This is a genomic window from Paenibacillus methanolicus, from assembly GCF_008124765.1.
Classification (GTDB): Bacteria; Bacillota; Bacilli; order Paenibacillales; family Paenibacillaceae; genus Paenibacillus_Z; species Paenibacillus_Z methanolicus.
In genome coordinates this window covers 1-106,015 of sequence record NZ_VNHS01000017.1, presented here as the reverse complement: position 1 = coordinate 106,015, position 106,015 = coordinate 1, and the positions used below count along the sequence as shown (strand labels likewise).

The window sequence follows — 106,015 nt, the reverse complement described above, 5'->3', positions numbered from 1 at the left end:
TGATGACTCTATTATAAAGCAAAAAAGGTACAGCCTCTTCAAATTTCTTGAAGGTCTGTACCTTTTCCTACGAGACGGACTTTTTCAGTGGCCCCCCTGAGTGGCGCGGAGTTTTGCTTTTTATTGGTGATTTTCTATTATTTCACGTAGAGACGGGCGGTTTCTTCCCAAATCTCGCCCGGGGCGAGACTGAACAGGCCGATCTGGTCTCGCGGCAGGTCGACATGCGGCGCGTTGACGAGATTGATCTGCGGCTCCGGGCAGAAGAACCCTTCGGTCGCGCCGTTGTTCCAGATCATCCATTGCTTGTAGGACGTGCCGACGTCATAGACGAGCGTGACGCCCGCTTTGGTGTCGGTCAGCTCCATCCGGTTGCGGCCGTTCTGCGGCACCGCCGTGTAATGGTTGTCCATCTCGCCGAAGAATGGATAGACGCCCTCGTCGCGAAGCGCGATTTCGTCGGCAGTCAGCGGCTGGTAGGCGCCGGTCGGCAGCATGCGCTCGCTTAGCTCCCAACGCTCGCCGATCGTCAGCTTCACGCGATAGTCCTTCGCATCTCCGTCCGGCACGAACGGCGCATTAATCGAAGTATGGAAAGCGAACAGGCACGGAAGTTCGGAATCGCCGTCGTTCTGGACGAAGATGTGCTGGGACAGTCCGTTTGCGCCGAGCGAATAACGCAGCTTGATCGTGAATTGGTGCGGCAAATACGTATAGACCGGATGGCCTTCCGCGACTTGCAAGGCGGCTACGACGTAGCTCTCGGTCTTCGTTTGGCCGAAATCTTCGATCTCCCAAGGCGTGTCCGCCACGAAGCCGTGCAAATGGTTGCCTGTCGACGCTTCGTTAACCGGGAATTGATACACGTTGCCGTTCCACGGGAATTTGCCGTCCTCGTACCGGTTAGGCGGGTACAGAACCGGAATGCCGTGAATCCAAGGCTTGGCTTTAAAAGAAGCAAACTCTTCCTCGGTCGGCTCGTGCAAGAAGCGGTTGCCATTCTCCACGTCGCGGAAGGCGATCAGATTGGCGCCGATCTCCGGAAGCAGCGCCGCCTCGTAACGGCCCGCGCGCAAGTAAATGGCGCGTTCGCCTTGATAGGATCCCTCGTAAGCTTTGATTTCGCTCATATGTATACGCTCCTTTTGTTGACTTGCTCGAATCTCGTACAACTCTATTGCCTTGCGGCGCGCCGCCGCTGTGCTCCTCTACTAGATTACCAAAAAGCGCGAAAACAATGAAGCCGTTCTGAACCACGGATTATCTCGCCTCTCCCGCGGGTAATCACCGGATATTCCGTGACATCCACGAATTCCGGAGGGAGGCTGCTCCATATGAAACGATCTTCCGCGCTGCTGCTAGCCCTTAGTCTGCTTACATTCGCGATCGCGGCTTCGCCGACATACGGTCCAAGCGCGACGCTCGCCGCGCAATCGCCTCTAACCGATCCCGAATGGACCCGGCACCGGCTCGTCGCGCATGGCATGGGCGAAATCAGCGGATACACGTATACGAATACGCTGGAGGCGTTCAAATCGAACTATGCCGATGGTTATCGACTGTTCGAAGTGGATCTGCAGCTGACCGCCGACGGCTACCTCGTGACGCGCCATGACTGGCAGCCCTATCTGTACGGACTACTGGGACAAATTCCGCCCGAAGCCGGCCGGCGCGGCCTGCCGCTGACCCGCGCAGAAGCGCTCTCGCTGCTCGTGCATCATGCGTACCAGACGCTTGACTTCGAAGGGCTCCTGAATCTGCTCCGGCAATATCCGGACGCGGTGTTCATCACCGATACGAAAGATACCGATCCGGCTATCGTGCGCCGTCAATTTCGGGCGATGAAGGAAGCCGCCGAGCATGAACCTGAGCTGCTAAGCCGTGTTGTTCCTCAGTTCTACGACCAAACGATGTATGCCGCGATCGAATCGGTCCACAAGTTCGATTCGTATATCTATACGCTCTATATGTCTCCGGATACGGAATCGCAGACGCTGTCGTTCGTCCGCGACCATCCGCGCGTCGCGGCCGTCACGATGCCGGAATCGATGGCGCAAGCGGATTTCCTGCAGCGGTTGGAGCAAGCGGGCGTACATGCCTACATCCATACCATTAATGACACAGCCGCAATGATCCGATACATGGACCAAGGCGCGCACGGCTTCTACACGGATCGCATCAACGAACGGCAGCTGGCGAGCGCGAAGGCTCCTCCACCGTCTTATTGGACGCTGTTGGCGAAGGCCGCGCGGCAAATCTATGCCGAGCGTGCAGCTTCGTTATGGCCGCAAGCATGGTTCTAAGCACGCTTGCGGGCGGAGGAGCTGCTCCGTTGCGCTTACAGCCGAACGACCCGCCGAATTTGAATTCGGCGGGTCGTCCATGCTTCACCTAAGACTGGCGCAAATCCAGCCATTGGATCTCGCTTGGCGTCAGCGTCAGATCGGCCGCCTCGCGGCAGGAGCGCATCTCCGCTTCGTTGCGCGGACCGATAATCGCCGCCGACGGGAACGATTGATTCAGTACGTAGGCAAGCGCGATCTGAATGGTTGCCACGCCTTTCTCCTTCGCCAGCTGCTCGGCTCTGCGATAGCGTTCCCAATTGTCGTCGTTGTAGAAGACGCGCACGAGATCGGCGTCCGAGCGGTCGTCCGGCGTGAACCGGCCGGTGAAGAAGCCGCGCGCCTGCGCGGACCAGGAGAACAGCGGCAGCCCGCTCTGCTCGTGCCAAGCCAGCGATGGAGCGTCAATGCTGACGCAATCGCTCCAATACGGCTCCTGCGCCTTGGCCAGGCTTAAGTTCGGGCTGCTGAACGAGAAACCGCGAAGCCCGTGCTCCTCCGCGTAGCGGGCCGCCTCGGCAAGCCGGACCGTCGTCCAATTCGATGCGCCGAACGCGAGGATGCGTCCTTCTTCGGCAAGCTCGTTCAGCCATTCCAGAATCTCGCCGACCGGCACGTTCAGGTCGTCGCGATGAAGCGCATATAAGTCGACATAATCGGTACGGAGACGTTCCAGGCTGATGCCGAGCTCCTCGCGAATCGCGTCTCTGGACACGCGCGAGCCGTGTTGGTTCGGATGCGCGCCTTTCGTCCAGACGTTGATGTCGCCGCGGTTACCCCGCTCCTCCAGCCACATGCCGATCGCCTGCTCGCTTTTGCCTCCGCAATAGATATACGCCGTATCGATCGTATTGCCGCCGATCGCGGTGAACGCGTCGAGGTTCGTCCGCACCAGCTCGTAAACCTCCGGCGCGAAATAATCCGAGCCCATGATTAACTGCGATACGCCTTGCTTCAATCCCGCCAGTTCGATCTTCTTCATCGTATCCGTCGCTCCTCTCGCCTCTTAAAGAGTTACCCGGGAGCGCGTATAAGCCGACTCCAGGCAAGCATCGATCACCTTCATGTTCGCCACCGCGTCTTCAGGCGCGAACCTAGCTTGCTTCTCGCCCCATACGACGCGCGCGAAGTCGTCGGCTTGAAGCGAATATTGATTGAGCGTCGGTTGTTCTTCCACGCGCGTGCCTTCGCCCGTATGTACGAAGAAGTTCGAACCAAGGAAAGCGGACGGCAGCTCGATGCGTCCTTGGGTGCCGAGTACCTCGAGCGTATTGCGGAACGCCGCCCACATGCCGCAGTCGAACGATAGCGCCACGCCGTTGCTAAATTCCAGAATACCCGCGGCCATCATGTCGACGTTGTCGTGCTCCGGAGACAGCAGTGCGTGAACGGAGGCCGCGACCGGCTCTTCGCCCAGCAGCAGTCTCGCCGCGCTGATCGGATAACAGCCGACGTCGTAAATCGAGCCGCCGCCCCATTCGCGCTTGTAGCGGACGTTGCCGGAATCCGCAGCGTTGTTGAACGTAAACGTGCCGTGAATACCGCGGATGTCCCCGATTTCGCCGGAATCGATAATTTCCTTCACCCGGGCGTATGCCGGATGGTAGCGGTACATGAACGCCTCGGCGAGATGAACGCCCGCGCTGCGGCTGGCATCCGCCATGCGCTGCGCTTCCGCCGCATTGAGCGCGATCGGCTTCTCGCACAGCACGTGCTTGCCCGCTTCGATCGCCTTAATCGTCCACTCCATATGTAAATGGTTCGGCAGCGGAATGTAGATCGCGTCGATGTCGCCGTCAGCGAGCAGCTCTTCATAGCTGCCATAAGCTTTCGGAATGCCGAGCGTCTCGGCCGTCTCTTGCGCCTTGGCCAAGCCCCGGCTCGCGATCGCGGCGACCTCGCCGGTCTCCGATTGCTGTATACCCGGAATAACGGAACGAACTGCAATACCTGCGCATCCAATAATGCCCCAACGAAGTTTACGGCTCATGCGTGCACCTGCTTTTCTTGGTTTTGGCACCATTATAGTCCAAGAAGGGGGCAGGATTATATAGAACAATATGGCGTATTCATATCAGATTTTGGGACGTCCAGATTGGTTTCCGCTCGCGAGAGGGAGCGGAGCATGCTGGCAACGTCCAGATTGGTTTCCGCTTACGATCGGGAGCGGAGCATGCTGGCAACGTCCAGATTGGTTTCCGCTCGCGATCGGGAGCGGAGCATGCTGGCATACGCTTGTCCGCGCACGGGCAAGCCGCCCGGCGCACGCTCCCATGAATGGCGGGCCGGGCGGCTTGCGGCATGGTCATGGACCAGCAAATCGGTTAGTTCCATCTGGATCCGCCGGGCTTCGGGCACGTGCCGGCCTGCAGCTTGGCGCGTACCCGGACGAAGCATCCGCAGTGGGCGCAAGTGGAGCCGTACTGCAGATCGGCGCAGGCCGCGCAGCTCGCCAGCCGCGCCTCGTATTGTTCAAGCGAAGCGCAGCTCTCCGGATGGCGCGCCAGCTTCTCGATCATGCGGTCGATCTGCGCCTCCGGCACATGGACGCTGTCCCGGCAGCCCTTGCAGCCTTCCGGCCGGCTTGCGAGCGCGGACATCCGGCGTTACCCGATGCTTAGCACCGCGACGGAAGCGGCCGGCAGCGTCGCGCGCAGGATGCCGTTCTCGAAGCGAATGCCTTCCATCGCGACCGGCGCGACCGCGTTAGGCGCGTCGACCGTATTGTGCGCGTGCATGTCCGCCGCGTGCAGCACGCGGCCGGAAGCGGACGCCTGCGCATCCTTCAAGCCGCGCAGCTCGATCGTAATCTCCGCCGGAGCTTCGTGACTGACGTTGCAAAGGCTGATGTTCAGCTTGCCGTCCTGGCCGCGCGATGCGGTTGCGCTAATTTGGTCGAGCGTCTGGCCGTTCAACTCGTACGAAGCGGAAGACTTCGACAGCTCGAGCAGCTCCGCATCCTGATGCACCTTGTACATTTCGAAGACGTGGTAGGTCGGCGTCAGCGCCATTTTGTCCCCTTCGGTGAGGATGACCGACTGCAGCACGTTGACCGTCTGGGCAATATTCGCCATGCGGACGCGGTCGCAATGCGCGTTGAACACGTTCAGCGATAGTCCCGCGACCAGCGCGTCGCGCATCGTATTCTGCTGGAACAGGAAGCCCGGATTCGTGCCAGGCTCGACCAGGAACCACGTTCCCCACTCGTCGACGATGAGGGCGACGCGCTTCTGCGGATCGTATTGATCCATAATCGCGCTGTGCTTAGTGATCAGCTCGTCGATATGCAGCGCCTTCTTCATCGTCTCGAACCATTGGCTCTCGTTGAAATCAAGCGCGGATTGCTTCTCCTCCCAGCTGCCCGGGATCGTGTAATAGTGAAGGCTCAGGCCGTCCATCATCCGGCCGGCTTCGCGCATGAGCACCTCGGTCCAGCGGTAATCGTCGATATTCGGACCGCCCGCGATGCGATAAATTTTGTTGTCGCCGTAATTGCGCACGTACGTCTGGTAGCGACGGTATAGATCCGCGTAGTATTCCGGACGCATGTTGCCCCCGCATCCCCAGTTCTCGTTGCCGACGCCGAAGAACTTCAGCCGCCACGGCTGCTCTTGGCCATTCGCGCGTCGCAAGTCCGCCATCGGCGATTCGCCGTCGAAGGTCATGTATTCGACCCACTCGGACATCTCCTGAACCGTGCCGCTTCCGACGTTGCCGTTGACGTACGGCTCCGTGCCGAGCAGTTCGCATAGCTTCATGAACTCATGAGTGCCGAAATGGTTATTCTCCACGACGCCGCCCCAATGCGTATTGACCATCCGCTTGCGGCCTTCGCGAGGACCGATGCCGTCCTTCCAATGGTATTCGTCGGCGAAGCAACCGCCCGGCCAGCGCAGGTTCGGAATACTAAGCGCTTTAAGCGCTTCCAATACGTCATTGCGGATGCCGTTCGTATTCGGAATATCCGAATCTTCTCCCACCCAGATGCCGCCATAAATACAGCGGCCCAGATGCTCCGCGAAATGCCCGTAAATATGTTTGTTGATTGTCCCCTTCGTCAAGTCGGCGTTAATAACGATATGATTGCTCATGCCAAGGATCTCCTTTAACTGTAAATTGGATTAATAAAATGACTAACCGATTAACATATTATGTACATGAGCTAATTAAACCATAAACCCATGCCTTATTGCAATGACAAAATTAGCAATCGATTCACGAAAACATTAATCCGACTGTTACTGAAACCCTGTGAACACAATTTCATTTCCTAGGAAATAAACAAGTGTCGGGAAACGGAAAACAGCCGGGCAACCTAAGGCCGCCCGACTAGATGATGACATTCGTATTGAAGCGTTGCTCCCGAACGTACGTGCCCGCAAAATTAACGTTTGTCTAACTAAAGGCTAAATTGCATCCGCACTGGTAACCCAGTATACGCCGCCAATCTCCGTTTGGAACGTCTCGCTGGTCTTGACTGAATTTCCTCCCGGCAGAAGGACGGATAGTACACCGTCATACCCGATGCTGCACGCCGAACCATGGGTCGATTCGATTCGCGCTTGCGCGAGCTTGCCCTCGCGCCACTCGATATCGACAATGAAGCCGCCTCTGGCCCTCAAGCCGGTCACCTTGCCATCCTTCCAAGCCGATGGCAGCGCAGGCAGCAGCTCGATCGTATCGAGATGGCTCTGCACCAGCATCTCGGCGATGCCGGACGTGCCGCCGAAGTTGCCGTCGATCTGGAACGGCGGATGCGCGTCGAACAAGTTCGCATACGTCGAACGCGAAAGGAGAGTGCGAACGAAGCGGTGCGCGTTCTCGCGCTCGCGAAGTCTGGCGTAAAGGTTAATCAACCAGGCGCAGCTCCAGCCGGTATGTCCGCCGCCTTGCGCGATGCGGGAAGCGAGCGACGCGCGCGCGGCCTCCGTGAATTCCGGCGTATCGCGATCGTTGATCGACGTACCCGGATAGACGCCGTACAAGTGCGAGACGTGCCGATGTCCCGGTTCTTGCTCCTCATGAGGCAGCGACCACTCTTGCAGTCGGCCGTCTTCGCCGATCGTAAGCGGCGCCAGCTTAGCTAGCGCGCGTTCGAGCTCGCCGCGCAACGAGGCATCCGCGTCCAACGTCTCGGCCGCACGGATCGTACCTTGGAACAGCTCGCGGATAATCGTCAAATCCATCGCCGAGCCAATCGTCACGCTGCACGGCTCGCCTTCTTCCGTAACGAAACGATTCTCCGGCGATGTCGACGGCAGCGTCGTCAGCGTTCCATCCTCGTTCTCTTGCAGCCAATCCAAACAGAAGAGCGCCGCTCCCCGCATGAGCGGATAAGCCGTCTTCGCCAAGAACTCCGCGTCCGGTCTGAACCGGTAGCGCTCCCACAGATGCTGGCTTAGCCAAGCGCCGCCGAGCGGCCAGAACGCCCAGCTCGGATCTCCGCTCGCCGGCGTCGAGACGCGCCACAGATCGACGTTATGATGCGCCGTCCAGCCGCGCGCGCCATAGTGAATCGCCGCCGTTCGCGCGCCCGTCCGGCTTAGCTCTCCGATCAAGTCGAACAATGGCTCGTGGCATTCGCCAATGCCGCCCAGTTCGGCCGGCCAGTAATTCATTTGCGTATTAATGTTCGTCGTGTAGTTGCTATTCCACGGCGGCTGGATGTGATCGTTCCAGATCCCCTGCAAGTTCGCCGCCTGCGTCCCCGGACGGGAGCTGGCGATGAGCAAATACCGGCCGTATTGGAACAGAAGCGCCTCTAGCGCCGGATCGCTTGCTCCTCCCTGGTAGGCCGTCAGCCGCTTATCGGTCGGCAGCCGATCGCCTTCGCTTGACCCATTGCCCAGCTCCAAGCTCACGCGGCGGAACAACATGCGATGGTCCTCGATATGTCTGCGTCTCAATTCGTCGTAGGCGATCCCGGCAGCGGCCGCCAGCCGCGACGCGCACCGCTCGAGCTCCAAGCCAGAGCCCGGAACGGGCCGGCCGTCGTAGCCGATGAAGTCGGTGGCGGCGCTCAGCAAAATAAGCGCATGGCTAGCGCCTTCAATGACGAGGCTGCCGTCCTTGGCCGCGGCGAGCCGCCCGCCGCTCAACTGCACGCTTAGCGCAATGGCAAAGGACAACCCGCGCTCCGTCTCGTACAACACCGCCTGCGGGTGATCGCCCAGGTAGTTGTCCGCGACATGGCTCGGCGCCCTGCCGCGCAGAGTCAGTTTGCCGGTTCGCGCTTCTGCTCCGGTTGTCTCCGCTTCGACCGAGAATCGCAGCTTCGAGCTTAACCGGATGCGAGCGTTAATGGTTCCCGCGCCTTCGGCTTCCATACGAACGACCATCGCCCCGTCAGGATGGCTGACGAACGCCTCACGTCTATAAACCGTCTCGTTCTCGTCGCGGAATGCCGCGAACGCTACCCCCGTGTCCAAATTCAACTCTCGCCTATATTCGGCATGTCCGCCCGCGACGGATTGATCGATCCACAGATCCCCCATCGCCAAATACGCTTCCGAACGCGGACCGAGCATGCCGTCGCCGATCAGTTTCTCCGCTTCGCGGAAGCGTCCCTCGCGCAGCAATTCCCGGGACCGCTTCAAATGGCGTAGCGCCTCGTAATTGTTCGTATCGCGCGGAAAGCCCGACCATAACGTGTCTTCGTTCAGTTGAATCCGTTCTTGCCCGACGCCGCCGAACACCATGCCGCCCAGCCGGCCGTTGCCGATCGGCAGCGCTTCTTCCCATGACTGCGCCGGTTGCTCGTACCATAATTTTAAATCGTTCCCCGGTTGCTTCACGCGGTTTTTGCCTCCTCAGTTCTTCCTCATTTTTCCACTGGTTCTATATTGGCAAAAAAACCTCCAACCCGCAATGCTCGGTTGGAGGTTTTGATCCTGCTGCGCTGCCATGCGTCAGCGCAATCGGTTAAGCTCTATTTGCCGCTCCAGAGCTCTACGCGCTGTTGTACCAGTTCTTGGCGCAGATCTTCGGCTTTCTCGACGTCTGCCGCTTCGATTTCTTTCATGTAGGCATCCCACACTTTGTCGAAATCGGCCGGCTTCGCCAAGATTGCTTCCGGAATGCGTTTCCACGTGATGCTCTTCAGCTTCTCGTCGAGAATCGTAATTTCGCTGTCGCCCGGAACCGGGATGTTCCATGCCGCGCCCCAAGGCTTGACTTTGAACTCTTCCTCTTTCGGGAACAGGTCTTTCCAAGTCGTCGCTTTGTAAGCGGCCAGTACTTCTTTCTCCACGTCGTTGTAGCTTGCCACGATTTGCTCAGGGAAGTTCGTCGTGTAGTAGTTGCCCGATGGATCTTTCACGCCGTCGCCGTAGTGAGGACCGATCTGATTGTATTGCCCGATGCCGGATTCTTTCTGGAAGTTCGCGGCGTCGTTGATTTTGCGGTCGTTCACTTCGGCCGGAATGACGCGTTTGCCGTTCTCGACTTTGTAATGCTCGCCCTCGATACCCCAGTTAACGAGCACTTGACCTTCATCGGAAGCCAGGTAGTCCAAGAACTTAATCGCGCGAACCGGATCCGGGTTCGTGCTGGAGATCGCGACGCCATAGCCGCTCAGGAAGCCGGTCGGCTGGAAGGATGCGTCTTTGAACTCCTCGGTCAGCGTTACCGGATAGTGGCCGTAGCCTTGGTCGAATTTGCCTTCGGCTTTGAGCGCTTTCTCGCCGTCCGCATAGTCCCACTCTTGGTCGATCAAGCCGAGCACGCGGCCGGAAGCGACTTTCGCTTTGTATTGGTCATACTTTTGCACGAAGCTTTCCGGGTCCAATAGACCTTCCGCGTTCATATGGTTCAGCCAACGGAAGTATTCTTTCTCTTCCGGACGTCTGAAGTGGTACGTCACTTCTTGCGTATCGATGTCGATGAAATATTCGCCGTCGTCGGAACCGCCCGTCGCGAGGAAAGCCGGGTTCGTGACGGAGATGTACATGTGCCAGTCATCCGCGTTCAGCGTCAGGCCGATGTTCGGGTTGCCGTTCTCGTCCTTCGGATGTTTGGCCAAATATTGCTTGATGGCATTCTCATAATCCTTAACCGTGCGGATTGTCGGGAAGCCGAGTTCTTTCACGACGCGGTGCTGCAGCTCAAAGCCGCCGCCTGCGGTGAAATAGGTTTGGTCTACGCCCGCATTCGTCGGAATGACGTAGATCGACTTGTCATCATTGCTGTAACGAAGACGGTTCATTTCTTCGCCGTACAGCTTCTTGATATTCGGCGCGTGTTTGTCGATGAGCTCGGTCAGGTCGATTACGGCGCCGGCGTCAACGAATTTGTTGATGCTGTTCTTCGCCGCGATGAGATCCGGGTAGTCGCCGCTTGTCGCGATGAGCGCGGATTTCTGAACCGGGTCGCCGACGGCGAATTCCGCGTCGAGCGTGATGCCGGTTTTCGCCGTGATGGCTTTGCCGACCGCGTCCTGCATGTTGGCCCAGTTCGGGTTAACGTCTTCGCTGTAGTACGATAATGTAAGCGGAGTCAAATCTTCGGACGCCGCGTTGTTGCCTTCCGCCGCCGTGTTATTGCCGTTCGTCGCGCCATTGTTCGTACCGCCGTTGCCGGCGTTGTTGTTGCCGCCGCAGCCTGCGAGCAGTCCGGCTACCATCGCGGTCGCCAACACTACGCCAGTCCACTTTCTCTTTTGTGTCATCGTGTAAACCTCCCTTTTGGATTCACAGCTATATGATGTACAACAGGTGCCCCTGTAAATACCTGAATTGGGGGCAGCATTGCGCTGCCCGTTAATTCACCGGCCAAGCTGACCAAATGGTCGTTACCCTTTGACCGCGCCGAGCGTCATGCCTTTTACGAAATACCGCTGCAGGAACGGATAGACGAACAAGATTGGAACGGTAACGACGATCGTGATCGCCATGCGGACCGATTCCGGCGAGATGCTCGACATAACCTGCGTCATGTTCGAGTTCCGGTAGTCGCTGTTGCCGGTGGTCGTGCTCTGCAGCACTTTCATCAATTCGAATTGCAGCGTCGTCAAGTGATCCGCCCTTGCATTGTACAGCCATGTATCGAACCAGGAGTTCCATTGGCCGACCGCCAGGAAGAGCGCAATCGTCGCCAACGCCGGTTTTGCCATCGGCAGAATGACCCGCCAGTAAATCGTGAAGTCGTTCGCCCCGTCAAGCTTGGCGGATTCCTGCAAGGCGTACGGAATGCCGTCCATGAACGAGCGAATGATGAAGACGTTGAACGCCGATACCATGCCTGGAAGAACGTAGACCGCGAAGGTGCCGATCATGTTCAGATCCTTGATGAGCAGGTACGTCGGAATCAGGCCGCCTGAGATGTACATCGTCAAGGCGAGAAACACCGAGACGAAACGGCGGGCCTGGAAGTCGGGACGCGATAGCGTGTAGGCCAGCATCGAAGCGCTGATCAAGCCGAGCACGGTGCCGACGATCGTGCGGAGAATGGATATTTTGAAGCCTTGAATCAAGCCCTCGTACCCGAAAATAATGCTGTAGTTCTGAAGCGTGAATTCCCGCGGGAAAATCGTGATGCCGCCGCGCACGCTGTCGGTCGAATCGTTGAGCGACAGCGCGAGCACGTTCAGGAATGGATAGAGCGTCACGATCGTCACCAGCAGGACGAAGCCGTAGACGAAAATATCGAATATGCGGTCAGATATAGGCGCGCCTTTGCGCATCGTTTTCGTTGCCATGAGGCACCTCCTACATGATGCTTTCTTTGGTGATTCGTTTGAAAATGCCGTTGGCCGTGAACAACAGAATGATGCTGACGACCGAGTTGAACATGTTGATCGCGGTACCGAACGAGAAGTTGCTCATCTGCAAGCCGTATTGCAAGGCGTACAGGTCAAGTACTTGCGAGTAATCGGTGACCAGGTTATTCGAGAGCAGCATCTGTTTCTCGAAGCCGATGCTCACGAGATGGCCGATGGACATGATGAGCAAAATGATAATCGTCGAGCGGATGCCCGGAATCGTAATATGCCAGATTTGGCGAAGTCGGCTTGCGCCGTCGACTCTAGCGGCTTCGTACAGCTCGCCGCTGATGCCGGCGATCGCGGCCAGGTAGATGATCGTGTTCCAACCCGTTTCCTTCCATACATCGGCAGCGGTGACGATACTCCAGAAGTAGGACCCCTTGGCCATGAACTGTATCGGCTGATCGATAATGCCGATCCACATCAGGAAGTCGTTGACCGCGCCGTGATCGGCGGACAGCATCTTCGTGACGATGCCGGCGACGACGACCCAGGATACAAAGTGAGGCAAGTACGATATGGTCTGCGCGAAACGCTTGAACGCCATCAGGCGGACTTCATTAAGCAGAATCGCGAATATGATCGGGATCGTAAAACCTGCGATCAGCCCCATGAAGCTCATGGCCAACGTATTCCTCAGCACCAGATAGAACTGGTCGTCCGCGAACAATCGCGCGAACTGATCGAATCCGACCCACTTCTGGTCGACGATGCGTTCCCAGAACGATTTGTTCGGCATCGGTCTGTACTTCTGGAATGCCATCGTCCAGCCCCATAGCGGCAAGTAGCTGAAGATGAATACCCAGATAACGAACGGAATCGACATCATATACAAATATTTTTGCTGCAGGAAAATCCGCCAAAACCGGGATGTCTCGCGGCGCCCTCTCTCCTTGGGCTTCTGTTGTGTTACCGCTTCCATTGGTACCCCTCCTTGCTGTATGTCCTTATTGTAACGAAGCGGCGGCGACGGAAGTACCCCAAGGATTTTCTACAAAATCATATAAAAATTCTACTCCGCCCCCCAGAAAATAGAGAAGGCGCCCGGCTTAGGCCGAGCGCGCTGTCGAATGTTCACTTTTTTTTGTAGGCGGATGGCGATTCGCCGACATATTTGCGGAATTTACTGTGAAAATAGTCGACGTTCGTGTAGCCGACCTTCTCCGCGACTTGATACACTTTCATCCCTTGATCCAGAAAGCTCTTCGCTTTCTCGATGCGGACCTTGTCCAGATAACTATTGAAATACTCGCCCGTCGTCGTCTTGAACAGTTTTCCCAAGTACGCGCTGTTGTATCCAAGCACGTCCGCCAGCATCTCCAGCTTGAGCGGCTGCTGGTAATTGCGTTGAATGAGATCGATCATCTTCATGATCTGCCTGTCCGTCCCGCCGGCATCCAGTCCTTCCATGGCGCGGACGAGCAGCGCCTGCACGCTCTCGATCAGCGACTGGTAGGTATGCGGCTTGTACAGCCCGATAATGCCGCCGGACAGCTCGTGACGCCTCTCTTGCAGTTCTTGGCGGTGCAGCGTTAGTTTCCCGATAGCGCCCGTGATCAGCTGCACCATCCCCGTCTTGATCTCTTGCTCCGAGAAGTTCGCGCGCAGCATCGCTTCGCCCGCTACGGCGGCCAGCTGCTTCGCGGCCTCCATGTTGCCGATATCCAGCGTCAAATACAGCTTCTCCGCGATCGAATCCGGGTCGAACGGGTCGTGCTCGTCCGCTTCGTCCGCCAGCTTGTGATCGATCGGCTCCGTCTGTTCCCCGATGATGCGGCCTTCTTCATAGAAGAAACGCAGGTTCATGAGCCGCACGGCCGTCGCATGGGCGCGCACCAGATCGGTCAGCCGCTCTTCCGCGCCCCCCGAGACGACGGTGAAGCGCAGCTCGCGTTCGGCCGCGATATTCGCGATATCCCGGTATACGCGGGCGCTCTGGTATTCGCTCTGCAGCGGCTCCCGAAGCAGCAATCCGATATACGGTTCCGCGTAAAAGACGACTCCCCGCCCCGCTTCCTCGAACGACGTCACGAAACGCCGTTTCATGTAAGCGAATACGCCGGAGTCCAGATCCTGCTCCGCGTGCAGCCGCACGAGCAGCAGCTCATAAGACGGCCAGACTAACCCGGACTCCCGCGCGGCCTCCTCCAGACTATCCGCGGCATCTTCCGGATATGCGCCTTCTAGACACGTCTGAATGAGCCGTTCGCGGTTCCATTCGCTCATCGCCGAATGACGGCGGTTCGCCGCGGCTTCGGCGTCCAGCACCTTCTTGAGCCTATCCAAATACCCGGTCAGCTCGTCCTCGTCCACCGGCTTGAGCAAGTAGCCGTCGATCTGGTATTGGATGGCTTTCTTGGCGTAATCGAAGTCGGCGTACCCGCTCAAAATCAGAATATGGAGATGTTCGTTCTTCTCTCGCAGATGACCGATCAGCGTCAAGCCGTCCATGCCCGGCATCCGGATGTCGACGATCATCAAGTCCGGGTTCAGCCGCTCCTGCTTTTCCAGCGCTTCCCTTCCGTTCCCGGCTGTATCCGCGACCTGGTAACCCAATTCCCCCCAGTCGATCAGCGTTCGAAGTCCTTCCCGTATCATCGGCTCGTCGTCGACAAGCAGCACGTTATACATGTGATCGCCCTCCTAGCGGAATGTGAAACCGGATTTGCGTCCCTTCGCCGGGCACGCTGTAGATGTTGAGGCCATGCTCCGCGCCGTAGGTCAGGAGCAGCCTCATATGAACGTTGCGCAGCCCGATCCGGTTGCGCTCGTCGTCGTCTTGCTCGTTCAGCGATTGCATGACGATCGCGGCCCGCTCATCCGTCATGCCGGTGCCGTTGTCCATGACCTCGATATGCACCTCCTGCCCGACCACGCTAGCTTTGACCCGAACGAGGCCGCCTTCCTCCTTGCTCTCGAGCCCGTGCACGACGGCGTTCTCGACGAGCGGCTGGATAATGAGCGGCGGGATGAACGTTTCCTCCGCGGCCGCATCGATGAGCAGCTCGAATTGAAGACGGTCGCCGTGCCGGAATTTCTGGATCTCCAGATAACAGCGCACGATATCCATCTCGCTGCGCATCGGAATGCTGCGGTTGCCGACCTCCAGGTTTTTGCGCATCATTTTGCCGAGCAGCCGCACGACCTTCGCGATTTCCGTCTCCCCTTTGATGTGGGCCTTCATGCGGATCGACTCCAGCGCATTGAACAGAAAATGCGGGTTGATTTGGCTGGCCATCATTTTGAACTTGATCTCGTTCTGCTTCTGGGCGAGCTGCCGCTTCTGGTAGTTGGACTCCTCCACTTCGCTCATCAGCCCGTTTATGCTTGCAACCATGGAATTGAACTGTCTGGATAGCTGGCCGATCTCGTCCTTGCCGTCAATCTCCATCGCGATGCCCAGATTACCCGTCGCCACCTTGTTAATATGCTTGCTTAGGCGGAGCAACCGGTTAGACAGCAGGGTCGAGAACCCGTAGATGAGCAGCGTCGCGACGGCCAAACTGATCGAGATGACCGTGACGGCCAGCCGGATCGTCCGGTTCGCTTCCTTCACGATCTGGTCGATCGAGAAGATCGATATAATGCGAAGTTCGTTCATGCTGGATTTCGGCCGGAGATCGTCGACCATGATTTGCAGTTTGTTGCCGTCCATGACGGTCTCGAACGTCCCCGTCTCGCCGCCGATGATCGAGGGATCGAATTGCAGTTCCTCCAATGTCTTGCCCAGCTTGCCGGACCGGTTCGACGCGACGACCTGATTGCTGCTGTCCACGATCATCGTCTCGAACGACTCTTGGGCCAAGATGGAGGCCATCATCTCCGAATTGACGTTGATGACGAGCACGCCGGTCGTATTTTGGTTCGGGAAATCGACGCGCCGCACCAGGCTTAAATATTTCTTACCGTCCCGTTCGTCTTCGACATAGCTCCAATCGACGAGACTGCTTTTGATGGCGCTTTGGTACCAAGGCGCTTCCACGATGTTCGGGGTCGGCTGGATGAACTCCCAGTTGTTCAACAGCGTCGGGTTGTCCACGTACAACCGGATCGCGGCGAGCTCTTCGTATAAGCGCAGATTATCCCGAAAATCCGGGTATTCCTTGTAGGCTTTGACGACGTCGTACACGGAGTCGTACCGCCGATTCGCGACCGTCTCCAGCCGGGTGTCGTTGGCCAGCCGATACGCCGTGTCGTACGAAATACTGACGACGTCGCTCGTCCGCTTCTTGACCCGCTCGACGTTCGTCACGGTCTGCTCCCTCGCGTTGCCGAGCGCCATGGAACGCAGCTCGCTCGTCAAGAAGTACCCGATAATGAGTACCGGGATGAACACGACTACAATAAACGACAAAAACAGCTTATGGCGAAGCTTCATATCGTTGACGATCCGGATGATCGATGTATACAAGCTCGCAACCCCCTGCGTTGAGATCCGTGATGAAAGCCTTACCCGCTTCAAGTGTGGGCATTCCGGCTTAGGCGTAATCCTATTTTACGACGGAAAGCGTTTTCGAATTTCGCCTTTGGAGCCCCTCTAAACGCCTACCTTTCATTGTAAGCCACATTTTTGCATAAAAACATGAGGAAATTCGATCTATTTTCATACGGTAATCAGTGGGCGGCGTCAAAAAGAGTTAGGGATGCCGGGGCGACGGTCTGTGCCGTCGATTCGGGCTGCATCGCGCGACAAAAGCCGCGCGGGCAAGCCCGGCGGCTTTTGTCTAAAGTTTCTGGCGGTAACGTCGTCGCGTTGTAACGTACCCGTTAGTTTTTCGGCAGCAGCACCGTGAACGGATCGGCTTTCGCGCGGCCGTCCTGGATGGCGGCCGGGTCCGGGATGAGTTTGCCGTCCTTTATCTCGAATGGAAGGTTAAAAGGTTGGCTATTCTCATCGTTCAACAGGATGTATCCGGTTATTACATATGCACCGTCGTTCAGTAGAAGTTCAGCTTGCCCTTCCAGGAAAGGCAGCAGCATCTTCGACGAGGAACCGTGAGGCTGGACGATCAGCGCCAATCCATTCGCGGCCGTACCGTCGGTCCATTGCGCCCTGACCGGTATCGGCGACGTAGGCACGAGAAGCTGAAGAGCCATTGGATCCGTCACTCGGCCGCCGCTGACGACGAGCGTCCGCATGACGGGCACGTACGCATCCCCGTTCTGCAACTTGGCGATGGTATAGGTGCCATCCCCCAATTGGCCGGCGAACAGACCGTTCACGACGCTCAGCTCGATGATTTGATTCTTTGGCGAGGACGAAGTGAGGAACAGCTCGCCTTCCCATGGCGTTCCATCGGCGGCGAACGCGCCCCCGATCGCGTTCGCGACCGGTGCGATCGTCAGCTCGCGGTCCGCTTTGCCGGCTTTCACCTCAAACGTAAAGTCGACCTTCAGACTCGTTTTTCCGATTGCGTAGGATTCGGCTTTATACGTGCCGTCGGTTAATTGCTGGTTAAACACGCCATGCTGCACGCGAATCTGGACGAGCTTGCCCGCCGCTTCCTTCAGCGACAGCACGCCGTCCGGCAGCGACTCGCCAGCAGCGCCTTGAACCTTGCCGCTTATCGTTGCCGCGATCACGAGCGCCAGCGGTTGACCTGCTCCCTCCTGCGGAATCGTGAACGGCACGTTCAGCGAATAATCGACGTTCTCGGCCGAATCCGCGTAACTTTCCACGATGTATTCGCCGGCCGGCAGACTAAAGGCGAACGCCCCGTTCGCTTTGACCGGTATTTCATAGGTCATTCCGTTCTCGTCCGTCGTCTTGATCCGCAGCTTGCCCGCGCCCGCCGCTTCTCCGCCGGCCGTCTTGACCGTTCCTTGTTGGACCGAATCCTTGGACAGGACGATCGGCTTCTCCTTCGGCTTGCCGCCTTGAATCACGAGCGGTCGGCCGAGCTCCACAACGCGATTGCTCGCCGTATCGTAGTAGCCCTGAATCGTGTACGAACCGTCAGGCAAATAAGCGCCGAACTTGTTGTTGCGGACCTCGATGTAATGCAGCTCTTGGGTTGAATCGTTCAGCACGTACAGCTGCACGCGCGTGTACCACTCTTGATCGGATTGTAGGGAGCCTTCGACGTTAGCCGCTTCTTCTACAAAAGGAAGCCATCCGGCAGGGAACGATCCGGTTTGAGGTTGTCCGTTCTTAACGGTAAATCCATCGGTCAACGTCGTGAATTTGCCCGGCCCCCAGTCCTGGTAGCCGACCAAACGGTATTCTCCGTCCGGCAAATCGATGGCAAACTGTCCGTTAATGACGGGAGTCGAGTAGGTCTTGTTAACCGCGCCAGTGCTTCTAATTTGAAGGTATGCGCTCGTAATCCGACTCCCTGTATGATTCTGAACCAGGCTTCCTTTTACTTTCCCTTCGGGAATCGTCACATTGGGCGTTGCACCGCCTTTGACGGTGAACGACACGGATAACGCAATGTTCTCATAGTAATTATGCGAGTATCCGGTTACCTCGTAATCACCGTCAGGCAAATAAAGATGGAATTGGCCGTCGAGTACCTGTGCGTGGTAGGTGCTGTTAGGATCTGCCTTCGACTTAATGACCACGCTTTTAACCAGCGGCTTAAAGATGTCGCCCGACAACGTACCCGTCACGTTCGATTCCGGTAGCGGAATGGACATGTCCGGCTTCGCGGCTTTTCCGTTCTTGATCACGACTCGCTCCTGCAGCGTCCTCAAGCCACTAGTCTCATCGTAATAGACAAGGGCGTACTCGCCATCCGAAAGGAAAGCCTCGAACTTACCTTCCACTACGCTCGCAGAGTAGGTTTCTCGCGCATTGACGTTCACAATGCTGAGGGTTCCGTTCTGACCGACGTCCGCTCCCGTGAACGTTGCCTTCAAGCTTGCGGTCGGCGCCGTTAGCGCAACGTTCTTCATGCCTGCGGTAATTTCGAGAGGCTCATTCAGGGCATAGAATCCGTAGTCCCCGCTGTATCCCTTCACGGTATATTGTCCAGTTTGAAGAGCCCCTTCCAGCTTGCCGTCCTTAAACGGAACGGTGAAGGTGCCGCCGTCGCCCTTACCGAGCAACAGACTGCCTTCGGCAACGATTCGCCCGCCATGCGATACGGTCGCGGAGAAATTCGACGCCGGAAGCTGCACGGTCGTGACGCCTTCGGCGATCTTGCCGTCTCGAACGAAGAACGCTCCGCCGATCGGCTGGCTATACGAGCCGTTGTCAAAAGCATAGAAGTTGTACGGTCCATCGGGCAGATGAAGCTTGAACGTTCCGTCAGCCCGAACGTTCGTCGTGAAGTACTGCCCGCCCCCGATACCTGAGCTGCGGATATCGATTAAGCCTTTCGCGACAGCCTTGCCGTCTGCTCCGAGCACCTTCCCGGATATATTGGCTCGGTTCAGATTAACCCACGCCGAGGCGGGGGGCTCCGCGCCTTCCTTAACGACAAAAGCACGTTCAGGCGCCGTATACCATTCGCCGTCAGACTCGAAACCGCCGACGCGGTAGATGCCTGCCGGCAAATACAATGCGAAGCGGCCATCCCGCACCGGAACCGAATAGAGGTTGCTGCTCCCTTCCTCCGCGATCAACGCTACCCCATCTACATCAGTCTGACCTGTCTCGCCGTCGAAACGGATGTCGCCGGTCACGTTGTAATTCGCGGCTGCATAGGCTTTCAGGTCGAGCCTGTCGGCCCTTTCCAGTTTGCCTCCGCGCACGCCGAAGTTCGCGAATAGATCGGTTTCGTCGTTTCCTTGGACAACCTTCACCGCGCGATAAGGACCATCTGGCAAATACAGTTTAAAATAGCCGTTCGACACGGCAGTCTCGATCTCATTACCCTTAACATCTTCCAGCACCAGCGTGCCGGATTCGATCGCGGCGCCGTCTTTGTTCTTCAGCGTGCCCTCGATGTTCGCCGTATTCGCGACGGTCAGCTGGGCAAGCGATGCAGCGGATGCCGAACCGCCCGTAACCGCGTACAGCCGGTACGTGCCAGCCTCCTCTGGCGCGGCGATGCGCGTCGCGACGCCGTTGCCTCTAAGCACGGTCTGCTTCGTACCCTCGACGAACTTTGTCGTGCCCGCTTCCGCGAACCAGACCGAGGTGCCATAAGGCGGCGCGCTCTTCAGCGTGATAGCCGTTCCGCCAAGAACCGTATTCGCCACTGCGTAGTATGAATCCGCCAGTCCGGTCGTTGGACTGCCTCCGCCAGAATTACCGCCTCCCGGATTGCCTCCGACGGGCGCCCCGCCGCCTCCTGCGGCGGGAGGAACTGGCGTCTGCGGCGTCGTGACGGCCGGTTTCTCCGTCTCTGCCGATTCCGGCTTGTCCGCCGGTTTTTCCTCCGCCTGAACCGTTCGCTTGCCAAGAGCCCGATCGAGGATAACGACGGCCTCGGCTCTCGTCGCCGGCTTCTGCAATCCGAATGAATCCGGCGTTTGACCCACCATAATGCCGGCTTTCAGGACGGCGCCTATCGCACCCTTGCTCCAACCCGGCGCGTTCGCGGCATCTTTAATCAGTGCCGGGGGATCTACCGGCTCAAGTTTGAGCAGCCTAGCGATCAACACGGCGAATTCTTGGCGCGTAATTGCCGCATCGGGCTGGAAATGCCCCTCCGCCGTACCTTGCAGAAAGCCTGCTTGAGCCGAGATCGAGACGGTTTCGGCATACCATATCCCAGGTCGAACGTCTTTGAAAGCAGCACCCGATTTTTCAGTGAACCCGAACGAAGCATTCACCAGTGCCGCAACCTCCGCGCGGGTTATCGTTCGATTCGGGAGCAATTCCCCTTCCGCGGTCCCTTTCAACCAGCCGTTGCCGGACCATTTGTCCAGCGTGCTCGCCGCCCAGTGGCCCTTTGTATCCACCGGTTTGCCATTCACTGCCGCATACCCGGACGTGACGGGCATAGCCAGGATCCATACAATTAATAATGTGGCAATTCGCTTCGATCTTACCAACTTCCGACGCTCCCCTCGACATTTCGACTATTTCTTCCCTCCTAGATGATACATAACGTATCCATATGTTTCCATGGTAGAATAGGTATTATTTATGTATTCATTCCGTAGCTGTCCGTAGGACTTAAAGCCTTATCCGCCGACTTGCTTGGCGGAATTTAGACATGGGACAAACAAAAACACCTCTCGAAAAACGGTTCTCGTCAAGAAGATCGTTTTTGAGAGGTGTTTTCTTAGAAGCCTTATTACCACATTGTCGTCTTACTTATTTCGGCAGCAGCACCGTGAACGGATCGGCTTTCGCGCGGCCGTCCAGGACGGCGGCCGGGTCCGGGATGAGTTTGCCGTCCTTGACCTTAAACGGAACTTTCAGATTGACGAGCGATTGCACACTCTCCAGCATGTAACCGGTAAAGACGTAATCGCCGTCGTTAAGCGTAAGCTTCGTCTGGCCCTTCTCGATAGGCAGGAACAGCGCCGCGTCCGAACCTTGCGGACTGACGATTAGTGCGACGCTCGGGAGCGCGGAGCCGTCGGCCCAAGTCGCCTGGACCGTATTCGTCGCGGTCGGCGCCTTCAGTTGAAGCACGGTGCGATCCGTAACCTTCCCGTCGCTGACGGTCAACGTCTTCATGATCGGAATGAACGAACTACTATCCTCTACCTTGCCGATCGTATAGGTGCCGTTCTCTAGCTGCCCGGCGAACAGTCCGTTGACTACGCTAATCTCTACGATCTGCTTGGTTGGCGATGTTTGGGTCAACACCAAATTGCCGTTGCCCCATGCCTTGCCATCCGCATAAGTTACGCTTCCGATCGCGTTCGCGACCGGCGTCAGCTTCAGCTCGCGGTCGGATTTGCCGCTGACGACCGTAAGGGAAACGCCTACTTTCAGCCGCGTTTTGCCGATCACGTACGAATCGATCGCGTAATTGCCGTCAGGCAACTCTTGCGCAAACTTTCCGCCGCGCACTTGGATATCGTGGCGCTTGCCGCCGCTTGCGGTTAATTCCAGCACTCCGTCAGGCAGCGGCTCGCTCCCGCTTCCCGCGACCGTGCCGGTAACGCCGACTGCCGCCGGCACCTCAGGCGTAGGATCCGTAGGTCCCGGCTCCGATGGAAACTTGCTCAGCGCGCGATCGAGCACGACGACGGTCTCTGCCCGGGTCGAAGTCGCGGTCAAATCGAAGGAATCTGACGCGCGGCCGATCATGACGCCGCTAGCCGCCATCGCGCCGACTGCCCCTTTGCTCCATGCCGGCGCTTTCGCCGTATCGAGATATTGGGCAGGCGGATCTTGCGGAGTCAACGCCAGCAGCCGCGTAAGGATAACGGCCAGCTCTTGACGCGTAACAGGCTCGTCCGGACGGAAATACCCGTCGGGCGTCCCTTGAAAATATCCAGCTTGGGCCGAAATCGAGATTGCGTCCGCATACCAGCGGCCGGGCTTCACGTCTTTGAAGACGGCTTCCGATTGGGTATTGAATCCGAACGAAGCATTAACCAGCGCGGCGACTTCCGCGCGGGTAATAGTCCGATTCGGCCATATTTTTCCTTCTCCGCTCCCCTTCAGCCAGCCGCTGGCAGACCATTTATTTAGTACCTGCTCAGCCCAATGCCCTTTCGTATCCACCGGAACTCCCGCTTCTTGAGCCAACCCGAGACTAGGGACGGACATAAGTCCTGCCATCAGGACAATTGCGATTCTTTTCGACTTCAACATGCTGTAAGACACTCCCCTCGCGACATTGCGACTATGTATTCTCAAACTATGATACATTCTGTAACATTGTTTTGCTATGGGTGTATTTTACTATTTCTTCGTTATTAGAGCTTCAAAGCAGGGATTACGAGCATTTCCAACACCGTGTTTCGGTAAAATTCGACTTTATTCATCGGCAGAACCAAACCTTGTAAACGCTGCTATTTATTCCATCTTGAATCAAAACTCCATCGCTCAACGTTACTTTCAGGTACCTAAGTGACTTTAAAGTGCGTACTGTTCAGTTTTCCTCCTTTGCCGCACAATGGCGTTACATGCAGTTCAAGAAAATCGCATGAAGGAGCGGATACCATGGAACCGAAAGAACAGCAGCGTCAAACGGCATTGGTCGTCGGCGCAAACGGCGTCATCGGACGGAATTTAATCGAACATTTGGAGGGACTGCCGGATTGGAACGTCATCGGAGTATCCCGCCGTGGCGGGGAAGCGCGAGGGAACACCCGCTACGTCGCGGCCGATCTGTTAGACGAGGAGGATACGCGCAACAAGCTCGGCGCGCTACCGGAAATTACGCATATTTTCTACGCCGCCTATCAAGATCGGCCGACCTGGGCGGAGTTGGTCGCGCCTAACCTAGCCATGCTGGTCAACGTCGTCAACGCGGTCGAGCCTGCTGCGCGGCATTTGAAGCATATTAGCCTCATGCAAGGTTATAAGGTATACGGCGCGCACCTCGGTCCGTTCAAAACGCCGGCCCGCGAAACGGATGCTTACCACATGCCGCCCGAATTCAACGTCGACCAACAGAAATTTCTGGAACGTCGGCAGCCGGGAAGCAGCTGGACTTGGTCGGCGATTCGGCCGTCGGTCGTCGGCGGAATCGCTTTGGGCAATCCGATGAATCTCGCGATGGTCATCGCCGTCTATGCGTCCATCTCCAAGGAACTCGGCATTCCGCTGCGTTTTCCAGGCAAGCGCGGCGCCTATCATAGCCTGATGGAGATGACGGACGCCGGACTGCTCGCCCGGGCCACCGTATGGGCCGCAACCGACGAACGCTGCGCCAATCAGGCGTTCAACATCGCCAACGGCGATTTGTTCCGGTGGGACGATATGTGGCCGAAGCTGGCCCGCTTCTTCGAGCTTGAGACGGCGCCGCCGCTAACCATGTCGCTCGCGACCGTCATGGCGGACAAGGAACCGCTGTGGAACCGCATGGTAGAGAAGCACGGCCTTGCGGCCAACAGCTTCAAGGATGTTTCCTCTTGGGCATTCGGGGACTTCGCCTTCTCGTGGGACTATGATTTCTTCGCGGACGGGACGAAGGCGCGCCGGTTCGGCTTTCATGAATTCATCGATACGGAAGCGATGTTCATCGATATTTTCACGGAAATGCGCCGAAGCAGATTGATTCCATAACTTTCCTATATGTCACGCCGAAAAGCCGGTCTCCTCACTCGGAGTACCGGCTCTTCACGTACCTTGCCATTGCCATTAACTGGGGTTACGTCTGCCTCCCGTCCTTAAGCGGACTGTTCAGGATATCGGCGTCCTGTCCGTATGTTCGTTCGATATGCGCATCGCCCCAGCGGCACATCGCGTGCAAAATGTCGCGCAGCGTCCATCCGTACGCTGTCAGTTCGTACTCGACCTTCGGCGGCACCTGATTATGAACGATCCGCGCGATGACGCTCGCCTCCTCCAGCTCGCGGAGCTGCTGGGTCAGCACCTTCTGGGATACCGCAGGCAGCAGACTCATCAGCTCGCCGTTGCGTTTGCGGCCGAACGTCAAGTGAAACAAAATAACGGGCTTCCATTTGCCGCCCATCACTTCCAGCGTCGCTTCCACCGCCGTGTGATACGTTTTCTTTGCAGACTCCACGCGCGCACCGCCTTCCTCGGTTGGCACTCCCGACAGCCTACGCGCCCGTATCTAGGCGCAAAGCCGTGCGACCTTCGATGTTATTTGACTTTCTCGATTTTGAACGTGAACGTCCACGTTGCCGTATTGCCCGAGTATCGACCGCGATTTTCCGTGACGGCGACGTCGACGGTTTTCGTGATCGTCTTGGTCAACGCGGACGCTTTAACCGAGACGCTGCCCGATCCGTCCTCCGGGATTTTATCCTGTTCTTGCGCCTCGCCCTTAAGCGTAATCGTATCCGTCGTTTTCAAAGTGAGCGTCCGCGAGCTGCCCTCCCCGATCGCTTTGCCGTTCACGTATCCCTCATACCGCCATTCGTTGCCAACGTGATTGTTCTCCGACAGCTCCGCGCTGACGAACGTGACTTTGACCTTGACGGTCTTCGCGGCCGCATCGAGCGGCTGCGTCATTAGCACGAATAAGAGCAGGAAATTGAACGCGATTTGGACGAACGACCTTCTTTGCATGGTTGTACCCTCCTGAAGATGGCCGATTTCGATTCGACTTCATATGCCTATTCCATATTTGCCGCCAATAGCCAAATTCCTCCTGTCTTCGCCGAAAATGTAAAACCGATCTCGCGTAATCCGCAGCCGACCTCCGGATTAGACGGACCGCAGCCATAGATGACGGATTCGGTCGTTCCCGCCGCCTTGGTCGTCAGTGACGACGGGAGCAGGCCGGCCAGATAGTACGCTTGCGACAACCAGCTTAAGAGGTTCGGATGGGCGTATTACAGGTGCCTGTCGTGTCGGTGGACAGTCCATCGCAGAACGAATAACCCTTGATTTTTTAGTACAATCGTATTAAATTAACCATATCCTTAATAAAGGAGTGGGTTTATGCGCATCTTCAAGAAGCGAATAAGTTGGAAGCGTCTTATACTCGCGATCATTCCCCTATTTCTTCTGCCTGCCAGCGGCTTTGTTTACGAATGGATCGCCTCCGAACGCGCGCAATCCGCCTACCCGATGCCGGGCAAGCTCGTGGATGCCGGCACTTTCCGCCTCCATATGAATATCTCCCGATCCGCGGGACCGACGATCATTTTCGAAGCCGGCAGCGGAGAAACAAGCTTAAGTTGGCGCAGTATCCCAAACGATCTTGCCCCTTATGCCACGGTAGTCAGCTATGACCGCGCGGGTTACGGTTGGAGTGAGCCTTCTCCTGATCCCCGTACAGGGGACAATATCGTACGCGAGCTCCATCATGCGCTTTCCCAAGCTGGGTTAACCGGTCCTTACATCCTTGTGGGCCACTCGCTTGGCGGCATGTACATGCGTTTATTCGCACAGTCGTACCCGGAGGAGACCGCCGCGCTTGTTCTAGTGGACGCGAGAGAAGAAAACAACGAACGGGAATCTCTGGCCGTGCTTACATCCGAGTCCATCCCGGAACAGCCCTCTCCATCCCTACTCACACTGTTGAAGCGGTCGGGGATTATGCGATTATTTCAAGACGAGCTGCTCGAGGGCTTCGTCCCGAAAGAAGATCGGGGCATCTTCATTAACATCGTAGCCACCTCCGCTTTTTTTAACGCTAAGGCAACCGAAGCCAATCTCGCTTCTCTTACCGAGAACGCGATCCGCGGCCAGTCGCTAGGTTCGATTCCCCTTAGGGTAATTGCCCGTGGTATCCCTGAAGACGGCCGGCAGTACGGATTATCTGAAGCGGCGGGCGCCGAGCTCGAACTAATTTGGCAGAACGGACAACGCAGGCAGCTCGCCTTGTCCTCTGACTCGCGTCTCATCATCGCGGAGAAGAGCGGCCACGACGTTATGCGAACCGAGCCCAAGCTCATCGTAGACGTGATCAAATCGTTGTTTCCGTAAAGCAAAAAGACGGTTCTCTGCGCAGAGAACCGTCTCTTCCTCAACTTGCTATTCGTTGCCTACAAAATCGGCGACAGCAGCCGCGTGAACGATTCCCGGAAGCGCTGCAGCCGCGATCGGGCCGCGTAGCCCTCGGGGGTCAGTTCCCGGCAATTGTTCATGTCCTGCTCGAAAATCGCCTTCAGCTGTCCGGCGGCGCCGCTGTCGTATACAATCGCGTTCGCCTCGAAATTGAGCTTGAAGCTGCGGATGTCGACGTTGGCCGTGCCGACCGACGCGATTTTGCCGTCGACGACGATCGTCTTGGCATGCAGGAAGCCCTTCGTGTACAGCATGCACCGTCCGCCCGCGTCCAACACGTCGCCGAGGTACGAATACGATGCCCAGTACACCATTTTGTGATCCGGTACGGCGGGCAGCATCAAGATGACCTCGACCCCCGACAGCGCCGCCAAGCGGATCGCCGTCAGCACGCTCTCGTCGGGAATGAAATACGGCGTCTGGATGTAGATGTATTCCTTGGCGGAATGAATCATCTTGATGTAGGCGTTCTTGATCTGCTCGGCCGTGTTATTCGGACCGCTCGAGACGATCTGGACGCCGACCTGCCCCTCGCTCTCGACGACGGGGAAGTAGCCGGGGTTCTCCGGGATCGCCGTCACGGAAGCGAGGTTCCAATCCAGCAGAAACTGCGCTTGCATCTGCAGCACGGAGCTGCCTCTCAACCGCAGGTGCGTATCGCGCCAATAGCCGAACCGTTTGTCCAGCCCCAAGTATTCGTCGCCGATGTTGAACCCGCCGATATACCCGACCGCGCCGTCGATGATCGCCAGCTTGCGGTGATTGCGGTAATTGACGCGGAAGTTCAAATACGGAATTTTCGAAGGGAAGAACGATGCGGCATGCCCGCCCGCCTGGATCAGATCGCTGAAATACGCGCCGCGCAGACGCGAACTGCCGATATGGTCATACAGAAACCGCACCTCGACGCCTGCCTTCGCCCGCTCGACCAGCGCCGACATGAGCCGTCTGCCGATCTCGTCGTCCTTCACGATGTAGTACATCAAGTGAATATGCAGCTTGGCGCTCGCGATATCGCGGATGAGCGCATCGAATTTGTCGTGCCCGTCCGTATAGATCTCCACTTCGTTATCCTGCGTATACAGAGCGAAGCCGCTCGATAAGTTCATATAGATCAAATTGCTGTACGGCACCATCGCCGGATCGTGGAACTGGATATCGTTGTGCAGGTAAGCCCGCCGCTGGCCTTCGATGATCGCCTTGATCACGAGGCTTGTCTCCCGGCTGATCTTGTACAGCTTCACCTTGCTTAAATTCTGGCCGAACACCAGATACAGGATAAAGCCGATGACCGGGATGAACAGCAGGACCATCAGCCATGCCCAAGTGACGCCGACGTTGCGGCGCTCAAGAAAAATGACGGCGGCCGCCAACAGTAGGTTGAAGAGCAGCACCACCGTCGTAAAATGATTGTATAACCACCATAACATGCGCCTCATGGCACCTCGATTCCGACTCGGATGAGACCACTATAGCGCATTTACCCAATCGTTGGCAAAATTTGCGCGGGACTAACGGGCTAGCCAGCCGCCGTCCACGTTCAGCACGTGGCCGTTCATATAATCCGACGCAGCGGAAGCCAGGAACACGACAGGCCCCTTCATATCGTCCGGCGTACCCCATCGTGCGGCGGGAATCCGGTCGGTAATCGACTTATAACGATTCTCGTCCGCCAGAATCGGCGCCGTGTTGTTCGTCGTCATATATCCAGGGGCGATCGCGTTGATCTGCACGCCGCGTCCGGCCCACTCGTTGGCCAGCGCCTTCGTGATGCCCGCGACGCCGTGTTTGCTCGCCGTATAGCCCGGCACGTTGATGCCGCCTTGATAGGTGAGCATCGAGGCGACGCTGATGATTTTGCCGCTGCCGCGCTCCAGCATCCCGCGCCCGACCAGCTGGGAGAGGAAGAACACCGAATCCAGGTTGAGCGACACGACGTCGTGCCAATCCTGCCACGAATGCTCCGCCGCCGGCGTCCGGCGAATAATGCCCGCGTTGTTTACGAGAATATCGATACCGCCGTAAAATTCCGTCGCTTGCGCGACGACGCCCGCAAGCAGCGATTCTTGGCTCAAATCCGCCGCGATCAGCTCCGCCTTGCGGCCCAGCTCGCGCACGAGCCGCACCGTCTCCCGCGCTTCCGACGACGACACCGCGATAATGTCCGCGCCCGCTTCCGCCAGACCGATCGCCATCGCCTGGCCGAGTCCGCCCGATGCGCCCGTCACGAGCGCCCGCTTGCCGGTAAGATCAAATAAACTCATCCTATTGCCCTCCCGCGTCTCCATGTTCAATCTTCACTTCGATCCCGGCTTCGCGGAACCGCGCCGCCGTCTCCGACGGACAGCCCGCATCCGTCAAGATCGCGTCGACATCGCCGAGCGAGGCGAACGTCCGCAGGGCGCTTTGTCCCAACTTATGGTGGTCGATGACGCCGTACACCCGTTCGCTCGATTCGATAATCGCGCGTTTGTAATCGATTAGATCATTCGTATAGACCGTGAAGCCGTATTGCAAATGAACGCCCGTCGCGGCGATGAACGCCTTGCGTATGTTCAGCCCCCGAATATAAGCGGCCGCCTCCGGACCCGCCAGCATGTTGCGCACCCGGTAGCCCCCGGGCACGACGAGCCGGACCTCGTCCTTTCGCAGCAGTTCGGCGATGATGTTCAGATCGTTCGTGACGACCGTGATCGGCGCGTTGTCCAACCGCTTGGCGATCTCGAGCGTCGTGCTGCCCCCGTCGAGCGCGATAATGTCGCCCGGCTCGATGTAGGACAACGCCAGCTCCGCGATCGCGGCTTTCTCGCCCTGATGCTTGGCGATCGCGCCCTTCGCCGAGAGAATGCCCAGCTGATCGCCCTGCGCGAGCATCGCCCCGCCGTGGACGCGCAGCAGCAACCCCTGCTCCTCCAGCTTCGCCAAATCCTCGCGGATCGTCTTGCCGGTGACGCCGAGCCGGTCGCTCAGCTCGTTCACGGTCACTTCCTTCTGCTCCAGAAGCGCCTCCATGATCATTTCATGCCGCCTTAGGGCGTTCATCTGCCATCATCCGTTCTGCCTGAATTTCCTCTTATCTTAAGTCCTGCATCGCCACGGCGTCCATATCCTCGAAAATCTGGTTCTCGCCGGCCATGCCCCAAATGAACGTGTAGTTGTTCGTGCCGACGCCGCTGTGGATCGACCAGCTCGGCGAGATGACCGCCTGTTCGTTGCGCACGACCAGATGGCGCGTCTCCTGCGGCTCGCCCATGTAATGGAAGACGACGCCGTCCTGCGGCATATCGAAGTACAGATACACTTCCGAGCGACGGTTATGCGTGTGGCACGGCATCGTGTTCCACATATTGCCCGGCTTCAGCAGCGTCATGCCCATGACGAGCTGACAGCTTTGCACGCCGCCGGTATGGATGTAGCGGTAGATCGTGCGTTCGTTGGAGTTCTGAATGCTGCCCAAGTGGTTCGGCGATGCTTCGCTGATCGCGATGCGCGTCGTCGGATACGTCTTGTGGGCCGGCGCGGAGTTCAGATAGAATTTGGCCGGCGCGTTCGCGTCGTCGCTCGCGAAGACGACTTCCTGCGAACCGAGTCCGATGTACAGGCCGTCCTTGGAGTCCATGTCGTACACCGTGCCGTCAACGGTCACCGTGCCTTTGCCGCCGATGTTGATGATGCCGATCTCGCGGCGCTCCAGGAAGAACGCGGAGCCCATCTCCTTCTTGTCGGCTTCCAGCGCGACTTTCGCGTTCACCGGCACGACGCCGCCGACGATGAAACGGTCGACGTGCGAATAGGTCAGCACGAGCTCATCCGTCTTGAACAACGATTCGATCAGAAATTCCTCGCGCAGCCTCGACGTATCGAAGCCCTTCACTTCATTCGGGTGGGACGCATAACGGATTTCCATGTCCAATCGCTCCTTTGAGGTTCATATAAGTTCATTTATGTTTAATTTAAACGAACGTGAACCAAATGGCAACGGTTATTTTTGTTCCTCCCCCTTCCCCCTCCGCTGAGGGGAACCAAAGGCCTTTGCCCTCTGGACTCTCTCTTCGTGCTGCCATAATTGTTCGCGGTCGGCGGGTTGCTTCGAGCTGGCACGCTTTTGTCCTCGCGGACAAAGCTTACGTTTAATCCACAACATTATCTGGTGTTGTAACACGCCTACACAACAAAAAAAGCATCCTCCTCGACCGGAAGATGCTTGCATCCTAGATATTCGATTAGAGATTCGGCGAAGAGAACGCCCGGTCGGCCGGCAGCCGCTCCAAAATAATGCCCACCGTCTCCTCGATCGCTTTGTTGGTCACGTCGATGATCTCGCAGCCGACCATGTTCATGATCCGATTCGCGTAGCGGAGCTCGTCCTCGACGCGCGCGGCCGTCGCGTAGACCGAGCCTTTCGGCAGACCGAGCGCCTTGAGCCGCTCCGTGCGGATCGACACGAGCTTATCGGGGTCCATCGTCAGGCCGACGACCAGGCCGTTCCTGCGCTTCAGCAGCTGCTCCGGCACCGGGATCTCGGGCACGAGCGGCCAGTTGGTCGCCCGGATGCCCTTGTGCGCCATATAAAGGCAGATCGGGGTCTTCGACGTGCGCGACACGCCGATAAGGACGACGTCGGCCAGCGTGATGCCGCGCAGATCTTTGCCGTCGTCGTAATGAACGGCGAACTCCATCGCCTCGATCTTCCGGTAATACTCGGCATCGAGCGATTGATTGAGCCCCGGAATCCGGTTCGGCGTATCCTCGAACGTATCGATGAACGCCTGCATCATCGGGCTCAGCACGTCGACGGCCCTAACTCCGCGCGCGCTCGTCTCCTCCCGCATCACGCCGTTCAGTTCCGGTTGCACGAGCGTATACGCGATCACGCCGCGGCACCGCGACGCTTCGTCCACGATCGCGCGCACCTCGTCCGCATGCTTGATATGGCCGTAACGCCTTAACTTGCCGCTCGTGAACGCGAATTGCCGCATCGCGGCCCGGACGACCGCCTCCGCGGTTTCGCCTACCGCATCCGAACAGATGAAGATTTGCTGATTGTCCCGCACTTCCGCCCTGCTCCTTTCCGTGTCAGACATCCGTCTCTACCATTTTTCGGAGGATCGCCGTCTTCGAAATCCAGCCGGCCACCTCGCGGCTCTCCGTTAGCACGGGCGCGCCGTCCAAGCCGTGCGCGAGCATCGTCCGTACCGCGGACCCTATGCTCTCATCCGGCGACAGCGCGGCCATGGCCGGCAGCCAGGACATCGCCATGCCGACCGGCATGGCGCCGGCCTGAGGGTTGCCTAAAGTAAGCTTCAGCAAGTCCTTCGCCGTCACGATGCCGATGAACCGTTTGTTCTCGTCGACGATGCAGATCGTATCGGCGTTCTCCAGAAACAGCGTCACGACCGCTTCGTGCACGGACAAAGCACTGGCTAGCAGGGTCGGCTTCTCCTGTACCTCTTTCACGCTCAAGGTGGTACAGGAGGGCTCCTGCGTCTCATAATCGGCCGCATCCCCGGTAAAGTAGCCGACTTTCGGTTTTGCGCTTAGCACATTAAGCATGACAAGCAAAGAAAGATCGGAGCGAATCGTAGCACGGCTGATGCCTAACTGCTCGGCAATTTGGTCGCCCGTAATGGGCGCCTGCTGGCGGACGAGCTGGACGATATCTCGCTGACGCGCTGTAAGTTCGATGTTCATACACCCCTCATGTCAGACATTAAACGCGTAGGCTTGCTATATAACCGTTAATGCGATTTACGCGAGCGAAAAACTTGGCTTAAGGAAAACGCAATTCATGTAAGCGCTGTCTCTGTTGCCCGGACGCTAGCCGGAGTTTGCTTCTTCCATTCTACCACGCGCATCCGCTGTCGAATATGATCGATTTATAGATAGGAATCATTTTCGTTTTTAAGAGATTCTAAAATTCGTCGATCCCCGGACGAAATGGCGCTGGCGCCGCGTATGTTAGGGCTAGGCGGAAGGATTCGAACTTGGCGGCCGTAAGCCGGATCGGGTACACTTAACGCAAGGAGTGAGCGCCGTGACGAGTAAGAAATTCACCTTGAGCGAAGCAAACGCGCTGTTGCCGCGTCTACAGGGAGAACTTGCGCGTCTGCAGCAGCTGACGAACACGTTCGAGGAAAGGGTTACCGAGCTAAAGAGAATGAAGAACGGGTACGCCCGGTCTTCGGAGCGGCTGTCCGACGATCCCGACCCGTTCTTCGAACTCGAGGGCGAGCTGGAATTCATGCGGATGGAAATCGAACTCGCGATCCAGAACTTCGAGCGTCAAGGCGTGCAGCTGAAAATGATTCACCCCGGCCTGCTCGACTTCCCCGGCGAAGTGGACGGCCGCGACGTGCTGCTCTGCTGGAAGGAAGGCGAGCGCAGCATTACGCATTACCACGGCTGGGACGAAGGCTTCGCCGGACGCAAGTCGCTCCCGGGGGCATAAGGGGTGCCTGCGAGCATACCAACGCGAAAGAACCTCCTATCGCGCCACGTGCGGAGCGATAGGGGGTTCTTCTGATTGCAAAGCGAATATCGGGATTAATCCAAGGAGATAATGCGGCCGGTCGCTTGCGACTCGAATGCCGCAAGAATGACTTTCAGCGATTTCAGTCCTTCTTCGCCGGAGATGCTTGGCGGCGTGTTCGTCGTGATCGACGTGATGAACGCGTCGATGACGCCGCTGGATTCTTGCTTGTCGTTCGTCGAGATCGCGCCGACTTTATACTTCTCGATCGTGCCGTCGCGGAGTTCCACGATGACTTGATCGTCCGGATGCGTGCCGATCTTCATGACGCCGTTCTCGCACCAGAGGACCGTGCTGTTGTCTTCGCCTTTGTAATACGTCCAGCTTGCGACGAGCGAGCCGATCGCGCCGCTCTTCATGCGAAGCAGGCAAGTCGCGTTATCGTCAACCTGCGTGCCGTCTTTGTGCAGCGTCCCGATGAAAGCGCCCACTTCGGACACTTCGTCGCTGAGCAGGTAGCGGATCAGGTCGGATTTGTGCACGCCAAGGTCGCCCATGGCGCCCATGATCGCGTCTTCTTTCTCGAAGAACCAGCTGTTGCGGCCGTCGACGCTCCAGCCTTCCGGACCCGGATGGCCGAACGACGTGCGGAACGTCAACACTTTGCCAAGTTTGCCGCTATCGAGAATTTCCTTCGCCTTCGCGTGCGGCGGCATCAGACGCTGATTGTGGCCGACCATGAGGAACACGCCGTTCTTCTTGGCGGCTTCGATCATCGCGAGCCCTTCTTCTTCCGTCGCCGCCATCGGCTTCTCGACGAGCACGTGCGCGCCAGCGTTCGCCGCGTCGATGGATACCGGCGCGTGAAGCGCGTTCGGCAAGTTGACGCTGACCGCGTCCGGCTTCACTTGAGCGAGCATTTCTTTATAATCCGTGAACGCAAGCGCCCCGTACTTGTCGGCATACGCTTGGGACCGCTCCGCAACGACGTCGACGAATGCGACGATCTCGACGTTCTCGTTGGCCGCGTACTCCGGAATATGACGGTATTTGGAAATCGAGCCGCAACCGATGACGGCCACTCTTACTTTACTCATGCGTGTTCATTCTCCTTCGTTCTATTAAGATAGGGCTCTTATACGAGCGCCAAATAATTCTGCTTTACCCAGTTCAAGCTGTTCGCGATGCTCGCAAGCGGCGGATTCTGGCAGTTGTCCTGTTCGACGATCAGCCATTCTACGCCGGCGTCGGAAGCCGCCTTGACGACCTCGCCCAGGTTCACTTCGCCTTGTCCGAGCTCAAGCGTAATCATGCCGCCGTTCTCGTCGCGCGCGAAATCCTTCAAGTGAAGCAGCGGCAGGCTGCCGGCGTACTTGTTGATATACGCAATCGGGTCTTGACCGGCGAATTTCACCCAGCAGACGTCCATTTCCACTTTAATCGATTCCGGCGCGGCCGCATAGATCGCGTCGAACACGAATTGGCCGTCGATGCTCTCGTGGAATTCGAAGTCGTGGTTATGGTAGCCGAATACGAGCCCTTGCTTCGTTACTTCCTCGGCCGCTTCCTTCCAGAACGCGATATTCTTCTTCCAATCCTCGAGGTTGCGCGCTTCTTCGCTCACCCACGGACAGATCATGTAGCCGGCGCCGATCGTCTTCAGATAATCGATTTGGCCCTGCAGGTCATTGCGCATCGCGTCGAGCGACACGTGCGCGCCGATCGCCTTCAGTCCGGTTTCTTCCAGAAGCGCCTTCATGTCGTCGGCGGACAAGTCGCCGTAGCCCGCGAATTCCACGCCCTCGTAGCCAAGCTCCGCGACTTTGCGCAGCGTTCCGGCGAAATCGGCAGCGGTTTCATTACGAAGCGTATACAGTTGTACGCCAATACCCATTTTTCTCATGCGTAAACACTCCCTTGAGCGGTGTTGTCTAATTCGATATAGCTTCATCTTAGCGCCCTTGGCGCGGGCTGACCATAAACGATATAATTGAAACATCGATTATTTGGCTATCATTTTGCATAGGAGGCCCCACACTTGTCATCCGTCGTCCTTACTTGCGGCTATTCATATCATACCCAGCGATTCCATGACCACTATAGCACCGGCTTGCCTTGTTACTTATTCCGGCTGCAAACCGAAGGCCGCTGCGAGGCCGACATCGCGGGACGCCGCGTGTCGCTCGAGGCCGGCGACCTGCTTATGCTCCCGCCCGGGACGGTCTACGGACTTCATGTCGGGGAGCAAAACGCGGCCGATGGCAGCATTGCGAGCGGCGATTACTACCTGTTGACGGTCAGCGAGTGGCTCGACGACTGGTGGGCGCGCGCCGGCAAACCGCTCATCGCCCGCATCGACCCCGACGAGAAGCTGCTCGGCCTCTGGCGCCTGATGATCGCGGAGAAGCGGCGCCAGACGGATGACGGCGGCGGGACGGGCAGCCCCGAACTTATCGACTATTTGCTTCGGACGCTATGTCTTTACCTGGAGCGGGCCGTCACGGAGACGGCCGCCCCGAGCGCGCCGCCGCCGTTCGCCGTCCTGCGGCTGAAGCGGTTCATCGAGGAGAACGCGACCGGCCGGTTCAAGATCGACGACGCCGCGCGCCACGCCGGGCTGTCGGTCTCCCGCGCCGTCCACTTGTTCAAGGAGCACGTCGGCCGCACGATGATGGATTACGCGACCGAGGTGCGGCTATCGGCGGCGCTCGAGCGGATGAAATATACGTCCTTCTCGCTCCATCAGATCGCGGAGAACTGCGGCTTCGGCGAATATTCGTATTTTCATAAAGTGTTCAAGCAGCGCTATGGCACGCCGCCAGGCGTATTCCGCAAGCGGTTCCGGGAGAACGAGAGCGGCACGAATTTGCTATAGCATAGGAGATTCGGCCGGATCGTTTAGCGTCGAAGTATGAGTGGTATGGATTTAACCTAGACTGATAACCAGCAGGACGAATCCATAACAAGGAGCTGACACCATGAACCGAAAATGGAACAAGACTGCGCTAGCGCTTGCGTTGACGGGGCTGCTAATGACGACCGCTTGCCAGAACGAGGAGAATAATCCCGCCCCACCGGCCGAGAACGCGTCGAATGCGGGCTCGAACGGCGGAACGGCGACGACGCCGGGAAGCAACGCCGGAGGAACAAGCGATACGACCGCCAACGGCGATACCCCCGTCTCCGATAACGGCACGACCGGCAATACGGGCGCGAACGGTCAAACGGGCACGGCGGGCAACAGTAATGGCGGCACGGCGGCAGGCAGCGCGGGCGGCGGCGAGAACGGTTCCGAGGGACAAGCCGATACCGGCAAGCAGGTGAAGGAGTTGCTCGCGCTAGCCGAGCAGGGCAAGGTGCCGGGCATCGAGTTCGCGGCGCATACGGGCCTCATCGACGACGTCGAGAAGGCTTGGGGCAAATCGGATCACGAGGAGTTCGCGGGCAAGGGCATGTACGCGACTTACGGGGCCAAGAACGCCGTCATCGGCTACAATAAAGGGAACCAGATCTTCGACGTGCGGTCCGACGATCCGAGCCTGCAGTCGCTGACGCTCGCGCAGATCGAAGCGGCGATCGGCAAGGCGGACGAGCAGACGAAGAACGGCGACGACGATATCTACGTCTACAAGGCCGGCGAAGACTTCCAGCTCAAATTCATCATACCGAAGTCGACCGGCACGGTGGACCATATTTCGGTCTACGCGCCGAAAGACGCGGTTAACAATATGGCCGGGTAACTTTGCCCGACCGGATGCAAGAAGACTCCCGATTCGCCTTGCGGCGACGCGGGAGTCTTTCTTGCGGAGAGATGAGCTAGACAAGCAATGCGCATCGTATTGATTAACTTGCGGAGTCGCGCGGAACGCCTCCGCTTAGACTTCTTCCGCCACGAACCGGTTCGTCAAGGAGCCGAGCTTCTCGATCTCGATCGTCACTTCGTCGCCCGGTTGCAGGTAGACGCGCTGGTCCTTCGGCAGGCCGAGCACGACGCCCTCCGGCGTGCCGGTCAGGATAATATCGCCCGGCACGAGCGTCATATGGTGCGAGACGTAGCTGACGATCTCGTCGCAGCCGAAAATCATGTCCGACGTGTTGGAGTTCTGGCGCACCTCGCCGTTCACGATCGCGCGGATCGCCAGGTCGTTCGGGTTGCCGACCTCGTCGGCGGTCACGAGATACGGACCGAGCGGGCTGAAATCGTCGCAGCTCTTGCCAAGCAGCCATTGTTGGGTGCGAAGCTGTAGGTCGCGCGCGGACAGATCGTTGACGGCCGCATAGCCGAATACGTAATCAAGCGCCTCTTCTTTGGCCACGTATTTCGCCTTCTTGCCGATGACGATGACCAGCTCCGCCTCGTAGTCGAGCTGCTTGGTCACTTTCGGAATCGCGATGGTCTTGCCGTTGCCCGTCAGCGTGTTATTGAATTTATTGAACAGAATCGGATATTCCGGAATGGCGGCCTTCGTCTCTTCCGCGTGTTTGCGGTAGTTAAGACCGATGCAGATGATTTTGTTCGGGCGCGTCACGCAAGGCCCCCACTCGACCGATTGCTCGTCGAGCGTATAGGCCGCGCTACCGCTAGTTTGCAGCCCCGCGATGTACGTGCCGATCGCATCTACCGCCTGCTGTCCGCCCTCAATAACGGCCATAACGTCGGTCGGCACCGCCGTCTCCGCCGGATGCGCCGCCAGCGCCGCCTCGATATCAATAATGCCTGCTTCTGTCTTCACGCCGAGCAGCTGCCGCCCGGCTTTCTGGATCGTGACCAGTTTCATGGTTCAGTTGCCTCCTTGGATTCGATTGCTTGAATGACATCATGTCGTTCGTTATGAAAATGACGCTCGGAGAAATTCTCGGAGGAATGGCGCCGTTACGCGTTCTTCCCGAACACGACGCCGCCGTCGATGTACAGCGGAGAGCCCATCATGAACTTCGATTCGTCCGAAGCCAGGAACAGCGCCGCCTGGGCTACGTCCTCCGGCATTCCGATCTCGCCGCTGAGCTGACGAGACTTCAGCCCGTTGATCGCTTCCTCCGGATCCGCGTACGAAGTGCGAAGGTAGTTCTCCACGAACGGGGTCATGATCGTCCCCGGCAGCAGCGCGTTCACGCGGATGTTGTACGGCGCGTAGTCGACCTGCATCGACTTGGTGAGCGACAGCACCGCGCCCTTGGTCGCCGCGTATACGGCTCGTCTGGCCAGCCCGATCTCCGCGATGCACGACGACATGTTGATGATCGATCCGCCGCGGCGCTCCATCATGTAAGGAAGCACGTATTTGCTCGGCACATAGACGCCGCGCACGTTGACGTTCACGACCTTGTCCCACATCTCCGGCTCGATCTCGTGCAGCGCCCCGACGCCGCTGATGCCGGCGTTATTGAACAGCACGTCGATATGCCCGAACGTCGAGACGATGCCATCTACCATCGGCTGCACCGATGCCGGATCCGTCACGTCCGCCTTGTAATAGACCGCTTCTCCGCCGGCCGCGCGAATATCCGCCGCCGTCTCTTCGCCTTTCTCTTCGGACAAATCGTTGACGATTACTTTCGCCCCTTCCGCCGCGAACAGCAGCGCCGTGCTGCGTCCGATGCCGGAACCCGAACCGGTGATCAGAATGACCTTATCCTTCAGCCGCATCCTTCTTCATCCTCTCCGTCTATGAATCTACATCCGGCCGGACAGCCGCTCGGCTAGTCCCCGGATCTCGCGCACGGCCTCGTCCTGCTTCTCCGCCCAGCTGTGCAGCGGCATCGAGCAGCTGACCGCGAACGCCGCCTCCTCTTCGCGGTCGAACACCGGCGCGGCCACGCAGTTGAACCCCATCGCCGCCTCCTGCATATCGAAGGCAAGCCCGGATTCGCGCACCTGCCGCAGATGGTCGATTAATTCGCCGCGGCTCTGGAGCGTATGCATCGTGAGCGGCGCCAGCGTCTCCGGAAGAAGCCGGGCAATCTCTTCCTCCGGCGCGAACGCGAGCATCGCCTTGCCGAGCGCCGTCGCATGCGCGGGCAGCCGCATGCCGGGCTCGGAGACGAGCCGAACCGGCGAGGGCGCTTCCATTTTGTCCAAGTAGAGCACCTCGTGCTGCACGCGCTTCGCCAGCTGCACGCTCTCTCCCAAACGCTGCAGGACGCGGGAGGCTTCCTCGCGGAATACCGGCCGCATGTCGAAGCTGCGCTGGTACGCGTAGCCGAAATCGCCTAGCGCCGGACCGACCGCGTACGTATCGCCGTCCTCCCGTTTCACCCAGCCCAGCGACTCCATCGTCGCTAGCATGGTGAACATCGAGCTTTTGTTAATCTCCAGTCTCCGGGATAGATCGATCAGCTTGAGCGCGCCGGGCTCGGCGGCGATGGCGGCGAGCACATGATGCGCTTTCTCCAGTGCCGGAACCCAATATTTCGGTTTCTCGTTCATCATACGGTATAAACCTCGCGGTAGATGGTTTTGCATGCAAAACCTAATTTAATATATAGAACCTACCGTTATTATAAATTCGATCCCCCGCGTGCCGCAAGTAAAATTTGACTTTGCTCCCGCCGGTTGCTGTAATGGAAGGTGGAAATCATTGTGGAGGCGAACCGACATGCTGTTTATCGATAACCGGGGCATTACCGACCCGACCTTGAATTTGGCGCTCGAAGAATACGCGCTTCGCAATCTGCCGATAGACGACAGCTACCTGTTGTTCTACATTAACGAGCCGTCGATCATTATCGGCAAGAACCAGAACACGATCGAGGAGATCAATACGGATTACGTGCACGAGCAGGGCATTCACGTCGTGCGCAGGCTGTCCGGCGGCGGCGCGGTCTATCACGACCTCGGCAACCTGAATTTCAGCTTCCTGACAAGGGACGACGGCGATTCGTTCCACAACTTCGCGAAGTTTACCCAGCCGGTCATCGACGCGCTGCGCAAGCTGGGCGTGAACGCGGAACTGAGCGGACGCAACGACATCCAGGTGGGCGAACGCAAAATTTCCGGCAACGCCCAATTCGCCTCGCGCGGACGGATGTTCAGCCATGGCACCCTGTTGTTCGATTCCGCGATGGAGAACGTTGTTTCGGCGCTGAAAGTAAAGCCAATCAAGATCGAGTCCAAAGGCACCAAATCCGTGCGCGGCCGGGTGGCGAACATCTCCGAGTATCTCGCGGATCCGATGACGACGGAGGAATTCAGGACGACGCTGCTGCGCGAGCTGTTCGGCTGCGAACCGGAGAACGTGCCGCAATACAAGCTTAGCGAGGGGCAGTGGGATGGCGTGCGCAGGCTCGCCGAGGAACGCTACCGCAATTGGGACTGGAACTACGGACGCTCGCCGAAATGCAACATTCAGAACGAACGCAAATTCGTCTCCGGCATTATCGATGTCCGGCTCGACGTGACGGAAGGCCGCATGGATCTCGTTAAAATTTACGGCGACTTCTTCGGCGTCGGCGAGGTGGCGGAAATCGAGGAGCTGCTGACCGGCATCCGTTACGAGGAGGAAGCGATCCGCCAAGCGCTCGCGGGCGTCAACCTGAATACGTATTTCGGCAAGCTGACGGAAGACGAGTTCGTGTCGCTGCTGCTGCTGCGGAATTAGCCGTATCGTGTACGAAAATGAAAGGCTCGTCCGGCGACATGGTCGCGGACGAGCCTTTTTGACGTATGAGGCGGTTTAGGTTTAGCATGCCCGTCAACCCACTATTTTCCGATCGTCTGACCCAGTCGCCATGAACTCCATCAACGTGCGGCTCAGCTCCTCCGGCATGCGCAACATCGGCAAATGCCCGCTCGGCAAGCTGACGGTGCGGTGAGCCGCCAACTGGAGCGCCATCCGGTCTTGTAGTCGCTGATCCAGCTCCCGATCTTGCGTGAGCTTCACGTACATCCTCGGCACCTCTGGCACGCCGGCTTCGCAACCGTCAGTGTACACGCGGATCGACTCAGGCTTGAATCCCGCTACCACGGATTCTGTTTGAGCCGAAGTTAGATCGTGGCATAAGCCTTGCCGGATGGCCGCTGCAGGAGGCTTCGTCCCTGCCAGCCGCAGCACCGTCGAGACGAGAACCCGTTTCGGCCACGGCTGCACGGAAAGGAAGGAGCCGCCGTTCTTCGGTATAATCGCCCCGACCGCGATGAAGCCGGCAACCCGCTCCGGCATCTGCTTCGCGATGCGCAAGCCGATCAGGCCGCCTAGCGAATGCGCGACGAGCACGAACCTCCGCACGCCCCACCGCTCGATTTGACGCTGTACATGCTCGGCGTAATCACCCAACGAGAACGAGTTGTTCGCTTCGGGAGCGCCATCCTTGCCGGGATATTCCGCGACGAGCACCGGGCATTCAATTTGCGAGAGGACGCCCGCCCAAATTCCCTGCCCTAACCCCGCTCCGGATAAAAAGACTACTCCGGTTTCAGACGCGTTTACCTCCGTACCTGCACCATTCATTGTTTGTTCCCCCTTGGAATTTCTCAATTGAGAAGAGTATACGATAGGAACAGTGACATCTGTATGGCAAGGTAATTCTTAATACAGCCAGATCATGATCATCATGACCGATAAAAAGACGAATACGTAGATGAAACAAATGCGCATCCATTTTTTTGATATACCCGCAAACTTCGCTCCTTGCATACCTGCCGGATAAAGGAATGCGAAAAACAACAAAAGTCCGAAATACGGGATTTTCATCCAGGCGCTACCACGATCTAGTGCATCATTGAACGCCAACATCCTGACGAATCCTAGGCCCGCCGCAGTTAGACCGAGTAACAAGAAGGCTAAAGCGGACATCTTTTGGTATCGAAATAAAAAAGGAGACACAATCAGGAAAAACAATGCTGCGCCAGTGGAAAGATAAAATTCCGCCGTAAAAGTATAGGTATGCATAACAAATAACGCCCTTTATCTGCCAAAGTGTCAACGTCCAGCTTATATCAGTATGCTAGATCTATGCGGTTTAGTATATAGACCATCCTCACCTGTGACCACCCTGCCGACAAAAAATCCCCGGCCGCTTCCTCCGCGCCAGCCCAGTGATTCCACGCCTACTTCCGTCCATACAACCGCCGAAACACCCATACCGCAACGACGGATCCGATCAGAGGCGCAAAGATAAATACCCATAGCTCGTGAAGCGCATCGCCGCCCAGCCATAACGCCGGTCCCAAGCTGCGCGCCGGATTCACCGAAGTGCCGGTTAGCCCGATGCCGAGGATATGGACAAATGTTAGCGTCAGGCCGATCACGATGCCCGCAATCTTGCTCGTCGCTTCGGTCGCCGTCACGCCCAGCAGCGTATATACGAAGACGAAGGTCAAAATAATCTCTACGACGATGGCCATCGACGCCGTAATGCCGATGCCATAGCCCGCCCCGTAACCGTTCTGTCCCAGGTCGGTTACCGCCTTGCCCGTCGATTCGATAATCGCATATAGCAAGCCCGAAGCGAGTATGCCGCCCACCAGCTGAGCTGCGATATACCCGCCCAAATCACGGCCGCTCAGCTTGCCCTGCAGAAACATCGCCATTGACACCGCCGGGTTCACGTGACAGCCCGAAACCGGCCCAATGACATACATCATTGCGATTAGCGATAAGCCGAAACTCAAAGCAACGCCTAAACTGCCGAGATTGCCTCCGGCGGTCGCCGCGCTCCCGCACCCGAATAGAACCAGGACGAACGTTCCGGCGCCTTCGGCCGCGTATTTCCTCCACGTACGATTCATCCCCGCCGCCTCCTTTTTGCCCTTCTCTCTCACTCTATCGCGGGAAAGGCCGGAATATGACATTACGATAGAGCGCGTGGACGCGCACGGACGGGGAGAGCTTCACCCCGTCACCGCCCTCGCTTCTCGAGCCCGTTCCAGCGGAAAAGAGGAAATGATTCGGCATATCCTTACACTTTTTACCGCCTTTCGCCGCTGGCATAATGAGATCAACAAGGCAAAGGTGAAACGGCTCCCGCCGACCATTCGTAACGCGGCGCGTTTCATTCCGGATAAACCCCAGCCGAACATGTCAGGAGGCCAAACGCGATGCGTTTGCACGAGGAATATATGATCGAGAAGCTGAGAGAATACGAGCTCGAAGAATTAAGAAGGGCCGATCGGAGGGGAATACACCGGCATCTCGCAGAAACGGCGGCGCGCAGAAGGCGGACAACAAAGCGTATAACGGCCTTACTCTGGCTGGTTCGCCTACTGGGGATCAAGCGTTAAGGATGACGACGTAAGCCGTGTATACCGCGCAAGCTGGGGTTGTTTGACAAAGGGGTTGCGCTTTGATAGCATGGGCACGATATCAACAAATCGGCTAAGTCTGGCATGCGCCATTCGTCCCATCCCGGATGTACCGGCAGGCTTTGCGCGGAGGTGAACGTTTCTGCCGAATTCCAAGTTTTTTCGCGTCGGTTACGGCGTGCTGCTGATCTTCCTTATCATCTGGGTCGGCGTCAAAATCAATTTCGTGTTTCACCCCGTCGCGGTCATGTTCCAAACGCTATTCATACCGATTCTGTTGTCGGGAACGCTGTATTACTTGATGCGTCCGCTGGTGCAGTTTCTATCCCGTAGGAAGGTGCCGCGCAGCGCCGCGATCCTGATCATTTACTTGTTGATCGTATGTTTATTCACCCTGCTTATCATCTATGTCGCGCCGATAATCAAGAAGCAGTTCGTCGAGCTCGGCGAAAGCATGCCGCATCTCGTGCAGACGGCCGTGCAGCGCGGGTACGAACTGGCGGACAACGAATCGTTCAACCAGTTCCTCGAGAGCTTCGGCCTGGACTTCAACACGCTGCAGGATAAAGCGACCGAATACGCCGACGTGGCCGTCAAGCTGGTCAGCACGAATATTACGGCGCTGTTCGGCTTCGTAGCCAATCTGGTGCTCCTCGCCGTCGTCATCCCGTTCGTCCTTTATTATTTCCTGAAAGACGGGGAGAAAATGAGCGGCGGATTCTTGAAGGTCGTGCCAGTCAAAAATCAAGCGCTCGCCCGCAAACTGCTGTCCGAGATGGACCAGACGATCGCCACCTATGTTCGAGGACAAATCACCGTCGCCGTCTGCGTCGGCATTCTCCTGCTCATCGGCTACCTCATTATCGGCATCGATTACGCGGTACTGCTCGCGCTCGCGGCCATGCTGACGAACGTCATTCCGTATATCGGAGCGTTCATCGCCGCCGTGCCGGCCGTGTTGGTCGCTTCGGTCGATTCGCCGATGATGATCGTGAAGGTGCTCGTCGTCACGCTCGTGGCGCAGCAGATCGAGGGGAATTTAATTTCGCCGCAAATCATGGGCAAGCAGCTCGAAATTCATCCGCTGACCATTATTTTGCTGCTGCTCGTCGCCGGCACGCTCGTCGGGCCGCTGGGCTTGCTGCTTGCCGTTCCGATCTATGCGATCGTCAAGATTATCGTCGTCCAAATTTACCGATTCATCAAGCTTCGTACCGAAGCGGAACCGGATCTTGCCGACGAGCCGCCGATTTGACCCAGCTGACGGCAATTGACAATCAGGACGCGCATAACGGAAGGCTTTCCGAGCGACAATAGAAGCGGACCTCGGGTGAAGCAGCGCAGTTGCCGTCCCGAACGCGTCCCGAACTTATCCTAATCGTCGATCACGAAAGGAGCCATCCTCATGTCCAGTTCTCAAGGCCGTCGCGAAAGCGCATGGAAAAGCCGCAAGCAAAACCAAAGGCCCCATGGCAAGATCAAAAGTCTCGCCGAACTGTCTGACGAAAGCTCCTCCGGCGAAGCGGGTTTCCGCAACCACGAGTAATGCCAAAAAAGCTGTGCCTACCGCGTCCGCAACCGAACGTTGCGACGCGCGTAGAGCGCAGCTTTTTCCTTATCCGTATCTCCCGTCCGCTAGCGAATGACCGTCTTGTTCTTCCCCGTCTTCTTCGCCTCGTACAAGGCGGCATCCGCGATGCGGAAGAAGTCGGCCTTGCTCTCGCCTTGCGCGAAATCGTGGAGCCCGATGCTGATCGTCACCGATCTGCCGCCCATCTCCTCGAACCGTACCTCGGCGACCGTCCGGCGAATCGCCTCGACGACCATTATCGACTGTTCCACCGGCTTCAGCGTCAGCAGCACGATGAATTCCTCGCCGCCGTATCTCGCCGCGAAGTCATCCGCCTCCATATGCTCGCGGATAATCTCGGCTACGCGCCGAAGCACGATATCGCCGACCCAGTGGCCGTAAGTATCGTTGACCAGCTTGAAGTTGTCGACGTCCATCATCGCCACCTGCAGCGGGAATTCGCTGCGTTGCTGCTGCTCGGCCAGCTTCTCGGCGTATTCATGATACGTCTTGTGATTGTAGAGCTCCGTCAGCGCGTCGATCTTGTTCATCCGGTCCATCATCGCGTTCTTCACGAGCAGTTCCTGCACGGACTTATGCGACTTCTCCAGCACCGCGAACAAGTCGCTGCCCCGCTTCAGAACGCCTACGCCGCTAAACGCCGCGGCAAGCAGGACGAAGGCCACGATCGCCATTTCGCAAAAGAACGGAAGCGATTGCCGGCCCGGCGCGAACGCAAACAACAGCAGCAAATATACCCCATTCACGCCCAAAGCGATATGAATATAGCTCGGCTTCAGCATGAACATGCCGGCCAGCATCGGCAGCAGAAGGATGACGAGCGCTCCCGGCAGCTTCGCGCTCATGAAGAAGGCCAGCGTCATGGCCAGCAGCATGCCCGCGATGAAGATGGCGGCGTCCTTGCGCTCCGGCAGTTTGCGCAAAGCGGCTTCCAAGCCGCCAAGGAGGACAACCAAGATAACGTCCGGCAACCACACGTAATGCTTCATATATTCAGACGCATCGAAAGCATTGTTTGTCCGTTCCGAGACCGCATACACGGCGATTTGTCCGAGAACCGTGACGGCTAACGTGATCCAATACCCGTTCACGACCATTCTCATCCATTTGTCCGACGCTTGAACGGACGAAGGGCGCTCATTGCGCATTCCTCTACCTCCACACTTCTAGCTGCACCTAAGCCGCTGGCCGCCGTATCCGCGCAAGGCTATGGACACCGTTCCAGTTTGCTTTACGAAGTTATTCTACTTCGTTCGACAATATTCCTGCTTGTTCCTCGATTTCCTCCCGTCTCCAATGAGGGTAAAAGGGCTTCTGTTTTCGCTCCCCCTTCCCCCTCCGCAATGCTGTCAGGTTAAGAAGGGCTACGCCCCTTTGATCCCACTATTATTGCTCCCTCCTCCCACCTCCTCCGCCGAGGAGGCTCCAAAGGGCTTTGCCCTCTGGACTCCCTTTTTCGTGCTGTCTCACTTGTTCGCGGTCGGCGATTGGGCTTGAGCGGGGCCGCTTTTGTCCTCACGGACAAAGCTTCAGTAGGTTATGAAGTCCGTCCTACGACTTAAGCCTGTCAGCTATAGTCCCTAGTTGGCTTCATCCGACGTTTTCCCTTAACCTGACAGCATTGCCCCCTCCGCCGAGGGGTACCAGAGGGTTAGCACCCTCTGGACTCTTCTAATCAGCGTGACTCTGTTCGCGGCCGTCCTTGATGTGTCCTTTCAAGGGGAGCCCGCTAGTCCTTCGGACTGGCTCTTGTTCGAGCTTCGTTCGTTACGTTTTGCCTGTGGGTGGTATCCTCTAGGCGATCTGTGCTTGATGCCGCTCCGTGCTGACCTTCGCTTTCGTCCGCTCCCGCGGAATCGCTTTACGTTTTTATCCAAAAAAATCAATTTCATTAAAAAAAGCATCCGCATGCAGCTGGTGCCGCATACGGATGCTCTGATTAAAATGTCGATCTTATTCGAAATAGACCGCTTTGCCCGTCTTGGAAGATTCGTAGATCGCCTCGAGAATCTCCGATACGACGAGCGCCTGCTCTGCCGTCACGACCGGCTCCTTGTCGTTCAGCACGGCGTCGATCCATGCGCGCGCTTCCAGCTCGGCCGGATCTTCGCTCGCGCCCTCGTAGAATGCCACGCCGCCGCTGCTGAGCTCGATATCCTTCGTGTACAGCCGGCTGTTCTCCTCGCCGTTGATGCGCAGCCCTTTCTTCATGTCCGCGCCCGCCTTCGTGCCGCACAGCGTTACTTTCGCTTCGTCGACTTCGAGGGAGTTGAGCGCCCAGCTCGATTCCAGTACGATTGACGCGCCGTTCTCCATCGTGATCATCGCGAACGCCGAATCTTCGACCGTGAACTGCGCCGGATCCCAAGGGCCCCACGCGTTGGCCGCGTTCTCGTTCTGGGACAGCTTGTGGTAAGCGCGACCGAGGACGACCTTCGGCTTGTAATTGTCCATCATCCAGAGCGCCAGGTCAAGCGCGTGCGTGCCGATGTCGATCAACGGTCCGCCGCCTTGTTTCTCCTCGTCGAGGAACACGCCCCACGTCGGCACCGCGCGTCTGCGGATCGCGTGCGCCTTGGCGAAATACACTTCGCCCAGCTCTTCGCGATCGCAAGCTTCCTTCAAGTAGCGGGAATCGGCGCGGAACCGGTTCTGGTAGCCGATGCTCAGCTTCTTGCCCGTACGCTTCGCCGCTTCCAGCATCAGGCGCGCGTCCGCGGCCGTCTTCGCCATCGGCTTCTCGCACAGAACGTGCTTGCCCGCTTCGAGGGCGGCCACCGTAATTTCGGCATGGGAATCGTTCGGCGTGCATACATGGATAACTTCGATCGTCTCGTCCTTCAACAGTTCGCGGTAATCCGTATAGACGACCGCTTCGCTCGTGCCGAACGTTTCCTTCGCTTTCACCGCGCGCTCGGCTTCGATGTCGCAGAACGCGACTATTTGCGCTTCGGCGACTTTCGCCAGCGCCGGCATATGTTTGCCGTTAGCAATCCCGCCGCAGCCGATGATGCCGATACGTACCTGTGCTTGTGCCATTTGATTAACCCTCCAAGATCCGGTTTATTATAGCGCCGTACCGTAATTTTGCGTTGTGCCATTGAACCTCAATGAACTAGAATAAGTATAGTCCAAACAGGCGTTCATTAGTAATCGCGGATATTGCGATCGTTTTATGCCATTTTGTTGTTGCAGGGGTGATCACGTGGAATTTTACAACGAGAAGGTTGTTTATGAAAACCCTCTCTTGTCTCTTAAAATATTTCAATCCGAGCGCATGCACGATTTTTACATTGACTGGCATCACCACCGGGAACTCGAGCTTTTGCTCGTCACGGACGGTATCCTGGACGTGTATATCGACGACGAAAGCGTCCGGCTGGAGGCCGGCGACGTGGCCATCATCGGCGCCAATCAGCTGCATCGCGACCGCAGCATCGGCGTGCCGATGCACTATATCGTGCTGCAATTCGATCTGGAGCAATTTTTCGACCATAGCTCCATGCCGTATATGCGATTTTTCTCGGAGACGAAGAATCCGCTTAGCCAAGCGAACTACATCTTCCGCGAGAATGCCCATGCGAAGGCGGAAGCCGCCGAATCCATCCGCTCGATCCTGCAGGAGGCGACGACCAAGCAGACGGGCTATGAATTGGCCGTCAGCATGCTGATCAAGAAACTGCTCCTGCTGCTCATCCGCAGCGACTCGAAGAAGATTCTCGCCGAGAGCGAAGACTTCGACCGGGCGCGGCTGCGAGGCGTGCTCGATTACGTCGAGACGCATCTGACCGATCGCATCCAGGTGGAGGAAGTGTGCAAGCTGGCCAATATGAGCTACTATTATTTCGTCAAATTTTTCAAGAAAGCGATCGGCCTCTCGTTCACCGAATACGTGAATTACCGCAAGATCAAGTGGGCCGAGCGCATCCTGCTCACCAAGGACATGAGCGTCTCGGAGGTCGGCGACCGGATCGGCATGCCGAACATGGCGCATTTCTATAAAATGTTCAAAAAATACAATGACTGCTCGCCAAAGCAGTTCCAGAAGCGCATGCTCGCCTGGAACCGGCAATAAAGCCCGCGTTCGTCTCGATTTGAGGCGAACGGCGGGCTTTTTCGCGTCAATCTGGAACTATTCGCGAGGATACAACGTCAAATCAACATTCGGATTATTTCCATATAAGGAGCGATACGATGAAGTTGAAGCAAATCGGGTCGGCTGCCGCGCTCGCCCTCCTCTGCGTGACCGGGGCTTTCCCCGCCTATGCGGCCGAACAGACGAACGCGCTAAGAATCGACTATGCGAACGGCGAAAAACGGGTTTTGGAACGCTCCGATTACGCAACGCGGGATAACCGACTTTACGTTTCTCCTCACCTGCTCTCCCTATTAGTGCCTTTCGATACGGTTTCCAAGGGGATTGCTTGGAACGCCGACGAGCAGCGTTTACTAATTCAGGCCTTTGACCTGAACGCCGTCGGCGAACGAAGCGACGGTTTTACGATGATCGCGGGCGAGAAGGCTTTTTATGATCATGTGCTGGATCAACGGTTCGAGATTACGCAAGAGATGCTCTTAACGGAGGGCCGCGTCTATTTGCCGCTGCGCGCCATTGCCGAAGCATACGGCTACTCGGTCGAATACGATGCCGATGGCGGCGAATCCGTCATCCGGATAGCGGGTGGCGCGGCCCAATAGTCGCCAAAAAGGACAACGGGCAGCCCGTTGTCCTTCCCTTGCTCAACCATCTTGCATTACCAGCTAAACCAATCGATCGAGATCGAGCCCAAGTACTCGTCATCCTCCGATTCTATCTCCATCCAATCCGTTTCCTTCTCGGTATAGCCTTCTTCATAATAGTCCTCGTAGTCCGGATATCCGATTCGATCCGCTTCGTCGTCCAAGCCGATCGCGCGCAATTCTTGCTTGAGGAATTGCTTAACATCCTCGTCTGCCTCGTTAATCCATCCGCGAGATTGAGCGTCCCGCAGGAAGACAAGCTTGGCTTCCCGGGGCGCCGAGCCGAAGAACGCCTTCGCGTCCGCCAGCTCCAGCCATTCTTTGCCGGCGAAATCGAACCGTTCTGCGGGAATTCCCGCACCGGTGGACGGCACGACGCCGAGGCCATCCTCGGTCGGAACCGTTGCCGCAAGCCCGCGAGCCTTCTTCAGCTGCTGAAAGTAAGCATATGGGTCCGGCATCTTCTCCAGCTTGAGCGTCTGGGACACGAGATGCCGCACGAGCGCGTCATCCCGGCCCGGCTCCCACGCATCCGGATCCGGTGCCATGATCGTGCTTACGGACGCCTTGTCCGCGTTCATGTCCAACACATGAGCCGCGTTCTCCGCATAGACGAGCATGCGGAGGAAATCATGCAGATTCCGGGCGACGATGCGGACAGGGTCATCGAAGTTCATCGGTTCGACGCGGACGATATAGGCTTCTTCCAAGCTCGTAACCTCGCCGAAATCGGTCAAGAAGCCGTAGTGGATGCCGTCTACGCCAGGCGACCCGAACGTAATGACGTCTAGCGGCGTATTCAAATAGCGCGAATCAACGCCGTCCTCATAGAAATACACGCCAAACATGTCTCCGTAATCAAGAAGCTTCTTCTCGCGCAGATCCTCCTGCAGCTTCAGCACTCGTTTCAGCTCGGCGGGCATCTCGTATTTGCCGTAATTAAGCCGGATCGCTTCCTCGGCGTCAAGAGTTTGGCCACCCGACACCGGATCCGGATAGGCGTTGGTTCGCAGAACCAGGATCTCCTTCTTGCCGCTTCCGTCCCAGTTCATCGCGTGATAAGTTCTGTTCGAGCGGTGCGAGTACTTGCCGTACAGGATCAAGTCTCCGTAAACGTGGGTCACCGCGAAGCTCTCGCTGCCCTTCAGTCCGTTGATCAGCGACTGCGACCCCGTACCCGGCTTGATGCGCGTCAGACGTTGGTCCAGTTCGTCTGGATCGGATTCCGTATACGCCCAGCCGTCCTTGGCGAAGAGCAGCTTGCTGCCGCCTTTCGTCAGGGGAACCGGCTTGCCGCCGGACAGCTTCACCTGGTAGATCGGCCCGAGCTCGTCCGTACGTTTCTTCGTGCCCGGCACGATTCGTTTCGTCCCGTAATAGATGGCATCCCCATCGAGGATCGGGCGTACGGGGTGGTCCGCGGCGAGTCTCGTTTTGCCGGTGCCGTCCGTCTTCATCTTGTACATGCCGGTTGTCGCCTGATAGACGATATTCCCGTTCCATATCTGCACAGGCACGCTCTGCTGATAAGCGCGATGCAGGGCGATTCCCCTCACGGTCCGGTTCATCCGGTCCACGCCGCCCAAGTAGTCGCCGGCCAGCAGTTTCTTGTTCTTGCCGTCGAGCCCGATTCGATAGAGCGAATAAACGATCGCGGCTTCGCCTGGATTGGCTGACGGCTTCGCGGCGGCGTTCGCGACGGTATAGTAGAGCGTCTGATTCGCGACGGTCATATGGGACAGCTGCAGCGTACCCGGATCCGAGACGACGACGTTGACGCTAGTGCCATCCAACTTGGCGCGCTTAATGACCCCCTTGCTCAGCCGTTCATCTCCGTAATCGTCTCGCGCAATCTCGCCTTCCCAGTACAGCACCGTCTCGCCGGCGATCGACAAAATATGTACGTTCGATTTGGCCGCCAAATTCCGCAAATACGGTCCGGCCGTCGCCGCGGCGCGAATGTTGTAGTCGATCTGGTCGGGCACGGCGAATTGCCGGCTTGGCGCGCTCGGGCGGATCAGCTTGTCCTTGGTCGCATCCTGCAGCGCCGAATCGCCGGCTTTCTTCTTCAACACGCGGTATTGCTGCCGGTAAGTTCCGGGTTCGAAATAATACTCGTCGACATATATCCAACCGTCCGCGGTAACGCCGATCAAATTATATTCGGATAGCTCCGCCAGCGCGGATGCCAGCTGTTTGCCGCTCGCGTTCGGGTTGCTAGCCTGCGATTGCGCTCCCGCGGCCGCCGTCACCGCATCATGGCCTGCCGCAATAGGTCCCATGAATGCGACCGCAGCCAGCAGCGCGGCCGTACATTTCTTCCACCTCATCATCTCGCCCCAGTTCAGATAAATAATGACAACCTTTCCATCATACTATGACGGCGTTCGTCAGGGCGAGAGGAATTTAAGCATTATATGGAGGGATTTGGAATAACAAACTCGATGCTCCCCGCGCGCGAGAGAAACTTATAAATTCCTAGCATATGACGAAAAAGCCTTGGAAAGACTGGCGTCTCTCCAAGGCTTTGCAAACGATGGCTGAGTTAGATCAAACCATTCGGTATTATCTACCTTGCCGACGGGCTCGATTGCCCGGGGCGCACGTATCTCGGCCATATCGCTACCGCCGAGACGACGCACACGACGATGCTAATCCCGCCGCAGCAAATATAAATCGGCGTAAAGTACGGAAGCGCCTCCGCCCATACAAAATCGATTACGCTGCGCCAGGTGACGATGCCATTGCCGCCGCCGTCACCTCCTGCCGCAACGAATACCGACCCGATAAACAGAATGCCCAACCGTTCGCCCATCACCAGCGTGAGGCCGAACGCGAATGCTTGCCGGATCGAACGTCCCCATTGTTGGTAGACGTACAGCCCGGCGAGCGCATACGGAACGACCAACATGGCCGCGCCGATCCAGACCTGGGCCAGATCGTACCGATCGATCGGCTGGCGGGATAGCATTGCGCACATCGTCGCGGACGCGAAGAAGCACAGCGCATAGGCGCTTGCGATCGCGAACCAGCCGTTCACATATTTAATCATCGTCCCGCTTCGAACGGTTCGCGTCTTCGTAGTTATCCTCTTCATCGACAAACGTATGTTCAATATTGTCCATGATCTCCTCGACGACCGGATCGATCGAATCCGTCGCCGATATGTCCTCGCGGTACGGGACAATCGGTATGCCTGCCGTATCGACGGCCGTCTGGTCATCTCGCTTCTTTCCTGTTTCGTTCGGGTTCATGCGAATCCTCTCCTTTGCCTAACCGCTAATGGAATCATTTGGTGTAGGGTTTCCGAATGGTCCATTGGATATGTAAGAAACGATTGGTTACATCTATTCTTACAGCGATCGCGCAGGTCCGAAACAAGCCTCTACGCTTAAGCGGCGCAAGCACCCGCAACGCAAAAAGCCCGGTCGTCTATTTGGACGAACCGAGCTTCTTGGGCATGACGAGCTTGTAGCCGACGCCGCGGATTGATTCGATCTGCACCGACTGCTGACCGAGCTCCAGCTTCTTGCGCAGCGAGCTGACGTGCACGTCGACCGTGCGCTGACCGCCGATGTAGTCGAAACCCCAGACGACATTCATCAGATCGTCGCGGGTAATGACCATGCCGGGGCGTTGCACGAGATAAAGCAATACTTCGAATTCCTTCGGACGAAGCGGCACGGTCTCCCCGGCTAGAATTACCTCGTATCGCTCGGGGAATATCGACAGCTCCCCGGCGGAGATAACTCTATCCGAAGATTCCGATGCCTTGCCGTCCTGCTCCGGCCCGGTGCGCCGAAGCACGGCCGATACGCGGGCGAGCAGCTCCGCGACGCCGAACGGCTTCGTAATATAATCGTCGGCGCCGCGCTTCAAGCCCTGCACGACTTCCTCCTCGGCGTTGCGCGCCGTCAGGACGATGACCGGCGTGCCGTTGCCGCTTTGGCGCAGACGCGATAAGATCTCGAATCCGTTCATGCCAGGCAGCATAATATCCAGAATAATAAGGTCAAACGAACGCTGCAATGCTGCCTGCAGCCCCTCTACGCCATGCTCGATTACCGTTGTGTCGTACCCTTCTTGCGTCAGGTTGTAGGAAAGCAATCGCGCGAGCGTCGGTTCGTCTTCGATGACTAACACCTTTTGCGACATGAGAACCCCCAAGTTTCGCATTGTTTTGCAATATTTTTGGCTTCTTTACAAGCCAATCATATCATTCTATGAAGAGCGGGTAAACCTTTATCTCTCTACCCGCTCTCCCTCAATCTATTGAATTACCGGCATATCGATGATGAACGTCGAGCCGATTCCGACCGAGCTCTCGACCGAAATCGTGCCATGATGCAGCTCGACCAAGTGCTTGACGATGGACAATCCGAGGCCTGTACCGCCCGAACTCCGCGAACGCGCCTTATCGACGCGGTAGAATCGCTCGAAGATGCGAGGCAGATCTTTCTTCGGAATGCCGATACCCGTATCCGAAATGCTGATGCGAATGTAGTCGTAGTCCTGTTCGTCCCCTCCGCTCACGGGGCGTCCGTCGACGAGCGGCTGCACGCTGATCGACACCTTGCCGCCTTCCGGCGTATAGCTAATGCCGTTAGCGAGCAGGTTCATGACGATTTGACGCAACCGATCTTCGTCCGCTTCCACGAACAGTCCCGGCTCGACCCGCATCGACAGATCGATATGCTTGCGCGCCGCTTCGGATGTCATCACTTCCACCGTCTTCGAGATGAACGACGGGAGCTCGATCGGCGAGAACTGCAGCGGCACCCGCCGCGATTCGATCTTCGACAGCTCGAGAATATCGCCGATCAGCCGGTTGAGACGTTCGCTCTCGTCATAGATGATCTGCAGGAACGACTTCGTGATCTCCGGGTCATTCACCGCGCCGCTCAGCAGCGTCTCGGCAAATCCCTTCACGGCCGCCACCGGCGTCTTCAGCTCATGAGACACGTTGGCGACGAACTCGCTGCGCATCCGCTCGAGACGCCGGATCGCCGAGACGTCCTGCAGGACGAGCAGTACGCCGCCGAATTCCGAGCCGTCTTCGAAGATCGGGACCAGGTTCAAATCAAGCAGCCGTTCCTCGGGGAAATAGAACGTGATTTCTTCGCGAACGTGATCCCGGTGCTCCAGCCCGTCCTGAATAATCTGCGTCAGCTCGTACTGCTGTTTGGCTTCCGTATAATGACGGCCGACCATCTCTCCGGCATGAAAACCGAGCACTTCCTCCGCCCGTCGGTTGATCAGCACCATCCGCCCCGCGCGATCGATCATGACGATGCCGTTGATCATATTGTCCAAGACGCTCTCCAACTGATTCTCGTTCTGATGAATGCGCGCCATCTGAATTTGCAGACTCTCGGCCATCGCGTTGAGGGCTTGTCCGAGCTCGCCGATCTCGTCGTGATTTTTCACGTTGACCCGTGCTTGATAATCCAGACTCTTGATGCGTTTGGCCACCGCCGTGATCTGCTCCAGCGGCCTCGTCAGCCCGCTTGCCAGCCGATAGCTGACCAGTGCCGCGACGACGAACAGCACGAGCAATCCGATCACGAGCGCGCTCCAAATTCGGCTCATGCTCGCCTCGACGGTCGCCAGGCTAAGCGCCAACCGAATATAGCCTTTATCGGGCTGTCCGCGTACCGCCTCGATCGCGACATACAATAAATTCTCGTCCAGCGTATCCGAGTGGCGGATCGCGCGGCCGACGCCTTCGCGTCCCGCCTCCACGATCTCCGTCCGTTCGGCGTGATTATCCATCGTGCGGGCATCGTGATCCGAATCGCCGAGCACGACGCCATCGCCGCGAATGAACGTGACGCGCGACTCGGTCGTCTCCTTCAAATGCCGTGCCTGCTCGGAATAATAATCGAATGGCGTTCCGGCGTCGCTGCCCTGCCAATCCATCCCGTCCAGAATTATGCGCATTTCCCGAACCATGCTGGCTTCCAGCGCGTTAATATGATTTTGCTTGAACGTATTGCCCATCACAATGCCCGCGGCCAGCACCGACAAGCCGATCAGCGCGACCATCGCGAAGGTCAATCGAAACCGAAAACTATTCATTTTCCGCATCCCCCACCGTTTCCTGTCCCCTATCGTACTCGTCATGGGCTATGAACGCCAGCCTTCCGATTGTAAAGTTTGTGTAAAACGGCATGGTGCAGCGTTGCAAGCGGCTGCTGGATCAGAATCGACAGGACGACGGGAACCGCCGCGAGCGGACTGAAGTATCCCATGGCCAGCACGATGCCGAGCGAAATATTGCGCATGCCCGAAGCGTACGAGACCGTCGTGAGCAACTCCCGGTTCCGATAGGGCAGCGCGCCTAGGAAGCCGACAGCGTAGCAAAGTCCGACCATCACGACCGCCAGCGGCACGATCCGCATCAGATCGCCCTTCAGCGCCGAAGCCTGAGGCGCGATCGCCGCCGCGTTCAACAGTACGACGAGCGCGAAGCAGATCTTCGAGAGTGGCGCCGCGTAGGGCTGAATCGCCGGCTGTATGCGCCCTTTGGTCAGATCGTGCAGCAGGACGCCGATAACGGTTGGCACCACGATAATTGTCAACAAATCCACGATCATCTGCGCCGTATCTGTCTCGACGCTCTCGCGGAACAAGAGATGAATGCCGGTCGGCACGACGAATGGACTTAACGCGGAGTCGATGACGACCATGGCCAGAATCAACGGAACGCTGCCGCCCGACATGCCGACCCACAGCACGGTCGAGACTCCGAGCGGGATGATCGTGAACAATACGAAACCGACGACGTACGGGGAGTCCGCGCCGAAGATCAGCGCGCCGAGTCCGTACGCGATAAGCGGGGACACGATATGGGTCAGGACGAACGTCCACGCCATTACGCCGGGCCGCTTCATCACCGTCGCGAGATGCTTCATTCCGCAGCCGATCGCCATCACGAACGTCACATAGGCGAACAAGTACGGGACGGTGCCGGCGAATCGCGCAAGCGCCCCCGAAAAAAGAAATCCCAGGATGAGGCATCCCGGGATAATGAGAAACATCCATTGTTCGAATTTCTTATTGAATGCCAGGCCGAAATTGCGCACGCGCATCCCTCATTTATGTCTAGACTTGGGCCATCGCCGCGGCGGATGGTTTATTTGAACACCGGCTCCTTGAATTCGGCCAGCTTCGCGAACGAATCCTTATCCACGTCGGCGTGCAAGCTATTGCCATGCGAGTCCATCGTGACGATCGCGGCGAACCCTTCGGTCTGCAAATGCCACATCGCCTCCGGAATGCCGAACTCCATGAAGTCGACGCCGTTGACGTTCTTGAAACACTCAGCGTAGTATTGCGCCGCGCCGCCGATCGCGTTCAAGTACACCGCGCCGTGTTCCTGAAGCGCCTTCAGCGTCTTCGGTCCCATGCCGCCCTTGCCGATGACCGCGCGGATGCCGAACTTCTTGATGATGTCGCCTTGGTAAGGCTCCTCGCGGATGCTCGTCGTCGGGCCGGCCGCCTTCACGTGCCATTGTCCCGCTTCGTCCTTCAGCATGACCGGGCCGCAATGATAGATGGCCGCCCCGTTCAGGTCGACCGGCGCGTCGTGGTCCATCAGATGCTTATGCAGCGCGTCCCGGCCGGTATGCATCTCGCCGTTGATGATGACGACGTCGCCGACCTTGAGCGAGCGGATCTGCTCTTCGGTGATCGGCGTGTTCAACACCACCTCGCGGCGTTCGGCTTGCGCTGACACCGCGGCGGCCGCCTCGTCCGCTCCGGCGTGCTTCATCGGCGTATCCGATCCGGACGGGTAGATCCACGAGTTGATCTCGCCCGTCTCCGCGTTCAGGAGCGCGCCTTGACGGCGGTATGCCCAGCAGTTATACGCGACGGAGACGAAGAAGCTCGCCGGCAGGCGGTTCATGACGCCGACTTTGCAGCCGAGCAGCGTCACGTTGCCGCCGAAGCCCATCGTGCCGATGCCGAGCTTGTTGGCATGCTCCAGCACGTAGTCCTCCAGCTGCGCCAGCTCCGGAATGTCGTTCGCGTCGTCGACGGGGCGGAACAGCTGCTGCTTGGCCAGCTCGTAGCCGGTCGTGCGGTCGCCGCCGATGCCGACGCCGATGAAGCCCGCGCTGCAGCCTTGGCCCTGCGCCTGGTACACCGCGTGCATGATGCACTTGCGGATGCCGTCGAGATCGCGTCCCGCTTTGCCCAGTCCTTCCAGCTCGGTCGGCAGGCTGTACTGAATGTTCTTGTTCTCGCAGCCGCCGCCTTTGAGGATTAAGCGTATATCGATATCGTCGTTCTCCCACTGCTCGAAGTGGATGACCGGCGTGCCGGGGCCGAGGTTGTCGCCCGTGTTCGCGCCCGTCAGCGAATCGACCGAGTTCGTGCGCAGCTTGCCGTCCTTCGTCGCCCGCGCGATCGCGCTGCGAATCAGCTTCTTCATGACGATCTGATTCGCTCCGACCGGCGTATGCACGACGAACGTCGGCATCCCGGTATCTTGGCAAATCGGGGAGACGTTGCATTCGGCCATCTCGATATTCGTCGCGATCGTGGACAGGGACAAGCCGGCGCGCGTGGCGCGGTCTTCCGCTTCCTGCGCGGCCTGAATCACCTTGCGGACGTCGCCCGGCAGGTTCGTGGAGGTTTCGACGATGAGCTTGTAAACGCTCTCTTCAAAATGTTGCATAAACGATGGTGCTCCTCTCTCTATTCGTAAAACTGGTATAATACTATAATAGCATAGACCTCCGCGATAGGAGAACCATCCGCAAGGGAGAGAGAACGCGCTTGGAAAATCACTTTGTCGCTTACCTGTACCGGCTGCGATATATAAAAAGATGGAGCCTCATGCGCAACACGACGCGCGAGAACGTCGCCGAGCATTCCTATCACGTCGCGCTGCTCGCCCACCTGCTGTGCGAGATCGGCAACCGCGTGTACGGCCGCTCGCTGAACGCCGACCGCGCGGCGACGATCGCCTTATTCCACGACGCAACCGAAGTGTTCACCGGAGATATCCCGACGCCGGTCAAGCATCACAACCCGCGCATGCTCTCGAATTTCCGGGAACTCGAGGCAATGGCCGGCGAGCGGCTGATGGGCATGGTGCCGGACCCGCTGAAGGCCGCCTACGAGCCGTTGCTGCGCGAGCTCGCCCAGCACGCGCCGGATGCGGCGACGCACGATGCGGAGGAGCTGGAGCTGCGGCGCATCGTCAAGGCGGCCGACCTGCTCGACGCCTATATCAAGTGCCTGTCCGAGCTGTCCTCCGGCAACCGCGAATTCGCCGTGGCCAAAGGTCAAATCGAACAGTCGCTCGCCAAATTGGGCATGCAGGAGACCGAATGGTTCCTCGATCATATGGCCAGCGCCTTCAGCAAGACGCTCGACGAATTGTCCGAAGGCGAGTGAACCGCCATCCCGCCGCGGAAGACCGCAAGCCAAGGTGAAACCGTTGGCGCCGTCTAAGCTGCGGCGCGCGTTTCGTGAAACGAAATCCCCGAAGAATGGGCATCTGCCCGTTTTTCGGGGATTTTTTTGCGTGCCGTTGACATTTATTGTTCGCCCAGACTATAATTTGATCGAGTAATCAGTTTTATGATTACAAAGTCAATTTACAATTTACCCGACCAACCAAATCATTGAACCCTCATCCAAACCGTCGTCGCGTTGTCGTCCGAGGAAGCATCAACAATCGCCAGCAAAGGGGAAATGAACATGAACGATTCACAAGATTCGAAAGCAAGTTCCACGTTCGTTAAGGATTCGGACCGCAAGTGGTTCGCGGCGTTAAGCGCAGCCGCGGGCATTATCGCCCTAGGGGCCGTCTGGTATTTCTACGCCGACAATTGGCAAGCCGGCGATCTTCCTTGGTACGGCTGGATCCAGCCGGCGCTCATGGCGCTGGGCGGCATTATGGCGCTAGCGGCTTCTCCGCTCATTCTCGCGCGAAGCGAGCACGGCAAGCCGTTGTTTCAGATGGCGCTCGGCATGATTCCGGTCGTTTTCGCGCTCCGCCTGCTGATCGTCGTCGTCTTCTTGGTCGGCCGGTTGTTCGATGGTTCGATATTCGACCGCATGCCCGAACACATTGAAGCCAGTCCGCTCAAAATCGCGATTAACGCTGCAGTTGTCATCGCCATCATTCAGCTCGTAAAATGGAGCAAGAAAGCCAAATCGAACTCGAAATGACCGACTAGCCGCATGCACGCCGAAGGTTGCCCCCGGAGGCCGCGATTCATGAAGCATGCTCCGCTGTCGGGGGAGGAAATTACCCATGAGCAAGAAGACCGAAGAGAAGCAATCGTTCATTACGGAAGCCCGGCGCGCCCAGATCGTCGACGCGGCCATCACGACGCTCGACGAAATCGGGTTCGCGAATGCGAGCCTTGCGCAAATCGCCAAACGGGCCGGCATCAGCACGGCGCTCATTTCCTATCACTTCAGGGATAAGAACGAACTGATGGACTACACGCTGATGGCGCTAGTCGGCGATTCGGCCGGTTACGTCCTGGAGCGAACGGGCGGGGCATCCTCGAACATAGAGAAGCTGCACACCTATATTGCCGCCAGTCTCGCCTACCAGGCTACCCGTCCTAGACACAGCACCGCGCTGATCGAAATCATTTTCCATTCGCGAACGCCGGACAATGTCCCGTATTATAAAATCGGCGATGACGACGAAGATCCGCTCGCGGCCGAACTGCAGCGTATCCTGGTCGAAGGACAGACGCGAGGGGAATTCCGCGCATTTAACGTGGAGGTCATGGCTTCCGTGATTCAGGGCGCGATCGGCGAATATATGTTCAATAAGAAGTTGACGGACACCGTCGACCTGGAAGCCTACAGCGACGAGCTAATATCGCTGTTTGATCGCATGGTGCAAAGCGATAACCGGGCAGAATAAGACGAGCCTCAAACCTGCATACAACAAAAAATCCCCTGCCGCACGCCTTTAGGCGCTGGCAGGGGATTTGCGGTTATGTAGGCCGGTCTATGGAGAACAATCGGCCTAGCGACGCATAGTCGTGACCGGCCATCCGGCTCACCGGCTGCAGCTTGCCGGCGTCGATGCGTCCGTTCTGGTACACGCTCTCCGAGACGTGGAACCGGACGACGCGCGCGATGAGCAGATCGCCCGTCGGTTCCGTCTCGCCCGGCCGGCTCAGCGGCACGACCTGATCCAGCACGCACTCCATCCGGATTTTGGCTTCGGCGAGACCCGGAACCGCGATCGCTTCGCTCGGTACGGCCGTCAAGCCGGCAAGCTCCGCTTCGCTCTCCTCCGGCGGCAGACTGGCGGCCGTCGCATTCGCCTGGGCGACGTTATCCTCGTCGACGATGTGGATGACGAGCTCGCCCCTGGCGATCGTGTTGCGGGCGGTGTCTTTCATCTCGCCCCCCTTGCGCTGGACCGACACGCCGAGCAGCGGCGGATTGCTCGAGACGATGGAGAAGTAGCTGAACGGCGCGGCGTTCAGCACGCCGTTCTCCGAGAGCGTCGTCACCCAGGCGATGGGCCTAGGGACGACGCTGCCGATCATCAGCTTGTAGACGTCGCGTTCGCTATGGAGCGCCGGATCGATCGTAATCATCGACCGACACCGGCGCCGAAGGACGCCTGGAACCATTCCGCCGCCGCCTGCGCCTCGGTGCGGGTCAGCTGATGGCCGGCCTGCTCCCAATGCGCGGTTATGGCGGCGCCCGCGGCTTCCAGCAGCGAGATCAGCTCATCCGATTCGGAACGGGTGCAGATCGGATCGTTCGTACCGGCGCCGATGAACACCGGCACGCCGTTCAAGGACGGGATCTCCACGCCGCGCCGCGGCACCATCGGATGATGCAAGATCGCGCCGCGCAGCGAGTTCGCGTGATGGAACAGCAGGCTGCCCGCGATATTCGCTCCGTTGGAATAGCCGACCGCGACGACGTTGCCGCGGTCGAATCCATGCTGGGCGGCGGCTTCGTCCAAGAAGCGATTCAGTTCTTCCGTGCGAGCGATCAGATCCTCGATATCGAACACCCCTTCAGCCAGCCGGCGGAAAAACCGCGGCATGCCGTTCTCCAGCACGTTACCTCTGACGCTGAGCAGCGGAGAAGCGGGCGAAATCATCCGCCCGAGTCCCAGCAAATCCCGTTCCGTTCCGCCCGTGCCGTGAAGCAGCAGCAGCGTCGGCGCATTCGCGTCCGTTCCCGGTTCGAAAATATGTCTCATTGTTCATCACCCTCCAATACGCGTACTTGAATTGGCAGCAGATTGCCTTCGATTGCCGCACGGTGCGGCTCATACCATTCGGGCAGCATCACTTTCTCGCCGAGCGTCTCCGGCGCCTCGTCGCGGGCGAAGCCCGGAGGATCGGTCGCGATCTCGAACAGGATGCCGCCGCCTTCCCGGAAGTAAACGGCATTGAAGTATTGACGGTCTACGATCGGCGTCGGGCCGAGGTCGTGGCCGGCTACCTGTTCCCGCCATGCTTCGTGCTCCTCGAAATCTTTCGCGCGCCATGCGATATGGTGAACGGTGCCCGCGCCGCCCGCGCCCCAGGCCATATTTTCCAGCCGAACATCTATGATGTTACCGAGATTCCCGTCGGATTGGAAGCGGGCGTAGCCATTTTCCTCGCCGACTTTAGCAAGTCCCATGACATTCACGAGCACATCCGCCGTCTGCGCATGGTTGACGCTGTACAGAATCGCGCCGCCGAAGCCTTTGATCGCTTTGTCGGCCGGTACGCCGCCGAACGACCATTGGCTAGGTTCGCCTTCGCTGCGCTCCACCAGCTCCAGCTGCAAGCCTTCATTATCGACGAACTGGAGGAACGTTTCGCCGAAGCGAGCGGTCTGCTCCGCTTTCACGCCGAGTTTCGCAAGCCGCTCCGCCCAGAAGCCGAGGGTTCCTTCCGGAATGACGTATGTCGTCGTCCCGACCTGACCGCCGCCAATCCGGCCTCTGCGGGAGTTCGGCCACGGGAAGAACGTGATGATCGTGCCGGGGCTGCCGTTCTCGTTGCCGAAATAGAGGTGGTACACTTCAGGCGCATCGAAGTTGATCGTTTTTTTGACCAGTCTCAAACCGAGCACGCCTGCGTAGAAATCGACGTTCGCTTGCGGATCACTGGCAAATGCGGTGATATGGTGGATACCGGATGTACGAAGAGTCATAAAAAATCGCTCCTTTGGGGCTCCAATGAGCCTTGTTTAGTTTGTATTTCAAGTAAAAGCAGTTTAGTGTCAACTGCTAACTATGCAAATCCGTCTACCGTTAAGATTTCTTCTCTATTGACATTATCCGCCGCCTCCTTGAACTTCAATATTCATTATCTTTGATTTAAGATATTAGGCCAGTGGAAAGCAGCCTTATTTGCCCGCTGCCTTGTCTGGCCTTACCGACATGCGTCTATCCGGCGCCGCTGCCCTTGCCAAGCTTCTTAAGCAGTTCGGTCATCAATCGCTTCTCTTCGCTGTCCAGCCCTGCCGTCAATCCGTGTATGACTTCCGCGTGCGGTGGAAAGATACGATCGAACAGCTCGGTTCCCGCTTGGGTGATCTCGGCGAACGTGACGCGCCGATCATCCGGACAAGGAACCCGCTTCAGCAGTCCGCGATTCTCGAGCTTGTCGATATTGTAGGTGACGCTGCCGCTCGTGACGAGAATCTTGCTCCCGATCTGCTGCAGCGGAATTCGTCCTTTGTTGTACAGCACTTCGAGAATCGTAAATTCCGACGGCGACAGATGGTGCTGCTTCATGTCCTTCATCGCCTGATCCATTAGCGTCTTGTAGGCTTTGGACAATACGACGAACAGCTTGAGCGACACCGCTTGTTCGTCATCGAGTTCGATCGGCATCGTTTCCACCGCTCCTTTCCCGCTGCTTTGCTTTGGATTTAATTATCTCGAATTAAAGATAACGCAATTTAAAAGCTTTGTCAACACCTCTTGCTTAAATTGTTTCCCGAATCGTTTCCTCTCATTCCTCCGTTCACGAACCAGCGAAGATCGCCGCCCTGCCAAGCGCTTTCTTCTAATGAAAAAGAGCCGTACCCTTATCGTTCCCGACGAGGTTGCGGCTCTTCCTTCTAAATAATGCCGATGAATACGCGCTCTGTTATTGCCAGCGCCACCCGAGCGGATATTGCTCGGAGATGCGCAGCGGCAGCCGGCCTACCGGCGCAAGCTCCCCCGTCAGCGCCTTGGCCGCGGCCTCCAGCGCGAGCGGACGGCATTCGTAGACGGCCAGGAACGCCTTCACGTCCGGGAACAGCAGCAGATCGAGCGGATTGCGCACCGAGACGGCGACCGTGCGATCCGGCGCCAGCTCCGCGAGCTTGGCGGCCATGACGCGCTCCGCCGGGAACTTCGCCGCGTCATAGCTGACGAATACGATTTGCTCGAACTGCTCGAGTCCCTCGAGCGCGTCGGGATCGGTCACCTTGCGCTCGGTCACGTCGGCGAGACGGTGCGCCAGCCTCGCGCCGAGCGTCCCGTCCTCGGAGAGCATCTCGTCGGCGACGGATACCGCGACGATCTCCGGCCAGAGCACGAGCGTCTTCGCTTCGTTGCGCAGCGGTATCAGGCCGCCTTCGTTCTTAACGAGCGTTACCGACGCTTCGCTCCACTTCTCCACGCTCCGGCGCTGCTCTAGCGTATCGAGGCTCGCCTCGATCTCCGCCCAAGGCTTCAGCGGCTCATACAGCCCGCGCTTCGCCTTCGCCGCCAGAATCCGCTTCACGGACGCGTCGATCCGCTCCTCCGACAGCTCGCCGCTCGCGACCGCCGCTTCGACCGCCGCCAGCGCCTCGCGGTGCTTGGCCGGGGTATGCGAGACGAGCACCATGTCCGCGCCCGCCTGCAGCGCCATGACCGAGCCTCGGCCGGGACCGTAATTCTTATCGATCGCGTCCATCTCCAGGCAGTCCGTGATAATGATGCCCTGGTAGCCGATATCCTCGCGGAGCAGGCCGCTCAGAATCGGCCTCGACAGCGTGGAAGGCACGCCGGACGGATCGAGCGCCGGCAAGCCGACGTGCGCGGTCATGACGAAATCGGCGTCTCCCGCCGTTCTGCGGAACGGCACCAGCTCGATCTCCTCCAGCCGCGCGCGGTCATGCGCCAGCAGCGCGAGCGCGTGATGCGAGTCGACGTTCGTGTCGCCGTGGCCCGGGAAATGCTTCACCGTCGCCGAGACGCCCGCGCTCTGGTAGCCCCGCACCGCGGCAAGGCCGAATTCGCTTACCAGTTCGGCGTTGTCGCCGTAAGAGCGAACGTTGATGACCGGATTATCCGGGTTGTTGTTGACGTCCACGACCGGCGCGAAGTTCAAATTCACGCCGACCGCGCGCAGCTGCTCGCCGCTGATGCGCGCGGTATCGCCCGCCGCTTCGGCGTCGCCCGTGGCGCCTAGCGCCATATTGCCGGGCGTCAGCGTTATGCCCTTCACCAGACGGGCGACCATGCCGCCTTCCTGGTCGATCGCGATGAACATCGGCACGCGGCCGGCCTTCCGGCTGGCTTCGTTCAAGCTTTGCGACAGCTGGTGCACCTGTTTGGCATCGGCGATATTGCGCGTGAAGTAGATCACGCCGCCTACGCCATAGCGCTCGATTAAATCCAATATTTCCGGAGCCGGCTCGTATCCCTGGAAGCCGAATACGAACAGTTGGCCAATCTTTTCTTTCAAACTCAGTTTGCTTACGTCTTGCGTCATCGTCGGTCTCTCTCCCTTGTCCTGCGTCGGAACTGTTCGTTACAGATCGCCAGGCTCATTCTCGGCTGCTTGCCCTCCCTGCCGGGAGGTGCGAAACTCGGACGGGTTCTGTCCGGTGTATTTCATGAACACTTTCGTAAAATAACGTCGTTCGGCATAGCCGACTTCCTTCGCGATCTGCGAGACGCTGAGCGCCGTCTCGGCGAGCAGCGATTTGGCCCGCTCCATCCGCTCGCGCGTCACATATTCGATGAACGTCTCCCCATACGTCTGCTTGAACAGCAAGCTGAAGTGGGAGGTGCTGAGGCCAACGAAGGAAGCGGCCTCCTCCACGCTCAGATCGCGGAACAGATTGCGGTCGATGAACGCCTTCGCGTCGCCCATCTGACGGTGCGAATGCTTGCGCTTGTCGGTCGACCGGGCAACCCCGACGCTCGACGCCTGGCGGATCGCCGCCATGAGATCCTTGACGCAGAAGCGGCCGTCGAGCTTGCGCCAGAATACTTCTTCCTGATCGCGCGGCAGCAGGCCCGCTTCCTTCAGCTCCCGCATCAAGTGCAGCGCCACGAAGTGCAGCATCGCCCCCAGCCGCTCGGTCGGAATATCGCCGGCGTGCTGCATCTGGTCGGCCAGCCGGCTTAACTCGTCGTTCACCTTATCCGGATCGCCGCGCTTCAACCCGCCGACGAGCCGCTCTGCCGTATCCCACATGACGCGCTCCGGCTCGACCGCCGCGCTCTTCTCGCCGCCGAAGAATGCGAGGCCGTCTCCGCCGACGGCCAGCTGCATGCCGCGCTGCACCGTTTTGTAGGCGACCGCCAGATCCGTCAACGCCGCTTGCCTGGCGAATATCCCCGCGTTCAGCTTGTGCGCGGCCTCTTGACGGACCGCGCCCAGCAGGTGGCGCGTCCATTCCGCCATCTGTTCCTGACCGAGCTTTTCGCCGGCGTTCTGGATGAGCACGCACCACTCGCCGTCGCGCGTCTGGATGACCGCATGCGGCAACGCGGTCTTCTGCAGCGTCCGACGAAGCACGGAGATGATGGAGTAGTTCCACATTTTCCGTTCCTTGGCCGTCCATTCGCGCCAATCCTGGGCGTCCTCCGAGCCGACGTTCAGGTCGAGCACGATGACCGTGTATGCCGGATTGTCGATCTGTCCCTCCACGCCCGCCATCAGCAGGCTGTCCGACGTGATCACCGTGTAATCCATCAGCACGTCGTATAAAATTTTCTCGTTCGCCATATCGATCATCTGACCGATTTTACGCTCCTCGTCCTTCGCCTTGCGTCTTCTGGCCCGCTGCTCGTTCATGACTCGGGCGATGACGCCGGTCAGCTCGTCGTACGGAATGGGCTTCAGGACGTAATCCTTGACCCCGAATTGGATCGCCGCACGCGTGTACGTAAAGTCCTGATAGCCGGTCAGCATGATGACGTCCAGATCGAGCCCTTGCTCGCGAATGCGGCGCACGAGCTCCAGTCCGTCCATCACCGGCATCCGGATATCGCACAAAATCAAATCCGCCTTGTTCTGCTCCAGCAAATCGAGCGCTTCGACGCCGTTCTTCGCCGTCCCTGCTACCTCGAGGCCTAGCATTTCCCACGGAATGACCTTCTCTAGGTTGCGCGTAATATGCAGCTCGTCATCTACCAGCAGCACTCTGTTGTTCTGCGTCATCCTATCCATTCACCCCGTATTCGCGGAATCGTGATTCGTATGACCGTGCCGTACCCCGGCCAGCTGCAGACGATCATGCCGTAAGCCGGACCGTAATGGATGCGCAGCCGGTCGGCGACGTTGCGCATGCCAAGCCCGTTGCGCTCGCCTTCGCCGAGAGTCGGCGCGCCTTGATTCTCCTTCTCCATGCCGTTCAGCTTCCGCAGCGACGACTCGCTCATCCCGATCCCGTTGTCCCGTACCATGAACACGACCGCGCCGTCGATCACCTCGGCCGAGATCGTAATGATCCCGAGCTCCGTAAGTCCCTCGAAACCGTGCTGGATGCTGTTCTCGACGAGCGGCTGCAGCGACAGCTTCAAAATCGTGAATTCGAGCGCGTTGTCCGCGATGTCCAGCTCGTACGTAAAGACGTCTTCGAAGCGGTAATCCTGAATCTCCAGGTAGCTGCGCACGTGCTCGATTTCCTGCCGGACGGTAATGACCTCCGCCTGATGCATGCTCGTGCGCAGCAGATTGCTCAGCCGCCGCACCATGAGCATCACCTTGCGGCCGTCGTTCTGCGCGGCCAGCGCGTTGATCGACTCCAGCGTGTTGAAGAGGAAGTGCGGCTTGATCTGCGCCTGCATGAGCATCATCTCGGCGCGCTGCTTGCGCTCCTGCTCGTGGCGTACCTCCCGCAGCAGCCGGCCGATCGTCTCGACCATACTGTTGAACGAACGCGCCAGCAGCACCGTCTCGTCGCGGCCGTGCGCCGTCACGCGCGTATCCATCATCCCCTGCTCCACGAGGCGCATTTTGCGAACGACGCGGATGATCGCCTTGGCGATGCGGTTGACGAACAGCATATTGAACAGCACCGCCGAGAGCAGACAGAGCAGCGTGATTCCGCCGATCCACTGGAGAAATCGCATATTCTCGTTCGTCAGCGATTCCCAAGATTTGACCGAGACGAGCACCCATCCGCTGCGGTCGAGATTGTAAGCGGAGAACAGGACGTCCTGGCCGCTGAACCTGGCGCGTTCGCTCATGTACCCCGCGGCCGTGTTCACCTGCAAATCCGTTTGTTCCGCGATCGATTTCCCTTCCAGATGATACTCGCTGTCGAGCATGACCAAGCCGTTCTTGTTCAGAATCAAATACCGGGTCTGCGACGTATGGTCGTCGCCGAACAGCGTGAAATCCTGCAGCATCCGGTCCACCTCGTCCGTCTTGTACTGCGTGACCATGACGCCCAAGTCGTTGAATGATTCGGTATCCTTCACCAGCCGCATCTGGGTGAACAGCGGCACGTCGTCCCCGGTCAGCCCCTGCTCCTCGTAAGGGCCGATCCAGACCGGAAGACCGTTGCGCTTGACGACCTGATCGTAGATCGCATGGCCCTGCAGCTGGTCGAGCGCGATCGCCCGGAAGGTGGTCGGATCGTTCCGCGAAGCCAGATACTGCATATTATCCTTCGCGTACAAGACGACGATGCTGATGGCCGGATGCTGGAACAGCACGCGCGTCAGCTCCTTGTCCGCCTGGTTCTTCTTGATCTGCGCTTGCGGCTTCGTGATCTCGGCCCCGAGATTCGCCTTCAGCGGCTCCTGAATCCAGCTGTTCGTCACGCTGGCATCGGTGATTTGGTCCAGCTCCTTGAAGAAGAAGCGGATGTTGCCGCCGACGGCCTTCAAGGTGATCTCCGTCTGTTCGCTGTACTTCTTCTCGAGCAGATGCTCGGAATTCAAAAAGGAAACGATGCCAAGTCCGATCAAGGGAACGACGATCAGTCCGATGAAGGCGGCGAACAGCTTCACTCTTAAGTTCATATGCGATCGGCTCCTTCTAACGAACCTGCATGCTTACGGCGTCGCTTGGTTGGCGATGCGCTGCGTTTCCTGAATATGCGCGGCTACTTCCGACGGGGTCTTCACCTGGCCGATCAGTTCCTGCAGGCCGACGCCCAGGTCGGCGCCCACTTTCGGCTGGACGATCGAGTCGAACGCCTTCCAAGCCGACGACGCGTTCGCCAGCGTCCGCTGAACCTCCGACATGAGCGGATCGACGCCGGAGAGATCGGACATGCGCATCGAGGGCAGCACTTTGTCCTCGAGCAACGTGCGCTTCTGCGTCTCGACCGTGTAGAAGTTTCGGATGAACGCGACGATCATCGCCTTCTGATCCTCGCCCACGTTGGCGGAGAAGCCGAAGCCGTTCGAATAGCCTCCGTTAATCGACGTTTGGTCGCCCTGGCCGCCCGGAATCGCCGGGAACGTGAAGAACCCGATGTTGCCGTCCAGCTTGCCGGCCTCCGGCCCGACGAAGCGGTTCGCGTCCCACGTCCCGGTGAACACCATCGCCGCATCTCCGCGGAGGAACTGCGTGCCTTGCACCGCGTAAGGGAGTCCGAGCGAGCCGTCCGTGAAAAATTTCTTGTCCACGAGCTGCGCGAACGCCTCGAACGACTTCACGAAGCCCGGATCGGTCCACTTCGTTTCGCCCGTCCGCAGCTTGTAGAACGCGTCGATGCCGACGAACCGCTCCGCGATCGTGTTCCACATCATCCCGACGACCCATGCGTCCTTCGCGGCTTGCGCGAAGGGCACGATGCCCTCCGATTTGAGCACGTTGCCGACGTGAAGCAGCTCGTCCCAGGTTCGGGGCACCGTTAGATTAAGCTTCTCAAACAGCGCTTTGTTGTAGAACACGCCTTCGCAGTAGCCGCCGAACGGAAGGCCGTATATTTTCCCGTCGATCGTGAATTCGTCCAGGTTCGCGAAGTCGTCACGGATGCCGAGTTCTTCGATAATCGGCGTCAAATCCATCATTCGTCCGGCTTTGACGTATAACGCGAGATCCGCGCCGCCGAATACCTCGAAGATATCGGGCGGATTGCCTGCGGCCATCTCGGCCTTCAGTTTCTGGTCCCGGTTGACGACTTCGTCGATGCCCTCGAGCTCGAATTTCAAGCCCGGATTGTCCGCTTCCGTCTTCGCCACCACGTCCTGAAGAATTTTGAGCCTGACCTTGCTCGATTCCTTGATCTGCGTATGACGCAGCGTCAGATTGACGTCGTTGTACACCGTATTCCCGCCGGGAGAGTCCGTGCCGGTCTCATTCGTCCCCCCGGACGCGCAGCCGGCGAACGCCGTTGCGACGGCAACCGAGATGACGGTCATGGCTGTATACCGTTTGTTCATGAATGAGACCTCCTGTTTGATCGTCCCGGTATGCCGGCCCGCGCGCCGACAAAGCTTGCGTGCGGCAGCATCCGCGGAATAGGCAGAAGTGTAAAAGCATGCGCTTTCATACTATCGCGGCCGAATGCGGGCTCCTCGGCTAACGCTAGCGCCTTCCCCGGCCCCGGATCCCTTTCCACTTTCATTATAGCGGCGGAGGCCGCGAAGCAAGAGGACAAAATAAACCGGAGAGGGGACACATTTCTACGGATGCCCATGGTTCAACCACCTCTTCTTGATTGATTCGCGCAGGATCATTTGCCCGCCGGAATGGTCTTTGTTGCATGAAAGCCGCCCAACCCGCCCATGTTATGAGAGCGGGAGGTGAAGACATGTCAGGACGCAATAACAAACCGAAAAACAACGGACCGGCGGCCAGCCCGTCGCGTCTGGACCAGTTCGGCGACAAACTGTCGGACGATACGGCGGTACAGAAGCCGAGCAGCAAGAACGACTAAGCATCGTGTAATGCGTCTCTAGCCCCATGACGCTTCATTGTGCTTCTACTGTACCAGACAACCGGCGCATCGTGAAGCGGCCCGTTCTCAAGTTCCGGGCAAAGCGGCGCGGCGCTATGGTTTGTTCGGTGTGTATTCGACGAGAGCGGCGGATGCCGCATGTAGAACCCGTCTTCGCCTTGCCGCGAAGGCGGCGAACATGCGGTTGACCTTATTCAGGTTGTCCATCTCTTGCCCGTCGCAAAAAAAAGGATGATCCGACTGACGCGGATCGTCCTTTTTTGAAATTCAAGCGTTATTATGAAACGCGCATCGCCGCCCAAGACGTCGCCAGCCGTTTCGCCTTGTCTATTCCCCTACGCCTGACCGTTCTTCTCGCGCATGTCCGAGACCGACTGCCGCACCGCGCGGTAGAACGACCGCCAATGCGGCGCGACGTCATCGGGACCGTCGTCCGGCGCGAGCAACTCCGGCGCTTCGCTGCCCGGCTTGCGCCCGGACAGCGCCGCTTGGCGTTCGTCCCGTTCTTTGAGCGTGTTATTGTCTCCCTTACCGTTTTCCATCTTTAGTCCCTCATTCCCCGCCAACCGCGTCCCGGATCGAGATGCCGGCGATCGCTAGCCCTTCAGCCGCTGCTTGCGCAGCGTAAACAGATCGCGCAATTCGTCGGTCGACAGCTCGGTAATCCAGTTCTCGGATTGGCCGACGACCTGGTCGTTCAACAGCTGCTTGCGCGAGATCATATCGTCGATTCGCTCCTCCAGCGTGCCGAGCGTCACGTATTTGTGCACCTGCACGCTTCGTTTCTGTCCGATCCGGAACGCACGGTCCGTGGCTTGGTTCTCGACGGCCGGGTTCCACCACCGGTCGAAATGGATGACGTGGTTCGCCGCCGTCAAGTTGAGCCCCGTGCCGCCCGCCTTCAGCGACAGCACGAAGGCGCAGCCCGGTTCCTGCTCGTTCTGGAAATTCTGGATCATCGCGTCGCGGCCGGCCTTCGGAACGCCGCCGTGCAGGTAAGGTGTCGGCAATCCGATCCGCTCTTCGATCAATCGCTGCAGCGCAAGGCCCATGTCCACATACTGCGTGAAGATGAGACAGCGTTCGCCCTCGGCCGCGATCTCCTCCACCATCTCGAGCAGGCGCATCACCTTGTTGGAACGCTCCGGCTCCCAAGCCGCCGGCGTTGTCGCCGGGTCCTCCTTGAGCAGCAGGCTCGGATGATCGCACACCTGCTTGAGCCGGGTAAGCGTCGAGAGAATGAGCCCCCGCCGCTGCATCGCCCCGACGGACTCCAACTGGCCGAGCAAATCGGAGACCATGTTCTCGTAGATCGCGCCTTGCTCCACCGTGAGCGACAGGTAGGTCTGCATCTCGTTCTTCTCCGGCAGCGACAGCTGAATGGAAGGATCTTTCTTCACCCGCCGGAGCATGAACGGCTTCACCCACCGCTGCAGCTCGGCGATGAGCGCCTCGTCCCGCTCTCGCTCGATCGGCTGAACGACCGCCCGCCGGAATTCGCCTAAGCTGCCCAGATAGCCGGGGTTGATGAAATCGTAGATCGACCACAGCTCGGTCAGCCGGTTCTCCATCGGCGTCCCGGTCAGCGCGATCCGGTGGCGAGCCGGGAAGGCGCGGATGGCCATCGATTGCTTCGTGTAATAGTTCTTGATGTTCTGGGCTTCGTCCAAGCAGACGACATCCCAAGGCACGGCGCCGATATCTTCCTCGTCGAGCGGCGCCAGCGCGTACGAGGTAATGACCAAATCCGCATCCTTCGCCGCTTCGGCGAACGCTTCGCCCTTGAATCGCTTCGGGCCGTAATGCACGTGGGCGCGAAGGGACGGCGCGAATTTCTCCAGCTCCTTCTCCCAGTTGCCGATGACCGATGTCGGGCAAATCAAAAGCGATGGCCCGAGCTTGTTCCCCTTCTCCAGCACGTATTGCAAATATGCGGTGAACTGGACCGTCTTGCCAAGGCCCATATCGTCCGCCAAGCAAGCTCCGATGCCGAATTGCCGTAGGAACGCGAGCCAGGAAACGCCTTGCAGCTGGTACGGCCGCAGCTCGCCGTGGAAGTCAGACGGCTTCTCGATGACCGGCAGCTCGCTCGTCTCGCTCAACTTGCCGATCCAGGCCGCCAAATGCTCGTTCAATTCCACCTCGGCCGCGAGCGCCTCGCGGTCATCCTGCTCCGCTTCCAATTCGGCCGAACCGCGCAGATGCATCTCGAGCACGTCGCGCATCGTGAAGCCCTGATTGCCGCCTTTCTTCTTCAGCCAGCGGCGAATCCGATCCACGTCGTCCGGATCCAAGTGAACCCACTCGCCGCCGACCTGCAACAAGCGCCGGTTCTCCTCGGCGAGCCGCATGAATTCCGCTTCGCTCATGCTGACGCCGCCGACCGCGAGCTTCCAATCGAAGTCGACGATCTGCTGCAGGCCGAAGGTCGACTGATCGGGCGCGCCGATCGACGATTTGACCTTCGCGCGCAGACGCAGGCGTCGGTTGCGCACGCTCTCCCACCAGCCCGGCAGCAGCACGGGCGCGCCCGCCGCGAGCAGCTTGCCGCTTGCCTGTTCCAGAAATTGAAACGCCTCGCCGTCGGTCAGTTCCGTCCGCATATACGCCTGCCCGCCGCTCTCCTCAGCGCCGCCGTCCGTCCAATCCGGCAGCGCCGCCAGCCACTTGGCCTCCTCACGCCGCATTCGCGAGGCGAAGTGCGGCCGCCATTCGGCCGGCGCGTCGTCCGGCAGACGGAATCGAAGGGGCGGCAAGCCTTCTTCGGTCTCTCCGACAACGGAAGGCCCCGACGGGCGTAGCGCGCGCCAGCCGCCGCCCAGCAGCCGGTCCTGCACGGCCGGACGCAGCCGCCATCCGCTCTCGCCGTCCGGCTCCAACAGCTGCAGCGCCATACGGAACGGAACGTCGTCGCGCTTGAGCCCGATCGCGACCAGCCAGTCGTCCTCGTCGGCGGCCTTCTGCGCCAGCACCGATTCGCCCGCGCCTCTGTTCGTCTCCTGCCAGGCTTCGGCCACGGCCGAATCGTTCTCGATCAGCGCCTCGACCAGCTGCGTCAGCCAGCGCCGCGCGCCGCCGTCGCCGGCTTCGGCCAGCTCGGCCTCCAGCCGGACGATCGCTTCGGCTTCTGGTTCAAGCGCCGGGATATCCCACTTCCAGGCGCGTTCATCCTCCGTCCAGCGCGACCAGTCCGGGATGAACCAGCCGCGCAGCAGCACCGTCCTCAGCAGCGCCGCATATGCGGTAAGCCGCTCGGCGCGCTCGCCCCATTCCACTTCAAGCAGCGATACCGGCGCCGGCTGAGCCAAATAATCCATCGCAATCAGCGCCGGCACGCTCAGCTCCATCTGCCCGGTTCGCTCGTCGAGCCGCTCCTCGATCTCGGTGCCGTACCAAGAAGGGGCGTGCCAGGCAAACAGCAACGAGCGGCTTCGCTGCGACAGTCCCGCCGCGTGGCGGACGTTCAGCGCGATCCCTTCGCCGTCTTTCCAATATGCGTCGACATACAGCGTTTCCGCTCCCGTGTAGCCTCTCATGTGATGATTTTTCCCCTCCAGAGCTCTTCCTGCAGCGCCCGAAGCCGCTGATGCTTGCGCACGGTCTCTCCTACGTAACGATCCCAGGCTTCCTGCTTCTTCTCCGTCTTATACAGTTTCTCCAGCTTCTTCATCAGCTTGACGGCGGTGCGGTAGCCTTGCCGGTTGCGGCTGCGGATCGCGTGATCGATCGCCTGGTGATACATCGGGAACAGCACCTGCGGGGCGTTCTTGGCCACTTCCCGCACAACTTGAACGTCCAGCTCGTCGGGATCGATGCCGATCCGCAGCTGAAGATCCGCCCACTGCCGGTAACGCTGCTGCTCGATCCAATGATCGGACAAGGCCGAGTAGGAGTTGGGCAGGAACGAAATCAAGTACTTCTCCCAAGCAGGGTTCTCCGGCTGACGCTCGTCGGCGATTCTGCACATCGACAGGAACGGACCGAAGGCGCGGGATTTGCGCTCGATCATGAGCCCGCCGTAAATGTAATCCATCCAGTTGACGAGCCGCTCCCAATCGTTCTCTTCCAGTCGTTCCATGGCGCAGTCGCAGGCGAGCAGCACCGTGCGGTTGAACTCCGTATCGGCGAGCAGCGCCACCGCGCGCTCGTCTTCGCCCTCCACGAAATGGAGGAACGCCAGCGCCATCGGGTAGAAGAACGAGACGCGGCCCGCTCTGCGCGAGAGCTGATGCCGGCCGGCGAGCCACTTCTCCTCTGCGTCCCGCCAAACCGGGTCGTCGATCATTTTGCCCCACAGCGCGAAGTACAGCGTCTCCCAGCGGTGCAGCTGCCCTTCGCGGTCCATGTCGCGGGCGTGAAAGAAAGCGCGGAGACTCTCGATCGCTTCCCGTTCGGCGGCCGGCATGCCTGCCGTGTTCACTTGGCTCGCCAGTTCCAGATACTGGCCGATCCACGGCTCCGTCATTCGCGCGAACGCCATCTCGTAATAATAGCGCGTATGGCTGTCCACCGCCGAATACGCCCGCTCCGCTTGTTCCGCCACGAACAGAATCGCATGCATCCAGTGCATTCTGCGCAGCGTCTCCGGCCACGTCTTGGACATGCTCTTCAGCGACGTCAACACCGATTGCAACGGGTGCAGCGAGTGTCTGCATTGCCGGTACGTATCGCCGAACTTCCGTTCCATCGTCTCGATCCAACCGGACGGCACCTGAGCGGGATCATCCGTCCGGGCACTCGCACCCGCCGGAGCGCCTCCGTCCTCCCCGGACGGCTCCGCGCCGATCGTATCGCCGTACAACAGCCGATTGTAGGCTTCGTCCGGGCTCAGTCCCGCATATTGGCAATACGCGAAATAAACGGCGGCCATATGCTTGCAATAACCGCCGTGCGGACATGTACAGGTGCTGAAGGCGAATTCGTCGGCGTCGAGGGTCACCGCGTATACGGTCTCGCCTTTGACGGAGCCGTAGATGCTCGTGCCGTTCATCACCTCGACGGAACGCACCTTCTCCCTGCGGAAGTAATCCCAACCGCGCTCCAGCAGCTCCGCCGGCATGACCTCGGCGAGCTGGGCCTCCAGCGATTCGCCCAAGCCGTCGTTCAACTGAAAACGTGTGTACATCCGTCCGTCCCTCCGCTTCGTTCAGCCATTCTTTTTATTATAGCAAAACCGAAACGGAAATGCTCCCTGCAATGGATAACCGATCCATCGCAGGGAGCAGAGTAACGAACATAATTTCGTATGGGGGTGGGAACGACGAATGTGACGGCATCGGAGCGATGGAACGTACTGCGACTATCGCGGACCCGTTAGCCTGCCCCACCAAGCCTTGATCGCCCACTTGCGCTCTTGTCTCTTCTTGTAGCGCGGCAGCGCGCGGTAGTTTTGGCCGCATTCCGCGAGCGCGCGGGCCGCATCCTCTTTGCGACCGAGCTGCGCGTACAGCTTCGCCGTCTGAATATACGCTTCGCAGGAAGACGTATCGATCAGGCGGAAGGATTCCAGGTGCTTGATGGCGGCTCCGGGATCGGACTTCGCCTTGAGCGAGGCAAGCCGCAAATACGCGGCGCCGTACTTTACTTTCGGGTTGATGGAGAGCGCGTTGCGAAGCGCGGCCTCCGCCGCGTCATGCTCGCCTAGACCGGCAAGGGCTGCGCCGAGATCATCCCAGAATTCCGCCGAGCGATCGAGGGTATCCTGAAGCGGCATGAGCAGTTCCTTCGCCTTGGCGTACTTCTTCCGTTCTATATATAGCCGAGCGAGCTCGTGTTTGCCCGGGACGTCGTTCGGATTCATCAGTACCTGTTGACGCAGCCTGCGGATCGCGGACAACCGGCGGAACGGCTTCACGATGCTCGGGGATAAACCGACGAATCGGCGGTCGATGATGTACAGCACGACGAGAAACACGAGAATCGCCAGGAACGGATTGCCTAGAATCCGCCATAACAAAACAAACAACAAAAATTTAAACATAATGCCCTCCTGATGTCATATACACGGAAATATTGGGAACCGCTTCCTTATTGTACATGATATTGGGCATGGCGAATAGACGGTTAAGCTGTCTCTCCCCTCTATGTCGTTATTGTGACCGATGCGCGGACCGCTTATGTTCGTAAGGTCGCGCTTAACCAAAAGCTTGCTTGCATATCGCCGCGGCGGCGACTTACACTGTACATAACAAGCAACCGCGGGAGGAAATCGCATGTTCGATCAAATTCGCGCCCAACTGCCGGGCTGGGTAAACGAGAGCCGCGCGCTCGCCGTTCATGGCCGAGTCGCCGCTTATATACCGGAGCTGGCGAAAGCGCCGGCCGACGCGCTGGGCATTACCATTATGGGACGGGGCGGCGAGACCGCGACCGAAGGCAGCCATGATTTGAAATTCACGATGCAGAGCATCTCCAAGGTGTTCACGCTGCTGCTGGCGCTAATGGATCAAGGCGAGGAAGGCGTGTTCGCCAAGGTTGGCATGGAGCCATCGGGCGACGACTTCAATTCCATGCTCAAGCTGGAACTGGTGGAGCCGGGCATCCCGTTCAACCCGCTTATTAACGCCGGAGCCATCGCGGTGACGTCGCTGATCAAGGGCGAGACGCCCGCCCGGAAAATCGAACGCATTCTTCGTTTCTTCCGGGATGCGGCCGGGACCAACGAACTGCGCATTAACGAAGCGGTCAGCCGGTCGGAGGCCGCCACGGCGCACCGGAACCGTTCGCTCGCATATTTTCTGAAGGATAACGAAGTGCTCGGCGAAGAGATCGACGTCGAAGAGCTGCTGCAAGTGTATTTCGACCATTGTTCCGTGGAGATCGACTGCGCGCAGCTGGCGCGCATGGCGCTCGTGCTCGCATACGGCGGCGTCGACCCGCTCACGGGGCGGGAGCTCGTCCCGCGCCGCTACGTTAGAATCGCCAAGTCGTTCATGGTCACGTGCGGCATGTACAACGCCTCGGGCGAGTTCGCGATCCGCGCCGGCATCCCCGCGAAGAGCGGCGTCTCCGGCGGCATCATGGCCATCGTCCCCGGTCAGTACGGCATCGGCGTCGTCGGCCCCGCGCTCGGGCGGCAAGGCAACAGCACGGCCGGCGTCCATCTGCTCGAGCGGATGAGCGCGGCATTCGATTGGAGTTTGTTCTGAGACGCGGCCCGCGCGCGTCAAAAAGCCTTCCTACACCGCTTTCGAATGAAAGCGCAATAAGAAGGCTTGAGCAAGGTTAGCGGCCGGGCGGTCAAATTTTCAGTTCCCCAAGCTTAATCAGCTCGACAACCGCTTGCGAACGACCTTTGACGTTCAGTTTCTGCATAACGTTCATGATGTATTTTGCAACACGTATAATAGGTGTAAAAAAATGAGGTGCCCATTATCTGCCCTCGCCCAACTTACCCAGAAGAGTATATACATCAACATTGCCGTTTTCGTCAACGGTGATGTTCTTCACCAGCTTCGAAAGAATAATTCTCAACTCATCTACATTGGACATGTCGCAGGACTTCAATTCTTTTAGCCCGGCCTGTAACGTGTCCAATTCCTTCTCGATGTTTCGTTGCTTCTCCAGCTGCGTACTCATGCCAGCGTGCTTGGATTCCAGAGTACTTATTTCTTTCTCGTACATCTCCTTCTCGTAGTTGTACTGGGTCTCATCTACGTCACCGAGCATCTTCTGCCTACGCAATTCGAACAGCATGCGCCGAGCGTCTTCTAGTTGTTTTGAAAGTTTCTTCATCGCTTTCTCGGTATCCCTATCGGCGGAACGTTCCTTTACCTTCTTCACAATGATTTCCGATGTTCCGTTTCGGTCGTCGATCAGTTCTTCCAACTGAGCGATAATCCAACCGATCAACTCGTCCCGAAGGTCATAGTAAGGAATCCACTTACCGTTCCTGCAACCATGTTCCCCCATCCTCCTGCGCCGCGAACACATAAGGTACCTGTATTTTTCTTGTTGCTTCGCAGTCATTGTTACCATAGCAGAGCTGCAGTGCTGGCAAAAAATCAGTTTAGCGAACACATTCTTGTAGACGCGCTGCCCGCCTCTCTTCCCACCACCTCTAACTAATCTGATTTCTTGCGCGCGCTGAAAGGTATCGTCGTCGATAATGGCCTCATGAGTCTTTTCTTCTAGCCGAATCCATTCCGACGGGTCACGCTGTACAAGCTTCTTTCGGCGGTCGTGCATATTTTCGATGTTTGAATAATACGTTTCATTGGTGTATTTATTGAACACCAGGCTGCCAGTATAAACTTCGTTCTGTAGGATGCGCTGAACGGTAGTAAGGCCCCATGGACCTCTCTTCTTAGGCGATGGGATGTTCTGCTCGTTTAGATATAGCGTTACGGCTTTCTCGCCATGCTTTTGATTTACATATAGGTCGAAAATCAACTTCACATGTCCAGCTGCTTCTTCATCGATGAGCAGCTTTTTCTTTCCATCGATTACAGCCTTTTTGTATCCGTATGGCGCGAACGAACCAGTATAATTCCCATTCAGAGCGGATTGCTTAATTCCCCGTCTGGAGGATTTCGAAATCTGCTCACTTTGCTTCTGGTTTACCATAGAAACAACTCCGAACAATAATTCGTTATCCTCTCGTTTAGAATCATACAGGTCCTCGATTGATACGACCCTGATCCCAAGAGCATTAACCAGCATCCTCTTAAGACTCAATGAGTCGAGCGTGTCCCTCGAAAAACGTGAGAGTGAAGCGAAAACCACTTGTTCGATATTTCCGCTTTGCGCATCTCTGATCATTCGCTGAACGTCCGGTCTTGCGACTATGGAAGTTCCGGTGTCCCGATCCGTGTACTCCTCAACAACCTCATGATCTCCTTCCTCATCTGAAAAAGCCCGGCATACACCGAGTTGGTGTTCCGGGCTATCTTTTTGAGAAGCGAGTTTTGTTGATACCCTGACATAGTAAGCAGTCTTACGTGCCATCCACATTACCCACCTTTAAATAGTTACGTATTAACGGTTTGATGTCATTGTATATGATCGGGTCATGTAAGGACAAGGCAGACTTTACTTTTTCCTGTAACATCTCAATTAGCGCACCTTCCAAGTCTCCCTCAACTGTATGGTACCTGATCTGGAATGATTTCTTCTGTTGGGAGGGTTGGGGCATCGGCATCACCTCTGCCCCCAATGTATGCTGTCTCAATTTGTCCCTATCCCTCCTTGACCAACTCACGGATGTTCAAGATTCGCAGTTCATGGAAAAGGATTACGATTCGGTAGAACGCCTCGAACCGCATGTTCGTATACTTGGTCCTGCTAATCTCGAGGATATTCGTATAGACGTTGAAGTCGGTTTCGTCATCCTCTTGCATATATCGCTTTTCGATCAGGTTCCGCAGCCGGAACGGTAGCTTGCGAACGGCCTTCTCTATCCGATCAATGTAATTCTGGCGCGCTTCGGGCTCGTCGACGTTGTAGATCGCTATATTTGCCGTCTGGTCGCTGGTCGTTCCCGTGTAGCTCCGAGGTATGTCCGAGTAAGAGGCGGTGGTGCTCGCCTCTCGCTCCTCAAATGTGATCGATTTATAATACCGGTATTTCGTGAAGACTAGATCGATCTTCTCTTGCGTCTTGCCGCCATCCAGGTCATTAAGCCGCGGGAGCGGACCGCTAAACTCCATTTCCTGCTGCACCCCGACTCACCCCTTCCGTTCGATTAACTCGTCGACCAGAACAGCCATCCTGCCAGCCCCCAGCAGATCACGCTGAAGGATCCTACTACGATCAATCCCCAGTTCAGCCGGCGCATCGATTAAAACCCCGGTCCGTCATCAGTATCCAGGCCAGGCAGGTCGTCATCGCCGTCGCCGTCCGGATCTATCTCTTCCTCGTCTTCATCTGGATCCGCGTCGTCAACCCCCGCCATCGGATCGTCGCTTTCATTCTCCATATCCTGAGCCACATCCGAATCGTATTGACTTGCGTCGCTGATCACCTCGTTGCTGTCTTCGTCATCCTGGTCGGCTTCCGTCTGCTCGGCAGCCTCATCGATCGTCAGCTGGCCGTCGTCTTCCTTCGACTCGACGTTCGCCGTGCCATCGTTATTGACGTTATACTTGATGCCTTCTGGAGGCTGCGGCACTGCCGGGCGGTAGTCGTCGATGTCCAGTTGGGAAGAGCTGAAGAGGATATGCGCAGTCCCGCCTTCTTTGATCTGGCGGAGAATTTCGAGTTGGTCGCCGTCCAGGCTTTGGAGCGTCAGCGTGACGATCTCCTCTTTCCCGAGCTTGATGTCCTTGATCTTAGCTTTCAGTGTCGTTTGCATTTATAATTGCTCCTCTCGATTATCGTTTTTGGTCAACCATGAATTTTTCAAGAAGCTTGCCTGAGAAGCAGGCGCCTCGTTCCGGCCCGCCTCTCTTAATCGTCCAGCCGCTGCTGCAACTCTCGTCACCGTTCCCGCCGCGCTGGCATTCCGAGCAAGCGACGAACAACATGCCCCGCGAATCTGGTTTGCTATGCTTCGGCTTCATCCCTTCGCCTCCAGCAACTCGGGATTCTGATGGATGTTTCCAATGACTTCGTAGGTCTTCGCTTTAAAGGTGAAGCCCATACTTCGCACGATGTAACCGCCTGTGTCTGGATTCCATTTGACCACGTCCCTTGTCATTGGCTGTTGATCGGAGAGGTACACGCCATTGCTGTAGTCCTTGTAATGAACGATATCCCCCTCGTAAATCTCCGTTCCGTTCTTGTCCTTGAGGCCGGTGTACTGTCCGACCGTTTCCGGCCGTACCCGATAAGCGAACGGCATGCCGACGCTGTTGAAATATAACGCCCCTTCTTGTGGCCGTGGCCCGGGACATCCTTCTCCAGCACTGCGACGTTCCCGTAGAACCATCTGCCGTTGATGTCCATGCCCCGAAACTTAATCTCGCGCATCGTCCACCTCCTTCAGTTGTGCCTTCTTGAGCGCGGTGTTCTCGGCGGTCAGGCGTGCGATCTGCTCATCCTTCGTTACCGGTGGATCAGAAATGTACCCCGTTGTCGACTCCACCCAGGCAAACACATCCTCCGCGGTGCCGCCGCCCGGCATCGTCATATAATCCTGCAACGCCTGTTCGATCCCGCGCAGCCTGGTCAGTTCCTCCGGCGGGTACTTCTCGATAAGGAAATCGCGCAGCGCCTTCGCCGGAGTCGTGTTCAGCCAGATCGACTTGGCCGGCGTGACCGCACCTTGCTCGCCTTCGTACTCCGTCTGCGCCTCCATGATGTAGAGGCTGCCGTTATTGTAAAGCACTGCGTTCACGTGATTGAGCGCACGTGCGTCAAGCTGGTTCATATTCATCCTCCTCGATAAGTTTCCGTGGTCCGATCTTCAGCTGACGACCAAGGCTCTGCAACTGCTGGCCGACCGGGCATTGCCGATTGCAATAGCCGTCGATCTTCGCATAATGGCTGCGGTGCATCTTGTTAAGCTGATCCCTGGTCTCACACCCCCAGCAAACCGCGTCGAGCAGGCCGCTGATCGCGTCCATCACTTCGAGCCGTTCCATGGCCGTCACCTCATTTCACGTAAAATCACGTATAATCACGTAGAATATCGCGCGCTAGCCTGCCGCCGTCGTGATCAATTATGATGAAACCGTGTTTGTCCAAATGCGCCGTGTCGTAAGTCGCTGGGTCGCCGTAGAATCTCAAGCATTCGAGCAGCCGTTCATGTCGGCTATCCTGTTTGTCCGGACTACCCTCGCCCATCTTCGCGAGCATCATTTGCTTGGTTTCTTCGAGCATCCGCATTACGACGTCGACGGACTCGACCTTATCGAACGTCATTCGAACAGGTGCCTCTCCCCCATCCAGTATGAGCGGCGGAGTATGCTCGGTGCGCTCGCCGATAACGCCGGTCCCATTCTCCGTAAAGCAAAGCGCACCTACTACGTCCGGCGTATCCAGTAGACCGGGTGAGACCAAGATGTCCCCTGTCCCGAAATGAACCTGTCTGCTGCTTTCAAAATTTACGATTGGCATATAAACCCTCCCCCATGTTCCTCGATATTCATTGAGATACGACACGCGCTGCGCCCATCTTAACGCAAGCTGCTGCATCCGCTGGTTCGATCCAAAGCAGCTCGCCCTTCGGATAGTCATACCTGCCGTACTTCACGTCCTGGAGCAGTTCGACTTGCACATATCCCATTTCCGCATATGCCTTCATGATCATGCACGCTCCCTATTCACTGAGATACAAACCGCCGAGCATATCGCAGTTGTTGCGCGATGTATTCGTCATTCTCGCTGCCCCCCATCGCTAGCCAGTCCCCGATTCGCCGATTGATGTCGTCAAGGACAGGTGTCGGAAGTTTGGGTGCGATATCGATGATCTCCTGCAGATAACTCACGGATTCGCCTCCCTCGCCTGATCCAACACCCGCCGAACGTCTTCCGGTTTTACCTTGTACCGATTGGCATACCAGCTGACGAATGCTTCCCTTTTCTTGCTCGCGTAAACGCGGCGCATTTCCAAGATGCTTTCCCGCAGGTTTACTGGCGGCGGCATATCGTACTCCTTGACGCGGTTGCGGTATCGCTGATCGGCATGCCGGCATTTCTTGTATTCAGCCATTGACCAACTCCGCCTCCTCGTTCAACTGCCGTATGCATGGGGAGCAGACGTCCTTCCCGTTCCACGGCCGCATAAAACTGTTCTCCATCCGGTGACCGCAGACGTCGCACCGCCCTAGGTTGAAGCTGATGACATTGCCGCTCTGGACCGTCACAGCCTCACCTCGCCCATATTGATGGCTGCCGTCCCGAGGAAGCTGCAGGTCGTACTGCCGCATACATTGCATGCCGGTTCCTCGATCTCGTCGCCCTCGACGTCTTCGACGGCGAACCGTTTCAGGCAGTCGTCGTTGTCACAATCGTAGAAAGCGAATTTCACGATCATGCCTCGACCACCGTCCAGCCGTTTTCCTTCGCCAGCTCCTGCATGCGTTCAAGGTGGCCCGCGGTATGATCGCTGAAGAACGCCTGAACCGTTGCCGCCACGTCCGCAGGCCGCACGACATCTGCCGTCCGAGCGTGGACAATCCCCGCGATAATTTGGAGCATTTCCAGTGTTTCATCCATCAGGGCGCGCGTGTTGATATCGCGAAGGTCAAGTCTGAAATTAAGCTTGCTCAGCTGCTGCAGCGACTGCAGCCGTTGCTCGATGTTCGAGCCGCCGTCAATCAGCGGGAGGGCGAGGGAGAGGAATGCCTGCGGGCTGTCCAGCTCTGCAACTTCTGCCGTCGGCTGATTCCTCTTGCTCATTTCACCAAGGAGACGCTCGACCTCTTGCGCGGTATCCATAAGCTGCAGCTCAAGTTGGTCGCGTTCTGACCGATATGAATTTGCGGATTCTTTGCATCCGTCCCGTTCCTCGGTCAGCTCGTGGATCTGATTCTGCAGTTTCCGGTTTTCATCCTGAGCAACGACAAGCTCATGCTGATATTTATGGGCAAGATCGGCATTGTGGTTCGCTCCATCGGCCATCCTTGCCATTTGCTCCCGCAGCCGCTCGATCTCCGCATCCTTGCCGCCATCTTCCGGCGCTTCCGACGCTTCCTCTTCCAGCAGATCGGCAGGATCATCGGACAGTTCTTCCTCCGGTGCCGGGGCCATCTGGGCGAGCAGCTCGCGTGCTTTATCAGGGGTAAGCCCCTTCAGATCCCACGTCTTCACCCAATACGGCAACGTTTGGTTCTTCATCTTCCAAGCGCGCTCGATGCTTGCGACGGTCTCGCCCTCGGCGATCGCCTTGATGAAATCCAACTTGGTCAGGCCGCATACCGGACCTTCTTTGGGCTGCGCGCCGCGCTTCGCTTCCGTCATGTCCTCGCTCACCCCTTCAATTGTGTTCTTGGTCGTTTCCCAACCCATCGGCTTATGGTGTGTGCGGTCGATCGGCTTGCCCGACGGCAACGCCGCGATTTCTTCCGGCGTGAGCTGATATGATGTTACCGGGCCGGCACCGCGGCTCCGCTCTCGCTTCGAATTTGGAATTGCTGTTCCCATGTCTTCGTCAACCTCCCCATATCGGTATTGGCAAACGCCCTCAGGCGTCGGATCTTCGGCCGGCGGAAGGCCGGCGGCCATCATGGCCGAGCGGTATTTGCATGCCTCGTGGTCAGCGATCGTGCAGCCGTTGCATTGTGCCGTCAGCACCGCCTCGCCGAGGTCGTAAAGCTTCTGCTCTTCTATCGTGATCGTGTCCGGTATCTCCCGGAGCTTCTTAGCATCATAATGCGGGATCAGCCCGATGTAGTGCGTTCCGAACGCGGTACGGTACGTCCGCTTTATGTCTTCGTCGGATATGTCCTTGACGATCGCGTTTTGCGCGGTCTGCACCTGGATGAGTGCATTCCGGATCGGTTCGACCCAGTCCGCCGGTCTATCGTGCTCGAGCCAGGTATTGCCGACCCGGTTAAGGACGGTCTCCGCGGCGTGCAGGTAGATGATGTGCTCGCGATCGGATTTCGTTAGGTAGCGCCGGCTCATCGCGGGTACACCTTCCTCGCCTTGAAGTTGATTCGCTTGTACTTCCGACGGATACGTCGCACAATTTCGGCCTTGGCGCCTTCCTTATGCCAGGGCGCCGCCTCCGGATCAAGAAAGGCGATTTCGTATAGCTGTCGCATCTTGGCTTTGTGCCAATTCACGGCGATCACCTCGCTCTTAGGAACTGATGTTCTGTTTTCAGGCAGCACGAACCCCTTCGCCGAGCGAATGCGCGGCTATTCAGCAGCTTTATGCATGATGTCGCTGACTACTTCTTGCTGTATCCGATGCTGGTCAATCAGCGGTTCGTACTGCCGCATCAAATGCAGATTCAGCGAGATTCGGGCGATAACGTATGCATCCACGACGTTGTGGCTCTTGTGGCTGAAGCCGAACTTCTCGAGCACTGCTTCGCGCATTGCGTCTTTCTTTTGCTTATCCGTCTGCCCCTTCTCAACTTTCACGTCAACGAATTTCTTGGTCCACATTGGGTTGACCAGGTCAAAGTCTAGCTTCTTTCGATGAATCATCGACCTTAACCCGCCGTGAATCATTCCGGTCGTGACCTGGCTCATCGTTCCGAATGGGACAGCCTCGATGCAGACGCGGTCATTTCCCTTTAGGTGTTGGTACAGTTGGTTCTCGAGCTCGACCAACTGCGGCGTGCTCAGCCCACCTTTGACTGTTTTGCCGGTCGGCTTCAGCTCCTGTGCTGCAAGCACGTTCCCCTGCAGATCGAGGGCAACGAAACCTGAATTCGTTCCTGGATCAATACCCACGAATCTAATCGCCAATCACCTCGATCTCCACTTGTGCCGGGGCATCTAATAACGGGTCTTCATCGTTCTGCTTTTTGCTCATGACGTGCTGTCTTCCCCTTCTGCCGGTCCCATGCCGGCGTGTCGTGAATATAAACCTCTGCGATTATGCGGCCTTTGCGGTCAAAATACCGTTCGTCCGGCTTAACGCTATAGAGATATGGGTCTCGCTTCAGCTTGCGGTCTCCCCGGTTCCTTCGCATCTCGCCTCACGCTCCCTGCGTTTGTAGTCCAGCACCTGCTGGGTCACGTAATCGTAGGTGCGCATCATCTTGTCGCGCTCCTCTCCTTGGAAGAGCGGATCCGCGAGCTTGATTGCCTTCTCGGTCATCCATTTCAGCGAGTCGTTGTATTGCTCCTCGCTTTCGATCCGCTTGCTCATTTGGCCGCCTGCTGCGCGCCGTCGGTGCCCGCCTTGTTCCGATCGATATCAAGGAAACGCCCAGTCTTCCGGTAGAAGATCATCTCCACGGTGCCGGTGCCGACATTGCGGCCTTTGGCGATGATGATCTCCATGATGTTCTTCTTCTCGGTTTCGGGGTTGTAATAGTCGTCCCGGAACAGGAAGGCGATGATGTCAGCCTCGAACTCGATATCACCAGATTCTTTCAGGTCGGACATGATCGGACGCTTGTCCTGGCGTTGCTCACACGATCGGCTGACCGAGCTGATCGCGATGACCGGACACTGGTTGACGCGGGCAGCCTGCTTCAACTGCCGTGAGACGAAGGTGACGCCTTCCCGCGTCTGGCTGAATTTTCGCCCCGGCTGAACGAGTTGCAGGTAATCGACGTAAATCACGATACCCGGGAACTGCTTCTTGAGTCGCTTGATTTCCTGCTTGATCTCGAGCACCGTCCGGCCCGGCGTATCGTCGATGTACAACGGCAGCCGATCGAGCTCGTCCATCGCGTAGCTCCAGTGCTCCCAATCCCTGTCCGAGAATTGGCCGGTCCGCATCTTGGTCGCGTCGATGTTCCCCATGCAGCACAGGAACCGTTCGATCACTTTGTCCGCCGGCATCTCCAGAGAGAATAGGACTGCCTGACGCCCCGCGCGCGCCGCCTCCAGCATGTCGTTGACCACGAAAGCAGTTTTTCCGATGCTCGGCCGCGCCGCGACGATCTCGAGATCGCCATCTTGATGGCCCCCTGTCAGGCGATCGAGCTCCTTGCTCGCCGTCTTGGCCCCTGTCATGCCGCGCTGCTGTTGCCGCTTGATGATGACCTTCTCGTGATCGGCAACCACCGCGGACATCTTGCGCACCGTTTCCTTCGCCGGCCCGCCTGCCATCTCCGCAATTTTCTCGAGGCGTTCCTGCGCCGCCGCAAGCAGCTCGCTCGACTCGAGCTTGCCGCCTCGCCCCTCGTTCTGGACCGTCTCCAGAGCGGAGAGAGTCTCGCGGGTAATGTAATGCTGCCGGATGATATCCTGATGGTGGTCGAAGGTCGCCGCGTTCGTGGGCGGCGCGCCCCCGGCCAGCTCGGTCAAGTAGCTGACGCCGCCGATACGCATCAGGTTCTGCCCGGAGTGCTCGGCCATCGCGACATAGTTAATCGGGATGTCGTTCTCGGCCAGGTAATAAAGGTATTGCAGAATCAACCGGTGCCGCTCGTCGCCCATGTCCTCAGGTTGCAAGTAGCAGTCTTCCAATCGTTCCGGCTCATTCAGGATCGCACCGAGCACCGCGGCTTCCGCCTCATAGTTCATCGCCGCTCACCGCCTTCCCGCCGCCAAGGAACTTCGGCCGAAGATGATCCGGACATGCCGGCAGCGCAACTTGATCCCAGCTATCTATTTCGGCGAAGCGTTCAGCTGTCTCGATCCGCAATCGATCATAGTTGCCATTCAAACCACCCGGATCCGCCTGAATGATGTCTGCTGCCACCGGTGGGAATTTGCTGTGCTTCATGAAATCCATTAGGTTCGCAAGCGCCTGGTCAAAGGGGACGTCCGCCATCAAAGGAGTCCACGTCGCCTTCTTCTCATTGGTCATCTCGAAATTCGGGTAATTCGAGCGGATGATCGCGAACAGCTTCACTACTTCCGTCTCCCTCACGTCCAGTTGCCTCCTCGTACATTTGCTGCAGCAGCAACTTGTCCTGATCGAACTTGGACAACGCCGGCGCCCGTTCTTTCATAATCCCTTCCGGATCTACTTCGTGGTAATCTTCAAAGCGTTTTTGGTTTAAAAATGTCGATGGATGAGGGATGAAATGTTTTTGCGTTCCGATTAGCTCGCATGTCTTTGCAAAATTCTGCGTATTGCAGATGATCATTTCAGGATCGAATGCAGACTGCTTCGCTAGTTTCTTCCATGCTTTCTCAGCTGCTTGTCGAGATACTCTTCTTGGATAGGTTGAGTAGAAGATTTCGAATGGATCGACATTGTCTTTAAAAGATGTCTTTAAAAGAATGTCTTTCTTTGGGGGTGCAATCGGACCCCTCATAGTAGCTACTTGAGGGGTGCAATCGGACCCCTCAGGAGGGGTGCAATCGGACCCCTCATCATCCTCTATGGGAGGGGTGCAATCGGACCCCTCATAGTCCCAGAAATTCTCCATATCGTCACCGCTTTTCGGAATGGTCCATGCTTCATAATTTTTATTGAATGCCAACCTTCGGGCCGACGTCTTCGTCGCTGTCTGTGTTACAACCAGGACGTTAGCTTTTATTAAGAGCGATATCTCTTTTTTCACGGTCCCTTCTGATAACCTGGTCCTCTCGTGAATGAAGGAGAGCGATAAGTCATGATCTTTCCGGTTCCAACCGTATGTGTTGCGCCAGACCACAATGATGATACGGAGCTGCGACCCGTTGAATTGATAAAAAGGCACTATGTCCATCAACTCGTTCGCTATCCGGGTGTGTTTGTCCGGCTGCGGGTTTGCCATACCGCCTCACCTTCGATCAATGTGGAAGTTTGTGAGCTAAGCCCATTCCGCCCAAGGCGATGATCATTAATGGCTTGCTGTCCGGCGGCATCTTCCCGAGCTGCTCCGCTATGTAGTCGGTCGCCGTCTGCTCGACCGGCTCCTCGATCGTGTAGCCGTTGACGAAGAATTCCATTAGCTCGTAGATATTGGATCCGAAATGCCGCTTGATGACTTGTGCTGGCCCGCCTAGGAAGCTGAATGGCATAGTCATGATGCTAAGGGCAGCTTCCCCCGTGGCGTCGGCGCCGTCGTTCAGCCCAAGTTCTTCGAAGGCGGCTGCCACCTCTCTCGGTACCGGAATCTTCCGGCCGTCCCGTTCCTCCCGGAGCTCTCCACTCAATTGAGCGATGTTGCCGGACATCCGCTCGATCGCGGCGCGACTCAGATTGTCCTGGATCTTAGCATGCTCAGCCATTCGGTCAAGGCGGGCAGCGAGTTCGTTGTTACGGTGCTCGAGTTCCGCGGCGTAGTTCATCAATAGCATGACCGTCCCGCGGTCGTAAGTTTGAAATGCCGGCATGGTCAGCTGCAGCTGTACTTTCTCAATGGTTTCTCTGGAAGTTGTCAAGGTCGTTCATCCCTTCGTTATCGATTGGCTACCCGGACGATTGCGCCCGTCAGGCCTTGTATTTCGCGCTTGAACAATTCCTCGTCGCTGTTCGCGTCCGAGAGGTGAAGCAGCCATATCTCCTGCACGCGGCTCATATCGTTTGCCTGGAAGAAACCCTTTACGTTTTCCAAGCTGAAGTGCGATCGGAGCAAGCGGCGTTGCCGGCTTATCAATTGCGGTCGAACCTCTTCGGAGGCGGCAATGATATTCCGCTCGACGATGACCTCACTGTAATTGCATTCGATCATGATGTGTGTGAGGCCGTTGAACCGGTACCGCACGTAGTAGGTGTCTGTCGCGAACAGCAACTTCTCACCCGCCTCGTTCACCATCAGGAAGCCCAATGGCTCCTCGACATCGTGTTCGACACGGAAGGGGAGAATTGTCCACGTCCCGATCGAGAAAGGAATCTGCTCTGCGATCCGGATGACGCGGTGACCATCCAATCCAGCGGCCACCGCCGTTCCCTTTGAGCAGTAGACATCGATCCCGGCTTTCATTACATCAGCAGCTGCCTTGCAATGATCTGTATGGTTATGTGAAACCAGGCAGCCAGCTATCTGGGATGTTCGGTACTGCGTCTTCCGCTTGATATCAGACCATGAAATTCCGCATTCAATCAGAAGTTCAGTGGTTCCATCGTCCACGATATAAGCATTACCGGTGCTTCCGCTTGCGAGCGGTTTTATGTGGATCACTCTGTCTACCCTCCATTGGAACTTCAAAAGCCTGATCGGCTGACCACCCGAGCCGCAGTCTGCTTCGAAGAGTGAAATAGTTCAAATGCAGTTCTATAGCCCAGTCAGCCAGGCTTTGAGTCTTTCCTCTATATAAAATCATCTTGCAACGACGGGTATTGTTGGTCTGTACTTTCTGGCTCGTCCAACGGCAATTATCGGGCGAGTAATCCCCATCGTTATTAATTCGATCTATCGTCAGTCCTTCGCGGTAACCATTTTGATGTGACCATTCGTAAAACTTTTCGAAACAATAACCAATCCGCGAAAACCTTAATGCCTCGCCCGCCGTAATGATGAAACTTTGGGTGTTCGGGGCTCCCACATCGCCGCCTCATCTCAATCCAAACGTAATGTAACTTAGTTCCTGATTGTCGATGGGTTACTGTCAATGTGCGCCCTCCCTCAGAACCCCGGGCTGCTTCCGGCCCCCGGCTCAGTTGGCACCGCACTCTCTTGTTGTGGGGTGATGATCTCCGCCTCAGCATCGTGAGCTGTAAAGTCGACATCGATAACTTCGCGATTGGCGTTCTGGCGGATTTCTTCTGCCGTCTCGGCGGCCGTCAAGTCGATTTCGTTCTGCTTCAGTCGCATGTAATCGTCGTCGATCTTCTGGCTGTCGATCGTGATATCTCCGTAGGCGGCGCGGTAGATCGTCTTCCAGACCATCTTTTCGTACCAGCCCTCGACCTTCTCAGTCCCCACCTTCTTGTTGCGGCCGGTCGACTCATCCTTTTCCCAGACGTCCTTCTCGCCGCCCCAGAATTCAGCACTGGCGTACTGCGGCTTACGCTTCTCGATGTCCTTTAGGCTCATGACGACCAGCTTGTTCTTCTCGGGCGTGTCATTAAAGATGTGGAAATAAAAGCCACCGACTACATCCCCGCGGTCGAATTCGTTCGTGATTTCGAATTCGTAGTTCTCATAAGGATTGTTTCGATCCTTCTTGATCGATTTGAACCGGTCCGTGCTGTAAACGACCTCGACAACAACGTGATCCGGGATTTCGAGCCCATATTTCTTGGCCTTCAGCTCCATACCACGGTAGCCTTCGACGAATGTGATATCGTATTTCCCGAGCGTGTTGTTCTTGAACGGGACCATATTGATGTGGTTTTTCTGAGCCGGGTCAAAGCCGATCCGCGCCATAGCTACGACGTCGCGCGAAAGCTTCTCCATATTGACATTCTGCCAGGTGACCGCAAGAGGGTCTTGGTTTTGCCGTTTCTTCAGACGCTTCTCCTCGGCCATCTTCAGAGCCGAGTCAATGGCAACGAAGTAATTCTGCGCCAGGCGCTGCTGGAAGTTGGTCAGCGCTACCGCGCCTACACCGCTGCTGTACTCTGTGACCACCTTGTTCATGAATCGTTCTGACGCTGACAAATCCACTTTGGTAAGCTGCTGCTTGTTTTGTTGTTCGTTCAATTAGATCGCCTCCTGGTTATTTGCCGGTACGACGCGAAGTTTCTTGTCGCCCTTGCTTACGATCAGCCGGATCTGCTGCCCACGTGTCTGTGCCAGATCAGTGACCGCCTCCGCGTTATCGATGAAGATCGGTGCAGTGAAACCGTAATGCTCTGAAAGAGTATTGATGATGTCGAGCCCGACGTTGATCCGGGCGGCGTTGTTCATGTCGCTATATGGCACGCCGTTGTACAGCGTCTCGCAGCATTCTGCCAAGCCGCCGTTGATCTGCGTCTCAAACAGCTTGAAGCGTGCGTATCGGAATTTGCTGTTGATCCTTTCCTCAAGGAGTTGGACCTTGGTCTGAATGAATTCCTCGGTCAAGAACAGCTCGCGCTCCAATTGCTCGTAAGCCGTGGCCAGCTGCCGCTCCTCCGCTTTCAGATCGGCAATCCGCTGCTTCGCCGCATTGATCTGGCCGAATTTTGCCTTGTTGCGCTCCTGGGCCTCGACCTCGGTCCGCAACTTCGCCAACTGGATCCGTACATCTGCGATCGCGCTTTGTGATGAAGATCGTAGTCCGGTGATCTCAGACTCGATGGCCGCCTTCTCTTCGAGCTTGGCCTTGTATGCTGGATTGGTCATGAAATCCGGGGCCGGGGAGATCTCTTCAAGTTCTGTTTCTCCAAACGCAACCGCGCCTCGCGCTCCCTGCAATCGCGTTTGCATGTCCTCAAACTTGCTCAAAAGCCCAACATTGGCTGCCTTCAGTCGCTCCGCCTCATCGGCCGCCGTCTTGCCCCTGATGAAAATCTTTTCCTTGCGATCAGACTTGCTGACGTTGAACACCTGCTTCGCCTTCTCGTGTGCTTCGGCTATCCGTTCCTCCGGTAAAGCTTGGCCGCACGTAGGGCAGTCGGTGGCATGCGAATGTCCATCGAATGTTTCCGCATCGACCTTGCGCCATTCAGCTCGCAGCTTCTCAGCCTCGGCTTCTCGTTCCTTGGTGAGAGACTCATTCTTGTCGACCTGTCGCTGGATGGTGTAGAGCTCGAACTCGATATCCTGCGCCTTGCGCCGCAGCTCGTCCACCGCTCGCCGCTTGGCGGACAACTCATCGAGTACACCGGCCTGCGCTTCGTTCTTGATCTGCAGCAACTCGCCTTCGATTTCAACGACGCGCTTTTGCTTTGCCGCCAATTCCCCACCAGACTCGATCCGCTGTTGTTCGGCTTCCTTCGCAGCGATGCGGCCCTTCAGGGCTTCGATTTGCTGGTCCAGCATGTCTTCGCTATGAGTCGGCAGGTCAGGGAACGAACGGTTTACCTCGTCGATCCTGGTAGGGATCTTCTCGATTTCCTTGTTAATCTCAGCGCGCTTGGCCGCGATCACCTTGCGCTGATCTTCGATCGACCGGTCGCCCAGAATGGCCGGCAGCTCCGCCAGTTGATCGTTTCCCGCGATGACATCGGCGTCGGACATGTCGCCGCACACCTCGAGCAATTTCTTTCGGCGGTCTTGCCATTTCAGCTGTTCATTGAAGAACGTCGGGCTGGTCAACAGCTTGAAAAGGTCCTCTTTCATAATGCCGTCCACGTAGGCGGTGAACTCGCCTTTCTTGACCGGCACGCCGTCTATAAAGTAATCCGTCTCGTGGCCGGTGAATTCTGCAACCGCGGATCCGCGTTTCTTTGACCATTTCTCACGGAAGACCTTCCGCAGCTCGACGCGCTTTCCATTGATCTGCAGCACCGCGCGCACCTCATGGTTGGCTCCGCTTTGCTCAACATTACCCGCCGTGTCCAGCGTCTTAATGTTGAAGTCCTTCTTGTTCTGGCTGTCCTTATCGAACTTGAGCCAGGTGAAGGCATCGAACAGCGTCGTCTTACCCGCTGCGTTTTCGCCGAATATGTCAAGATCAGCGCCGCCGGCCGAGTCCAGTTTGAAGTTGCGCGCACCCTTGAAGCCCGTCAGCTCCAGTTCGAGGAGAACCATGCGTTGATTAGCCAAGAACCTTCTCTCCCTTCAGTTGATTTGGTTTAGGCGGCTCATCTTCCCGCACACCGACGATGACGCCTTGCTCGTTGCGCTGGACCCACAGCTTCTCGCGCTTCCACTTACGCTTTTTCATACACTCGTTCCCCTTTCATTCGTCCGCCCGAGCAGGTAGTCGGTCGAAACGTTAAAGTGATCGGCTATCGTATCCAGCATGAGGATCCCCGGGCGCCGCTTGCGCGTTTCGAAATGCGACAGCGCCATTCTGCTGATCCCCAACCTGGCCGCCGTCTCGTCCTGCGTCAGCCTACTCTCGATCCGCAGCTCATAGATCCGTTCGGCCAGCGTCTGTGCAGCCGTGCTCATCGGTGCTCCTCCAGGATGCGGGCTGTCATCGAGCGGATTGTCATGCCGGCCTTGAAGTCAGCGACCATTTGGCGGGCTTCCGTCCCCTTGAGCAATCCACTTGCGTAAACCGGCCCCGAAGTCTGTCCAGCTGGAAGTAGCTCCTTCAGCAACATGTCTCCGTTACGCATTGACTCCACTCCCTAAATTGATATTTGTAAAAAGTAAGCAAATAGCTTACATGTTCGCATTTGTTCGCGTTGCGCTAGATGATTGAACGCTCTATAATATATTGTAGGCAAAGGTGCATTAAATGCACATTAGACTTAAAAAAAAGGGCAATCCTTCAGATCTTGAAAAACATCGTCTACGGTGGAACCCAAATATTCGGCCAGTCGAAAAGCGAATTTTAGTTCCGGATTACATCGCCCATGTTCAATGCTTCGAATCCAACTTTCGCTACAGTCAAAATCCAAACTCATTGCACGCTGGGACTTATCTTTGGCGAGACGGAGCTCCCGAAAACGCGTGCGCTTTTGAATGATGCGAGGGTCAGCTTTCCTTTTTGACAATGCATAAACCTCCTTTCCATTGCGTATGCTATTCTTGAATGTGCATTTACTGCACATGCAAATAATAGCATGTGCTTTTTATGCACGTCAACCCATTATTTTTCTGGATGGTGTATCGATGGATAAAGCACAAAAGCTAATAGTGGCAAAACGAATAAAAGAAATGCGTAACCGTAAGGGTTGGACCCAATTAGAATTAGCTGAATTACTAGAAGTGGATAGGGTAAGCGTTACAAACTATGAGCTCGGTCGGGCAGTTCCTCAGTGGGGGACATTCGTCAAACTTGCTGAATTGTTCAACACGACTACAGACTATCTCATGGGCAGCTCTGATGACGAAACAAAAAAAACTCCCGACTCGATGGAAAATGAGCGAGAGTTTATTGGAAAAATTGAATTGACTGATGAGGAGCTTATGAATCAGTTCGAGATCGATGGACGTCCACTGACCCCGAAGGAGTGGAAGAAGCTGATTGAGCTGATCCGACTTGATCGTCGCTTTGAAGATTAAGAATGCCCAATTTCACTTGATAATGACCTGGCTTTTTCCCGAGTAAGACTGCCAAGTTATCCAGACTGATTTTCTTTTTTATAGCCGGTCACCTCTCCATCTTGTATACAAATAATACCATAGGACTATAAAACAGAACAAGTGTTCGTTTATTTGAAACTCAAATGCAACTATCTTCCCAAAACGAAGGCTGCTGGCTGTTGGGCTGGCAGCCTTATAATATTCTAGTCCTACTATACCTATAGCCCCGGAACATGAACGTTTAGCATGGGACAAGTTGAAAGACTTAAACTGGGCTCCTGCCGATATTCCAACAGCGAGATATTACTGAATACAAAGAAAGGACGAGTCGACTATGGGGAAATACGGTTTTCTGAATATAAATGGGGACGTTGTAATTGAACCAGTATTTGATGAGGTGGAGGAATTTGGTGACGGAATTGCTTTGGTAACTAAAAATAATGAGATATTCATTATGAAGCAAAGTGGAGAAACGATTAGATTAAGCCAATTTACAGCTGCTGGACCAGTGAAGAGCGGCCTTTTTTGGGTTTATGATAAAGAAAAGGATAAGTATGGGGTTTTAAATAAATCACTGGAGTCGGTGATCCCATGTAAGTATGATCGAATCACCGTATATGAGAACAATCAGATTAGAGGCAAGCTAGGAAAAGAAGTTCATTTACTTGATTCTAATGGCGATATCATTATTAGTGATTTTAGACTGTTCGGTAATCTGAATAATGATAGAGCACTTATTAAACAAAAAATGAATTTTGGGTATCTTGATAATCAGGGAGAAGTTGCTATCCCTATAGAGTATGATATGGCAAACAAATTCTCTAACGAGTTAGGAGTTGTCTTTAAGGGAGGAAAATGGGGAGCAATAGATAAATTTGGTGAAACAGTAGTACCATTCAGGTATAACTTTTTGTCAAATTTTAATGACGATGTCGCATTCTTTGGCTTAAAAAAAATCGGGCTGCTTAATAAGAACGGCACCGTGTTAGTTAAACCACTATACGAAGAGTATAAGAATTACTCAGAAGGATACGCACCTGTGAAGCTGAATGGCAAGTGGGGTTATATTGACAATGAAGGAAGAATACATATAACCCCTCAATTTGATGAAGCTGAGCGGTTCAAGAATGGATACGCAATAATCAATAAAGACGGAACTGACGGTCTTTTATCAATTACAGGGGAAGTTAAATTTATTGCCAATAAAAAATTAGGTCAAGAAGTATCTAGTGGTCTAATTTCATTTCGAGATAAATGTCGCTAGAGCAGCTTTTGGACAGACAGAAGCACCGATATTTCCTTCATCACATCACGTACAAAAGACCAAACTGTCCAGAGTGCCTGCTCTGACGCAGCCTGAACCGATGTCAGGTAAGTAACGCCCCAAACAGCCCCCCTTGTTCGATGGTTTTATTATTGTTGCAACATATAACATAGTCGCTTATGATCTCGAATAGCGTATGTATATTGGTATCATAAAGCGCCGCTTTGAAGCAGCTCGCTGCGGAGGCGGCGCTCGGGATAGACAGAATAAAGAGCGTCGGACGTTATGTCTGACGCTCTTTATTCTGTCCGAATCTTATTAAATGACAAAAGGTGTCTTTGGCGCTGGAGATCAGAATGAAATTTATAATATACGACTAATTACAATAGATTATATACATTTCGTATCAATGTGAAATATAATCAATTTTGTAAGTTATTATGTTATAGATTGGTGGTCAGAATATGTACAAGCTTTTTTTCCGTAAGTATGGAAAATTGGTACTCCTCCCTGCTTTACTCGTTGTACTTCTCCTCGCTTCCGTTACGCCGGCATTCGCCGAGACACCATTGGAGGGCTCTGGCGCGGCGCAGACCTCCGCATCAGGTGAAGAAAACCATGCTGAGATTCAAGTAAATGCCGAGGCCAGCATGCCGACAGGTTTGATCGTCAACAAACCGCTGGACGGCGCCATAGCGAAAGATTCGATGGAGCTCGACATTTCCGCGTACAAACCGGATGGACAGCCTGCGAATATCACCGCTTTTATCATATACGATGGTTTTGAGCGGCATTATCTTGCCACGGGCGCCGGCCAAATTCGCAAAACCGTCCCCATCCCTTCTGCGATTAATGCTAGAAAAGTCACGATGAACATCGAGGCTTGGGGAGCAGGCTATGCAAAGAAAACAATATTTCTGGATCGGAGCCCTTCTTATTCGGTTGTGGATGCCGTAAACGGGGAAATTTTAGATTTCAACGATGACAAAATCCTATATACCGGCTTCGACTATAGTACAACGGGCGACTTGAATAACGTGCTCAAACTCCTCGATCGGCACACCCGCCAGGAAATCGTACTGACCGACAAGTTCCAAACGAATCGGCATGGAGGGCCCAAGGCAGTCCTGACTCCTAAAGGCGCATTGTTTGTGCAAGAAATAGCGTACGCCCATGAGGAGCTAACGGAATATAAGAACGGCGAGCTCATTCTCCTGGGCGAGGATACTGACGGTCAGTTTTATTCGGCTGATTACGAGGTGCAAGGCCATATAGCAGCGTTCCAAAGGCAGCGTGCCGTTATTTCCAAAAACCTGCTGACCGGAGTGGAGTCGGTTGTGACAGATAATGGTTGGTTGAGCGATCTATCGGAAGATGGGAGCATCGTCTACCTGAGCGCCTCGGATCGAAAGATATACAAGTTTAAAGATGGAGCATCCATCAAGTTATCGGCGTTGACAGATCCTAGCGTACTGGAGTCGGGAGCGAAGACAGACGGAATCCGGACTCTCTATATGCGCTCGAACCCAAAAGCCCTTATGCTGCATAACGGAACGGAAAATATCGAACTTGCTCCACATGACACCGGTTATCATATCGAGAATGGCTGGATTATCTATTACAAGAAAGATAGCCAAGGCACTTACCAAGGGTGGATGATCTCCCCGCAGGGTGAATCCAAGCTAATACCGGCAATCGGAACAAGCGTAATAAGCCCCGATGGTGAAATTTTAGGCCCATGCATTAGTAACCAAATATGTTATTACTCTCATGGTGACGTGAATGAGCCGTTCCCTGTACTTGCGGACTTGGGGAGACTTCTATATAAGGGCAACCAATTCTACAGCATAACAGGTGGCTCCATTCTCGCCATCCATGCGACGCCGAATGATATCACCCCTCCTAAAACACAGATGTTGGTCAATGGCGCCACCCCCGTTTATGACGGTTGGTACAAAGCAGGGGCCCGGGTCGAATTCCTTGCCCAGGACGATCCTGCGGGAACAGGCGTCCGCGATACGCGCTACGATATTAATAATGGTCCTAGACAAACTTATACGGGACCGTTCGTTCTGACCGGAGAGGATACCCATCATTACGTCCTCGACTTTAACAGCACAGATAACAATGGTAATCAAGAAGGGCAGCAGCGGATAGTCATTAAGATCGACTCTGACATTCCCTTCACCAAGAGTACACTGACTCCGAACTGGAGCGCCGACAAAACGTATATTAAAAGCTATACTGTCACCCTGAGGGCTTATGATCAGACGACGGGGGTTAAAGCGACCTACTACCGGATCAACGGAGGCGAATGGAAAACGTACTCAGGTCCTTTCGAAATGGATCAGGTTGGCGAACGTAGATTGGACTTCTATAGCGTCGACAATGTTGGCAATGAAGAGAAGCATCCGGCTTAAGAAGGGCTCGCGGGTTTTCAACCAATTAGTTAGGACCACAAAGGTTCATATCCAGGATATTACACGAATACGATTATTAATATGGTTATCTTAAAGCGCCGCTTTGAAGCAGCTCGCTACGAAGGCGGCGCTCAGGGTAGCAAAATTAAGAGGCGTCGGACGCAAAGTCTGACGCTCTTTTTTTCGAATCTTATTAAATGACAAAAGGTGTCTTTGGCGCTGGAGATCAAGAATGAAATTTATAATATACGACTAATTTACAATATAGATTATATACATTTCGTATCAATGTGAAATATAATCAATTTTGTAAGTTATTATGTTATAGGTTGGTGGTCAGAATATGTACAAGCTTCTGTTCTGCAAGTTTGGTAAATCAGTAATCCTCTCAGTTTTACTCTTGGTTTTATTAGTCGCTTCCGTTACTCCTGTATTCGCTGAGGATCTCCCTACTCCTGACTCTCTTGCGGAACAAGCCCCTCCTTCCATTAAAGCGACCGAAACAGTACCTCAGATTACGGCACAGATTGACACGCCTTCCGGACTTGTCGTTAAGAAGCCGCTAGAAGGCTCGGTATTCAAAGATCAGATTGAACTAGACATTACGGCCTATACATCTGAGGGAAAACCTTCGAAAATTGACGTTGTATTATATTATGGACATGCAGATAGGGAATCTTATTACCTCGCTACCGGAGTCGGTGAAATTCGAAAAACCGCAACCATTCCGTCTATAATCAACGGCAACAAAGTCAAGATGGAAATACTCGCTTCGGGCATAAGCCCAGGCTATACTCTGAGAACCATCTTTCTGGATCGAAGCTCCTCTTATGCAATTATTGAATCAGTCGAAGGTAAGATCTTGGATTTTAATGAGGATAAAATCCTGTATACCGGCTACAATTATGGGTATTTTGGCGGAGCTGACACCGTGCTCAAAATTCTCGATCGTCACACTCGCCAAGAAACGATTCTCTCCACCCATCTCCCTGAGGATTTTGATTATGACCAGGTACCCGCCTATCTAACCCCAAAAGGCGCATTGTTCATTCAGCAGTTAGAGAATCATCATCAGGGTCTGATGGAGTATAGCGACGGCGAGCTTACCCTCCATGACCAAAGTGATTACTACTATGGACGGAATTATAGGGTAATAGGAAGCAATGCGGCTTTCGAAAGACAAGGTTCCGTTCTGTTAAAAAATGTGCAAAACGGCGTTGAAAGAATTGTAGCAGACAAAGGGATACTGTGGGATTTAACCGAGGATGGCACCGTCCTTTATACAAACACGACAGATAGAAAGTTATACACTTACAAGGATGGAAAGAGCACCAGGGTTAGTACGCTAACTGACCCCAGCGTGTGGGAATCAAGTGCTAAAACAGACGGAACTAGAACGTTATACATGCGCTCAGATACAAACTCCCTTATGATGCATAATGGAACAGAAAGTATTGAACTTGCACAAAATGTGTTCCTGCCGTATGAGACCGGTTTTCATATCGAAAACGGTTGGAGCGCCTACACCAAAGTGGAACCGCTAGGCACTGGAATTTGGATGGTTTCACCGCAGGGTGAAAAGAAGCAAGTTACTTTCTGCAACTCTCATGCAATGATCAGGAGCGTTGGAAGCAACGGCGAGGTATTAAGCACATGTAATGGGAATCTCTATTACAGCTCCTTCCTTGCTGGTAGTGATGCTTTTCCAGTTATTGCAGACTTAGGGAAGCTTATATACAAAAACAACAAGCTCTACAGTAGGACTGGAGGTTCCATTCTAGCCATCCATGTAACGCCCAATGATATCACCCCTCCTAAAACACAGTTGTTGGTCAATGGAGCAGCTCCAGTTGCATCGGGGTGGTACAAACCAGGAGCTCGCGTTGAATTTCTAGCTCAAGACGACCCGGCGGGTACAGGCGTCCGCGATACACGCTACGATATTAACAATGGGCCCCGTCAAACCTATTCAGGACCATTCTTATTAAGTGGAGAGGATACTTACTTCTATCAAGTCGACTTTAACAGCACAGATAACAACGGCAATCAAGAAGGGCAGCAACGGATAATCATTAAGATCGACTCCGACATTCCTTACACCAAGAGCGCTCTGAGCCCGAACTGGAGCGCCGACAAAACGTATATTAAAAGCTATACCGTCACCCTGAAGTCTTATGATCAGACGACGGGGGTTAAAGCGACCTACTACCGGATCAACGGAGGCGAATGGAAAACGTACTCAGGTCCTTTCGAAATGAATCAGGTTGGCGAACGTAGATTGGACTTCTATAGTGTCGACAATGTAGGTAATGAAGAGAAGCATCCGGCTTAAGAAGGGCTCGCGGGTTTTCAACCAATTAGTTAGGACCACAAAGGTTCATATCCAGGATATTACACGAATACGATTATTAATATGGGTATCATAAAGCGCCGCTTGAAGCAGCTCGCTGCGGAGGCGGCGCTTCAGAAGTGGCAAAACGAAGAGCGTCGGACACAATGTCTGACGCTCTTTTTCTATGCCCAGAAATCCCCGGGCCTAACATCATGTCCCTTCTTTCGCAAGAAACCTATTGCAGTTGTTTGTATCTCGGGCGGCGGATCATAATCCAATTCATTGCACAATCTGGTCGCTGTATTTTTGTTTACCGGCAGATCTGATTGTTTGTATCCATTCTGATCCATGACCTGACCAAATTTCGTTCTGTTCTTCCCTAATCCCATACCGATCCCCCCACCTTCTGTTACAGAGGGTGGACAGTCTTTGAAAATTTTATTCAAAGCTCAGGAATTTTGTACAAACAGTCTTCCGTATCCTCAATCATCAACCGTCAGACAGGGGCGTAACGACATGTCAGACAAAGTGAGAAGGAAGCTTGAGGCGCGGCTGCGTGATGGCCGCGACGAGGATCTGAAGGAAGCGACAGCAGGACTCAGCAGCGGCGTGCTGTCGGAGATGGTACGCGACGGCATGCGGCTAATGCTTGGGATACGGACCAAAATGGCCACGGAGATCAAGGAGCGCCCGCTGATCGTTCCACCACCAGACAGGAGTACGACGCTGCCATCCCGCCCGCAACCGCTCGATATCATCCTGCAGCAGAGCAAAGAAAAAACGACCAGCCCATCAAGGCCGACCGTCTTTAAACCGAAACTCTAACCGCCGAACACCGCCGGCGCGCCCCAGATCATCATCGCAATACCTACTGCAATCGCCACAAATGGCATCCAACGTCCCTCCCTCCGCACTCGATACGGCTATTATGATCGGCGCCGCTGCCGCGCATACCGAGGAGGTCATGCTTATGTTTTACATCGTGTGGGGCTGCATCTTTATGGCCATCACGTTGACGATCGTCGCGAAGGGAGGTCGGCGGAAATGATCTTCGGTTTCGGTTGCTGCCTGGTTATCTGGGGGCTTACGGATCTCATCAAGAAGGGGCGGAATTCGAAATGATCACCACGATCAACATCAGCGCGCGCTGTTACGACGGGCGCCGTACAAAAGTCATCATGGACTTGGGTCCGGAGCTGCCGCAGGTCGAGCTCCCCGCGGCGGACGCGCTGCGCATTAATCGTGTCATAGCGCATCTTCGGCGTAACCACCGCGCCTATACGGCGGCCGTCATGTTGCTTGCCGTCATGCTCGAGCCGTCCGGCGTGCTGGCCGCGTCCGTGAAGACAATGTCGGGCGGGCGGAACATTATCCTCTTGCTCCAAAAGGCTTCGTTTTGGGTCGGCATGGGGATTACGATCTGGGGCATCGTCGAGGCGCAGCTCGACTTCCCTGGTTGGAAAGGCCGTATCATCAAGGGCGTGCTCGGGTACATCGGCATCTTGCTCGTGCCGCTCGTCTTTCTCGAATTGCAATCCAGCCTGCAGGTAGACGTCTGGGATCAGATCGAGCAGCACCAGCAGCAGATCGCACCGCGGCTGGACCCGACATACATCCCGCCGACGAGGGGGTAACGGCCATGATCATCAATATCCGCCCGCGCATCACCTCCGAGTACGGAGCGATCGACAGCGCGCATACGGCGCCGCATACTGGCGTTGACGTCGCAATCCCTGAGGGTACCGAACTGCATGCCGTCGCGGACAGCGTCGTGAGCCGGATCGTCGAAGGAGCCGACCGGCTCGGCAACGGTGTCATGCTGCATACGCCGGACGGCCATGACGTCATCTACGGCCACCTTTCGCGGATCACGGTCTACCCCGGCCAGCACCTGCAGGCGGGCGACGTCATCGGACTATCCGGAAGCACCGGGCATAGCACGGGACCACACCTGCATCTCGGGCTCATGGAAGACGGCCACTACATTGATCCGACGTCGCTGATCGATGCTGCAATGGGGACGGCGCCGCTCGCCGTCCCAGAAGGACACAGCGGCCCGCTCGGCGGACTACAGGATGCGCTCGAAGGCTTCAACAACACGATGAGCGCGATCGGCCACGCATTCCGCGAGCTCGCCTACTGGCTCAACCCGGCCAACCTCTGGAGCGAGCTCAGCGACGTGTTTAACTCCGGGGCGCTCGACAACCCGTTAATGATCAGCACGATCGTTCTGATTCTCATATTGATGGGCGGCGCGCGCTGGCCGAAGAAGTGGATCGCATGGGGATGGGTCGTATTCTGGATACTGAGGGGGATGGTGTTCGCATGATCCTATCGTAGGATCAGGTTTATTCCTTTTTCTGCTCAGGTGGAGTTAGCTTTTTTGGATAGATCCATGTTGCCTGTCTTGATTCATTTTTCATAATCACTTCTTCTGAACCATCTGGTTTTATAACTAAGTGCTTTTCTATTTTGGTCTGTGGATTAGAGTAGTATCGCATTTTTTCATCCCGTATCGTACGGTAATCAATGATTAATTCATGTACTTCAATGTCACTAATGACTTTCATTGTTACTGGTAAAAAAATCTCAATACCTTTTTCAACGATGCCTACGTGGGTCTCTATTCGAATTGGCGCTTTCCCCTTTGGAACAATCACAGCAACTATCTTGCAGTCCATGATGATATCAGGGGCTCCAAATTGCGAAATTTTATAGTAAGCGATTGCCCCTTTGTAATTAGGGTTAGTTTGTTCCATCCAATCTTTGAATTCTGTATATTGTTGAGTTTCGATTAGCCTACTATTTTCATGAGTCACTACTCGCCGTAGATCCACCGGGGCGCTAAAGTCATGAGCCGAAATAAACGATCTATTGTTTACTTTATCTTGCTGAATTTCCTTATCTCTTTGGGTCTTAAACTGAAAGAGTGCAACCCCTACTGCCCCAATAAGACCTAAATAGCTTCCGAAAAAGCCGATCCAGGCATCCGTACCACCATTAACTCGCCAAGCCCGCCATGTTAGAAGTAAATAATTTATTAATACAGGAGAAGCAATAATCACAAGGTAAACCCATTTTTTCTTCAAGAACTCACTCAATTTAACTAACCCCAATTCAACATCACCTCATAGCTATCATTTCCTCAATATTACCAGAAGTGTCCATAAGTAAAAACTAGGGGGGCTATTGTGATGATCACCGCGATCATCGGCAGCACACTTTACCGGCTCCACGAGGGCGGCCGGGTCGACCGTATCGAGCTCTACCCTACCTTGTACCACGCGCAGCTGCCGGTGGTCGCGACATCTCAACGTCGCGGATCCGGTCCGCGTCCCTCCCGTCCGCTCTTCCGGGATCAGCTCGCCGGCATGCTTGTCAAGTCTGCGGCGGCCGCTGGCCGGTTCACGAGACGTGTATCCGGCGCCGTCGAGTCGATTCCGTGGGATCGCTTCTACCGCCGCGAGCCGGACGATTACGTCGTATACGAGATCAGCCCGACGCCGTCGATCCGCAACAACCAGGCGTACGTTTTGGCGAAGGTCATGGCGAGCTTTTACCGCTCGCCGAAGGAGCGCCGCCGCTGGGGCAACCCGGCCATGGGCGAAACGATCTGCACTGACCGCAGCCCCTACCGATGCAATTTCCGGATCGTCATGCGCGCGGGCTCCGTCAATTTTTATCTGCTGCTTCCCCGCGACAAGGCCGGTGAAGTGTTGCGTAAGGCCGAGGCGATTTACGACGCCGGCATCACGATTCAGGAGATTCCCGGCGGGCTCCCGCGGCTCGACCCGGCCAAGGTGTTTTGTACGGAACTCTCCTACCGCCGGCACGACATCTTCTCGCTTGCCACCGACAAAGACAATAACTACCCGTTGCCGTCAATGCTGACCACCGTCCGGACGCTCGAGGGCGATGACGTCGCAATCTTTGACGCACTATTGGAACCGTATGACCGGCGAGCGTGGGTCAAGGAAGCCAAGGAGGCGCACGACCTGCTCGAAAAGGGATACGTGCCGGATGCTAGCTTGCAGCACAAGTTTCTCCGCCTGGTACATCAGGCTTTCGAGCGCGCGCGATATGAACTGCTGGAGTTGACGCGGTTCACCGCTCAACAGAAGGAGCAGCTGGCCGTCTGGCGACGCGAACAGAGCAGCTACCGGGAAGCTGCGCAGATCCGGGAGGAGATGACGCCGGCCAGCAAGCGCAAGCCAGGCGAGGACGTGCTGAAGGGCTGGCTGCGGATCGCGGTGCAATCCGAGGACGCAGGACGCCGCCGCGACGCCGCCTACACGATCGCGAACGCCTGGAAAGACATCAGCGGCAACAACGAGCTCGAGCGGTACGACGTGCCGCCCAAGTGGACAGCCCGGTACCTAGACGCGATCGAAACGCGCCGCGGATTCTCCATCCGGTTCCGTCCGGTTAAGCTCAGCACCGACGAGGCCGGCAAGCTGCTGCAGCTCCCGGGCGATTCCCTAATCGAGGAGTTTCCGCAGATCCAGGCACGCAAGGTTAAGGAGATCAGCCTACCAGACGAGTTGACGCGCGAGGACGTCCGGTCCGTCCGGATCGGCTGGGTCACGGAACGCGGCGTCCGCAAGCTGGCGCGGCAGCCGCTTGAGGCATATCCGGGCTCATCGCAGGCCGCGGTGTACGATGCGCTCTGCACGGCCGCCTTCGGCCAGGGTAAACAGGGCAGCGGCAAGTCGGAGGGATACGGCACGGTCTACGCTTACGACATGGTCATGGCCGGCTTCTCGGTCATCCTCATTGACACCGCCGACGGCCAGATGCTGCGCAATTTCGTGGA

100 protein-coding genes and 1 pseudogene are annotated in these 106,015 nt (G+C 56.7%); 24 read left to right on the top strand and 77 right to left on the bottom strand.

What is annotated here, in order from left to right; translation table 11 throughout:
• Positions 1-137: 137 nt before the first annotated feature.
• On the bottom strand, positions 138-1,130 hold the full coding sequence (locus tag BCM02_RS32635) for an aldose 1-epimerase (protein ID WP_148933312.1): 993 nt from the start codon (positions 1,128-1,130) through the stop codon (positions 138-140).
• A 204-nt stretch (positions 1,131-1,334) separates the two neighbouring features.
• Between BCM02_RS32635 and BCM02_RS32630 the strand changes: the two genes are divergently transcribed.
• Positions 1,335-2,303: a phosphatidylinositol-specific phospholipase C/glycerophosphodiester phosphodiesterase family protein gene (locus tag BCM02_RS32630; RefSeq protein WP_148933311.1), complete on the top strand. Its 969-nt coding sequence runs from the start codon at positions 1,335-1,337 to the stop codon at positions 2,301-2,303.
• 88 nt (positions 2,304-2,391) lie between these two features.
• Here BCM02_RS32630 and BCM02_RS32625 read toward each other — a convergent pair whose 3' ends face one another.
• The 12 genes from BCM02_RS32625 to BCM02_RS32570 form a co-directional block, all read right to left on the bottom strand.
• On the bottom strand, positions 2,392-3,324 hold the full coding sequence (locus BCM02_RS32625; protein WP_148933310.1) for an aldo/keto reductase: 933 nt from the start codon (positions 3,322-3,324) through the stop codon (positions 2,392-2,394).
• A gap of 24 nt (positions 3,325-3,348) precedes the next feature.
• Positions 3,349-4,332 (bottom strand): Gfo/Idh/MocA family protein, encoded by a 984-nt coding sequence (locus tag BCM02_RS32620; protein WP_148933309.1) that lies wholly within the window; start codon positions 4,330-4,332, stop codon positions 3,349-3,351.
• Positions 4,333-4,666: 334 nt separating this feature from the next.
• Complete coding sequence (locus BCM02_RS32615) at positions 4,667-4,942, bottom strand: DUF6171 family protein (protein WP_148933308.1); 276 nt, start codon at positions 4,940-4,942, stop codon at positions 4,667-4,669.
• 6 nt (positions 4,943-4,948) lie between these two features.
• Positions 4,949-6,433 carry an alpha-N-arabinofuranosidase gene (locus BCM02_RS32610; protein ID WP_148933307.1) on the bottom strand — a complete coding sequence of 495 codons (1,485 nt, stop codon included), beginning with the start codon at positions 6,431-6,433 and terminating at the stop codon, positions 4,949-4,951.
• Positions 6,434-6,748: 315 nt separating this feature from the next.
• Positions 6,749-9,136, bottom strand: coding sequence for a glycoside hydrolase family 95 protein (locus BCM02_RS32605; RefSeq protein ID WP_148933306.1), 2,388 nt, complete (start codon positions 9,134-9,136; stop codon positions 6,749-6,751).
• 134 nt (positions 9,137-9,270) lie between these two features.
• Entirely contained in the window at positions 9,271-11,007 is a 1,737-nt protein-coding gene (locus BCM02_RS32600) for an ABC transporter substrate-binding protein (RefSeq protein WP_148933305.1), read from the bottom strand.
• Positions 11,008-11,130: 123 nt separating this feature from the next.
• Complete coding sequence (locus BCM02_RS32595) at positions 11,131-12,036, bottom strand: carbohydrate ABC transporter permease (RefSeq protein WP_148933304.1); 906 nt, start codon at positions 12,034-12,036, stop codon at positions 11,131-11,133.
• A gap of 10 nt (positions 12,037-12,046) precedes the next feature.
• Positions 12,047-13,024 carry an ABC transporter permease gene (locus tag BCM02_RS32590; protein WP_148933303.1) on the bottom strand — a complete coding sequence of 326 codons (978 nt, stop codon included), beginning with the start codon at positions 13,022-13,024 and terminating at the stop codon, positions 12,047-12,049.
• Between the two features lie 152 nt (positions 13,025-13,176).
• On the bottom strand, positions 13,177-14,733 hold the full coding sequence (locus BCM02_RS32585) for a response regulator transcription factor (protein ID WP_148933302.1): 1,557 nt from the start codon (positions 14,731-14,733) through the stop codon (positions 13,177-13,179).
• Positions 14,726-16,513 carry a sensor histidine kinase gene (locus BCM02_RS32580; RefSeq protein ID WP_187434538.1) on the bottom strand — a complete coding sequence of 596 codons (1,788 nt, stop codon included), beginning with the start codon at positions 16,511-16,513 and terminating at the stop codon, positions 14,726-14,728. The genes BCM02_RS32585 and BCM02_RS32580 overlap by 8 nt, the downstream gene beginning before the upstream one ends.
• 356 nt (positions 16,514-16,869) lie before the next feature.
• The gene (locus tag BCM02_RS32575; protein ID WP_148933301.1) at positions 16,870-21,048 is read right to left on the bottom strand and encodes an S-layer homology domain-containing protein; all 4,179 of its coding nucleotides are present in this window, start codon (positions 21,046-21,048) and stop codon (positions 16,870-16,872) included.
• Between the two features lie 265 nt (positions 21,049-21,313).
• Entirely contained in the window at positions 21,314-22,771 is a 1,458-nt protein-coding gene (locus BCM02_RS32570) for an S-layer homology domain-containing protein (RefSeq protein WP_187434537.1), read from the bottom strand.
• Between the two features lie 351 nt (positions 22,772-23,122).
• Between BCM02_RS32570 and BCM02_RS32565 the strand changes: the two genes are divergently transcribed.
• On the top strand, positions 23,123-24,190 hold the full coding sequence (locus BCM02_RS32565) for an SDR family oxidoreductase (protein WP_148933299.1): 1,068 nt from the start codon (positions 23,123-23,125) through the stop codon (positions 24,188-24,190).
• An 85-nt stretch (positions 24,191-24,275) separates the two neighbouring features.
• Here BCM02_RS32565 and BCM02_RS32560 read toward each other — a convergent pair whose 3' ends face one another.
• Positions 24,276-24,653 (bottom strand): winged helix-turn-helix transcriptional regulator, encoded by a 378-nt coding sequence (locus tag BCM02_RS32560; protein ID WP_246183659.1) that lies wholly within the window; start codon positions 24,651-24,653, stop codon positions 24,276-24,278.
• A gap of 80 nt (positions 24,654-24,733) precedes the next feature.
• Entirely contained in the window at positions 24,734-25,162 is a 429-nt protein-coding gene (locus BCM02_RS32555; RefSeq protein ID WP_148933298.1) for a hypothetical protein, read from the bottom strand.
• A 375-nt stretch (positions 25,163-25,537) separates the two neighbouring features.
• Between BCM02_RS32555 and BCM02_RS32550 the strand changes: the two genes are divergently transcribed.
• Positions 25,538-26,527: an alpha/beta hydrolase gene (locus BCM02_RS32550; protein ID WP_342791377.1), complete on the top strand. Its 990-nt coding sequence runs from the start codon at positions 25,538-25,540 to the stop codon at positions 26,525-26,527.
• A gap of 59 nt (positions 26,528-26,586) precedes the next feature.
• On the opposite strand, the gene cls is transcribed toward BCM02_RS32550, so the two are convergent.
• The 6 genes from cls to BCM02_RS32520 all read right to left on the bottom strand — a co-directional run bounded on the left by cls (position 26,587) and on the right by BCM02_RS32520 (position 32,299).
• Positions 26,587-28,038: a cardiolipin synthase gene (gene cls / locus BCM02_RS32545; RefSeq protein WP_148933297.1), complete on the bottom strand. Its 1,452-nt coding sequence runs from the start codon at positions 28,036-28,038 to the stop codon at positions 26,587-26,589.
• An 81-nt stretch (positions 28,039-28,119) separates the two neighbouring features.
• Complete coding sequence (gene kduD, locus BCM02_RS32540) at positions 28,120-28,872, bottom strand: 2-dehydro-3-deoxy-D-gluconate 5-dehydrogenase KduD (RefSeq protein WP_148933296.1); 753 nt, start codon at positions 28,870-28,872, stop codon at positions 28,120-28,122.
• Position 28,873: 1 nt separating this feature from the next.
• Positions 28,874-29,650, bottom strand: a complete 777-nt coding sequence (locus BCM02_RS32535; RefSeq protein ID WP_148933295.1) for a DeoR/GlpR family DNA-binding transcription regulator — start codon at positions 29,648-29,650, stop codon at positions 28,874-28,876.
• A 31-nt stretch (positions 29,651-29,681) separates the two neighbouring features.
• The gene (gene kduI, locus BCM02_RS32530; protein WP_187434536.1) at positions 29,682-30,515 is read right to left on the bottom strand and encodes a 5-dehydro-4-deoxy-D-glucuronate isomerase; all 834 of its coding nucleotides are present in this window, start codon (positions 30,513-30,515) and stop codon (positions 29,682-29,684) included.
• A gap of 316 nt (positions 30,516-30,831) precedes the next feature.
• Positions 30,832-31,662, bottom strand: a complete 831-nt coding sequence (locus BCM02_RS32525; protein WP_148933293.1) for a pyruvate, water dikinase regulatory protein — start codon at positions 31,660-31,662, stop codon at positions 30,832-30,834.
• A 22-nt stretch (positions 31,663-31,684) separates the two neighbouring features.
• Positions 31,685-32,299 (bottom strand): CBS domain-containing protein, encoded by a 615-nt coding sequence (locus BCM02_RS32520; RefSeq protein WP_148933292.1) that lies wholly within the window; start codon positions 32,297-32,299, stop codon positions 31,685-31,687.
• Between the two features lie 343 nt (positions 32,300-32,642).
• On the opposite strand from BCM02_RS32520, the gene BCM02_RS32515 reads away from it, so the two are divergent.
• Positions 32,643-33,056, top strand: a complete 414-nt coding sequence (locus BCM02_RS32515; protein WP_148933291.1) for a DUF2203 domain-containing protein — start codon at positions 32,643-32,645, stop codon at positions 33,054-33,056.
• Positions 33,057-33,151: 95 nt separating this feature from the next.
• Here the strand turns inward: BCM02_RS32515 and BCM02_RS32510 are convergent, their stop codons facing one another.
• Complete coding sequence (locus BCM02_RS32510) at positions 33,152-34,174, bottom strand: Gfo/Idh/MocA family protein (protein ID WP_148933290.1); 1,023 nt, start codon at positions 34,172-34,174, stop codon at positions 33,152-33,154.
• 38 nt (positions 34,175-34,212) lie between these two features.
• A complete protein-coding gene (locus tag BCM02_RS32505) occupies positions 34,213-34,980 on the bottom strand; it encodes a sugar phosphate isomerase/epimerase family protein (RefSeq protein WP_148933289.1) in 768 nt (255 codons plus the stop codon).
• 135 nt (positions 34,981-35,115) lie between these two features.
• Between BCM02_RS32505 and BCM02_RS32500 the strand changes: the two genes are divergently transcribed.
• Positions 35,116-35,952, top strand: coding sequence for an AraC family transcriptional regulator (locus BCM02_RS32500; protein ID WP_148933288.1), 837 nt, complete (start codon positions 35,116-35,118; stop codon positions 35,950-35,952).
• 103 nt (positions 35,953-36,055) lie between these two features.
• Positions 36,056-36,817 carry a YjgB family protein gene (locus tag BCM02_RS32495; RefSeq protein WP_246183658.1) on the top strand — a complete coding sequence of 254 codons (762 nt, stop codon included), beginning with the start codon at positions 36,056-36,058 and terminating at the stop codon, positions 36,815-36,817.
• 135 nt (positions 36,818-36,952) lie between these two features.
• On the opposite strand, the gene BCM02_RS32490 is transcribed toward BCM02_RS32495, so the two are convergent.
• The 3 genes from BCM02_RS32490 to BCM02_RS32480 form a co-directional block, all read right to left on the bottom strand.
• Positions 36,953-37,855 carry a fumarylacetoacetate hydrolase family protein gene (locus BCM02_RS32490; RefSeq protein WP_148933287.1) on the bottom strand — a complete coding sequence of 301 codons (903 nt, stop codon included), beginning with the start codon at positions 37,853-37,855 and terminating at the stop codon, positions 36,953-36,955.
• Between the two features lie 95 nt (positions 37,856-37,950).
• Positions 37,951-38,724 (bottom strand): SDR family NAD(P)-dependent oxidoreductase, encoded by a 774-nt coding sequence (locus BCM02_RS32485; protein ID WP_148933286.1) that lies wholly within the window; start codon positions 38,722-38,724, stop codon positions 37,951-37,953.
• A 27-nt stretch (positions 38,725-38,751) separates the two neighbouring features.
• Entirely contained in the window at positions 38,752-39,507 is a 756-nt protein-coding gene (locus BCM02_RS32480; protein WP_246183657.1) for an IclR family transcriptional regulator, read from the bottom strand.
• A 166-nt stretch (positions 39,508-39,673) separates the two neighbouring features.
• On the opposite strand from BCM02_RS32480, the gene lplA reads away from it, so the two are divergent.
• Positions 39,674-40,675 (top strand): lipoate--protein ligase, encoded by a 1,002-nt coding sequence (gene lplA, locus BCM02_RS32475; protein WP_148933285.1) that lies wholly within the window; start codon positions 39,674-39,676, stop codon positions 40,673-40,675.
• Positions 40,676-40,768: 93 nt separating this feature from the next.
• Here the strand turns inward: lplA and BCM02_RS32470 are convergent, their stop codons facing one another.
• The 3 genes from BCM02_RS32470 to BCM02_RS32460 all read right to left on the bottom strand — a co-directional run bounded on the left by BCM02_RS32470 (position 40,769) and on the right by BCM02_RS32460 (position 42,804).
• Positions 40,769-41,524, bottom strand: coding sequence for an alpha/beta fold hydrolase (locus BCM02_RS32470; RefSeq protein ID WP_148933284.1), 756 nt, complete (start codon positions 41,522-41,524; stop codon positions 40,769-40,771).
• A gap of 78 nt (positions 41,525-41,602) precedes the next feature.
• A complete protein-coding gene (locus tag BCM02_RS32465) occupies positions 41,603-41,965 on the bottom strand; it encodes a hypothetical protein (protein WP_148933283.1) in 363 nt (120 codons plus the stop codon).
• Positions 41,966-42,123: 158 nt separating this feature from the next.
• The gene (locus tag BCM02_RS32460; protein ID WP_148933282.1) at positions 42,124-42,804 is read right to left on the bottom strand and encodes an MIP/aquaporin family protein; all 681 of its coding nucleotides are present in this window, start codon (positions 42,802-42,804) and stop codon (positions 42,124-42,126) included.
• Between the two features lie 691 nt (positions 42,805-43,495).
• Between BCM02_RS32460 and BCM02_RS32455 the strand changes: the two genes are divergently transcribed.
• On the top strand, positions 43,496-44,572 hold the full coding sequence (locus tag BCM02_RS32455; RefSeq protein ID WP_187434534.1) for an AI-2E family transporter: 1,077 nt from the start codon (positions 43,496-43,498) through the stop codon (positions 44,570-44,572).
• A 150-nt stretch (positions 44,573-44,722) separates the two neighbouring features.
• Entirely contained in the window at positions 44,723-44,863 is a 141-nt protein-coding gene (locus BCM02_RS35570) for a DUF6254 family protein (protein WP_187434533.1), read from the top strand.
• Positions 44,864-44,952: 89 nt separating this feature from the next.
• Here BCM02_RS35570 and BCM02_RS32450 read toward each other — a convergent pair whose 3' ends face one another.
• Positions 44,953-46,056: a GGDEF domain-containing protein gene (locus BCM02_RS32450; RefSeq protein ID WP_148933280.1), complete on the bottom strand. Its 1,104-nt coding sequence runs from the start codon at positions 46,054-46,056 to the stop codon at positions 44,953-44,955.
• A gap of 805 nt (positions 46,057-46,861) precedes the next feature.
• The gene (locus BCM02_RS32445) at positions 46,862-47,947 is read right to left on the bottom strand and encodes a Gfo/Idh/MocA family protein (RefSeq protein WP_148933279.1); all 1,086 of its coding nucleotides are present in this window, start codon (positions 47,945-47,947) and stop codon (positions 46,862-46,864) included.
• 166 nt (positions 47,948-48,113) lie between these two features.
• Here BCM02_RS32445 and BCM02_RS32440 point away from each other — a divergent pair, with 166 nt between their 5' ends.
• Positions 48,114-48,983, top strand: a complete 870-nt coding sequence (locus tag BCM02_RS32440; RefSeq protein ID WP_148933278.1) for a helix-turn-helix domain-containing protein — start codon at positions 48,114-48,116, stop codon at positions 48,981-48,983.
• 119 nt (positions 48,984-49,102) lie between these two features.
• A complete protein-coding gene (locus tag BCM02_RS32435; RefSeq protein WP_148933277.1) occupies positions 49,103-49,606 on the top strand; it encodes a stalk domain-containing protein in 504 nt (167 codons plus the stop codon).
• 56 nt (positions 49,607-49,662) lie between these two features.
• Here the strand turns inward: BCM02_RS32435 and BCM02_RS32430 are convergent, their stop codons facing one another.
• The 7 genes from BCM02_RS32430 to BCM02_RS32400 all read right to left on the bottom strand — a co-directional run bounded on the left by BCM02_RS32430 (position 49,663) and on the right by BCM02_RS32400 (position 58,331).
• On the bottom strand, positions 49,663-51,978 hold the full coding sequence (locus BCM02_RS32430; protein ID WP_187434532.1) for a DUF5050 domain-containing protein: 2,316 nt from the start codon (positions 51,976-51,978) through the stop codon (positions 49,663-49,665).
• A 239-nt stretch (positions 51,979-52,217) separates the two neighbouring features.
• Entirely contained in the window at positions 52,218-52,700 is a 483-nt protein-coding gene (locus tag BCM02_RS32425; RefSeq protein WP_148933275.1) for a hypothetical protein, read from the bottom strand.
• Positions 52,693-52,902 carry a hypothetical protein gene (locus BCM02_RS32420; protein WP_148933274.1) on the bottom strand — a complete coding sequence of 70 codons (210 nt, stop codon included), beginning with the start codon at positions 52,900-52,902 and terminating at the stop codon, positions 52,693-52,695. Before BCM02_RS32420 ends, BCM02_RS32425 begins: the two co-directional genes overlap by 8 nt.
• 178 nt (positions 52,903-53,080) lie before the next feature.
• The gene (locus tag BCM02_RS32415; RefSeq protein ID WP_148933273.1) at positions 53,081-53,803 is read right to left on the bottom strand and encodes a response regulator transcription factor; all 723 of its coding nucleotides are present in this window, start codon (positions 53,801-53,803) and stop codon (positions 53,081-53,083) included.
• Between the two features lie 114 nt (positions 53,804-53,917).
• Complete coding sequence (gene pnpS / locus BCM02_RS32410) at positions 53,918-55,726, bottom strand: two-component system histidine kinase PnpS (protein WP_148933272.1); 1,809 nt, start codon at positions 55,724-55,726, stop codon at positions 53,918-53,920.
• Between the two features lie 41 nt (positions 55,727-55,767).
• Entirely contained in the window at positions 55,768-56,733 is a 966-nt protein-coding gene (locus BCM02_RS32405; RefSeq protein WP_148933271.1) for a bile acid:sodium symporter family protein, read from the bottom strand.
• Between the two features lie 50 nt (positions 56,734-56,783).
• Positions 56,784-58,331: a fumarate hydratase gene (locus BCM02_RS32400; RefSeq protein ID WP_148933270.1), complete on the bottom strand. Its 1,548-nt coding sequence runs from the start codon at positions 58,329-58,331 to the stop codon at positions 56,784-56,786.
• A 101-nt stretch (positions 58,332-58,432) separates the two neighbouring features.
• Between BCM02_RS32400 and yfbR the strand changes: the two genes are divergently transcribed.
• The 3 genes from yfbR (at position 58,433) to BCM02_RS32385 (ending at position 60,551) form a co-directional block, all read left to right on the top strand.
• The gene (gene yfbR / locus BCM02_RS32395) at positions 58,433-59,056 is read left to right on the top strand and encodes a 5'-deoxynucleotidase (protein ID WP_148933269.1); all 624 of its coding nucleotides are present in this window, start codon (positions 58,433-58,435) and stop codon (positions 59,054-59,056) included.
• Between the two features lie 306 nt (positions 59,057-59,362).
• Positions 59,363-59,836: a hypothetical protein gene (locus BCM02_RS32390; protein WP_148933268.1), complete on the top strand. Its 474-nt coding sequence runs from the start codon at positions 59,363-59,365 to the stop codon at positions 59,834-59,836.
• A gap of 85 nt (positions 59,837-59,921) precedes the next feature.
• Positions 59,922-60,551, top strand: a complete 630-nt coding sequence (locus BCM02_RS32385; RefSeq protein ID WP_148933267.1) for a TetR family transcriptional regulator — start codon at positions 59,922-59,924, stop codon at positions 60,549-60,551.
• 73 nt (positions 60,552-60,624) lie between these two features.
• On the opposite strand, the gene BCM02_RS32380 is transcribed toward BCM02_RS32385, so the two are convergent.
• From BCM02_RS32380 to BCM02_RS32345, 8 genes are all read right to left on the bottom strand, one after another.
• On the bottom strand, positions 60,625-61,239 hold the full coding sequence (locus tag BCM02_RS32380) for a flavin reductase family protein (protein WP_148933316.1): 615 nt from the start codon (positions 61,237-61,239) through the stop codon (positions 60,625-60,627).
• Positions 61,236-61,859: an alpha/beta hydrolase gene (locus BCM02_RS32375; protein WP_148933266.1), complete on the bottom strand. Its 624-nt coding sequence runs from the start codon at positions 61,857-61,859 to the stop codon at positions 61,236-61,238. The genes BCM02_RS32380 and BCM02_RS32375 overlap by 4 nt, the downstream gene beginning before the upstream one ends.
• Positions 61,856-62,806 (bottom strand): ring-cleaving dioxygenase, encoded by a 951-nt coding sequence (locus BCM02_RS32370; protein WP_148933265.1) that lies wholly within the window; start codon positions 62,804-62,806, stop codon positions 61,856-61,858. Before BCM02_RS32370 ends, BCM02_RS32375 begins: the two co-directional genes overlap by 4 nt.
• A 235-nt stretch (positions 62,807-63,041) precedes the next feature.
• On the bottom strand, positions 63,042-63,491 hold the full coding sequence (locus BCM02_RS32365) for a MarR family winged helix-turn-helix transcriptional regulator (RefSeq protein WP_148933264.1): 450 nt from the start codon (positions 63,489-63,491) through the stop codon (positions 63,042-63,044).
• 259 nt (positions 63,492-63,750) lie between these two features.
• Complete coding sequence (locus BCM02_RS32360) at positions 63,751-65,349, bottom strand: glycoside hydrolase family 3 protein (protein WP_148933263.1); 1,599 nt, start codon at positions 65,347-65,349, stop codon at positions 63,751-63,753.
• A 39-nt stretch (positions 65,350-65,388) separates the two neighbouring features.
• Positions 65,389-67,029: a response regulator gene (locus tag BCM02_RS32355; protein WP_148933262.1), complete on the bottom strand. Its 1,641-nt coding sequence runs from the start codon at positions 67,027-67,029 to the stop codon at positions 65,389-65,391.
• Positions 67,026-68,840, bottom strand: a complete 1,815-nt coding sequence (locus BCM02_RS32350) for a cache domain-containing sensor histidine kinase (RefSeq protein WP_148933261.1) — start codon at positions 68,838-68,840, stop codon at positions 67,026-67,028. Before BCM02_RS32350 ends, BCM02_RS32355 begins: the two co-directional genes overlap by 4 nt.
• 33 nt (positions 68,841-68,873) lie before the next feature.
• A complete protein-coding gene (locus BCM02_RS32345) occupies positions 68,874-70,211 on the bottom strand; it encodes an ABC transporter substrate-binding protein (protein WP_148933260.1) in 1,338 nt (445 codons plus the stop codon).
• 371 nt (positions 70,212-70,582) lie between these two features.
• Here BCM02_RS32345 and BCM02_RS36435 point away from each other — a divergent pair, with 371 nt between their 5' ends.
• Positions 70,583-70,708, top strand: a complete 126-nt coding sequence (locus BCM02_RS36435; protein ID WP_281288269.1) for a hypothetical protein — start codon at positions 70,583-70,585, stop codon at positions 70,706-70,708.
• Between the two features lie 356 nt (positions 70,709-71,064).
• On the opposite strand, the gene BCM02_RS32340 is transcribed toward BCM02_RS36435, so the two are convergent.
• The 4 genes from BCM02_RS32340 to BCM02_RS32325 form a co-directional block, all read right to left on the bottom strand.
• Positions 71,065-71,271: a hypothetical protein gene (locus tag BCM02_RS32340; RefSeq protein ID WP_148933259.1), complete on the bottom strand. Its 207-nt coding sequence runs from the start codon at positions 71,269-71,271 to the stop codon at positions 71,065-71,067.
• A 54-nt stretch (positions 71,272-71,325) separates the two neighbouring features.
• Positions 71,326-74,265 (bottom strand): DEAD/DEAH box helicase, encoded by a 2,940-nt coding sequence (locus BCM02_RS32335; RefSeq protein ID WP_148933258.1) that lies wholly within the window; start codon positions 74,263-74,265, stop codon positions 71,326-71,328.
• Entirely contained in the window at positions 74,262-75,854 is a 1,593-nt protein-coding gene (locus BCM02_RS32330) for an SWIM zinc finger family protein (RefSeq protein WP_148933257.1), read from the bottom strand. Before BCM02_RS32330 ends, BCM02_RS32335 begins: the two co-directional genes overlap by 4 nt.
• A 174-nt stretch (positions 75,855-76,028) precedes the next feature.
• Complete coding sequence (locus tag BCM02_RS32325; protein WP_148933256.1) at positions 76,029-76,709, bottom strand: tetratricopeptide repeat protein; 681 nt, start codon at positions 76,707-76,709, stop codon at positions 76,029-76,031.
• Between the two features lie 232 nt (positions 76,710-76,941).
• On the opposite strand from BCM02_RS32325, the gene glsA reads away from it, so the two are divergent.
• Positions 76,942-77,877 carry a glutaminase A gene (gene glsA, locus BCM02_RS32320; RefSeq protein WP_148933255.1) on the top strand — a complete coding sequence of 312 codons (936 nt, stop codon included), beginning with the start codon at positions 76,942-76,944 and terminating at the stop codon, positions 77,875-77,877.
• A 91-nt stretch (positions 77,878-77,968) separates the two neighbouring features.
• Here glsA and BCM02_RS36220 read toward each other — a convergent pair.
• The 26 genes and pseudogenes from BCM02_RS36220 to BCM02_RS36710 all read right to left on the bottom strand — a co-directional run.
• Positions 77,969-78,067 (bottom strand): annotated as a pseudogene (locus BCM02_RS36220) (helix-turn-helix domain-containing protein); the annotation flags it as partial.
• A 33-nt stretch (positions 78,068-78,100) separates the two neighbouring features.
• A complete protein-coding gene (locus BCM02_RS32310) occupies positions 78,101-79,675 on the bottom strand; it encodes a recombinase family protein (RefSeq protein WP_148933254.1) in 1,575 nt (524 codons plus the stop codon).
• Between the two features lie 230 nt (positions 79,676-79,905).
• Positions 79,906-80,388, bottom strand: coding sequence for an ArpU family phage packaging/lysis transcriptional regulator (locus tag BCM02_RS32305; protein WP_246183656.1), 483 nt, complete (start codon positions 80,386-80,388; stop codon positions 79,906-79,908).
• Positions 80,389-80,507: 119 nt separating this feature from the next.
• Positions 80,508-81,020 carry a hypothetical protein gene (locus BCM02_RS32300; RefSeq protein ID WP_148933253.1) on the bottom strand — a complete coding sequence of 171 codons (513 nt, stop codon included), beginning with the start codon at positions 81,018-81,020 and terminating at the stop codon, positions 80,508-80,510.
• Between the two features lie 204 nt (positions 81,021-81,224).
• On the bottom strand, positions 81,225-81,509 hold the full coding sequence (locus BCM02_RS32295) for a YopX family protein (protein WP_187434531.1): 285 nt from the start codon (positions 81,507-81,509) through the stop codon (positions 81,225-81,227).
• Positions 81,510-81,623: 114 nt separating this feature from the next.
• Entirely contained in the window at positions 81,624-82,037 is a 414-nt protein-coding gene (locus tag BCM02_RS32290; protein ID WP_148933251.1) for a hypothetical protein, read from the bottom strand.
• Positions 82,024-82,251 (bottom strand): zinc-finger domain-containing protein, encoded by a 228-nt coding sequence (locus BCM02_RS32285; protein ID WP_148933250.1) that lies wholly within the window; start codon positions 82,249-82,251, stop codon positions 82,024-82,026. The genes BCM02_RS32290 and BCM02_RS32285 overlap by 14 nt, the downstream gene beginning before the upstream one ends.
• A gap of 25 nt (positions 82,252-82,276) precedes the next feature.
• Positions 82,277-82,726, bottom strand: a complete 450-nt coding sequence (locus BCM02_RS32280) for a hypothetical protein (RefSeq protein ID WP_148933249.1) — start codon at positions 82,724-82,726, stop codon at positions 82,277-82,279.
• Between the two features lie 28 nt (positions 82,727-82,754).
• A complete protein-coding gene (locus BCM02_RS35565) occupies positions 82,755-82,913 on the bottom strand; it encodes a hypothetical protein (RefSeq protein ID WP_187434530.1) in 159 nt (52 codons plus the stop codon).
• A 19-nt stretch (positions 82,914-82,932) separates the two neighbouring features.
• Entirely contained in the window at positions 82,933-83,097 is a 165-nt protein-coding gene (locus BCM02_RS35560) for a DUF6877 family protein (RefSeq protein ID WP_187434529.1), read from the bottom strand.
• Positions 83,094-83,321: a hypothetical protein gene (locus BCM02_RS32275; protein WP_148933248.1), complete on the bottom strand. Its 228-nt coding sequence runs from the start codon at positions 83,319-83,321 to the stop codon at positions 83,094-83,096. Before BCM02_RS32275 ends, BCM02_RS35560 begins: the two co-directional genes overlap by 4 nt.
• Positions 83,314-83,475: a hypothetical protein gene (locus tag BCM02_RS35555; protein ID WP_187434528.1), complete on the bottom strand. Its 162-nt coding sequence runs from the start codon at positions 83,473-83,475 to the stop codon at positions 83,314-83,316. Before BCM02_RS35555 ends, BCM02_RS32275 begins: the two co-directional genes overlap by 8 nt.
• A complete protein-coding gene (locus BCM02_RS35550) occupies positions 83,472-83,645 on the bottom strand; it encodes a hypothetical protein (protein WP_187434527.1) in 174 nt (57 codons plus the stop codon). The genes BCM02_RS35555 and BCM02_RS35550 overlap by 4 nt, the downstream gene beginning before the upstream one ends.
• On the bottom strand, positions 83,642-85,237 hold the full coding sequence (locus BCM02_RS32270; RefSeq protein WP_148933247.1) for a DUF5651 domain-containing protein: 1,596 nt from the start codon (positions 85,235-85,237) through the stop codon (positions 83,642-83,644). The genes BCM02_RS35550 and BCM02_RS32270 overlap by 4 nt, the downstream gene beginning before the upstream one ends.
• 236 nt (positions 85,238-85,473) lie before the next feature.
• On the bottom strand, positions 85,474-86,031 hold the full coding sequence (locus tag BCM02_RS32265; RefSeq protein ID WP_148933246.1) for a RuvC family protein: 558 nt from the start codon (positions 86,029-86,031) through the stop codon (positions 85,474-85,476).
• Between the two features lie 196 nt (positions 86,032-86,227).
• Positions 86,228-86,437, bottom strand: a complete 210-nt coding sequence (locus tag BCM02_RS32260; RefSeq protein ID WP_148933245.1) for a hypothetical protein — start codon at positions 86,435-86,437, stop codon at positions 86,228-86,230.
• The gene (locus tag BCM02_RS32255) at positions 86,434-87,765 is read right to left on the bottom strand and encodes a replicative DNA helicase (protein WP_148933244.1); all 1,332 of its coding nucleotides are present in this window, start codon (positions 87,763-87,765) and stop codon (positions 86,434-86,436) included. The genes BCM02_RS32260 and BCM02_RS32255 overlap by 4 nt, the downstream gene beginning before the upstream one ends.
• Positions 87,755-88,096 (bottom strand): hypothetical protein, encoded by a 342-nt coding sequence (locus tag BCM02_RS32250; RefSeq protein ID WP_187434526.1) that lies wholly within the window; start codon positions 88,094-88,096, stop codon positions 87,755-87,757. Before BCM02_RS32250 ends, BCM02_RS32255 begins: the two co-directional genes overlap by 11 nt.
• Positions 88,041-88,949: a replication protein gene (locus BCM02_RS32245; RefSeq protein ID WP_148933242.1), complete on the bottom strand. Its 909-nt coding sequence runs from the start codon at positions 88,947-88,949 to the stop codon at positions 88,041-88,043. The genes BCM02_RS32250 and BCM02_RS32245 overlap by 56 nt, the downstream gene beginning before the upstream one ends.
• Positions 88,950-88,965: 16 nt before the next feature.
• On the bottom strand, positions 88,966-89,559 hold the full coding sequence (locus tag BCM02_RS32240; RefSeq protein WP_148933241.1) for a hypothetical protein: 594 nt from the start codon (positions 89,557-89,559) through the stop codon (positions 88,966-88,968).
• Between the two features lie 17 nt (positions 89,560-89,576).
• Entirely contained in the window at positions 89,577-90,299 is a 723-nt protein-coding gene (locus BCM02_RS32235; RefSeq protein ID WP_148933240.1) for an MBL fold metallo-hydrolase, read from the bottom strand.
• 444 nt (positions 90,300-90,743) lie between these two features.
• Positions 90,744-91,763 carry a recombinase RecT gene (locus BCM02_RS32230; RefSeq protein ID WP_222871044.1) on the bottom strand — a complete coding sequence of 340 codons (1,020 nt, stop codon included), beginning with the start codon at positions 91,761-91,763 and terminating at the stop codon, positions 90,744-90,746.
• Positions 91,764-93,752 (bottom strand): hypothetical protein, encoded by a 1,989-nt coding sequence (locus tag BCM02_RS32225; protein WP_246183655.1) that lies wholly within the window; start codon positions 93,750-93,752, stop codon positions 91,764-91,766.
• Positions 93,745-93,873, bottom strand: a complete 129-nt coding sequence (locus BCM02_RS36430; protein ID WP_281288268.1) for a hypothetical protein — start codon at positions 93,871-93,873, stop codon at positions 93,745-93,747. The genes BCM02_RS32225 and BCM02_RS36430 overlap by 8 nt, the downstream gene beginning before the upstream one ends.
• Complete coding sequence (locus BCM02_RS32220; protein ID WP_148933239.1) at positions 93,870-94,103, bottom strand: helix-turn-helix domain-containing protein; 234 nt, start codon at positions 94,101-94,103, stop codon at positions 93,870-93,872. The genes BCM02_RS36430 and BCM02_RS32220 overlap by 4 nt, the downstream gene beginning before the upstream one ends.
• A 305-nt stretch (positions 94,104-94,408) precedes the next feature.
• Positions 94,409-94,711, bottom strand: a complete 303-nt coding sequence (locus BCM02_RS36710; protein ID WP_148933238.1) for a helix-turn-helix transcriptional regulator — start codon at positions 94,709-94,711, stop codon at positions 94,409-94,411.
• A gap of 61 nt (positions 94,712-94,772) precedes the next feature.
• Between BCM02_RS36710 and BCM02_RS32210 the strand changes: the two genes are divergently transcribed.
• The 7 genes from BCM02_RS32210 to BCM02_RS32180 all read left to right on the top strand — a co-directional run bounded on the left by BCM02_RS32210 (position 94,773) and on the right by BCM02_RS32180 (position 103,531).
• Complete coding sequence (locus BCM02_RS32210) at positions 94,773-95,165, top strand: helix-turn-helix domain-containing protein (RefSeq protein WP_187434524.1); 393 nt, start codon at positions 94,773-94,775, stop codon at positions 95,163-95,165.
• A 355-nt stretch (positions 95,166-95,520) separates the two neighbouring features.
• Entirely contained in the window at positions 95,521-96,450 is a 930-nt protein-coding gene (locus BCM02_RS32205; protein WP_148933236.1) for a WG repeat-containing protein, read from the top strand.
• A gap of 464 nt (positions 96,451-96,914) precedes the next feature.
• Complete coding sequence (locus BCM02_RS32200; protein ID WP_148933235.1) at positions 96,915-98,870, top strand: OmpL47-type beta-barrel domain-containing protein; 1,956 nt, start codon at positions 96,915-96,917, stop codon at positions 98,868-98,870.
• 343 nt (positions 98,871-99,213) lie between these two features.
• Positions 99,214-101,202, top strand: coding sequence for an OmpL47-type beta-barrel domain-containing protein (locus BCM02_RS32195; RefSeq protein WP_148933234.1), 1,989 nt, complete (start codon positions 99,214-99,216; stop codon positions 101,200-101,202).
• A 516-nt stretch (positions 101,203-101,718) separates the two neighbouring features.
• Complete coding sequence (locus BCM02_RS32190) at positions 101,719-102,027, top strand: hypothetical protein (RefSeq protein ID WP_148933233.1); 309 nt, start codon at positions 101,719-101,721, stop codon at positions 102,025-102,027.
• Positions 102,028-102,320: 293 nt separating this feature from the next.
• Complete coding sequence (locus BCM02_RS32185) at positions 102,321-102,836, top strand: hypothetical protein (protein ID WP_148933232.1); 516 nt, start codon at positions 102,321-102,323, stop codon at positions 102,834-102,836.
• A 5-nt stretch (positions 102,837-102,841) separates the two neighbouring features.
• Positions 102,842-103,531, top strand: a complete 690-nt coding sequence (locus BCM02_RS32180; RefSeq protein ID WP_148933231.1) for a M23 family metallopeptidase — start codon at positions 102,842-102,844, stop codon at positions 103,529-103,531.
• Positions 103,532-103,550: 19 nt separating this feature from the next.
• Here the strand turns inward: BCM02_RS32180 and BCM02_RS32175 are convergent, their stop codons facing one another.
• Positions 103,551-104,318, bottom strand: a complete 768-nt coding sequence (locus BCM02_RS32175; RefSeq protein ID WP_148933230.1) for a hypothetical protein — start codon at positions 104,316-104,318, stop codon at positions 103,551-103,553.
• Between the two features lie 78 nt (positions 104,319-104,396).
• On the opposite strand from BCM02_RS32175, the gene BCM02_RS32170 reads away from it, so the two are divergent.
• The coding region (locus BCM02_RS32170; RefSeq protein WP_148933229.1) for a hypothetical protein at positions 104,397-106,015 on the top strand (1,619 nt) is incomplete at its 3' end.

Bases quoted from the DNA above. Each gene is read 5' to 3' on its own strand.
- BCM02_RS35565 (WP_187434530.1), bottom strand. From the start codon at position 82,913: ATGAAGGCATATGCGGAAATGGGATATGTGCAAGTCGAACTGCTCCAG.
- BCM02_RS32635 (WP_148933312.1), bottom strand. From the start codon at position 1,130: ATGAGCGAAATCAAAGCTTACGAGGGATCCTATCAAGGCGAACGCGCC.
- BCM02_RS32325 (WP_148933256.1), bottom strand. From the start codon at position 76,709: ATGTTTAAATTTTTGTTGTTTGTTTTGTTATGGCGGATTCTAGGCAAT.
- BCM02_RS32285 (WP_148933250.1), bottom strand. From the start codon at position 82,251: ATGGAACGGCTCGAAGTGATGGACGCGATCAGCGGCCTGCTCGACGCG.
- BCM02_RS32190 (WP_148933233.1), top strand. From the start codon at position 101,719: ATGTCAGACAAAGTGAGAAGGAAGCTTGAGGCGCGGCTGCGTGATGGC.
- BCM02_RS32555 (WP_148933298.1), bottom strand. From the start codon at position 25,162: ATGCAAAGAAGGTCGTTCGTCCAAATCGCGTTCAATTTCCTGCTCTTA.
- BCM02_RS32345 (WP_148933260.1), bottom strand. From the start codon at position 70,211: ATGAACAAACGGTATACAGCCATGACCGTCATCTCGGTTGCCGTCGCA.
- BCM02_RS36710 (WP_148933238.1), bottom strand. From the start codon at position 94,711: ATGTGCAGTAAATGCACATTCAAGAATAGCATACGCAATGGAAAGGAG.
- BCM02_RS32425 (WP_148933275.1), bottom strand. From the start codon at position 52,700: ATGATTAAATATGTGAACGGCTGGTTCGCGATCGCAAGCGCCTATGCG.
- BCM02_RS32465 (WP_148933283.1), bottom strand. From the start codon at position 41,965: ATGCATACCTATACTTTTACGGCGGAATTTTATCTTTCCACTGGCGCA.
- pnpS (WP_148933272.1), bottom strand. From the start codon at position 55,726: ATGAATAGTTTTCGGTTTCGATTGACCTTCGCGATGGTCGCGCTGATC.
- BCM02_RS32495 (WP_246183658.1), top strand. From the start codon at position 36,056: ATGAACCGAAAATGGAACAAGACTGCGCTAGCGCTTGCGTTGACGGGG.
- BCM02_RS32180 (WP_148933231.1), top strand. From the start codon at position 102,842: ATGATCATCAATATCCGCCCGCGCATCACCTCCGAGTACGGAGCGATC.
- BCM02_RS32350 (WP_148933261.1), bottom strand. From the start codon at position 68,840: ATGAACTTAAGAGTGAAGCTGTTCGCCGCCTTCATCGGACTGATCGTC.
- kduI (WP_187434536.1), bottom strand. From the start codon at position 30,515: ATGGAAATCCGTTATGCGTCCCACCCGAATGAAGTGAAGGGCTTCGAT.
- BCM02_RS32485 (WP_148933286.1), bottom strand. From the start codon at position 38,724: ATGCGGCTGAAGGATAAGGTCATTCTGATCACCGGTTCGGGTTCCGGC.
- BCM02_RS36430 (WP_281288268.1), bottom strand. From the start codon at position 93,873: ATGAAAAAGCGTAAGTGGAAGCGCGAGAAGCTGTGGGTCCAGCGCAAC.
- BCM02_RS32385 (WP_148933267.1), top strand. From the start codon at position 59,922: ATGAGCAAGAAGACCGAAGAGAAGCAATCGTTCATTACGGAAGCCCGG.
- BCM02_RS32510 (WP_148933290.1), bottom strand. From the start codon at position 34,174: ATGAGTAAAGTAAGAGTGGCCGTCATCGGTTGCGGCTCGATTTCCAAA.
- BCM02_RS32360 (WP_148933263.1), bottom strand. From the start codon at position 65,349: ATGACGCAAGACGTAAGCAAACTGAGTTTGAAAGAAAAGATTGGCCAA.
- BCM02_RS32565 (WP_148933299.1), top strand. From the start codon at position 23,123: ATGGAACCGAAAGAACAGCAGCGTCAAACGGCATTGGTCGTCGGCGCA.
- BCM02_RS32430 (WP_187434532.1), bottom strand. From the start codon at position 51,978: ATGAGGTGGAAGAAATGTACGGCCGCGCTGCTGGCTGCGGTCGCATTC.
- BCM02_RS32470 (WP_148933284.1), bottom strand. From the start codon at position 41,524: ATGAATGGTGCAGGTACGGAGGTAAACGCGTCTGAAACCGGAGTAGTC.
- BCM02_RS32200 (WP_148933235.1), top strand. From the start codon at position 96,915: ATGTACAAGCTTTTTTTCCGTAAGTATGGAAAATTGGTACTCCTCCCT.
- glsA (WP_148933255.1), top strand. From the start codon at position 76,942: ATGTTCGATCAAATTCGCGCCCAACTGCCGGGCTGGGTAAACGAGAGC.
- BCM02_RS32520 (WP_148933292.1), bottom strand. From the start codon at position 32,299: ATGAACATCGAACTTACAGCGCGTCAGCGAGATATCGTCCAGCTCGTC.
- BCM02_RS32340 (WP_148933259.1), bottom strand. From the start codon at position 71,271: ATGGAAAACGGTAAGGGAGACAATAACACGCTCAAAGAACGGGACGAA.
- BCM02_RS32355 (WP_148933262.1), bottom strand. From the start codon at position 67,029: ATGACGCAGAACAACAGAGTGCTGCTGGTAGATGACGAGCTGCATATT.
- cls (WP_148933297.1), bottom strand. From the start codon at position 28,038: ATGTTATGGTGGTTATACAATCATTTTACGACGGTGGTGCTGCTCTTC.
- BCM02_RS32205 (WP_148933236.1), top strand. From the start codon at position 95,521: ATGGGGAAATACGGTTTTCTGAATATAAATGGGGACGTTGTAATTGAA.
- BCM02_RS32365 (WP_148933264.1), bottom strand. From the start codon at position 63,491: ATGCCGATCGAACTCGATGACGAACAAGCGGTGTCGCTCAAGCTGTTC.
- BCM02_RS32625 (WP_148933310.1), bottom strand. From the start codon at position 3,324: ATGAAGAAGATCGAACTGGCGGGATTGAAGCAAGGCGTATCGCAGTTA.
- BCM02_RS32445 (WP_148933279.1), bottom strand. From the start codon at position 47,947: ATGGCACAAGCACAGGTACGTATCGGCATCATCGGCTGCGGCGGGATT.
- kduD (WP_148933296.1), bottom strand. From the start codon at position 28,872: ATGAGTTTATTTGATCTTACCGGCAAGCGGGCGCTCGTGACGGGCGCA.
- BCM02_RS32220 (WP_148933239.1), bottom strand. From the start codon at position 94,103: ATGAGCACGGCTGCACAGACGCTGGCCGAACGGATCTATGAGCTGCGG.
- BCM02_RS32570 (WP_187434537.1), bottom strand. From the start codon at position 22,771: ATGTTGAAGTCGAAAAGAATCGCAATTGTCCTGATGGCAGGACTTATG.
- BCM02_RS32420 (WP_148933274.1), bottom strand. From the start codon at position 52,902: ATGAACCCGAACGAAACAGGAAAGAAGCGAGATGACCAGACGGCCGTC.
- BCM02_RS32450 (WP_148933280.1), bottom strand. From the start codon at position 46,056: ATGCGCAATGAGCGCCCTTCGTCCGTTCAAGCGTCGGACAAATGGATG.
- BCM02_RS32370 (WP_148933265.1), bottom strand. From the start codon at position 62,806: ATGACTCTTCGTACATCCGGTATCCACCATATCACCGCATTTGCCAGT.
- BCM02_RS32460 (WP_148933282.1), bottom strand. From the start codon at position 42,804: ATGAATCGTACGTGGAGGAAATACGCGGCCGAAGGCGCCGGAACGTTC.
- BCM02_RS32290 (WP_148933251.1), bottom strand. From the start codon at position 82,037: ATGAACCAGCTTGACGCACGTGCGCTCAATCACGTGAACGCAGTGCTT.
- BCM02_RS32480 (WP_246183657.1), bottom strand. From the start codon at position 39,507: ATGATGAACGAGAAACCGAAATATTGGGTTCCGGCACTGGAGAAAGCG.
- BCM02_RS32590 (WP_148933303.1), bottom strand. From the start codon at position 13,024: ATGGAAGCGGTAACACAACAGAAGCCCAAGGAGAGAGGGCGCCGCGAG.
- BCM02_RS32210 (WP_187434524.1), top strand. From the start codon at position 94,773: ATGGATAAAGCACAAAAGCTAATAGTGGCAAAACGAATAAAAGAAATG.
- BCM02_RS32375 (WP_148933266.1), bottom strand. From the start codon at position 61,859: ATGAGACATATTTTCGAACCGGGAACGGACGCGAATGCGCCGACGCTG.
- BCM02_RS32400 (WP_148933270.1), bottom strand. From the start codon at position 58,331: ATGCAACATTTTGAAGAGAGCGTTTACAAGCTCATCGTCGAAACCTCC.
- BCM02_RS32260 (WP_148933245.1), bottom strand. From the start codon at position 86,437: ATGAGCAAGCGGATCGAAAGCGAGGAGCAATACAACGACTCGCTGAAA.
- BCM02_RS32535 (WP_148933295.1), bottom strand. From the start codon at position 29,650: ATGAACGCCCTAAGGCGGCATGAAATGATCATGGAGGCGCTTCTGGAG.
- BCM02_RS36435 (WP_281288269.1), top strand. From the start codon at position 70,583: ATGTCAGGACGCAATAACAAACCGAAAAACAACGGACCGGCGGCCAGC.
- lplA (WP_148933285.1), top strand. From the start codon at position 39,674: ATGCTGTTTATCGATAACCGGGGCATTACCGACCCGACCTTGAATTTG.
- BCM02_RS32615 (WP_148933308.1), bottom strand. From the start codon at position 4,942: ATGTCCGCGCTCGCAAGCCGGCCGGAAGGCTGCAAGGGCTGCCGGGAC.
- BCM02_RS32255 (WP_148933244.1), bottom strand. From the start codon at position 87,765: ATGAACTATGAGGCGGAAGCCGCGGTGCTCGGTGCGATCCTGAATGAG.
- BCM02_RS32620 (WP_148933309.1), bottom strand. From the start codon at position 4,332: ATGAGCCGTAAACTTCGTTGGGGCATTATTGGATGCGCAGGTATTGCA.
- BCM02_RS32595 (WP_148933304.1), bottom strand. From the start codon at position 12,036: ATGGCAACGAAAACGATGCGCAAAGGCGCGCCTATATCTGACCGCATA.
- BCM02_RS32390 (WP_148933268.1), top strand. From the start codon at position 59,363: ATGAACGATTCACAAGATTCGAAAGCAAGTTCCACGTTCGTTAAGGAT.
- BCM02_RS32505 (WP_148933289.1), bottom strand. From the start codon at position 34,980: ATGAGAAAAATGGGTATTGGCGTACAACTGTATACGCTTCGTAATGAA.
- BCM02_RS32245 (WP_148933242.1), bottom strand. From the start codon at position 88,949: ATGGCAAACCCGCAGCCGGACAAACACACCCGGATAGCGAACGAGTTG.
- BCM02_RS32415 (WP_148933273.1), bottom strand. From the start codon at position 53,803: ATGTCGCAAAAGGTGTTAGTCATCGAAGACGAACCGACGCTCGCGCGA.
- BCM02_RS32610 (WP_148933307.1), bottom strand. From the start codon at position 6,433: ATGAGCAATCATATCGTTATTAACGCCGACTTGACGAAGGGGACAATC.
- BCM02_RS32330 (WP_148933257.1), bottom strand. From the start codon at position 75,854: ATGTACACACGTTTTCAGTTGAACGACGGCTTGGGCGAATCGCTGGAG.
- BCM02_RS32280 (WP_148933249.1), bottom strand. From the start codon at position 82,726: ATGCCAATCGTAAATTTTGAAAGCAGCAGACAGGTTCATTTCGGGACA.
- BCM02_RS35570 (WP_187434533.1), top strand. From the start codon at position 44,723: ATGTCCAGTTCTCAAGGCCGTCGCGAAAGCGCATGGAAAAGCCGCAAG.
- BCM02_RS32550 (WP_342791377.1), top strand. From the start codon at position 25,538: ATGCGCATCTTCAAGAAGCGAATAAGTTGGAAGCGTCTTATACTCGCG.
- BCM02_RS32490 (WP_148933287.1), bottom strand. From the start codon at position 37,855: ATGAAACTGGTCACGATCCAGAAAGCCGGGCGGCAGCTGCTCGGCGTG.
- BCM02_RS32275 (WP_148933248.1), bottom strand. From the start codon at position 83,321: ATGGCTGAATACAAGAAATGCCGGCATGCCGATCAGCGATACCGCAAC.
- BCM02_RS32600 (WP_148933305.1), bottom strand. From the start codon at position 11,007: ATGACACAAAAGAGAAAGTGGACTGGCGTAGTGTTGGCGACCGCGATG.
- BCM02_RS32300 (WP_148933253.1), bottom strand. From the start codon at position 81,020: ATGCAAACGACACTGAAAGCTAAGATCAAGGACATCAAGCTCGGGAAA.
- BCM02_RS32195 (WP_148933234.1), top strand. From the start codon at position 99,214: ATGTACAAGCTTCTGTTCTGCAAGTTTGGTAAATCAGTAATCCTCTCA.
- BCM02_RS32630 (WP_148933311.1), top strand. From the start codon at position 1,335: ATGAAACGATCTTCCGCGCTGCTGCTAGCCCTTAGTCTGCTTACATTC.
- BCM02_RS32310 (WP_148933254.1), bottom strand. From the start codon at position 79,675: ATGGCACGTAAGACTGCTTACTATGTCAGGGTATCAACAAAACTCGCT.
- BCM02_RS35550 (WP_187434527.1), bottom strand. From the start codon at position 83,645: ATGATCGTGAAATTCGCTTTCTACGATTGTGACAACGACGACTGCCTG.
- BCM02_RS32335 (WP_148933258.1), bottom strand. From the start codon at position 74,265: ATGAGAGGCTACACGGGAGCGGAAACGCTGTATGTCGACGCATATTGG.
- BCM02_RS32185 (WP_148933232.1), top strand. From the start codon at position 102,321: ATGATCACCACGATCAACATCAGCGCGCGCTGTTACGACGGGCGCCGT.
- BCM02_RS32585 (WP_148933302.1), bottom strand. From the start codon at position 14,733: ATGTATAACGTGCTGCTTGTCGACGACGAGCCGATGATACGGGAAGGA.
- BCM02_RS32295 (WP_187434531.1), bottom strand. From the start codon at position 81,509: ATGCCGTTCGCTTATCGGGTACGGCCGGAAACGGTCGGACAGTACACC.
- BCM02_RS32435 (WP_148933277.1), top strand. From the start codon at position 49,103: ATGAAGTTGAAGCAAATCGGGTCGGCTGCCGCGCTCGCCCTCCTCTGC.
- BCM02_RS32270 (WP_148933247.1), bottom strand. From the start codon at position 85,237: ATGAGCCGGCGCTACCTAACGAAATCCGATCGCGAGCACATCATCTAC.
- BCM02_RS32380 (WP_148933316.1), bottom strand. From the start codon at position 61,239: ATGATTACGATCGATCCGGCGCTCCATAGCGAACGCGACGTCTACAAG.